Origin of the sequence: Rhizobium sullae (assembly GCF_900169785.1) — a bacterium.
GTDB classification, from domain to species: Bacteria; Pseudomonadota; Alphaproteobacteria; order Rhizobiales; family Rhizobiaceae; genus Rhizobium; species Rhizobium sullae.
Genome location: NZ_FWER01000025.1, coordinates 55,544 through 143,603, shown reverse-complemented (window position 1 = coordinate 143,603; position 88,060 = coordinate 55,544). Strand labels below are relative to the sequence as shown.

Below are 88,060 nucleotides of genomic sequence, written 5' to 3'. Positions count from 1 at the left end.
GGAACCTTCGGCCTCGCTCCGTCGAATGAAATTCCCCGCTTGAAAAGACCCGTTCAAGTTGCTGGCAGACTTCTTCTGCCGTTGGTCCAGGGCTGCTGAAACGGTTGACCTCTGCGCTGTTCATGATCGCCCCCCAAGCAGGATCATGCCCATTATTTAAGGCATTTCTAACTTATAATATCTTAGAGCTATGAGTGGTAGCAAAAATTGAATTTGATCCGCCTGATGAAGGCAGGCTGCGGGTTCGGGACGAGGCCGCCATATTCGCGAGCGGATGTACGATCCCGTACGAGGCTATGATCATCCGCCTGAGTTCCGCAAGATTGCGTGTGCTCCCATCTTGGCCATCACATTTGTTGAGGTGTCTTTCGCACCTTCCTCTTTGACAATCGTCAAAAACGTCGGAAGCGTCTCTCCGCTCTTTGTCATCGCTATTCCTGCGCGCACCGAGCCGTCATAGGCTCAACGTCCTTCCAGTCGTACGCACCGCTTGCCAGACGAAACTGCCACGGCCGATCAACTCGTCCTCGTCATAACAAATAACCAAACAACGCGCTGCCGTCCTGTTGCAGGTCGAGATTCTATAGCCGCCGTTGAGGAAGAACACAGCGTCCGGCATGAGGTCATAGACTTCTCACAGTCGCACTCAAAAAGGCGGATCCGCGCCTGGCTAAAAGCGGCATCTCCGTCTCAAACGACATCAATGATCCATCGCCCCGGAGTTCAATTGCCGGTCATCGTTGACCCTCTATGACATTATCATCTTTGGACGTATGATCAGTGTGGCATCGCGTAACATCTTTTGGAGATAGCATCGTGCCGACACCGAGCGCCGGCGCCCAAGGTGGGATACTCCTTCGCGGATTGGATCGGTCTTGTGTCCGTTGATCCGGCTCAATGACGCCGCCTCATTGTTCGGCTAATCTAGAAGTGAAGGGATGCATCATCTTCCGAGGGTGTAGGCGCGATCAGGAAGTTGGCCCCGGTTGTTGGAACTGCGGTTGCTGCTGCGATAGCTCAGGAGTGTCGCAAGGAACACCGAGGGATGAATTGGTTTGAAAACTTGCCGAAAGCTGTGCGGACATTTCATACCAACCGATTTTCGGTCGTCAGGTACCCTGGTAGTGCAGAGCAGGTCGAGGCAATCCGAGCTTCAGCTCGATCGGACAAGTGGCATTGAGCGCGCGCTGGAAGAGGTCATCGCTGTCCGCAATCACTGCATTGGCGGGACGAAGACCCATCCGGCTGGGTGACCGAACGGGAGTGCGCAATTGAACCTCCTTTTGAAAGAGATTCGCGACAGCCCAATGCTATGGTTACTGGCCGCTGTGCCGGTGGTGTTCGCTGCTGCGATACTCGTCCCCGAAGCTCACACGGCGCTCTTCATCCTGTCGGTGCTCGCCATTGTGCCGTTGGCTGGGTTGCTAAGTCACGCTACCGAATCCGTTGCCGCCAAGACGGGTGACGCCGCCGGCGGGCTGCTCAATGCCACCTTGGGAAATCTAACCGAACTGGTCATCGCGCTGGCTGCCCTGCGCGCCGGGGAGTACACGTTGGTGAAGGCATCCATCGCCGGCGCGATCGTCACCAACACGCTGTTCATGTTGGGGGCGTCGTTTCTGCTTGGCGGGCTCAAATATCACTTCCAGGAGTTCAACCGAGCCAGCGCACGTCTTCAATCGGGCCTGCTTTTTTTGGCCACAATCGCCCTGCTGATGCCTTCGGCGGTTGCCGGAGCGGACTCGACATCAGCTGCTGCAGCAGCCCAAAAACTCAGCCTTGGCTTGGCCGTTCTGCTCATGGCCGGATACGGACTGGGCCTGCTGTTCACGCTCAGGACACATCGTGAGATTTTCGCCGGAGCGGATCATACCCAAACAGGCGAAGTGCCGTGGCCGATCAGCCTGGCCCTGGCCACACTTGCCGGTGTCACCGTGCTCGTGGCGCTGGTGAGTGAGATTTTCGTCGAGTCCGTGCAAAAGGCAGCCCAAGCGTTCGGAATGACCCCTGCCTTTGTCGGTTTCATCGTCGTCGCACTGGTTGGCGGCGCCGCCGAAATGGCCTCGGCGTTTTCCGCTGCACGCAAGAACCGACTCGACTTGAGCGTGGGTATCGCACTGGGGAGCGCTTCCCAGATCGCGTTGTTCGTCGCACCCGTCCTGGTCTTGTTGAGTTACCTGATCGGCCCGTCGCCGATGGACCTGCAGTTCTGGCCGGGTGCTGTGGTGATGGTGCTCCTTGCGACCGTCACCGCGATGTTCGTCACCAACAGCGGGCGGTCGGCATGGTTTGTCGGCGTATTGGCGTTGATGGTTTATATGATCTTCGCCATGACGCTGTATGTCTTGCCCCCGGCGATGCGGTGAAACCGATCTGCGATAAAGTCTCGCGTCCCAGGGGCAAGGGCCATCACTTGCAGTAAGGAGGAGCGGACGGATGCATGAGCGCCTGTTGGCGGTTGGATAAGGATCCCGAGATGTTTCCGGTCTCACCCTTCACGGCTCTCCTGACGATGAACCTCAGAAAGGTCGAAAGTCGTGCCGACAGAAACAGGCAGCGAGCCGCGCCTCCCGAAGCAAATGAGGCGCCTATTCTTCATCGCGCTCGTCCAGCAGCTTCGTGTGATCTGGCCAATCCTGTCCGGAATCATTTCGGTAATGGTTGGATCCGGGCTTGCAATTTGGCGCATAGAGAATTGGCGGATCGATGAAGCCCTCTACTTTACCTTCGTAACAGGACTCACCATCGGCTATGGCGACTTTACGCCCAAACATGTCGCGGCGAGGGTGCTGGCATTGGTGATCGGTTTTGCGGGAATTGTGCTGACTGGCATCGTTGCAGCTGTCACGGTGAAGGCTTTGAACGCGACCGACCGGGACAGCGCGGAATAGAGACATCAGCGGGAATTTGGGACGCCTTGGGGACGATCTCTCTTGCATATCGGACTTCCGCCGGGCTTATTCGGGGAATATGGGCGAATCGCTCACCATTCTTTGCGGCAGTTCCTGATCATCGGGACAGAGGGCCGCCTTGGCCTAACAGGGCTCATAGCGTTGCCACTTACGGCGTCATCGACGGATTGATCCAAGCGAGAACAATTGATGATCAATGTTACCAATTAAAAGCACATCGCACTGCCTCCCGGCGGCCATGGCCGAACGTCCCATTGAGAAAATATATTGATGCAGACCTCAGATGGAACGATCTGTCGTTCCAACGATTTCGTATCACTTGCAAGAACAAGCACTTGGGAGTGGAAGATAGTTCCCTTGGAGGATAGAAATATTTCGTCTTCCGATGAGATGACACGAGTTTATTGTGTCTTCGTACGATCCGGCTCGCCGGTCACGCTTATGTCCCGGGCACTTCTCGGTCCGCTTGATGCCTCTGAGGGCCAGACCCAGGCTCTCAGCAGTTCATAGAAGACGCTGAGAACGACCGGCCCCAAAAACAGCCCCAGCAGGCCGTATGACAGGGTGCCCCCTATCACGCCAATCAGTATTACCGGCATTGGGGTCGAGAGGCCTCTCGCCATCAAGATCGGCTTCAATATGTTGTCGACGATCATGATGGGGACCGCCACGACGGTAAAGGCAAATGCGATCAAAGCCGGCCAGGAGAGCCACGCCCAAACGACAACGGGCATGAGTACGAGCGCAGGCCCAAGCTGCATCACGCAGAGGACAAACACCAGAAAAGTTAAGGCTCCGCTTGCCGGAACGCCAAAGAAGGCAAAGCACAGCCCGCATAACAGCGCCTGCAGGAAGGCGACGCCTATGACCCCCCGTGAGACATTTCGCACGGTCGTTCCGGCCAGACGCGCAAAGCCGACGCCCTTGTCGCCAGCGATCCGGCTTGCAAGTATCTGTATTGCCACAGCCAGGCGCGCCGACATGGTGAGAAAGATGCCGGAGAGAATGATCGAGGCGATGAAGCTCAACACGCCGCCGCCGATCGAAGCAAACTTTGTGATAACGACGCCCATGACCTCACGAATTGGCGCTTGAAACTTTATGATGGTCGACGCCAGATTGCTTGCGAGCTGGTTCCATGCGCCATAGATTCGTTCACCGACAATCGGCCATTCGCGAATGGTTGCCGGCGCTGCTGGCAACGCAAAGTTTTCGGTTCGCAATTTTCCGACGAGCGCCTGTAACGCGTCGACAAAGTTGACGGCAACGAGTGCCAGCGGTGCGATAATCAAAACGAGACAGGCCACGACAATGACAGTCGCGGCAATCACGGGCCTGTTTCCGAACAGCCTCGAAAGTGCCTCGAACATGGGAAAGAGCGCCACCGCAAGGATGGCTGACCAGACGGCGATCAGCGCGAAAGGAGCGATGAGAAGCAGGGTCCAATAGGCAAAGAGCCCGATGATGCCCAGTCTGACGAGGTCGCTTACTCTTGCCTCTATTGAAATTTGCCTCGCTTCGGCGGCTTGCGCCGTCGCATCTGTTGCTGACGGTTCCATCGTCGCATCCCATCCTCGGCCGTCCCAGCCGACGCCATTTTCACGAGGTCGTGTCGGGCACGACGTGCCGAATGCTGTGATCCTCGATGAAGCCCGACGGGCGCTTCTGGCGCTTTCCAAGGTCGGGCGCGTCGAACTTCACGCGCTCATAGGGAATGGATTGCAGGATGTGCGAGATGCAGTTCACCCTCGCGCGCTCCTTGTCGTCGGACGGGACAATCCACCACGGCGCGTGGTTGCTGTCGGTCATCCGCAACATCTCGTCATAAGCGCGGGTGTAGTCCCACCAGCGCTGGTAGGACTCGACATCCATCGGGCTGAGTTTCCACTGCCTGACCGGGTCATCGATGCGGCGCTTGAAGCGACGGTCTTGTTCCTCCTCGCTGACGGTCAGGAAATACTTCAGCAGAATGACGCCGCTTTCCACGATTGCGGCCTCGAAGCGGGGTGCCAGTTCAAGGAAGCGTTGGGCCTTTTTATCGCTGGTGAAGCCCATCACACGGTCAACTCCCGCTCGGTTGTACCAACTGCGGTCGAAGATCACGACCTCGCCCGCCGCAGGCAAGTGCGCAATGTACCGCTGCATAAAGATCTGCGACTTTTCACGATCGGTGGGAGCGGGCAAGGCGATGACGCGAAAGACGCGTGGGCTGACCTTCTCCGTTATCCGCTTGATCATGCCGCCCTTCCCGGCGGCGTCACGCCCTTCGAATATAATGACGATCCTAGCGCCCGATTTCTTTACCCATGCCTGCAGATGCGCCAGTTCGACCTGCAGCCGTTTGATCTCCTTGTTGTAGTTCCACAATTTCCGATTCTTGTTCTTTCCTTTGCGTTCGGTTGGTGTCTCTTGCTGCGGCTCATATACTTCGTTCATCGCTTCCTCCATTGTCTTCATGTCACCCACATTCACTGCCGTGCGGAATTGCCTATGAGCGTCCGCAGCGCTTCTTCTCTGCCATTGAAAAGGTTGTGAGCGCCGATCGCCTTGATGACGCCGGCACGGTCGAGAATGCCCCTGCTTTCCTCGCTCAGGTCGGCAATCGCGAAGATGATGTCCCGCTTCGCAAGGTCCCCGGCCACCGTGTCGAGCGCTGCAGCGCCGGTGCTGTCGATATGCGTTATGGCGCTGGCATCGAGAACAAGGCACCTGGTTCCGGCGGCGAGCTCTTTCGCAACCTGAATCAGCCGCATGCGCACATAATCGGCGTTGTAGAATAGGATGCTGCCCTGGATCGCGAAGACTGCCGCGCCTTCGACCGGACGAGCTTCCGGGAAGCGGGCGAGGTCGAAGAAACCGTGCCGTCCTTCGATGTGGCCAAGAAGGCCGTCGCGCGGAAACATCGTTTTGCGCAACAAATAGACGAGGGTTGCGGCAACGGCGACGATCACACCGTTGAGAACGCCGAAACTGATTGCGCCCCACATGGCGATCAGCGCAAAGACGAATTCCATGCGGCTGATGCGCCAGATCTTCTTGAGTTCGTGAACGTCGATGAGGCTGATGGCCGCCGTTGCAAGTATGGCGGCGAGCGCAGGGATAGGAAGTATCCGCAGGGCGCTATGAAGAAAAACAAGTGCTGCAATCAGCGTGGCGGCCGAAACCAGCCCTGCGGCTTGTGAGACGCCACCTGTCGACAGATTGATGGCGGTTCGGGAATCCGACACGCTGACCGGAAAGGAGCCGAAGAGTCCCGGCGCGATGTTGGAAGCGCCAAGGCCGATCAGCTCCTGATTTGCATCAACCTCTTCGCCGGTGCGCGACCCAAAGCTTCGCGCAGCTACGATCCCGGCGCCAAAGCTCACGAGAAAGATCGCAGCCGAACCAAGTACGATCTTGTCGAGAGGCATCGTGTAAAGTGCCGGCAAGGAGAGCGTCGGCAACCCGCTCGGGATGTCGCCTACGACGGCGATGCCGTGCCGTTGGAAGTCGAAGAGCGCCGAGAGTATGACGGAGATCACGACGACGAGAACAGGGCCTGGGATTTTGAGGTTGATTGCCTTGATGATCCAAAGCAGTGCAAACATCGACAGGCCGAAGAGGAGCGACGGCCAGTGGATGGAGGCGCTCTTTCCGAGGATCTCGACGAGTGGCGGAATCAGCCCATCCGACTCGATCTTCACCCCAGTGAAGCGACCGATCTGCCCGACGAGGATCGAGAGCGACACCCCTGCGAAGAACCCAACGAGGATCGGACGGGATAGAAAGCTTGCCAGGACTCCGAGCTTCAGCAGTCTCGCAGCGATGCAGAAGACACCGACGCCGAGGGCCAGGGCCGATGCGATGGCAACCCGATCGACGCCGGCGGCAGCGGGCTCGGCTGCGATGATGACGCCCATAGCAGCAGCAAGCACGGTCATAGTGGCGGCGTCGGGACCGACGACCAAGAGCCGGGAAGGACCGAAGATCGCGTAGGCGATCGGAGCAACGATGCTTGCATAAATTCCGGTTTCCGGCGGCAGACCGGCAATCGCCGGGTAGGCGATGGCGCTCGGCAAGCCGACCGCGGCAATCGACAGCCCGGCCGGAATATCACTGCGGAGCCAATCTCGATTGAAACCAGCCAAGCCCCGCAACAACGGAAGACTGCCTATCACTGCTTGCTCCTTATCACTTTGTCCTTGGCTCCTGTTTCCCTCCGTCGCATCGACGACGCTCGAAGGGACCGGCGTCTTACTTCAGTGTTCGAGAAACACGTAGTTCATCCAACTGCTCATGCGCAGAAAAAGGAACGGCCAAATGGCATGGAGCGTGAAAAGGCTGACCCATCCCGCGACATGTATCGCGTCCTGATGAGGATGGTTTCGCGCCTTGGCCATCAGATGCGGAATGTCGTGGATCGCGATCACCGCGTAGGACAAGGTGACGACGGCGAAGACCAGCACGCCCAAGCCAAAATAGTCGAGAAACACGGCCCCTCCTTTTCGGCTTGGCCCAGCCGAGCCGTTCGGTCGCTATCGACCGTCGACCATAAATATTAGACCCGCTTTGGTCCAAAGGCCCGTAGCATCGTGTAACCTCTATCGATGCGATCAAGGCGGATCGCTGCTGCAGGATGACCACGAATGGCCGCTGCGGCCGACTTGCTTAGGGATGCGGGATTTGTTCAGCACGCCGAACCGGTTTTGCCCGTCGGGAAGCCTGGCCAACGTATAATCGCGTAAGTTACGCCTCCGCCCTCTGCAGCTAGTATATAGTGTGCCGATCTGCTTAACGCGCTTCGATGGCGGAGGCGGGGATGACTCCGGGAAACAGCAACTCGACCCATTTGTCGATTCTCGAGACGGCCGAGACACATTTCCCTGACCAAAAGAGGCTGGTGCAGCGGCTCTTTTATGTGAATGAAGCATTTCACAGCATGTGCGAGGACCTGGCTGCCGCAGAGGAGGCCTTGGCGCATGCCGAACACCTGCCGGACGGCCTGCGGGAAGCGCGGCGGCAAGAATATGCCGCCCTGGTCGATGCCCTTTTGTTGGAAATGAGAGAGGCGCTCGCCCAGTCGAAGATCGTGATGCTCAGGCGACCACCGAACACCAGACCAAACTCTCCGTGAGGCACGCATCATAGCAGCTGGTTTGATTGATAGGAGACCGATGCGCGATGAAAGCAATTTCCCGCAGACTGCTCGGCGGACTCTCCGCCCTCGCAATCATATCGCTGCATCCAGGCCCCCTGGCGTACTCGCAGGCACCAACACCGACACCAAAACCAAAACCCGCGTCCGCGCAGACTGTCGAGGCCGGGGCGGAAACCGACCTGCTTTCCGAGGACGAGCTCGAGGTGCTTGTGGCCCGCATCGCCCTTTATCCGGATGAGTTGGTCGCCGCGATCTCGGCGGCGTCGCTGTTTCCGCTAGAAGTCGTGGAGGCAGCCCGCTTCCTGGAGGCCAAAAAGAAGGACGTCGATCTCAAGCCGAAAGACGATTGGGATGGCAGCGTCATCTCGCTTTTGAATTATCCCGATATCGTCAAGATGATGAGCGACGATCTCGATTGGACGCAGTCGCTTGCCAGTGCACTCACCAATCAGCAAAAGGACGTGCTTATTGCCATTCAGCAGCTTCGCGACGAGGCGGTGGCAAAGGACATCATCAAGACGGACGATAAGGTGACTGTTTTCACGGAGAACGAAAATATCGTCATAAGGCCGACCAATCCGGAGAAGGTTTACATCCCGCAATACCCCCCGGAAATGTTCTATGAACCGGGCTACGCGATCGAGCCGATCTCCTACTATCCCGATCCCTACGACAGCTACTACTATCCAGGCGCCGCATTCTTCGCTGGTGCGATAACCGGGGTCGCATGGGCCGCAATCGTTAACTGGGACGACTGGGGCGTGTGGGGCGGCGATTGGGGTGGTGACGTCGACATCGACTGCAACAACTGCTTCAACGATCGAAATTTCAATGGCAAGGTCAAGTGGAACGACGTCGACTGGACCAAAGTGGACCGAAGCAAGCTGAGTATCGGAAAGGATCAGATCGCCAATCTCGATCGTTCGGCGATCAAGTCCAGCCTCCAATCCGACAACCGCAACCAGATCAAGAACAAGGTTAGCAACCGCCAGGGCAACATCGGGCCAGGCACCGGAGGTATCAGCGCCCGTGCTGACGACATCCGCAAGCGCACGGCAGAAGGCCTGAAGGCAAATCCGAGATCGCAGGCGGGAAATGTCGCCGCCAATCGACCAGGCGCATCCCGTCCGGATGCTCGTCCAGGTAATGCGGCCAATCGCCCGGCCACTGCTGCGAACCGTCCATCAAAACCGGCCGCCAAGGCCAGCAAGAAGCCAAGCGCAAAGAAGATGGCGGCGCGACCGGACAATCGTTCGCGTCAGCCAAGCGCGCTCGGCAACGTGCAGTCCGGCCGCCGCGAAGCGGTTGCTTCCAAGCGAGGAGGGCAGAGCATGGGAGGCGGGCATCGCGGTGCGCCCCGCGTTGCCAATCGTCCGCCTCCGAGGATGCACGGCGGCGGCGGTGGCGGTGGGCGTGGCGGTGGTGGCCGCGGCGGCGGCGGCCGGCGGTAGGTTCCCAGCCTTTCAGATTACCGGAGACAAACCATGAGACTACAGTTGAGATTGATCCCGCTGCTGCTCGGAACGGCTCTCTCCGTGGCTTTCGCAGGCCCGTCCACGGCTCAGATGCAGACGAACCTTTCGGAGTTTGCGGCCGGAACCCCGCCATCGTTCGACGATCCATCGGCGGCGCTTCAGCGGTTCAAAACCGTGCTGAGCGACGACGATCTCGACGGTTTGGCAAAGCTCCTTGGCTTGGATGTTGCCAAGCTGCGGTCCAGCAATGAGGCGATGACCAGCTATGGTATCATCCGCGAAGGCGCTGCGCGGCAGTTGCGTCTTCAGGCTCTGGGAGATCGCCAGATCGTTCAGGTGGGAGATGTTTTGTGGCCGTTGCCCTTCCCCCTGTCGCAGGACAAGGATGGCAAGTGGGCATTCGATACTCAGGTCGGGTTACAGGAAATCGTCAACCGCCGCATCGGCGCGAATGAACTCGCAACAATCCAGACCATGCACGACTATGTCATAGCCCAGGGGGAATATGCATCCGAGGATCGGGACGGGGATGGCATTTACGAATATGCCCAGAGGTTGATCAGCAGCCCCGGCAAGGCCGACGGTCTGTACTGGGATCCGAGCGTGTATGGTGCAGAAAGCCCGGCAAGCGCTCTGGTCGAGACGGCCGCCTTCGATAGAGCCAAGCGAGGCGAGGGTTACTTTGGATATCGCTATCGCATCCTGACGGGACAAGGGGACAATGTGCTCGGCGGAAAACAAAGCTATATCGTCAACGGCCACATGACCACGGGCTTTGCGTTGCTTGCCTGGCCGGTCAAATATGGGGTGACCGGCGTGCAGACATTTATCATCAATGGGGTGAGCATCATCTACCAGCGCGACCTGGGGCCGCGGACGGAAGAGCGGGCCGCGGCGATCGAAGACTTCAATCCCGACTCCAACTGGACGATCGTGCGTGATTAGTTCCGATGCCCGTAGCCGCGTGCGTGAGTGCGGGGCTGGCGAACGAATGGGTGGCCATCGTTCGGTTGGAGAATCGCATGTCGCCTGTAACCTCCCGTCCGAGCCACCGGGGCAGGATGGGCTTGTCGTCCTCGGTAGACATTTCGATCTCTGCGATCGTCAGCCCCTTGATAGGCACCTCCGAAAACGTCGACCTCCCAGATTCTGCCCTTATGCGAAACGTCATATCGCCTCTTTTCGAGCACGCGTCCGTTCGCGTGGCGTAAAAGCTCCTGCGCTTCGGCAACAGGAATCTCGTATTCATATTCCTCTCTCTTGAGCCCACGCCCGCCAAATTTCACAGCCAGGCGAGCCGACAGGCCGTCGATAATGCGCACGCGCACCGTATTTTTGCTCCCGTGCGAGAGATACGCCTGCTGGAAAGCATGCGAAGCGATGGCGTCAGCACGCCATGTGTTGTTTCGGACAAGAAACTTTCGCTCGATTTCGATCGTCTTCACGACCATCCTCCCGCCCTGCGAGCATCAACCGAGCACCGAGCGACCGCCTGCTCGGGTCATCATTCGACGGGCGGCTGCCAGGTCAGGAAGAAGCCGACGTCGCCGGGGATGCCTCCCGGGAAATTGATGATCACAGCTTTGAGGCCGTAGCCCCGGGGCTTTGCGACTTCTTGAAAGAGATCGTAAAACTCCTTTGCCTTGCCTTGCAGGGTGTTCTGCCAACCGGGCAGGTTGTTGTTGATGCCTCGACCGCTGTCCGTGCAGAGACTGGACGGGAAGCTGAAGATCATCGCCTCGTATTTCCCGTCTGCGGCGGCTTTCATCACCAGGCGCTTGATGATGGTGCGTTCATTTTCACTGATTTGCTTGCGGAAAAAGTCCTCCAAGAACTCGGCATGCTTCTTTGCTTCACGAGCCTTGATCTTTTCGTCGCGCTCCATCTCCAGAAGCTGAAGTTCGAGGGCCCGTTTGCGCAGCTCTTCGGCGCTGGTCATCGGCTGAGGGGTCGTCTCGCTTGCAGTCATCGCCATGTCCTCCGAAATTTGAGGAGATGATAGGACGATTGAAGGCGCTAAGGCAGTAAAATACGCCTCCCCCGGGGTAGTATACGGTATGTTACGCTTGGCTTTCGGATTGCTCACGTTGCGCCCGTTTAACAGCCACCGTATCGGCCTATCCGGGGAAAGCTTGCGGCGAAATCAGCCCCGAAAATCTTGACTCAAGGCGACGTTAACTCAAAACAATCAAGACCCCGGGGGCGAGATCATCCCGGAATTCAGGGGGCGCAATCATCTCGGTACAAGGGGGCGGCTTCGTCGGAATCAGCAGTTGGAAGCACGTGCGTCTCGATCAGGAAACGGTGGGGCTGATCAAAGATGCCGATGATGTTTAGATTTGGACGGGCTATAGAGTGAATCCGCTTTGTGTGGTCGCTAGCGATCGTTTTACGCGGCCAATTTCGGTATTTCGCGCTCGACCAATCGCAGGAATCGTTGGTTGCGTGCCCCCAACCAACAAAACTTAAGCCCGTCGATCAGCCGGCGGTTGGTAACAGCGGACTGTTACCGATCTCGCCAAGGCAGCCTGCAAGGAGGCGCTGCGAGCGATCGTAGGCAAAATTTGCGTGCCGATAGGGCGTCGCCGTTTGCCGGATATTGCCGGTTTTCGTTGCTGCGTGGTTCTTCATTTCATCTCGAATGCGCAAAATAGAACACTAATTCTATGGATTATTAGACAGAAGCCATATCCTTCAGCCATATTTCATCTGAGGGAGATAAACATGGGCATCACACATTTTGGAGCAGCGACTTTAATTGGGGCATTGTCGCTTGCACTTTCTGCTTCTGCGGGTCTCGCGGAAGATGCGGCCAAACCGGTGAACGGCGGCACGCTGATCTATCTTGAGCAGCAGCCGCACACCAATCTTTATCCGCCGGCCGGAGGCTTTTATCCGAATGGTGGCGTGCTCAATCAGGTTACTGATAAATTGACCTATCAGAATCCGAAGACGCTCGAGATCGAGCCCTGGATCGCGGAATCCTGGACGGTCAACGATAATGCGACGGAATATACCTTCAAGCTCCGCAAAGGCGTGACATTCTCGGACGGGTCGCCGCTCGATGCAAATGCGGTTGCGAAGAACTACGACACCTTTGGTCTTGGCAATAAAGTGCTGAAGCAGCCGGTTTCGGAAGTCATCAACAATTACGACCATTCCGAAGTCATCGATCCGCTGACTGTAAAATTCTACTTCAAAAGACCGTCGCCGGGCTTTCTGCAGGGAACGTCGGTCATCGGCTCCGGCCTGGTTTCGCACAAGACGCTGACTCTACCCTTCGAACAGCTCGGTGATGCAACCAAGATCATTGGCTCGGGCCCCTTTGTCGTCGAAAGCGAAACGCTCGGCAAGGAGCTCTCGTTGAAGGCCCGCGAAGATTACAACTGGGGCCCAGCGAAGCTCGAACATCAAGGTCGCGCCTATCTTGATGGCATCAAATACGTCATTACCGGCGAGGACAGCGTGCGCATCGGCGCGCTGCTCTCTGGCCAGGCGGATTTCATCCGCCAAGTGCAGGCCTATGACGAAGAGCAGGTCGAAAGCCAGGGTTTCAAGATCTATGCGCCGCCCACACGCGGCGTGAACAACAGCGTTGTCTTTCGCCCGGACAATCCGTTTGTCGCCGATCTGCGCGTCCGCCAGGCGCTACTGCACGGCACGAATACGCAAGAGATCGTCTCGACGCTCTTTTCTGCCAACTACCCGCAGGCAAAGTCGATCATCGCTTCGACGGCGCAGGGTTATGTCGATCTGTCTGCCAAGCTCGCCTACGATCCTGCGGAAGCAGCAAAACTGCTCGATGATGCCGGCTGGAAGGTCGGTGCCAATGGCGCGCGCGCAAACGACGGCCGGCAGCTTGTCTTGACAGCCTATGAATCTCCGCCGCAGCCGCAGAACAAGGAAACGCTGCAACTGGTCGCGCAGCAATGGGCAAGACTTGGCGTGACGCTGAACGTCCTTGCAGGCGATGCTGGCAGCAAGACAGTCGATGATCTCGATCCGGAAAAGACGCCCGTTTCGCCGGCGATGGTCGGCCGCGCCGATCCCGACGTCATCAAGAGCCAATACTATCCGAAGAACCGCGACGTGCTTCGCCAGAAGGGCGGATTGAGCGACAAGGTGAAGTCCTTTGCAGACGGCAAGCTGAACGGTTTGCTTGAGCAGCTTTCTTCCGAACCCGATCGTGCAAAGCGCCTCGCGATCGCCGGCGAGGTTCAGACCTACGTGATCGACCAGGCCTATGCCATCCCGATCTTCGAAGAGCCGCAGGCCTTTGCCGGTGCACCTTACGTGCAGGGCATTACGTTCGAGGCGGTCGGCCGCCCGAGCTTCTACAGCGCTTGGCTTGCGGAGCACTGATGAGTTCGCAGCCCGGTAAGGCGCCGGGCTGCGCCCGCTGAGACGGAGTTTTGCCATGGCAAGATATGTTCTTTCACGCATAGGGCAGGCGCTTCTGGTGCTCTGGGCCGCCTTTACGATTTCCTTCGTGCTGCTGCAGGCAATGCCTGGTGACGCGGTGCTGATCAAGTTCCAAAGCCCCGAATATGGCCTCAGCCCGGAACAACTGGCCGACATCCGTGCGGCCTACGCGGCAGACGGGTCTCTGGCGTCACAATATCTCCAAACGATCGGCAATTTCTTGACCGGCAATTTCGGTTACTCGCTGCAGCGCGGTGTCGCCGTCAGCGCGCAGCTTGCCGCCAATCTGCCTTCGACCATCCGACTTGCAGGGTACGGCTTTGCCGCCGCTTTAATCCTCGCCCTCATTCTTGCGATCTTTTCCAACATTTCGGGCTTTGGCCGGCTGCATTCGTTCATCCATTCGGTCCCCTCGCTGTTTGTCTCCGTTCCCACCTTCTGGCTCGGCATCATGTTGATCCAGATATTCTCGTTCCGCCTCAAGCTCGTTCCGGTCATCAATCCCGGCCCATGGGAGGGACTGATCCTTCCCGTCCTGACCGTTGCCGTTCCGATTTCCGCGCCGATGGCGCAGATACTGCTTCGGAACGTCGATGAGGGCCTGGCGCGTCCCTTCGTGGCGGTTGTGCGCGCCAAGGGCGCATCGCATTCCTGGGTGTTGTGGCGCCATGTCGCCAAGAATGCATTGCTACCGGTGCTGACGGTCGCCGGTGTGCTTTTCGGCGAACTGCTTGCCGGTGCCGTCGTTACTGAAGCCGTCTTCGGCCTCAACGGGATCGGCGGCCTCGCCGAACAGGCGGTGAATTTCCAGGATGTCGCCGTCTTGCAGGCGATCGTCGTGATATCCGCCGCCGCCTTCGTCACCATAAACCTCGCGATCGACCTGCTCTATCCCGTGCTCGATCCGCGACTGCGAACCAAATTAGGGACCGTGCAATGACCCGTCTCGACAGTGCAGAACGGCACCTCAATATCGACAGTCCCAATCCGGTCGATTGGATCCCTGCAGCGCCCGCGGTCGATGAGGCGTCGCGGATCGCCGGAGGGAAAAGGCGCGGCGTCCGCGTCCAGCCGGGCCTTGCGCTTGCTGTTCTGAGCCTGGCTGTTGTGCTTCTATGGGCTGTCGCTCCGGCGCTTTTTACAGTCTATGACCCGATCCAGGGGCTTGCGGGTCAGCAGTTGAAGCCGCCTAGCGCGGCGCACTTGATTGGCACGGATTCACTCGGCCGAGATCTTTATGCGAGGCTCGTCTATGGCTCGGTTCACACGCTTTCCGGCGCACTTGCCGCCGTCGCGATCGGCTTTGCCATCGGCACCGCGCTCGGCCTTCTTGCGGGTTCCTCGGGCGGTTTGGTTGACGGCGTCATCATGCGTCTCATCGATGTGTTGCTCTCGATCCCGGCGCTATTGCTGTCGCTTAGCGTCATCATCCTTCTCGGCTTCGGCACGACAAACGCTGCCATCGCCGTCGGCGTGACGTCGATTGCAAGTTTTGCCCGCATCGTGCGCTCCGAGGTCGTGACGGTGCGCCGCAGCGAATACGTCGAGGCTGCCTTCGGCAGCGGCGGCACCTTCCTGAACGTACTGTGGCGCCACGTCCTTCCGAATTCGTTGACTTCAGTCATCGCGTTTGCGGCGCTGCAGGTCGGATCGGCCATCCTGCAACTTGCGACACTTGGTTTTCTTGGCTACGGCGCGCCACCGCCGACGCCGGAATGGGGCCTGCTGATTGCCGAAGGCCGCAACCATATCGCAACCGCATGGTGGCTGACGGCTGCACCCGGCATCGCCGTCGTGCTCGTCGTGCTCGCGGTAAACCGGATCAGCCAGGCAATCGGAAAGGTGCAGAGATGACGATCCAACCAGTCAATCGCCCGAACGGCGCGACCCAGCCCTCCGCAGTCCTCGAAGTATCGGGGCTGACAGTGTCCTACAGCGATCGAAACGGAGCGCATACTGCGGTGCGTGGGATCGATTTCCGCGTCGATCCGGGCGAGGTCGTGGCGCTTGTCGGCGAGTCGGGGTCGGGGAAGAGCTCGACGGCGCAGGCAATCATCGGCCTTCTTCCGGAAAACGGTCGCCTCGAGAAAGGCAGCATCCGGCTGAACCGGCAAGAGATTGCCGGCTGGCCTGAGAAGCGGTTGGACGGCATTCGCGGTTCGGTCGTCAGCCTGATACCGCAGGATCCGGGCAACGCGCTCAATCCGGTCAAGACGATCGGCAAACAGGTGGCGGAGATTTTCGCAATCCACCACGAGGCTTCCGGCCCGGTCGCCTATGCTCAGGCAATCGAACTACTTGGGCGCGTCGGCCTCTATCAGCCGACGTTGCGCGCCCAGCAGTATCCGCACGAGCTCTCCGGCGGCATGAAGCAGCGTGTGCTGATCGCGATCGCAATTGCATTGAGACCCTCGCTGATTATCGCCGACGAGCCGACGAGCGCGCTCGATGTGACGGTCCAAAAGCATATTCTCGATCTCATCGACGACCTGCGCCGTGAATACGGGACGGCGCTACTTTTGGTGACGCACGACCTCGGAGTTGCCGCCGACCGGGCCGACAAGCTGGTCGTGCTGCAGCATGGCCGCATTCAGGAACAAGGCCGTACCGGCGATATCCTGAGGGCGCCGCAAAGTGCATATACGCGACAGCTTCTTGCCGACGCGCCGTCCCTCAATGCCGGTCGACGGCGCGTGCCAGCCGCTGCCGGAGCACCAGCCACAGAGTCGGACGATATCATCGTTGTCGAAAATCTGATTCAGGATTTCGGCCTCGGCGGACAGAATGACCACTTTCGCGCCGTTGACGACGTCTCGTTCCGGGTTCGGCGCGGCACGACGCATGCGCTCGTCGGTGAATCGGGGTCCGGCAAGACAACGACAATCCGCACCGTCGCGGCCTTCCAGAAGCCGACGGCTGGAAAGGTGATCGTCGACGGGCTCGACCTTGCTTCGCTGCGCGGCGAAACGCTCAGGTTGTTCCGCAAGAGGATCCAGCTCGTCTATCAGAACCCGTTCGGTTCACTTGATCCGCGCCAGACCATTGCCCGGATTGTTGAAGAACCGCTGCTGAATTTCGACGCAATTCCGCGCGCTGAGAGGGCCGAGCGGGTCGCAAGCACAATCGACAGGGTCGGGCTCGCGCTCGATATGCTGCAACGCAGGCCTCATGCGCTTTCCGGCGGACAGCGGCAGCGCGTTGCGATCGCCCGGTCGCTGGTTCTTGATCCGCAGATCCTGGTTCTCGACGAGGCGGTTTCTGCACTCGACGTCACCGTGCAAGCGCAGATCCTGGCATTGCTCGACAAACTGCAGCGGGAGCTTGGGCTGACCTATCTTTTCGTCTCCCATGATCTCGCCGTGGTCCGGCAGATCGCTGACACTGTGTCGGTGCTGAAGGATGGCAAGCTCGTCGACAGCGGACCGGTGGAGGATGTCTTCGGTCATCCACAGAGCGCCTACACACGAGAACTGATCGATGCCATTCCCGGAAAGAAATATCCGCCGATCCCCAGGCGGCCGTCATTGACCGATGCAGGAACGAATCCATGACATATCCCGTCCAGCCGAAGCGCCTCGGCTTTTTCAGTCGCGTACTCGACCAGACCGATCCAGCCACCCGCTACCGGCTGGTCGCCGAGCAGATCATCCATGCGGAAAAGTTCGGATTCGATAGCGCCTGGATTGCCCAGCACCACTTCGATGGCGAAGAAGGGGGACTTCCTTCGCCCCTTGTCTTCCTTGCCGAACTTGCGGCCAGAACATCGCGCATCCGGCTCGGGACAGGCGTGATCACGCTTCCGATGGAGAATGCCGTTCGTGTTGCGGAGGACACGGCGGTTCTCGATATCCTTTCGAATGGCCGCCTTGAAATCGGTTTCGGCACGGGCGGAACGCCTGCAGCCTTTCTGCCGTTCGGTCTGCAAAGTGCCGATCGCGCCGCAGTGTACGCAGAGAGCTTGAAAACGGTGCGCGATGCCTGGGCCGGTCGCGAGCTGGAAGGCGGCAACCGCCTCTATCCGGATGCGCCACACATGCTCGACCGCATCTGGCAGGCGACCTTTTCCGTTGGCGGCGGCGAGCGTGCCGGGCGCGACGGAGATGGTCTGATGCTCTCGCGTACGCAGCCGCGTCAGCCCGAGGCGCCGCATTCAGAGCTTTGGGAGCTACAGAATCCGATCATAGATACCTATCTCGAAGCGCTTCCCGACGGCCGCGAACCGCGCATTCTCGGCTCCCGCAGTCTCTTTGTCGCCGATGACAGGAAAGAGGCGCTGCATTTTGCCGATCTCGGGCTCAGGCGCAGCGTCGAGCGCTTCATCGCAAGCGGCCATAAAATCACGGGTACGACGACAGAAGACCTCATCAACGCTTTCGACGTACATGTCGGCACACCGGACGACGTGATTGCGTCTCTGAAGGCCGATACCGCGCTCTCGCGGGTGACCGATCTCGTTTTCCAGGTGCATTCGGTCGACCCACCACATGAGCACATTCTGCGTTCGTTGGAACTGACCGCAACAATCGTGGCGCCTGCGCTTGGCTGGATGCGCCAAGCGCCGCTTCACCAGGAACGGCGGCTTGCAGCCACCGCCTGACATTTCGGCTATCCAGGAAAGGGTAACGACCATGACCTCCTCGACACCTGACGTCATCGATCTTCTGGCTGGCATCCACACCGGATCCTTCGTCGATCGCATTCGCGCGGAACGGCCGGAAACCCGCGCAAATGCGCAGAAGAGCTATCTCGCACTTTTCGAACCGGTACAGGAAGTAGACTTCTTGCGGGTGGAACGGCTTGCCGTTGCGGCCTTCGTTGCCGGATTGCACGATGCAAGAGCGGTGGCGGAATTCTACACGGCCGGCATCATTGAGACGACGGGCGGCGCTTCTCTTGCCGCAGCCGTCAGAGCAGAGGTCGAGAAGGGGCGCACACATGGCCCCTACGGCAAGTATCTCGCGGGACCCCTGTCGGTTGAAGACAAGTCGGGCCTGATCTTCGAGGTTTCCGATTTCGGCCGTGTCGCTCTCGGGACCAGGCTTTCCGCCGCGTTGGACCACAGCCACTTGCTCGTCTTCCGGCCACGAGAGGCCTCTCCGGCTGCCTTGCAGAAACTGCTGGATGCCGGATGGAACACGACGGCGATCGTCACGCTCTCGCAGATCGTCGCCTTCCTTGCATTCCAGATCCGTGTGGTCAGAGGGCTTTCGGCGCTGTCCAAGGCGGGCGAGGGGACACTTGCTTCAGCAGCAGCCGAATAAGGTGAAGATGACATGACGGAGACTGCAATCCATCCTGAGTTCGAAAACCGCCCCACCGCCTTCACACAGGCCGAGATCGGCTGGACACCCTGGCTGGCGCCTCTCGCAGAAGCGGAACTGACCGACCGGCATTGGGCCGGGCTTGTCGATCCATCGCGCGCCAGGTCGGCTTACTTCATGCTGCTTGCACGCGATCCGGAGATTCTAGAGGCTCGCACGAAGACCGACAAGGACATCTTCTACAACACGACGGCCGGTCTGCCGCGTGCCGATAGGGAGCTCACGGCAACGGCTGCGTCGCGGGTGAACGGCTGCATTTTCTGCGCCTCGGTCCATTCCCGTTTCGCGTCGCATTATTCCAAGCGTACCAGCGATGTTCAGCGCCTCCTCGACCAAGGAACGCATACCGACCTCGGCAGCCGCAGGTGGAATGCAATCGTTGAGGCCTCGGTAGCTTTGACGGCGACACCATCTGCCTTCGACGAAGAAGAAGTCACCCGGCTGCGGTCCGAAGGCCTGAACGATCTGGAAATTGCCGACACGATCCATGGTGCCGCCTTCTTCAATTGGGCCAATCGGTTGATGCTCTCGCTCGGCGAGCCAACACCTGCGGCTGCATTCTGATGGTGCTGTACCGATCCACGATCCCCTGAAGCAGTGGAAGCTGTCGCCGATGGACCTGCAATCGCGCGTACGCTGGGAAGCCCTAGACCGAGGCCAAGGAAAACCTTCGCCTGCACGAACATCCGTGAGGCGCCCTGGTACATCGTCGAGGCAATCAACTGCATCGATCACCTGCTCACGCGGGTTCCTACGAAGACGTACCGCACGACGACATCACGTTTCCCGAGCGGGTGTTCAATCCCAATTACGAACGCAAGGTCCTTCCGCCGGAGCTCTATGCGCCGTCGAAATACTGACGCTGCTCCTGGCCGCGTTGGAAGCGTCAACCAAGACTGTCCTGAGTGCTGAAATGAGACGCAATCGCAGCTGCCTACCCTTTAATTTTGGGCACATGAAGCAGTCAAGGTATCAAACCGTGCAAAATCAGATCGACATGTGCTTCCAGGTAAGTCGTCTTATCCAAAATTCGTCGGTCACCAAAGATGAGCTTGAAGACCAGCATGGCGATAGCAGGAGCCGCTACCGCGTCAGCGAATGCGGCTGGCGCCGGCCGGAACTCCCCGTGTTTCACGCCCTCATCGATGAGGGACTGCAAATGCGCGTTGAGCGGGTCGATGAACTCTTGGTGGTGCCGGTCAACGACTTGGGGAAAGCGTGATCCTTCCGCGATGACGAACCTCATCAACTCCCGCAGTCTGCGGTTCTCGACAAGGCGGTCGTAGACTAGCGCTATAAACCCTTCGAGTCGCTCCGCACAGGTTCCGGTCAGTTCGTGGGCGCTAGCCAAGAGATCTTCGAAGGGCACCGAGATGTGCCGGATCATCGCTTCAAAAAGCTGCTCTTTGGTTTCGAAATAAACATAGATCGTCCCCTTCGTTACCCCAACCCTTTCGGCAATATCCTCGACGCGTGTCGCCACGTAGCCGCGCTCCACGAACTCTTCAAAGGCCGCATCGAGAATCTGTGCAGGGCGGCGAGCTTTCTGCTCCGCACGCGTCAGTTTCTTCGTATCAGGCATGTCTCACCTTGAGCGCTCCTTATCATTCCGTGGCTCGCCGCCAGGACAATTTCTGCCGAGTTCTATTGACTAATAGGTCAGTCAATAATATCGAATGCGCCAACTGATGCAAGAGGTCAATTCATGAGAACTATCCTTGTTGCCGCTTTGCTGGCCATGGGCGCAGTCGCGCTTTCATCGTGCGAGAAGCAGGCCACGAATGAGGTGAAGTCCAAGAGGGTCGAGACCGTCGTGGTGAAGACCGCGCCTGTCGCAGAAGTCAACTTCATTACCGGCGAGATAAACGCTCGCGTGCAGAGTGACCTGTCCTTCAGGGTCAGTGGACGGATCGTCGAGCGTCTGGTCGATGTCGGTGCGCCCGTAAAGGCAGGGCAGGTGCTTGCGCGCATCGACGCTCAAGAGCAGAGGGCCGATCTGGATGTCGCCACGGCGAACCTGCAGTCAGTCCAAGCCCAGCAGACACAAGCCCAGCTGGCATTCGACCGGCAGCGGAATCTTTTCAAGGCGCAAGTCACGACCCGCGCAGCACTTGATCAAGCCCAGGAGGCGCTGCTGACTGCCCAAGGAAGCGTCGAATCGGCGCAAGCCCAGCTCGACACAGCGCGAGACGCTTTCTCGTACACGGAATTGCGCGCCGATGCCGACGGCGTGATCACGGCGCGAAACGCCGAGATCGGCCAGGTCGCGCAGGCCGCGCAACGGATCTTCACGCTTGCCCATGAAGGACCGCGTGACGCGGTCTTCAACGTCTTTGAATCCCTCTATCTCGGACGAAAGCTTGAGAACAATGTCACGGTCGGCCTGCTTTCGAGTTCATCCCAGAAAATAGATGCGGCCGTACGCGAAATCTCGCCGACCATCGATGCGTCGACGGGAACAATCAGGGTGAAGGTGGGTCTCGAAGGGGCGCCGAACATGCAGCTTGGCGCTCCGGTCGTCGGCTCCTTCCGTTCCATCGCACAGGACACAATCGAATTGCCGTGGTCGGCAATGACCTCGAAGGATGGCCATCCGGCCGTCTGGATCGTGGACCCGTCGTCGTCCAGCGTGTCCATCCGGCCGGTCGATGTTTCCAGCTATGGGACCGGCCGGTTCGCCGTGCGCGCGGGCGTGTCGCCAGGTGAAATCGTCGTATCCGATGGCACCAAATTCCTACGGCCCAACGAGGTCGTCTCATATGACAAGGAAGCCGCGAAATGAGTATCCGAGTGACACCCGGCCTGCTGCTCCTTGGGCCGTTGCTGCTGTCGTCTTGCCAGAAGCAGGATGAAGCGCGTGAGGAGCCGCCCCGCCCCGTTCTTTCCGTTGTCGCCAAATCAACAGCCGCTTTGTCCCTGAGCCTGCCAGGCACGGTCGAGGCCAAGATCGAGACCGAGCTTGGATTTCGCGTCCTCGGGCGGGTGATAGCCCGCAAGGTCAGCGTCGGCGACATCGTCAAGAAAGGTGACGTCGTTGCCGCCATTGATCCGCTGGCTCTGGAGCTTGCGCTCAGAAGCGCGCAGTCCGAGCTCTCCAATGCGCAGGCGCAACTGACAAATGCCGTCTCCACGGAAGAGCGCCAGCGGAGTTTGACTGAAACGAGATCCGGAAGCGAGGCCGCTTTCGAAGAGGCTCAACTGGGACAGCGGAGTGCGGTTGCTGCCGTTGCAAAAGCGCAGGCCAATCTGGACAAGGCCAAAGAACAACTAAGCTACGCGCAGCTTCGCGCAGAATTCGATGGCGTTGTGACGGCCACCTCTGCGGAGGTGGGCCAAGTTGTCGCCGCAGGCCAGAGCATCGCCACCATTGCCCGCCCCGATCAGCGGGATGCGGTCATCGATATACCGGATGCGAGCTTCGACGGCCTCAAAGTGGGGTCACCCTTTGAGGTCTCCCTCCAGTTAGACCCAACCATTCGCGCGAGCGGCGTCGTGAGAGAAATCGCACCCGAAGCCGAGACGACGACCCGTACCCGCCGCACGAGAATAACGCTCGTCAATCCGCCCGCGGCGTTTCGCTTGGGCTCGGTCGTGACGGCTACTGCGACCATCGTGGCCCAGCCACTGATCCTGCTGCCATCGTCCGCGGTGCTGATGAAAGACGGGAAACCGAACGTCTGGGTCGTCGATACCGCAGCCAGCAAGGTCTCCATTCGGGCGATCGCGATGGACGGAGATATTGCCGAGGGAGGCGCCGTTCGCATCGCTGAGGGAGTCAATCCGGGCGAACGCATCGTCGTCGCTGGTGTTCACAAGCTTACTGACGGCCAGGCTGTCAGGGTGGATCAAGGGGAAAACCCGTGAAAAAATTCAATCTTTCCGACTGGGCGCTCGAGCACCGTTCGCTCGTCTGGTACTTCATGATCGTCTTCATTCTTGCCGGCGCGTTTTCCTACATCGGTCTCGGTCGTGAAGAAGACCCGGCGTTTACCATCAAGACTATGATCATCCAAGCGCAATGGCCTGGTGCATCCGCCGAGGAAGTGACCAAGCAGGTCACCGACCGCATCGAGAAGAAGCTCGAAGAGCTGGAGTCGCTTGACTACACCCGCAGTCAGACGGTTGCCGGCCGGACAACGATTTTCGTTGAACTCTTGCCGACCACGAAGGCCAGGGATGTCAACCCAACCTGGGTGCGCGTCCGCAACATGATCGACGACATCAAGGGAGATTTCCCGAGCGGCGTCGTGGGGCCGTTTTTCAACGACCGCTTCGGCGACGTTTTCGGCAATATCTACGCCTTCACCAGCGACGGGCTCACGCAGCGCCAGCTTCGCGACCTTGTCGAGGACGCCCGCGCAAAAGTCTTGACCGTTCAAAATGTCGGTAAGGTGGACATTATCGGTGCGCAAGACGAAGCGATCTATCTTGAATTTTCGACCCGAAAGATTGCGGCCCTTGGTATCGACCAGCAATCGGTTATCGAGACGCTGGAGGCGCAGAACGCCGTCACTCAGTCGGGCTTCGTTGACGCCGGCCCCGAGCGTATCGCTTTGCGTGTGGGCGGTCAGTTTACGTCGGAGGAAAGCCTCAGGTCGATCAATCTGCGTGTCAACGACCGGTTCTTTCCGCTGACCGATGTTGCCACAATTAAACGCGGCTATATTGATCCTCCGTCGTCGCTGTTCAGGTATAACGGTCAGCCCGCAATCGGTCTCGCCATTGGCATGAAGACCGGCGCAAATCTGCTGGAATTCGGCAAGGCACTCGACCAGCAGATGGATCGCGTCGTGACCGATCTGCCGATCGGTGTGGATGTTCAACGCGTTTCCGATCAGCCGCAAGTCGTGGACGAAGCAGTGTCGGGCTTCACGCGCGCCCTGTTCGAGGCGATTGTCATTGTTCTTGCGATCAGTTTTATCAGCCTGGGCGTTCGCGCGGGTCTGGTTGTCGCGATCTCGATCCCGCTTGTGCTGGCGATCACGTTCCTCGTAATGGCCTATTCGGGCATTTCGCTGCAGCGTATTTCGCTCGGCGCGCTGATCATTGCGCTTGGCCTTCTCGTTGACGATGCGATGATTGCCGTCGAGATGATGGTCGCCCGGCTGGAGGCAGGAGACGATCTGAAAAAAGCTGCAACACATGTCTACACGTCTACGGCCTTCCCGATGCTCACGGGCACGCTCGTAACGGTCGCCGGCTTCATTCCCATAGGCTTGAACAACAGTGCCGCGGGCGAATTCACCTTCACGCTTTTCGTGGTGATTGCCGTCTCGCTCGTAGTTTCGTGGATCGTCGCTGTGTTGTTCACGCCACTTTTGGGCGTGAGCATCCTTCCGAAGACAATGAAGTCGCATCATGATCAGAAAGGCCGGCTGGCGAGAACTTTTTCCTGGCTATTGACCCTTTCGATGCGGTGGCGCTGGATCACGATCGGCGCGACAGTCGTGGCCTTCGCGCTCTCCATCGGTGGAATGAGCCTGGTGCAGCAACAGTTCTTTCCGTCCTCGGACAGACCCGAACTGATCGTCGATTGGAATCTGCCGCACAACAGTTCGATCTCCGAGACGAACAGGCAGATGGCCAAGTTCGAGCAGGAGATGCTCGCGAACAACAAGGATATCGAGCACTGGACGAGTTATGTCGGACAAGGTGCTCCCCGCTTCATCCTGTCCTTTGATGTTCAGACGCCCGACGTGTCTTTCGGGCAGACCATTATCGTGACCAAGGGGCTTGATGTTCGCGACAAGGTCAAAAGCGAACTGCAGGATTATCTGACGAAAACCTTCCCCGGAACTGATGCGTTCGTAAAGCTCCTCGACATCGGGCCTCCGGTCGGCAAGCCTGTGCAATATCGCATTAGCGGGCCGGATATCCAGAAGGTTCGGGATATCGCGCAGCAATTTGCCGGCATCGTCGGCGAGCATCCGCTACTCTCCAACATGACCTTTGACTGGAATGAGCCGTCTCGTGTCGTGAAGGTCGATGTTCTGCAGGACAAAGCGCGGCAACTGGGCGTCTCGTCGCAAGACATTGCAACAACCCTTAACGGGATCGTGGAGGGATCGTCGGCCACGCAGATCAGGGACAACATCTATCTCATCGATGTGATCGGCAGGGCCCAAACCTCGGAGCGCGGCTCCATCGAGACACTGCAGAACCTTCAGCTGCCTGGCTCAAATGGCAAATCGGTACCGCTCTCGGCGGTTGCCAATTTCCGCTACGAGCTGGAGCAGCCGACGATCTGGCGTCGCACGCGCACGCCGACAATCACCATCAAGGCTGCCGTCGTCGGGCCGACACAGCCCGCGACCATCGTCAACGAACTACAACCCAAAGTCGACGCGTTCCGCAAGGGCCTTCCAGCCGGCTACAGCATCGCCAACGGTGGTTCCGTCGAGGAAAGCGCAAAGGCGCAAGGGCCGATCGCTGCGGTCGCGCCGCTGATGCTATTTGCCATGGCGACGATCCTCATGATCCAGTTGCAAAGCTTCAGCAGGCTGTTCCTGGTGTTCGCAGTGGCTCCGACGGCGCTTATCGGTGTGGTTGTAGCGTTGCTCTTCAGTAACGCGCCTATGGGATTTGTCGCAATCCTTGGTGTGCTTGCGCTGATAGGGATTCTGATCCGGAACTCTGTCATCCTGGTCGTGCAGATCGAACAGCTTCGGAGCGAAGGCGTAGCGCCATGGCGCGCCGTCGTCGAGGCGACTGAGCACCGGATGCGTCCGATCATGCTGACGGCGGCCGCCGCGACTCTCGCGCTCATTCCAATCTCCCGGGAAGTCTTCTGGGGTCCCATGGCCTATGCCATGATGGGGGGCATCGTTGTCGGTACCGCACTGACGCTTCTTTTCCTTCCGGCACTCTATGTGGCGTGGTTCCGGATACCGAAGGAGGAGAATCTGGAGCAGCGGCAACCCGCACATCCCTAGCATTCGGGGCCACCCGTGTCACGTGCGGCGAGTTCGTCGATCAGTCTGGCTCGGGCGGGAAAGCATCGTTTCACGAAAGCGACGTCGTATCCCATGTATGCCTCCCCAATACCCTTTACCGCATGACGGACTTGCCGTCGGCATCGCATGATGCCCCAACGTTTCGGTTTTGGGGTGTAAGTTACAGCAACACCGAGTTAGCGCCTTTCGGCGCGACGCCTTTTCCCGATGCGAGACACACCGCCCTAACCTCCCCACACAGAGCATACGAGATGTTACGGGTGTCCGACGCCGAGCGCGCGTAGGCTCACGACGTCACGTCAAAACGCCGACCCCTTGCGGTCGGCAACCGAAGGAGCTCCTATGAAACGCATCATCTTCATTGCCGCCGCACTCGCGATTACCACCACCGTCGCCCATGCCGGAGACCCGATCATCGGCAACTGGAAGACTGAGCTCGGCGACACCGCCGCCATCGCTCCATGTGGCGCCGGCTACTGCATCACGTTGAAATCGGGCAAGCACGCGGGCAAGCAGATCGGCACTTTCAGCGGCAAGGATGGCAGCTATTCAGGCAAGATCACCGATCCCGATGCCAACAAGACGTACGACGGCTCGCTGACAGTCTCCGGCAGTGCGTTGAAGATGAAAGGCTGCGTCCTCAAGGTCGTCTGCGAATCGCAGACCTGGCCCCGTCTCTAAGGGAACCAACCTCACCCCCCTCTCGCACGAAACGAGGACAAGCAGATGAAACCTCTGTTACTCATGCTGAACGTTGCAACCGTCGTCGTAACCCTCGTCCTCGCGGGCGCACCGGTCTTGTCGGCGATTCCCGCCGAGGCCCGCCAGGCTGCCGCAGCCTGTGGCCGCCATGGTTGCGCGGCTGCCGCATGCGGCCCCCGAGGATGCGCTGCCGCTGCCGCCACCCGTCGGCCACGTGGTGTCGTGGTCCTCAGTCCAAACCGTTACTGGAGGCCCGGTGGAGCGATCGCAGCGGGTGCTGCCGTAGGCTTCCTCGCAGGCGCAGCCGCAGCGTCCGTCGCGGGGTCACCGCCGCAGTCAGGCTATTGCTGGTACTATACGAATAGTGCCCGCACGACAGGTTTCTGGGATGTCTGCCCGAACTGACCCAAAGGTCTCCGCTGCCCGAACCGGGGGTATGATAAGAGGTCCGCACGTCGCCGCGGACCTCTTATATTGTTTCAGCCTCAGGGAACCAGTTCGATCTCGCTTAACCGCCATTCCTTCGTGAAGAACGGCTCGAGCGGCCTGTAAAGGCGCAGGAGCGTGAACCCGCCCTGCCTGGCATCTTCTGAATCCAGTTGCCGCGTTTCACGCCCTCCGGCTGCTCCGGACCGAAATAGATCGTCGTAGAGCCGTCCGCGTCGGCCGCGGCAGCGGGCGATGGGCATGTTTGGCTGCCGGCACGCGGGTATCGCAACAACCTTGCGACGGAGAGGCGGACGAAACCCGCTTCTTCTATGCTGAATTATCTCGACGTTCGGCATGTCGTCGGGAATGAGGGCGGATAAGCGCGAGCGTGAACGGCGCCGTCAATTGGAAGACCTTCTTGATCCTTATCGGCGTTTCACCTTTCCAATCGGGGCCGACCACCAGTCGCCCGCCTCGGTCCCCGTGGCGCACGTGCCGATATAGCCGAAATTGTGGGTGTTGCCGTCGACCCACATGCCCCGATACATGTACCCACCACTGCGGTAGTGAATCGGATCAGCTCAACAATAACGTTCATGAAGGCTTGCTATGTTTCTGGACGGGGCCGCCTTGGTGGCGTAGGTTACACCGGGCACGCTAACTAAATCTGTGATTGCTGCGCCTGAGGGTGTGAGGGGGAGCGAGTTATGGACACCTCTGTGACAGACGCGTCCGGGGACGCGGAGCCGTTACCATGTCCGTCGCCGGGTCCGGACGAGATTCGCGCGCAACTCGCACGCATTATTTCCAGTCCGGAGTTTCCGAAAGCCGGGCGTGGCGCAGCGTTTCTAACCTTCGTTGTCGAGGAGGCACTGTCTGGCCGCGCACAGCGCCTGAAGGGCTATACCGTCGCGGTCGAGGTGTTCAAGCGCAGCGATGGCTTCACCCAGGACGATCCTGTCGTCCGCATCGAAGCGGGGCGGCTGCGGCGCACCCTCGAGCGCTACTATCTCGTCGCCGGACAGCGCGATCCCATCAAGATCGACATCCCAAAAGGCGGTTATGCTCCGTCTTTCGCATGGAACGATGCGGCGATCACGGACCGCAAGGAAGCCGCAGTCGAGAACCCCGGCAAGCGCCCTGGCCAAGGCTGGCTGCGGCCCCGGTTGCCGATCCTTGCTGGTCTCGTCGGTGTCGTCTGCACGGCGGCGCTCACGTATTGGGCAACCGACCGTTTCGTCGCCGGCGCGAGACAGTCCAACGTCACCGAGGCGCCTGACGAACCGACCCTGGTGATCGCACCCTTCGCCAATCTCGGTGATGGTCCGCAGGCCGAGCTATATACCGTGGGATTGACCGAGGAGTTGCTGACCGCACTGCCCCGGTTCAAGGAGATCAGAGTGTTCGGGCGCGAGACGTCGAAATCGCTGCCACCGGAAGTGCAGGCGTCGGAAGTGCGTGGGGGGCTCGGCGCTCGCTATCTGCTCGCTGGCGGCGTCAGGGTGTCAGGCCCGAGGGTTCGGGTGACGGCTCGGCTTGTCGACACATCGGACGGTGCGATCCTCTGGTCGCAGAACTACGATGACGATCTGACCACGCGAGAGCTGTTCACCATCCAGTCCGACGTCGCAAGCAAGGTCGCCACGGCCGTCGCCCAGCCTTACGGCATCATTGCGCAGGCCGTGACGGCCAATCCTCCCCCGGACGACCTTGGCGTCTACGACTGCACCCTTCGCTTCTACGCCTACCGCGCAGAACTCAGTCCGGAAACGCATCTGACGGCACGTGCTTGCCTGGAAAGCGCCGTCGCACGCTACCCGACCTATGCGACGGCATGGGCCATGCTGTCTATCGCCTATCTCGATGAAGACCGCTTCAGGTACAACCTGAAGCCTGGCCAGCCAGCGCCGATGGAACGGGCGCTGAGCGCTGCCCGTCGCGCGATCGACATCGAACCGCGTAACACGCGCGCGCTTCAATCTCTGATGATTGCCTTGTTCTTCAACCAGCAACTGACCGAAGCGCTCGAGGTCGGCGACGAGGCACTGGCGACCAATCCCAACGACACGGAACTGCTGGCAGAGTTCGGGACGCGGGTTGCCATGTGCGGGCAGTGGAGGCGGGGGGCGGATTTGCTTGATCGGGCGCTTGCACTGAACCCTGGTGGGGCCGGTTACTATAACGGGACACGCGCGCTTGCCGCCTATATGCTCAACGATCACGAAAAGGCGGTGAGCCTAATCCGGAAAGCCGACCTGCAGAAGTTCCCTCTGTTTCATGCCGTTGCAGCCGCAATCTATGCCGAGGCCGGCCTGATCGACGATGCGAAGCGCGAGGGAGAGGTCTTCATGAAGATGCGTCCTGAGTACATCCGCGACGTCATCGAAGAGAACAGGAAGCGCAACATCCAGCCGAAGGACAATATCCGCATGATCGCCTCGCTTCGCAAGGCTGGCCTGCCCGTGCCGGGTGCAGTGGACGTCGAAGCCAGGCTCCTGGCGTCCCCCGCGTCAAACGGCTTCTGAGCCCTTTGGCCGCCTCGCCGTATGGACGGATTCCACGGGTTCCACTGCCCAGTGTATACCAGATGCTACGGCGTTTCGCTCTATCTGCTCGTAGAGTTTCGCCGATGACAGTCGTCAGTCGGCGATTGCCGCATGCCACGCAACGAGAGGCATAGGCCGGAGAAGAGGTGGCCAAGATCCTGCTCAAGGCGATGTCCGACTATCTCGCCTCGCAGCAGGCGATTTCATTTGCCCTATGACACCAATCTCGAAGTCGTCACCAAGGATCACCGGAAGCTGTTGCTGGCCGGTTCCGGCAAGATCGAGTTGGGACGGCCGGATAAGTTGCGTGCGACACGAATGGGCGGCTTCGCCAAAGTCGAGATGGTCTTCGACGGCGAGACCGTGGCGCTGTTCGGCAAGGACGCTAATCTCTACACGCAGGTCGAGGTCCCCGGCACAGGTTTTTCTGTTGCTCACATCAGCTTTTGCCGTTCCGCCCTGCGCTGCAGCCACTGGATGGTGGCGAGGAACAGTGTCGAAAACAGGATCAGCAGCGTCGCAACGGCAGCAATGGTGGGGCTGAGAGTCTCGCGCACGCCGCTCCACATCTGACGGGGGAGGGTGCGTTCCTCGGAGCCGGCGATGAAGAGCGCAATCACCACCTCATCGAAGGACGTGACGAAGGCAAACAGTGCCCCTGACACGACACCCGGCGCGATGATCGGCAGCATGATGCGCAGCACCGCTTCAACCGGCGTCGCGCCGAGGCTCGCGGCGGCGCGCATCAGATTGTGATCGAAACTGGCGAGCGTTGCCGTCACGGTGATGACGACAAAGGGTGCTCCGATTGCGGTATGGGCAAGGACCAAACCGGTCAGGCTGTTAAGTAGACCGACCGCAGCAAAGGCATAGTAGATGCCGACCGCCGAGACGATGACGGGAACGATCATTGGCGAAATCAGGATGGCGGTCAGCGTCGCGCGAAAGGGGCAGTCCGGCCGGCTGAGGCCAATGGCCGCCAGCGTGCCGAGCGCGGTTGACAACAGCGTCGCGCAGACAGCGACGATGATGCTGTTTTTCAGGGCCAGTTGCCACACGTCGGAGGAAAAGAACTCCTCGTACCAGCGCAGCGACAGGCCGGGCATCGGATAGGTGAAGAAGGGTTCCGCGTTGAAGGACAACGGCACGATCGCGATGATCGGTGCGATCAGGAAGAGGACCACGGCACCGCCGGCAAGCCAAAGCAATACCGGGAAGAGGCGGGTGAAAGAGAGCGAGTGGTTCATCAGCCTATCCTCAGACGGTCGATACCGACGACGCGGTTGTAGATGGCGTAAAGGATGAGCACCGCGACGAGGAGAATGGCGCTGAGTGCTGCGGCCATGCCCCAATTGGTCACCTGGTTGGAGTAGTAGGCGATGTAATAGCTGACCATCTGGTCGCGCGGGCCGCCGACGAGCGCCGGGGTGATGTAATAGCCGAGCGCCAGGATGAAGACGAGCAACCCGCCGGCGCTGACGCCCGGCATGCTCATCGGCAGATAAATCCGCCAGAAGGCCGATAGTGGCGGCGCACCGAGCGATGAGGCAGCGCGCAGATAGACCGGCGGAATGCTTTTCATGACACTGTAGATCGGCAGCACCATGAAAGGCAGGAGGATATGGGTCATAGCGATCAGCACGCCGATGCGGTTGTAGATCAGCTCCAGCGGCTGCGATGGATTGATGATGCCGAGCCAGGCAACAGCGGAGTTGACCACGCCGCGGCTCTGCAGCAGCACGACCCAGGCGCTGGTGCGCACCAAAAGGGACGTCCAGAAGGGCAGGAGCACGAGGATCAACAGAGTATTGGCGACAGCCCCTTTCGAGCGGGCGATCAGCGCTGCCAGCGGATAGCCGAGCAGCAGGCAGAGCAATGTCACGGAGGCGCTGACGGCGAAGGTGCGCAGGAGCACGTCGACATGCACGGCGTTTTCGGGGGCGATACCGGCAATCGCGCCGGCCTCGTTGCGGCTCATGTCGAGGGCTGCGAGCAGGTAGAAATCGGTCAGCTCCGGAATCGCCTGCTTCAAGATCAGCCAGTAGCGTGGTGTGCCCCATTGCTCATCGATGGCGATGAAGGCGTCCTTGTAGGGCGCGTCGGCATTGCGGATCGTACGTGCCGTCTTCAGCAGCATCGAGCGCATGCCGGTTTCGTAATAGTTGAGTCGTTTGGCGACCTCGGCCACATCGTCGCGCGGCGATGCCTTCAGGTCGGCGGCGAAGGCGGCATAGATCGTCTCGTCAGGTACGGCCTCGAGATTCCAGGAGGCAAGTGCGGCTACGGTGCTCGGCAGCGTCCGCGCCACGTCGCTGTTGTCGACGCTTCGCGTCAGAAGCATGCCGATCGGCAGGACAAAGATCGTCAGCAAAAAAAGCATCAGCGGTGCGACCAACAGCAGCGCTCTCAGTTGGCCCTTGCGCCGCAGACCACGCAGCCGGCGGGTGAGGGTGGCCGTGTCGACTGCATTCCGGACGACTTCATCTGTGAGCGTGATCGCCATGGCAAGCGCCTTCATTTGTAAAGAAGGAGGCGGGCAGGCCCGGGAGGAGAGGCCTGCCCGAAGAGAGGATTACTGCGCCAGCCACTTGTTGAAGCGCTCGGTCAGCTCCTCGTCATGATCGGCCCAGAACTCCGCAGAAACCACGAAAGCAGTCTTGGTGTTTTCCGGAGCTGTCGGAAGGTCAGGCAGGATGTCGGCCGGAACCTTGGCAATCGCGGCCTTCAGCGTCGGGCCATAGGAGATGTACTGTGACTGCCGGGCCATAACGTCCGGGTTCATCGTATAGGCGATGAACTTATCGGCCGTCTCCTTGTGCTGCGAACCCTTCGGCTGAGCCCAGAGGTTGAAGTCCATGCCCTGGCCGTCCCAGACAATCTTGAAATCCTTGCCGCTGTTCTTGACGGCATCGTAGATGCGGCCGTTCCAGGCGGTTGTCATCAGCACTTCGCCGTCGGCCAGAAGCTGCGGCGGCTGCGCGCCGGCCGTCCACCAGACTTTCACGTCCTTCTTGATCGTGTCGAGTTTCTTGAAGGCGCGATCGACGCCTTCCGGCGTGCCAAGTACGTCGTAGACTTCGGCGGGCGCGACGCCGTCGGCGATCAGCGCGAATTCGAGCGTCGTCTTCGGCGCCTTGCGCAGCGCGCGGGGTCCGGGGAACTTCTGCGTGTCGAACAGGTCGGCCATGGTCGTCGGGCCGCCATTTGGGAATTTTGCGGCGTCATAAGCGTAGATCGTGCCGAAAACGATCGTCGCTGCGGCACAATCCATAGCAGCGCCTTCGATGAAGGCTTCCTTGCCGCCGAGCTTGGAGTAGTCGATTTCGTCGAGCCATCCTTCATCGCAACCCTGCAAGGCATGCCCCGGCTCGACATCGACGACATCCCAGGTGACCTGGCCGGTTTCGACCATACCCTTCAACTTGGCGGTCGAGCCATCCCATTCGTCCTGGAGAATCTTGTCTCCGGTTTCCTTGGAGAAGGGCGTAAAGAAAGCCTGCTCCTGGCTTTTGGTGTAGGCGCCGCCCCAGGACGTGACCGTCAACGTCTCCTCTGCGAGTGCGGGTGCGATCATGGCGAGGGAAAGCACGGATGTTTGAAGCAAAAGCGATATGCGGTTCATTTTCAGTTCCCCTGTTCTGGTTGAATTCAGTCAGTCGCGACGGACGTTATGCTTAGGATAGAGCCAATGCCCGGCAGTCCTCCGGCGCCCAGCCGATGCCAATCTCGGCGCCCGATGCCTGAAAGCTGTGTGCCTGCGTTGCGGGCACCTTCACCCGCACGTCGTCGCAGCCGCAGGCCCGGAGGCGCAGCCGCAGGTGGTCGCCGTGATAGATCAGTTCATCGATCTTGGCCGTGAAACAGTTTGGACTTCCGAGTGCAGGCGATAGTGTGATGCGTTCGGGCCGCAGCACCAGCGTCGTTCGGGCTCCCTGCTTCAGCCCCTCGCCGGCCAGTGCTGCGATAACCGAGCCGTCGGTCGTTCTGATCCGGCAATTCTGTCCGGAAAGCTCGACCACTTCGCCGGCAATCGCATTGTTCTCGCCGATGAAGGTGGCGACGAACGGGTTGGCCGGTGTTTCGTACAGAGCATGCGGTGAGGCGACCTGTTGCAACGTGCCGTCATTGAAGACACCAACGCGGTCGGACATGGTCAGCGCTTCGCTCTGGTCGTGTGTTACATAGACGACATTGATGCCGAGGCGGCCGTGCAGATGCTTGATTTCTAGTTGCATATGCTCGCGCAGTTGTTTGTCGAGAGCGCCAAGCGGCTCATCCATCAGGACAAGCTGCGGCTCGAACACCAGCGCGCGGGCCAGCGCAATGCGTTGCTGTTGGCCGCCGGAAAGCTGGTTGGGCCGCCGCGTCTCAAAACTTGCCATGCGAACCATATCCAGCGCGCGGCGGACGCGTTCTGTTAGTTCTGCCTTGCCATGCCGCCGCATTTTCAAGGGGAAGGCCACGTTTTCGCCGACGGTCATGTGCGGGAAGAGGGCATAGTTCTGGAAGACGACGCCGATATTGCGGCGGTGCGGCGGCACGCTGTCGATGCGATTGCCGTCGAGTGTGATGGTGCCGTGGGTCGGCGCCTCGAACCCGGCAAGCATCATCAGCGTCGTTGTTTTGCCCGAGCCGGAAGGTCCGAGCAGGGTGAGAAACTCGCCCTGCGCAACATGCAAATCGAGCCCGCGCACGACGTAGCTCTTGCCGTCATAGGATTTGCGCACGCCCTCGAAGGCGATGAAACGCTCGGTCATGAGATATTCTCCAGTCACCGGCCGGGTTCGTTGCCGTTTGTCTCGGTGTTTGTTCGATATTGTCTCGCTCGCAGTTGTTTTGTCAAGCCACACAAATAATTTTGTCCGGCGAGTGAGTACCCTCTCGAAATTTGCTGTAAAAAATGGTAACAGCGAGGAAATAACGTGAAACACACGAAAGAATGCATTCGCTTGGTCTGGCGGATGGTCTCAGATGCGGAAGTTTGTATGATACGGATAATGGATAAAAACCATACAAAGAGCGCTGATCCGAAGCGACAGCCACGCAGGCCGGCCTATCTGGAGCTTGCCAGCGAGATCGAGGCCAAGATCCGCTCCGGTGAGCTTTCGCCCGGAAGCCAGTTGCCGCCCCAGCGTGACCTCGCGAAGGAGCGCTCGGTCAATGTCTCGACCGTGACAAAGGCCTATCGCGAGCTGCAGAACCTTAACCTGGTCGTCGGCAGCACGCGTCGCGGCACGATCGTGATGACGGAAGGTGCGATGCCGCGTGTCGACCGCGCGACGACGCCTGCCGGTATCATCGACCTCACCGTCAACCGCCCGGCGGTCGATGATTTCCAGAAACGGCTGGCTGAAACACTGCCTAAGCTTTCCGCCGATCCCCGCTTCAGGGAACTACAGGAATATCAGCCACCGGAAGGGGCCGCCTGGGCACGTGCCGCTGGCCGACGCTGGATCGCGCTCAACGGCTTCGAACCTTCCGCCAATGATATTGTCGTCACCAGCGGTGCGCAGCACGCGCTATTGGCGGCAATCAGTAGCCTGATTGAGCCGGGCGACGTGATCGTCTCGGACCGGCTCACCTATTATGGCCTGAAGGCGCTCGCACAGATGTTCCGTTTCCGGATCGTCGGTATCAGCAGCGACGATGAGGGCATGTCCGCGGTCGAACTCGACGAAGTTTGCCGCCGGGAAACGGTTCGGGCGGTATTCACCGTTCCCTCGATGCACAATCCAAGCGTCGTGACGATGAGCGAGGCGCGGCGTCGCGAACTTGTCGCCGTCGCTGAGCGCCGCGATGTGGCGATCATCGAGGACGATGTCTATGGACCGATGCTTGGTGCGCGCGCGCCGGCTCTCGCCACGCTTGCGCCGGAGCGGACTTACCATATCTCGGCCCTGTCCAAGGCCCTGGCGCCGGGCTTGCGGGTCGGCTATCTGACCTGCCCGCCGGGCCTTGCGCAGGTGACCGCGGAAGCGGTGCGCACCACCGCCTGGATGCCGGCGCCGTTGCCGCTCCTGATTGCAAGCCGATGGTTGGAGGATGGCACCGCCAACGCCATTCTGAAGGCCCAGCTTGCCGAACTGTCGCCACGCCACGCGCTTGTGACGACCATCCTTTCGGGCCAGTCATTTGCATCGGACCCGCGCTGCATGTTCATCTGGCTACGATTGCCAGCACCCTGGCGGGCGGAGGATTTCACCGCCAACCTGCGGGCCCACGGCGTCGCCGTCATGCCCGCCGCGGCCTTTGCCTGTGACAGGCAGCCGGTCGAGCATGCCGTCCGCGTCAATATCGGTTGTGCTTCCTCGCGGGAGGAACTGGCGACGGCGCTACGCATCATCGCCTCCACGCTCGCCGATCGCCCCCGCGCGCTGATCGGGCATGTCTGATGCAGGAGCCGGGCGCGATAGGTTTGGGATTGCTGCCCTTGCCCGAAACGGAACGACGGCATGTGCTTGTGATCGGCGCCGGTCTTGTCGGCCTCAGTTCAGCGCTATGGCTGCAGAAGGCTGGCCATCGTGTCACGCTCGTCGACCGTGAACCACCGCTTGGCAACGCATCCTTCGAACAGGCCTGTTCCTACGGCAATGCCTGTACGGTCGCGCCCCACAGCGTCGTGCCCGTGGCGACGCCTGGCGTTGCTTGGCGCGTCCCTGGGATGCTTCTCAACCCGCTTGGCCCGCTGGCCATCGTCTGGCGCTACCTGCCGCATCTGTCGCCTTGGCTGCGTGCATTTCTGGCATCAAGCGGCACGGTCGAAGTCGAGCGGATCGCAACTGTGCTTTCCAACCTCCTTGCGCAATCGGATGCCGCATGGCGCCCGCTCATCGACGAGTCAGGCGCGCAAGCGCTGGAGCGACGTGACGGTTGCCTCTATCTTTATAAGACAGAGGCGCAGTTTCAGGCAGCGGAATCGGAAGCCAGCTTTCGCGAGCGGCATGGCGTCGCCCTAGATCGGTTGGACAAGGCAGCAATTCGTGACCTGGAACCCAATCTCGCTCCTCTTTACCAACGCGGCGTCCTGTTTCGCGACGCCTATACGTTTTCAAGCCCCAGACTGTTGGCGTTTGCCCTTGCTGAGGCGATAGTCAGGCGGGGCGGTACGTTTGTTGGCGGCGAAGCCAGCGGGCTTGAGGCGACAGAGACGGGTATCCGCGTTTGGGTTGCCGGCGGTGAATTACATGCCGATCATGCTGTGGTTGCCGGCGGTGCCTGGTCGCGCGCACTTGCCAGGAAGATAGGCGATGATGTTCTGCTCGATACAGAACGAGGTTATCACGTTCTGTTTCCTGCTGCGGGGGCTCTCCTGAAACGCCCGGTCTGCTATCCGGAACACGGTTTTTACATGACGCCGATGGCCGATGGGTTGCGCGCAGCCGGCACGGTGGAGCTTGGAGGTCTTAAAGCGCCGCCCAATCGCGGCCGCACGGCGATGATCCGCAACGGGGTGCAAACCCTTTTGCCAGCGGCTGGGGAAGGCACGAGGGAATGGCTCGGCTTTCGTCCGTCCATGCCGGATTCCCTGCCGGTTGTCGGCAATTCGCCGACATCGCCGAATATGACCTATGCGTTCGGGCATGGCCATCTGGGGCTGACGCTCGCGGGCATCACTGGCCTGCTGGTGGTCGATCTTATCTCGAAAAGGAAGCCAGCAATAGATCTCAGCCCATTGCGCCCGGATCGGTTTAGCCGTTTTGGCGGACGGAGGTAACGCGCGCCCTGCAATCCTCTTTGCCAAAGCGACCGAGGTGTTTCGCTAGGTTCAATCTACAGGTCGGTGCCACATGGCCTGTTTGAGGTGCTGCTGATCCGCATGGGTCCCGAAGGACTCGCCGATTTCATGAAGGTTCTTTCCACCCCGGCTTATCCGGTCCTGGGGGGTGGGAACTGGTCAAGCGACCCGCGCCTTGGGAGCCCGGCTACGTTGCAGGCGATGAGAACCTTGTCCTTATCGATGGCCTGACCAGTTCCCTTCCCAAAAGCCGGCCTACGCTGCGTAGGCTTCTGTATCGTTAGCCCGGAACATCTGGGCCAGATTGAGAAAGCAGATCATCCCGTTCTCTTGCGTAATGATTCCGTCGGAGAAGCCACGATCAAACGAAGTGACGATTTCAGGGATTGCCTGAATCTGGCTCGCCTTGACCGTCAGAATGTCGGAGACTTGGTCAACCAGCAAGCCGACGATCATCGTGTGGATCTCAGCGACAATAATCGCGCTCCGCTCGTTCGGGACGGTCGGCATCATTTCAAGTTTGGTCGCCAGATCGATGATCGGGATCACGACGCCGCGCAGGTTCATCACTCCAAGCATTTCACGGGGGGAGCGGGGAACCGGAGTGGAGGGTGACCAGCCGCGAATCTCGCGGATGATCTTGGTCAGAACGCAGAACTCCTGACCTTGAAGCCGGAAGGCGATTATTTCCATCTGCTTGTTATCGAGACTGATCGAAGGCTCCATCTGCGACATCAAAACTCATCCCAGCTGTCGCCGCCCTTGAGCGCCGCATTGCCGTTGAATGCCTGGGCTACTTTGGCCGTCATCCGGCGAGCTGGCGATACCACAGGGCGCGAATGCTGGTTAACCGCAGCCGGCGCGGCACGATGTGTCGTCGCCCCTGTCCCGATATTGAATTGTTCCAGGAGCCCAAACAGCTGCTCTGCTTCCCTGGCGAGGCTGTGGGCGGCCGCGGTCGTTTCTTCGACCATGGCCGCATTCTGCTGTGTGCCCTGATCCATCGTGTTGACGGCCGTGTTGATTTCTTTGAGGCCCGTTGCCTGTTCCTTGGAGGCTTCGACGATGGCGCCGACGTTGCCATCCACCTGCACGACTTGTGTTACGATTTCCTGCAATGCCTTGCCGGTATTGCCGACCAATGCGACCCCGCTTTTTACATGCTCATTCGATGTATTGATCAGCTCCTTAATCTCTTTTGCCGCCTTGGCGGAACGCTGGGCAAGCTCGCGAACTTCTTGTGCGACGACAGCAAAGCCTTTGCCGGCGTCGCCTGCACGGGCTGCCTCAACACCGGCGTTGAGTGCCAGAAGATTGGTCTGAAAAGCGATCTCATCGATAACGCCGATGATGTTGGCAATTTCGCCTGCCGATTTCTCGATCTTGCCCATGGCTTCGACCGCTTGACCGACGACGTTGCCCGAGTGCTCGGCATTTTCCTTTGTCTTGCGCACGAGCTGGCCGGCTTCCTGGGCTCGGTGGCTGGAGTCGGTTACCGTCGTTGTGATTTCCTCAAGCGCCGCAGCGGTCTCCTCAACGGAAGCGGCCTGTTGCTCGGTGCGTTTGGAGAGATCGTTGGAGGCGGATTGGATCTGTTGCGATGCAGCGGCAATGGCGCCGGCGTTCTGGGAGACCGTCTGCAGTGTGACACGAAGCTTGGAAGAAGCCTCGTTGAAGTCTACTCTCAACTTCTCCAGCGAAGGCAGGAAAGGTGTGGCGAGGGTCTGCATCAGGTCGCCTTCCGACAGAGCCTTCAGGGAACTTGCGAGTTGGTCGACGTTGCCCACGCGTGTGGTGACGTCGGTCGCGAACTTCACGACCTTGAAGACCTTGCCGTTCATGTCGAAGATGGGGTTGTAGGAAGCCTGGATATAGGCCCTTTTACCACCTTTTCCGATGCGCATGAATTCGTCCGCAATGAATTCACCACCAGCAAGCCTTGCCCAAAAGCGCCTATACTCTTCGCTGTTTGCGAAGCTTGGCTCACAGAACATCGAATGATGCTTGCCCAGGACCTCTGACGGTTGATAGCCCAGCGTCTGAAGGAAGTTCTCGTTGGCGTTGAGAATATCGCCTTTCGGCGTGAACTCGATGACCGCCTGCGCACGCGAAATCGCGTCGAGCTTGCCGGCATCTTCAGCACTCTTCAGTTTTTGTTCGGTGATGTCGGTCGCGAATTTGATGACCTTATAGGGCTTTCCACCGCTGAACACCGGATTGTAGGAGGCCTCGATCCAGACCTCCCTGCCGCCCTTGCCAATCCGCTTGTACTGGCGACGGTCGAATTCTCCACGCGCGAGCTTTGCCCAGAAATCCTTGTAGTCAGAGGTGTCGGCTTCCGCCGGATCGACAAAAAGGCGGTGGTGCTGGCCAAGGATTTCGGACCGCTGATAACCAAGCGCCCGACAGAAGTTCTCGTTCGCGGTGATGATCGTGCCGTCTAGTTTGAACTCGATGATCGCCTGAGACTTGCTCATCGCTTCGAGAATGGCCTTTGCGTCAGCGCCGGCGCCAAATCCTAACATTTATTCCCCCAAAGCCTGTGGTTGGACGGGCAAGCGAGGTTCACGCGGCAAGCCACGAGCGACCATCATTCTTGATAGTACCAATTCTCCGATGAAGGAGTTTAAGATATGTGAATATTCGAATGATAGTGCTCGAATTTCGCACAAATCCAGTAATTCTTGTTCACTATCAAGTTGACGACAATCATAAAGCGCAGTGGGTCAAGTTTTACTCAACCTGATATACTTGCAGGCGCAAAAACAGGGTGAGTTGGATTACAGCTGGAGCTCAAGGAAACGAACGCGGAATTAGCCATGCGAAAGGGGCAAGCGCTACGAGCTTCTGCCGCGAAGGATGGTCCTCCGTAAAAAGATGGTCAATCAAGCATTTAGAGGGCCGCGACGCCGGCTGCGCGGTATAGAGATAGTACATGGGGCAAACTAGCTGGCGAGGCCGGATTTCCCTTTGCCGGAGGATCAGGGCGATTGCATTGGCGCATGTTCGGGGCGAGCATCGTCATGAATGGAGGCCCAGCATGCACGGGATCAACCTTGACGGCTTGAGTGAAGCAGACCTGATCGAGTTGCACGATAAGATCGTCGATCGGCTGCAGTTTCTGCATCAACAGAAGACAACCCGCGCGCTGCTTGAACTGGCGATCGGTGAGCGTGTGATGTTCGAAGACAATGACGGCCGGACGCAGGCAGGAATCGTGATCCGTAGAAACCGCAAGACGGTCACGGTGCACGGCGACAACGCCCGCCAATGGAATGTCTCACCGCAGCTGTTGCGAAAAGAAAAGCGTGCTGGGGAATTGCAGGGCGGCAAGCTCGTGCCCTTTTCGAGAAAGGTCTAAACTCCGGCCGGAGTAATGACGAACCCGACGGAGGCGGTATTGGCTTGCCGGGGTTCCAGCCGAGCCGATCGCCGAGATGGTGGTAACACGAGATGCGGAGCTTTTAGCATGTCTTCATCAGACCAAGCGATGACATCGCGGGCGATGCCACCGTCAAGCTTATGGTGTCGCCGGAGATCTTCCTCCGGATGACGAAAGCCCGCAGGGCGGTTTCGGAGGGTTGAATATCCGGTCGAACCTGCGCTGAAACCCGTTGATCATCGCGTCGGTGGGCGCTTCGACCTCTCTGTACTTCCGCAAGGTCGCTGGGCTCGACCATCCGACCGGGTTGGCTTTGCCGCGGCCGAGACTGCTTAAGATCACTCAGGGTAAGCCTCGACGCCCTCCGGCGGCGGCTTGTGGAAAAGGATGAATACAAGGGGGTTGGCGGGCTCGGACATTGCGTCGCTGCGCTGGCCCGTCACCTCTCCGGAAACGCCGCTTGTATATTCCGCGACAACCTCGCCGAAGCTGTTGCGCTGGATCGCCACCTTCTGCCCGGCTTCGACCTTGTCGTTGAGCTTGACCAGGTGCTCGACGATCCCGCCCTCTGTTGCCAGTATCGGGAACGCACTGTTGCCAATAAAAACACTCACGTCCTTGCCTGTGCGTCCCATAGGTCCAGCAATGATGCCGTGATGCTTGAGGACGTTCATCGTGCCTTCCACGAACAGCGAGATCATCTCGAGGTCCAAGACCCGTGCAGCGCCGATCTCCGGGCAAAAGGCCGGGATGCCCGCATCGACAAAAGCGTTGTGAAGGACACCGGGATACACATGACTGTCGAAGATCTGGCCGACTGGGTAGAGTTCCAACATCGCCTTGATCTCGGGTACGTCCATGCCGCCGATGTTGAATGCGGTGACATCGAAACCGCTTGTCCCGGTGTGGAAGTCGATTGCGGTGTCGGCGTTCGGCCGCAGCAGCCGGTTGAACAGGAGCCCGGCGTGCCGGCTGGGCGCGGTGGCGCCGTTCTCGTTCCCGGGCCATTCGCGGTTCATGTCGATGAGATCGCTGCCCCTGCCGAAATTGGGCCATCTGCGCTGCATGCCTTCGATGGCCGGGCGGGAGACGTCGGTAACCGCCATCACCGTGCCCGACATCTGCATCGGATCGAGCTGGTTCATCACGGTCTGGACCGTATGCATGGAACTCATCTCGTCGCCATGCACGCCGCTGGTCATGACGACGCGCTTGCCCGGCTTCGCCCCCTTGGCGACCGTCACGGAAACATACCAGTACTGTCCGGTGGGCATCTGCACGCCCTGAAAATACAAGTGGTGCTTCTGCCCGGCTTCCAGGTCGTCGGCGTCGAGCGCACTGACGACCTTTTTCCCCTGGATCATTTCGCCGGTATAGACCGTTCCTGGAGACCCACCGGATGCGGCGTCGGCAGACGAGGCCGCTGCGTCCTGTGCTTGCACCGAGCCAGCGTGGGTTGCGAGAGTGGCCGCGGCGCCGACCGTGGCGATGGATGCTATTAGCAGATCGCGACGGTCGAGGCCTTTTTTGGATTTGCCCGACATGATGAAGTCCTTTGTGAAATCTAGGTTAGGATGACGGACACTTAAATTTCCTGTCATGTCATGACTTAGCTCGATCGACATCTGAGCAATGGCAATGCCTGGACCCCGTTTGCAATAGCCGGTGGATCGTGGCTACAGTTTGAGGACAGCTCACAATGCCTGCATGTGTGAGCGCAAGCAGCGCATCGCCGCCGTTGTTGTTCTGTTACTTCCCACCTACCATCCAGATAATCAGCAATGGGATAGTCAACGCTAATCAGTTCCGTTTCAGTCGTTGAAGATAGCGTCTTCTGGCCGCCCTGCCATTGGCTCAGAATTCCAAAACTGTGCGTCTCGTCCTACATCAGACGATATTCTTCAAAGCGCTGCTCTCTTCTCGCGGCCTATCGCCCGATGTAGCCAGCGTCGCCGGGATGGCCGAGGGCGCGGCTAAGATAGGTGCCTCAGGTTGCGGCAGGATTGGAAGCGGATTTGATACCGGTCAATGCCATCGGCGCCGCAAAAAATAGACATGGGGGGAAGCCCGACGCCGCCATCGTCGCAAGGGATGCTCAAGTGCCGGCGACAAAGCCGCGGCGTGTCAGGCTTGTATTCGGCCTTGGAGTTGCAGAGGTGATGCCGAGCGGCAATGCCGCTGAGGTGGAGGAATCAGGCTCGTCGTGGTGGCGAACAAGGAGAAGCGACGGCTGCTTCTCCTCATTCCTGGGATCGAGCGGCAAGAGGACATCGCTCGTGAACCAGATCTTGCCGTCGGCTACGATCCGCGCCCGAAGTCCATGGTTGCGTCCTGCAGGAACCTGATCGGAAGCAACTGACAACGTGAAGGAGATCGGTACCTGGCCGGACGGCGAGACCGTGGTCGCGCCGAGCACCGACGACCCCGACAGTTCAAGGAGTCCCACCACCAACGTGCCGTCGTCGGGCAACAATATGCGTTCCCGATAGAACGCTTCCCCGGAAATTCTGAGGTCGGACGCGGACCCTGGGAAAGGAGACATGCAGATACAAGTCACGATCAACCCGAGCATGCCAAACCTACCGAACGGTCCCATGTCCTGATTCTTCCTTATTTCGACTTTCTTCCTGTCATTCGGTTCCGCGTCCGGTTCGGCGATTGGCGAAGAATGTCTTCAGCCGCAAGATGTCGTCGGCTGTTACGTTCGGCGGATCGGTCACCGCCACCCATCCGTCGATGTAGTGCTCCGGGGCGAACACGTGCCCGTAGCCCATTGGCGACGTTGTCGCGATTGCCATGTCGACCGCGAGCTGCAACATCGTGACGACTGGATACCACGCGATTTCCGTCGAGACGTCGGGGCCTCGTGGTGGACGGAGCCAGTCCGGCTCCCGGTATAATGTGGCAGTGTCGAAGAAGGTGATCGGGTCGCTGGCGTATTGGAGGTAGACGATCCGCATCGGTCCCCAGACAGCGCCGGGGATATCCAATGAGTTCTTCTGGTTCGTGAATCGAAAAACCGAGCCGCCGCGGAACCGCGGGAGCCATTCCGGTGTCCTTGGATCGCGGCCGTTCGTCACGGACCGCCAGGTTCTGCTCGGGAACGGAGGCCCGCTCCACAGAGCGCCCTGGAACGGGTCAGCAATAATATCGTACAGATCGGCCGATAGCTCGGAGTTCATGGCACCAAGGCTTAGTCCGTGGAGATAGAGCTTGGGGCGGCCGTCGCGTGGAAGCGTGATCCAGTAGTTGTAGACTGCGCGAAACAAGGCCACGGCTGTCTCGCTGCCGTAGTTGGGCTCGACGAGGAGTGATAGCCAGCTTGCAAGGTAGGAATACTGAACCGCGACGCTCGCCACGTCGCCTCGATGAAGGTACTCCACCGTATCAAGAGCGGCTGGATCGACCATCCCAGTCCCGGTCGGAACGACAATGATTAATATCGATCTCTCGAATGCGGCAGTCCGCTTGAGCTCCCGCAGGGCGAGCTCCGCCCGTTCCTCTGCGGTTCCGGCAGAATTCATTCCGACATAGACTCGGATCGGCTCAAGTGTTTCGCCGTAGAAGAAGTCCCGGATCATAGCCTCGGTAGGCCCCGACGAAACAAACCGGCGTCCCTGCCGCCCCAGATCGTCCCATGACACCTCAGACGGCGGGCTTCCAGTCTTTCCCGGTTGTGTGGGGCGGGGGATGTCGTCCTCCATCCGAGCATCGAGTTCCTGGAAGGAGGAATCCATCACCCTCAACGCCACCCTAAAGAGAATACCTTCGGCGGCGAACCAGAACAAGGTTGTGGCGACGATCGCACCGATCACATAGGAAATCCGCACGGGAACGAAGCGCTTGAATGTCATCGAGACTCGTACGAAGCAGAACCTGAAGAGACGCCCCAAAAGGACAAGCATTAGGAAAACAAGAGCCGCCACCAGTGCAGTCCGTAGTCGGCTGCCAGTCTCGACTGCTTCCAGTTCCATCAACAGCCGGACGGAGTTCTGCCAATCAGGCATTTTCCAAAGAGCCGCAAGCGCGGCTACCGCGCATGCGAGGACGGCCGCCGTAGCTATCACGCGCGCAGTCCGCACCTTCGCCGCTGGAAGCTGGAGGAAAGTCCATGTCGCGGCTACCGAAAGTCCGATGCCATACCCGAGCGCTGTCGCTAGCCCGGATAGTACTCCCTGAATGAGGTCGGTTCTCGGTATCATGCTGGGCGTCAGAGACCCGGCGAAAAACAACAGCGCCATCATTGCTCCCACGCGCGAGTGCAGCTTGAGCCTTTCGATCAATTGGGGCAATCGAGACACCTTCTGGATAGTCGCTTCCTCGCCTCAATGGCATACGACGACGAGCATAGGTTGCCGTGCGTGGCCGTAGGGAAGCCACTATCTCCTGATCGGCCGCATATCCACCACCCGCCCATCGCGCGAGTTCAATGCGACCTCGAACCGTCTTATGCCGAGCCAGGCCCGGTAGATGTAGAAGCGTCCCCGGCAATCGATGCGCCTGATATCGCGGAATCCCCGGAGGCGAAGTAGCCTCTCGCCTTGGGAGCAGGTGATCGACCTGCCATTGTTGAGACTTGTCCCTATGCGGATATTGACATCCACCGATTGCGCGAACGCGGGCTGGGTGACGAACGTCATCAGGATCAGTGCCAGGCGCAGCTTGGCGACAACAAAGTTGCCCATCGCGGCCTCCATCGATTGTGCCGATGGATGCATCATTCTCTGAGACTGTGGGTTGTCAAGGAAGACGGCGACCTGCTCCATGAATTGGGGACGCAACGTCAAGGTCGTGGATTCTCGGCTCATGACTGCTGCTACGAGAAGATTATGATCCGCGAAAAAGCAACCGCAAGGCCGGGTGGTCAATAGGAGGACCAGCGTTGATGGATCTGTTCGATGAGAAGTGGCGCGACGAATAGAACATCAACCTAGCGAAGGAGGCAACATGTCAGACCTGATCGTGATCGTCTATCCCACCGAATCAAAGGCTGAAGAGGTCCGCCAGCTCCTGCTCGGGCTGCAGCAGGAATACATCATCAAGCTCGGCGACGCCGTTATAGCTACGAAAACCGAATCTGGCAAAATCAAACTCAATCAGCTCATCAATACTACCGCGACCGGTGCCGCGTCGGGGAGCTTCTGGGGGATGCTGATCGGCGTTCTCTTTCTAAACCCGCTGGTAGGCGTAGCGGTCGGCGCTATGTCCGGGGCCATCAGTGGGGCCCTGAGCGACATTGGCATCAACGACGCCTTCATGCGACGGCTGGCTGAAAGCATCGAACCGGGCAACGCCGCCCTCTTCCTGCTCGTCCAGGACATGACGGGCGACAAGGTTCTGAAGCAAATCCAGGGCCATGGGGGCGTGGTACTACAGACATCGCTCGACGAGCAGAAGGAACAGGTGCTGCGCGAGGCGCTACAGCAGGCGACCGCTATCAGCAGTGACAAGGTTACTGCGACCTGAGGATGCCCTCTGTCGCAGGCCTATGTCGTGTTGCCCGCCGATACCCTTCTTGCTGTTGGTATTGAGATGGTGTGCGGCTTAGCAGGAGCCATGGCCGCCGGTCGATCGAAGACTGGAGGCGTGCCTCCCGAGAGGCGTTCCGCCGCTGATCGGTTTGCTTTGCGAAGTTGTTGTTCCTTTGCCGACGCTAGGCTTTCCGGATCGGGAGAGCCCAGTCGATCACATTCGAAATGCTGACATCGCCATGCAACACGGCGTCGGCTGGTTTTCTTTCTCTTTCCTCGCAGACATCGGTTTGACAGGACCGCTCGGCGGCGGATCGAACTTCCGCTGCGTTCAAGTTCTGCTGTCTGCCATGCCCTCTGTGCCCAGTAGTTCCGCTATCCATCTGGTCGAGGCGAACTGGGTGCAGAACGCGAGGACCGCAATCGTGATGGGCACGCCGATGAACGCGCCGAATATTCCCCAGAGAAACGTCCAAAGGAAGACGGAAAAGAGAACGAGCCACGGAGAGATGCCGAGCGTGTTTCCGGCCACTCTTGGCTCGATGTAACTCCCTATCACAAACTGTACAGCACTCAAGCATGCAAAGACGACCAGCGCGGACTGCGGGGACTGGAACTGAGCAAGGGCATAGCATGTCGGAAGGAGTGTCGCGATCCAGGGACCGATGAACGGGATGTAGTTCAGGGTGAACGCGACTATTCCCCATTCGGCGGCCAATCGCAGACCGAATGCAGTGGCAAATGCCCAGACTGCCAGCCCGGTCGCCGCGCTCATGATTGTCCTGATGAGAAGGTAGCGTCGGATCCTCGATGACGAGAGTGCGAAGCCTTTGATGATGTGAGCAGCGTTTCGGCTGTCTGCCAACCTACGGATCCGATTTCCCAAGTCGGACACCTCCAAAAGTCCGAGGATCACATAGACGAGAACTACGAGTCCGAACGCGACCATCGTGTTCAGCCGGGCCGATATTCCTTGCAGTGCCCGCAACAGGAGCCGAGAGTTGACGTTATCCGCCCAGACTCCGGCCAGAAGTATTCCATGCCCCTCCAACCATTCTGCAAGGCGAGTGTAAAGCAACTGAAACTGACCGACATCCGCCATCAGCGACCGCCCGATCCTGCCGAAGCTCAACGTCACGACGGACATGAACACTAGAAAGATCCCCAACAGCAGCGCCGCGACGATGGCCAACGCAAAGACCCTGGGGAGATGTGTTTGCAGGCGATTTTGAAGCGGCCACAGCACGGCGATGATGAACAGCGCGCCTGCGACAGGTGCCAGCACCGCGTCCGCGAAATAAAGGGCTGTTGTCGTGGCGATCGCTGTAAGGATGGTCGGGACAGCCGCCGGAGCGCGCTCAGTCATCGGGCACCTCGAGGGATAATCGGCGGCATGCGGGCAACTCCGGGATAAACCGAGGCTATGGCGGTAGGAGTTCCGGCCCTAGAAGCGCCATATGAGAGGAACGATGAATACCGAGACGACGAAGAACCACATCATCAGAGGCAGGCCGAGCTTCCAGTAATCGCTGAACGCATACCCCCCCGGTCCCATGACCATCAGGTTTGTCGGCGTTGCGATCGGGGTCAGGAATGCTGCCGCTGCCGCGACTGACGTACTCATAAGGACCGGGCGAGGGGACACGCCCATGGCCGTCGCTGCGGCTACGCCGATGGGAATGACGATGAGGGCTGTCGCCGTGTTGCTGATGAGTTGCCCAAGCACGGCGGTCATGAAGAAGAGACCAGCAAGAAGAGCGATTGGCCCGGCGTCGCCGACGAGATCAACAAGCTGCTCGGCCATAAGCTTTGCCGCTCCCGTTTCTACCATCGCTGTGGAGAGTGGTATCATGGCTCCGACGAGAATCACGGTAGTCCATCCGATCGCCCGATACGACTGCTCGACCGTCATAATTCCAGCGAGGATTGTCGTGCCAGCAGCCAGAAGACCTGCGACAGCCGGGGGTACTATTCCGGTTGCAAGCAGAAGCACCATTCCGATCAGAATGACGATGGCCTGCCATGCTCCCGGACCCATCGGAACGGCCTGACGCCGGACGAGTTCCGGCGAACTGACGACCAGGACGTCGGGGTCGTCGAGGTGGACATCCAGAGCCTTCCAGGTTCCTTGGAGCAGCATGGTATCTCCCGCCTGCAGGGTCGTTCCGCCTGAGCGTGCGCCCCCGGCCTCGGCGTCGATTTCGTTTCCGCCCCTCTGGACGGCAAGAACGATAAGATCACCGCTTTCCGTGATCATACCAGGGAAGACCTTCCTGCCGATAAGACCTGATCGGGGCGGAATGACCACCTCTGCGAGGCCGGATCGGCGATTGAAGAGCATTTCCTCTCCGCTGGAGGATTCGGTCTTCTCCCGGAATGCAAGATGCATCTCGGCGGCAAAACCAGCAACAGCCTCGTTGTCTCCCCGCACCAGCAGGTAGTCTCCTTCGGCGATAGCAGCTCTCGTCAGGGGGGCGCTCGTATCACCGTCCTGCACGGCAACCAGTTGAAGACTTGCGGCCCTGGAGACATCGACAGACGAAGCTGCCGCGCCAACATAAGGCGAGCTCGCCCGCACCCGCATCTGATGAATCCCGCTCTCGAGTCCGTATTGCTCGACCAGCGTCTTTGCATGTTGGCTGAAGTCGGCGGGCATCGCCACCCCGTTGCGTTCCGGCAGCAGATGGCGGCCAAAGAGGATGATTATCGCCATAGTTCCTGCCAGCAGGGGAATGCCGACAAGCCCGAATTCGAAGAAGCCGAACTCACCTATGCCGGCATCGCCGCCAGCGTCCGATACCAGCACATTCACCGGAGAGCCCGTGAGGGCAAGCTTCGATCCGGCATGAGCGGCGAATACCAGAGGCATGAGAAGTTGTGACGAAAACCGCCTGAGCCTCACCGCGATGACCACCACGACGGGTAGCAGCGCGGCAACGGCGCCGTTGACGCTGATGAGCGCAGTGAGGAGGGCGACCAGACACATGGTCAGCAGCAACAGGCGGGACCTGCTTTCCTTGCCTGCTCCACGGATCAGAAGCTGTCCCGCCCAAGCCGTCACTCCGGTCACCTCGAGACCTGCGCTGATCACAAAGAGCGAGGCTATGAAGATGACAGCAGGATCACCGAACCCTCCGAGTGCTTGCTCAATCGTCAACACACCGCTCACCCAGAGCGCCAGGGCGGTCATCATTGCGACCAGAACCACAGGCAGCTTGTTCCACACGAACAGAACAACGGCCATAGCGACGATGGCGGCGATATAGGCGATCGAACTCAATGGCTCGGCTCCTTTGCTAAACTCCGTCAACGGTTCCCGCGAAAAAATTTGATCGGTGTTCACGAGGTCACGCGGGCGTCTTCGTCGCCGGATGGATCTCGCTAGTCCGCCATCGCTGCAAGCAGCACGCCAAGGCGACATCCTTTCTCGTACTCCGCGAGGTCAACGTACTCGTTCACGGTATGGATTTCCGCTTGGCCCGCGCCGATCGTGATTGTCGGGATGCCGTGCTTGTCTAACCAATTGGCATCGAGCCCCCCGTTCGAGAACAGGTAGTTTGGCTCGAGACCCAGCGACTTCAGTGCCTTTGCTGCACGAACTACGACGGGGGCATCCTCATCCAGCTTGAAGGGTGGGTACGCGATTTTGTGGATGAAGCTCACGCGGGCAGTCGCTCCGTTGTGGTCTTTCACGATGTTCTTCGCCTTCTCGAAAGCGGCTTTGTATCCCTCGGCGATCATCATCGCGAAGGTCAGTTCCGGGCTGCGGGCCTCGCCTCTCAGGAACGTATAGTCGGTGACGACGTTAGTGGCGTCGCCGGCGGGCTTGCCGTCTTTCCCCCCGAACACTCCGATGTTGCTTGTGCCGTGACCATCGGGTTTCTCGACTTTCCCGAACCAGCCTGCCGCATGGGCCTCGGCAAGGCCAAGAGCTCCCACGAGCGTCGCTGAGATACCCTTCTCAGGAGCGACGCCAGCGTGGGACGCCTTTCCCTGGATTTCTACCTCCCAGTTCTCCTGCCCCACTGCTCCAATGATGAGGTCCGATGCGAGTTGGCCGTCGACGTTGACGCACATCACCGGTCCGCCGAGGACGGCCGGATCGAGTTCGCGCGCGCCATGCAACCCGCTCTCCTCGCGCACGGTGAACAGGAGGGTGATTGGCGGGTGCGGGAGGTTATGCTTGATCAGCATCTCCGCCACCACCACTAGAAGCGCTACTCCTGTACGCGCGTCGCCACCGAGAGCGGTTGTTCCGTCCGACACTATACGGTCGCCTTCACGTCGTGGCTTTGCCCCCGCACACAAAGGCACGGTGTCGAGATGCGTGGAGAATAGCAGGCGAGGGCCGGGCCGCGTTCCCGGAAGATCGACGATCAGGTTCCCCGTTTCCGTTGGCAGAGGAATCCTGTCGTTGGCGTCATCGAAGCGGATATCCGCTTCAGGAACGCCAACAGCTTTCAGAGCTTCGATGACCGCTGACGCGATGTTTGCCTCATGACCTGTCACGCCCTCGACGGAGAGGAACCGCATGAGGTGTTTTTCGGCAGCAGCCCTGTCCAAGGGAATCGAGGGGTTGTCCATCATGTCCATCCATTGATGCGAGTAAATTTTTGACGCTCAGGCCGCTCTCATAGCCCCCACGGAAGTCCCACCATCTTCCAAGCCGCGAACAGCAAGGTCCACAACACGAACATCGAAGCCACGTAAGGCAGCATCAGTGATACAACGGTCCCGACGCCAGCCGACTTGTCGTACCTCTGGGCGAAACCCACGACCAACGCGAAGTATGCATTCAGCGGAGTGATGGCGTTCATCGGAGAGTCCCCTACACGGTAGGCGGCTAGGACCGCCTCCGGCTCTACTCCGAGCTTCATCAGAAGGGGCACAAAGACTGGTGCGAATATCGCCCATTTGGCGATGGCACCCGTCAGCAGGAGATCGATGATCGCCACGACGATGATAAAGCCGAGGAGCAATGGCAGTGCTCCGATGTTGGCGGCTTGCAGCGCTCCGGAAAGGCTCAAGGCCATGACGGTGCCCATATTGGTATAGGTGAAGTAGGCGACGAACTGGCTCAGCACAAAGAACAGGAAGATCGTGCCGCCAAGGTTCCTTATCGATTTCTCGATCGCCGTGATGACCTCGGTGAGCGTCCGCAGGGTCCCGGCCCCGATACCGTAGCACCAGCCGGAGACGAGGAAGATCAGCATGATCAGCGCGATGAGGCCGTTCATGAAGGGTGAGTTGCCGATAAGCTCGCCCGTTTCGGCGTTTCGCAGCGGTGCGCCGCTGGGGAGCGTCAGAAGGCAGAACACGATCACGAGGCCAATCAGGCCGAACAACGCGAACCGCAGCCCCCGTGATTCCGATTCAGAAAGTACCGCTCCTTCGCCCGGGCGCTCACCGTCCGCTGGTTGGTCGGGGATGTAAGTGCCAAGCCTCGGTTCGATCACGCGGTCCGAAATGAAGGCAATCACTACGGTCAGGAACAGAACTGATGCGATAGAGAACCAGACATTGGACGCCAACCCGATCGATCTGGTCGCATCGACAAGGTGGGCGGCGTCATTGGTGAACTCGACAAGGACTGCGTCGAGCGGCTTGATTAGCATGTTGACGGTGAATGCCCCGGCGACCGCGGCGAAGCCCAAGGCGAGACCTGCAAGGGGGTGACGCCCGACAGCAAGATATGCGATGCCCGCAAGAGGAATAAGAACGAGATAACCAGCGTCCGCCGCAACGCTGGCGATGATTCCGACGAAAGCAAGGATGTAGGTCAGAGCCCAGCGCGGGGATACGATCACCAGTTTACGGATCAGCGCGGTCACAAGGCCGGATTCCTCGGCGACGCCAGCGCCGATCATCGCGGCTATCATGAGTCCGACCGCGGTGAAGCTCATGAAATTCGGGATGAGCGACTCGTACATGAAGCGGATGCCGTCGGTGTTCAGCAGGCTCCTGATCGAAGTCGTGGCGGCCTCGATCTCATGGGTTTCCGGATTGATCCGCTCGAAGGTTATCGAGGTGCCGAAAGCTCCCAGAAGGGCCGACAGCGCGATCACTATGGCGATGAGGGTGAGGAAGATTATGACGGGGTGGGGGACCATGTTGCCCACCTTTTCGACCCCGTCGAGGAATCTCTGCATAACGGTTTTTGGAGCCGCTCCCGCCGTGGACATGGGTGATCTCCTACCCCTCAGCCCCGCAGCGCGAGGCGCAACGCCGACATCGCCGACACGGACGAACTACAACTCATCTTAGTTGGAGCAGCCGCAGAGTCGTGAGCGCAGAATCCACAATCTGAGCAGGGTGTCCCGAAAAGATCCCACAGTGGGCGACGCTGCTGCCACAAGAAACGCGAAGTAGACAAACAGCGCGGTGCGGGGAAATGCAGCTGCAGCGCGATATCACGACCTGAAGATACCTCCGTAGCGGTTGTGGTTTGTTATAAAAAATGATACTGCTACTCAGGTTTGAAATGGAATAATCTTTCGTGGACATCGGCGAAGGTATTGTCATGGATAACATGCTAGAGGCGGGTGCCGAGCGAGATATCGATCACAAATTCGCTTGCTCGATAGATGTTAGTACCCAATCGTTTCCCAGTGACAACCAGTTCGAGATATTCAGGAACGCTCACGTTGGCGTCGCTGATCTGACATTCTGCAAGAGCGCGGACGGTTCCTTTCCCGCCCGACTGAAGGTCTGGATGCTCGGTTCGATGCTAGTTGTTTCAACTGTCCTGCCAGGAAAAGGCTATGCCCACGAATGGCGGCACGTGAAGAAGGCTGCATTGGATAACTGGTATCTGCGCTTGCCGGTCCGGCCCCTGACGCGCGCCGCTGGAGGGCAGACCTTGCCCCATCTTCGATGCCTGGCTAAACCGTTCGAGGTTATGGTGGAGGATGAGGGTGCATTGTCGGTCTTTCTTCCGTCAGACGGGGTTGTCCCGACGTCCACTCTCGAGAGCCTGCTCCATAGGAAGATCGAGGGCGCGTTGGGCCATCTCCTCGCCGACTACCTTGTGCTTCTGGCGCGATCGTTGGCCGACGTCACCATGGCAGAGGTGCCATACGTGGTCGAGGCCACGAGGAACCTTATCATCGCGTGTCTAGCTCCCTCGCGAGATCGGCTGGTAGACGCTCACAGACCAATCGGGGCCGTGGTCCTGGAACGCGCCAAGCGCTTGATAAACACGAGACTTGCCGACCACTCGCTCACTGCCGAGGTGATCTGCAGCGAGCTAGGTGTCTCGCGCTCGCGGTTATATCGATTATTCGAGCCGCTGGGTGGTGTGGCGGCCTATATCCGGCATGAGCGTCTGGTCCGGACGCGTGCGGGAATCTCCAATAGCAATGACGTCCGGGCCATATTCCATATCGCGGAGGAATGGGGTTTTGACGATCCCTCCGCATACAGCCGGGCCTTCAGACACGAGTTTGGAATGACGCCAAAAGAGGCACGGGAGGTCGGCTGGGTCCGGGATGTCTTCCATGTTCAGCGAGAGAAGAGTCTTCGGGATGGAGGCCCGCTCACACTCTGCCAGGCCCTTCGTGGTGTCGCCTAGTCCGGCCCGTTCGCGGATGCCGATCGTACCTCGTTTGAATTGGACGCTCCTGGATGAATGTTTATCCCTCGCCCAAGGCTACCCAGTCGAACTTGCCCGCACGGCGTCCTCCCAAGGGCCGAAATCGAAGATGGCGAATGCGAGGCAATCACGAACCTGCGCCGAAACTCGTTGATTTGCAGTGAAGGCTCTTGTTTCCTGACCTTCAGCGTCTTGTAAAAAGCGCCAGACGAGATCACGAATCGCCGCGGCCTGCCGTTTCTGTTTCGGTGTCGCCGGCATCGATTTCTGGTGCAGGCGTTCTGCATGGATCCAGCACAAGTGCCTTCACGGCGCATTTCAATCCAAAGGTTGCGCTCGCCGCAGTCGAGTTGGCGCGCGAGATGGGCTTTTCGCCCTTTCTCGCGCTGCCCCACACCAACGGCAAGGTCTTGCGCGTCCACGGTTGTCTCGCCCCTTCGGAACGGCGGCAACGCAAACCGCGCGCAACCTCGATGGCTTTGCTAAGCCAGGCGCCAGCCTTTTTGGCTTTCTCTTGGGTCGCCTCCACCCGCGCTATAGCAACCTTCGCCGATCAAAGAAATGGAGAGGACCATGCCGGTCTGGCACAGTCACTTCTGGATCAAGATGGTTTGGCATCGAGCGCGTGCAGGATGCCGCGCAGTTCCGCCAGTCCGCGCATGCGGCCGATCACCGGATAGCCCGGCGTGACGGTTTTGTTGAGATCGTCGAGCATACGGTGACCGTGGTCGGAGCGGAAGACGATTTCGTCTTTCGGGCTGCGCTTGCGGTCCTCAGTCACGAGTTCCTTGAGAACCGCGACCATATCGACGTCGCCCTCCAGATGGGCGCTCTCATGGAATGAGCGGCCATCGCCTTCGCGCTTGGTGGCGCGCAGATGCGCGAAGTAGATGCGTGAGGCAAAGCGGCGGGCGATCGCCGGCAGGTTGTTGTCGGCGCGCACCCCGAGGCTGCCGGTGCAGTAGCACATGCCGTTTGCTTCTGATGGTACAGCCTCGAAGAGAGCGGCATAGTCCTCAGCTGTCGAGGCAATGCGCGGCAGCCCGAAGAGCGAACGCGGTGGATCGTCCGGATGCAGCGTGAGCTTGACGCCGCGCGCTTCGGCGGCAGGTATGACGGCCTGCAGGAACTCAATGAGGTGCTGGCGGAGCTTAGCGGCGTCGATGCCGGCGTAAGCGGCAAGCTTTTCGCGGAAGCCGGGGATGGTCAGAGGCTCGGTGGTCGAGCCCGGCAGTGCCGAGGTTATGATGCGGGTGATCTCAGCCATCTCCGCTTCGGGCATCGTCTCATAGAGTTTTCGGGCGCGTTCCTGGTCCTCCGCCGAATACTCCGTATCGGCGCCTTGACGTTGCAGCACGAAGAGGTCGAAGGCAGCAAAGCGTTCGTGGTCGAAGCGCATGGCGGTTGCGCCTGTCGATATTTCGTAATCGAGTTCGGTGCGTGTCCAGTCGACCACCGGCATGAAATTGTAGCAGATGATTGAGATGCCGCAGGCGGCGACTGCCTCCAGGCTGGCAATCCATGCGTCGATTTCGGCCTTTGCCTGGCCGCCCTTGCGCTTGACCGCATCGGGGATCGGAATGCTCTCTACGACAGACCATGTGAGGGGCGAACGGCCTGGCGGCGTATTCTCGATCATGGATTTGCGGTCGCCGACTTCGCGTTCCGTCCAGGCGCGGCCGATCGGCACCTGATGCAGCGAGGACACGATGTTCGTTGCGCCCGTCTGGCGCACCTCATCGAGAGTGACGGGCGCCTCAGGCCCAAACCATCTCCAACCTTGCCGCATCTGTTTCCTCCTTGTTTGTCTCGTTGCTTATGGGCTGCTTCAGCAGAAATAATCGGGATAGCGCGTGCGAAGCTCGGCGACGTCCGGGATGACGGCGCTCAGGTGGTGAAGCATGGCGTCGCGGGCGGCTTCCACATCATGGGCTGCGATCGCATCGCGGATAGCGATGTGTTCGGGGACCACATTGTCCATGCGGCCCAAGGCCGGAAGCGTCAACCGCCGCGCCCGGTCGATCTGCACCTTGACCGTCTTCAGGATGGTCCAGATACCAGGGTAGCCGGCGATCTGGGTTAGCGCCTGGTGAAAGACCTCGTCTTCTTCATGGAAGCTGGACACGTCGCCAACGACGGCAAGCGCCTTCTGTCGTGCGAGGATGGCATCGAGCCGGGCGATGTGGTGCAGTTGGGCAATTCTGGCAGCCCTTTCGACGGTCGTGCTCTCAAGCGCCTTGCGAACGACAACGGCTTCGGGAATCGCCGATACGGGGACGCGTGAAACAACGGTACCTGACTGCGGATAGATATCCACAAGCCCGCCTTCCGAAAGACGAAGCAGCGCTTCGCGCACAGGCGTGCGACTGACGCCGAATTCGTCAGCTATACGCTTTTCCTGAAGCGCCATTCCTGGCGGCATGCGCAGCGAAACGATGTCGGCATAAAGCTTTCCGAAAATCGCATCCGCCGCCGTCACACGGCGCAGCTTCGCTGGTCTTTCCGAAAGAGCCGGAAAGTCGATGGCTTCGAAGCTGGATGCCTGCCGCATGGCATTGCCTGAACATGATGTCGTTGTGCATACTAGTATATCAATTCAATTCTGTTGCCAAGGCGACCGAAGAAGAGGGTGCAAAACAGCAACCGGTGCATTGATCTTCGCTCAGGCGGTCTGACCGCTGACGCGCATGATGCCGACCGTTACGAACCACAACACGATGCCAAGGCCGAGAAGGAAGGCAGCGATCAGGTACTGAACCGGATCCCGGCCGGTCCATGGTCCGGCAAGGAAGATGCAGGTGATTGAGCCCAGCACCGGTGCGATCACAGGTGCTTTGAAATGCGCGTGTCCGACGCTGTCTCGGCGAAGCACCAGCACCGCAATATTGACCACCGCAAAGACGCAGAGAAGCAGCAGAGCCGTGGTGCCGCCGAGCGCCGGAACGCCACCCGCGAACATGATCAGCGCGACGGCAAGCAGCGTGGTGAAGCCGATTGCCACATACGGCGTCCTTCTGGCGGCGTGGACCTTCCCGAGCATTTCCGGCAGAACCTGTTCGCGACTCATGCCGTAAATCAGGCGGCTTGCCATCATCATGTTGATGAGAGCGGAATTCGCGACAGCGAACATCGTGATGATACCGAAAATGCCGATCGGGAAATTCGGCGCACCAGCCTGCACGACCTTCAAAAGCGGTGTTTCGCCTTCGCCAAGTTCGGCAGCGGACACCAAGGTGATCGCCGATATGGCGACGAGGACATAGATGCCGCCGGTGATGACGAGGCCACCCAGAAGCACCTTCGGGAATATCCGGCTCGGTGCCTTGCATTCCTCGGCCATGTTGACCGAATCTTCGAACCCCACCATGGCGAAGAAGGCGAGCGTGGTCGCCGCGATGACCGACCAGAGAACGCCGCGATCGCCGCTCGGCTGGAAGGTCCAGACTCGGGAAACGTCGCCTTGTCCGCCGGCGATTGCCCAAAAGCCGATGCCGATAATGATCAAAAGGCCGGTGAGTTCGACCGTTGTCAGCAGCACGTTGAGCTTGACGCTCTCACCGACGCCGCGGAAATTGACTGCCGCGACAAGCGAGATGAAGGCAATGGCGATGAAGGTCACGCCATAGCCGCCGAAATCGAAGCCGAAGGCTGTCGAGAAGTTGGCCGCAAAGGCACGGGAGGCCGTCGACGCGGACGTTATGCCCGAGGACATCACGGCGAAGGCGACGAGGAAGGTGAGGAAGTGGATGCCGAAAGCGTTGTGCGTATAAAGTGCCGCACCGGCGGCGCGCGGATATTTCGTCACCAGTTCGAGGTAGCTCAAGGCGGTCAGCAGCGCGACGGCGAAAGCAACCAGGAACGGCAGCCAGACGACACCGCCCACCTCTTTGGCGACTTGTCCGGTCAACGCATAAATGCCCGTTCCAAGAATGTCACCGACGATGAAAAGCAAGAGCAGACCGGGTCCCATGACCCGCTTTAATTCCGGCTGCTCTGGCAGCGTCTCCAACGGTATCCCGCTCATGCGCCCTCCTTTTAGCTGTACAGCCCTGACTGCATTCAAGCGTCAGGCTCTGCCTTGTTGGCAACTAGAGCGGAAATTAAGGGAGAAAAGCGGTATGTTGAGCGTTGGTGTTTGCCGCGAGGCTGGCTTAGCAGCTGGCGGCGCAAGCGCGGCTGCTGAAGGTGATGCCTACTGGTAATGACCTATTTCGGAGATCGGGCGCGCACGAACGGAGACGGTGGACATTCGATCGACACTGATGGAGCTATGTGAGGCCTTCAACACGCACGACCTTGATCGCGTCATGGCGTTCTTTTCTGACGATTGTATCTTGGAGATGCCGCGGGGCAGTAAGCCTTGGGGTTCTCGTTGCGAGGGCAAAAGGAGCGTAAGAGAAGCGCTGGCGACGCGCTTTGAAGGCCTGCCTGACGTCCATTACGGCAACGTGGAGCATTTTGTGGATTCGTCTGCCGATACGGGCGTCTCAAAATGGACCCTCACTGGCACCACCCTCGAAGGCACGAGAATGGAAGTCCGAGGCTGTGACTTCTATACGTTTCGCGACGGCAAGGTGATTCGCAAGGACTCGTATTGGAAAATCGTGGAGTAAGAGTCCGCCGTTGACCGATGGCGTCAATTCGCGACGTTGTAGCAATTCGGGCGCTTTCGAAGAGCAATGCGGACATTCAGTGGGCCGTGCCTACAGAACTTACGAGCGCGCCGCCCAGATATCTCTCTACGGCAGCCTTCAGACACGCATCGCGACTGCTATCATAGAGAGGGCGCGAACGACCCGCGCCACCGGCCTCGGCTAAGGACCCGCAAGTCCGGCATCTCGGTGAACAGCCCGTAGGCTTGAGCGATGCGATAGTCGCAAGGCTGGCTCGCCCCCCAGCCACGCTGCATCATGATAATGAAGAAACTCCGGTGCGGCCGCGCACCAGCGGTAGCGCAACCGCCTGTCATGACCCAGGAAAGTTCCGCCCACCGATCATCCTTTCAGGAAAACAAGTCGTTCATCAATGCGGCCTGGCGTAATTTCGTGGATCTCGGCGCTCACCACACGCGCTGCCACAAAAGGATCTTCCTGGACCAAAGCTTCAAGGCTTTTCCGATCAATATTATGGGCGAGGAGTGCCCCGCCCGCGTTCGGGTGGAGGCTGCCTGAAAGAAGAAAAGTGCCGCTGTCGAAGCCCCCTTTGATCCAGGCATTATGTCCCTCAAGGAATTGGGCGGCCTGCATCTTGTTGGACGAAAACCTGAGAAATACGATAAACATGAACTGTTCCGTTTTTTGAGCTGTGATGGAGTGGGAGAGAGGCGTCCCCGCGTTATGACAGCATTGGACACGTTTGTTCGGCCTCTTCTCGGTGAGTTAGGAGCCCTCGGCTGCTATATCCTTCAGCCAGTCCTTCATCTGATCAACCTCGCGCTGAACGAAGTCTGGATTCTGGAAGGCATTGAAAAGGGTCGCAGCACCCTGGCTGCGGGAGAGAAGATGCATGGCAAGCGCATCCGCATCGGCTTCTCGGCCGAGTGCGACGAACTGACGGCGAAGCCACGTCCGGAACAGCATGAACAACCTGCTGGCGTCTGCCTGCGCTACATGGCTCAGCTTCGCCAACTCGCTCGTTAGCGTTCCGATCGGGCATCCATATAGCTTGATCTTATCCCCATTCACGATCAGGATGTCGATGAAGCTGGTGATCCGCTCTACCGGTGTCTTGCCCTCCATCTCCCATCGCTCCAGCATCGCCTTGCGATCAGCCAGGCGTTTCTCGATCACCGCTTCTAGAATGTCGTCCTTCGTCTTGAAATGGTAATAGAAGTTGCCGCGTGAAATCTTCACGAGCTCGGCGATGTCTGCAAAGGATGTTTGATCAAATCCCTTGCGGTAGAAAAGATCGTCGGCTACGCGGATAATTTCCTCGCGTGTCGCCCGATTTCCCATCGTAGTGCTTCCTTCTTGGTCTTCCGGTGCCTTTCGGCGGCCATGAATGTCCTCAAAGAGGCGTAGGTCACTTGTCCTATTCTATTAGGTCATTTGTCCTAACTCCGTCAAGCCCCTAATGAAGCCAGCCCGAAACAAGCAAAGGAGAGAAAAATCCTAATCTTCGCAACAAAATCACCGGCTCTGAAAGCTCACGATGATTTCTGTCGCAAAACTCAATCGCAAGTTCGAAGTTATGCGATCGATTCTTGCGACAGCAAGTATTCCTGTTTCAGTTAGGGGGCTGAGGCTCGCCCCGGCCTTTTCTGTTCCGTTCAAGGTATGCGACATCGGCGCAGTCGCGAGGCTTGAATTTGCTGCGTCGCAGCATTAGCCTATGATGATCCGAAGCGATTCACCTCCTCCCGAGCCGCTTCGGTCCGACGGGCAGCGCTCCTCCTCCCAAGCTGTCAGTCACGATCGAAGCCCGGCGCATCTCCTCCCGCGTCGGGCTTTTCGTTGCGCAAGTGGATCATGGTATCGTTGATGCAGCGCGCCGAAACATGGGATAGAGCGACGATAACCGCTGACTGACACGATCGATCGGACGCGGCAGCGAAGACTGCTGTTATCCCATGCTCAGACCAGCCGCCGCGCCCGTCAGCCAAAATGCCAGCGGCCGCGCCAGTGGCCTGAGGGGACCTTGCGGCAGGCTTGGGATAATGCTCCTCGCACTTGCTGCCCTTTCTTTACACGATAGCAATTGCCGCTACAGTCTTGGCGAACCCCACTGATATTCAGGCGAGGCGAGAATGGAGAGGAGCTTCATGGCATTGCGATCAAAAACCGGTTTGGCTGGCAGGGCGATGGCATGCTTGCTTCTGGCATCATCACCGATGATCGGCACTGCCCGCGCCGACAATCCCAGCGCAACAAAGTCGGATCCGCGATCACGCGCCAAGGAAATCATCACGCGGCTTGTCGATGACAAGACCGATTTTCGCGATCGAAGGCAGCGCTTCGAGGAGGCGATGCGGGCCACGCCTGAGCCAACCCGCGTGCAGATACGCCAGGTCGATGCCGATGGCGTTGAGGGCGAATTGATCTGGCCCGCTCGCCTCCACCACCCGCTTGGCAAACGGGCCATTCTCTTTCTCCACGGTGGAGGCTTTTATGGCGGCTCCATGCGTAGCCATCGCAACATCGCTGCGTCGTTCGCGAAGGCGTCGTCTGCCGATGTGCTGTTGATCGAATATCGGCTTTTGCCTCAATACCGCTTTCCGAGCCAGGTCGAGGATGCGGTCACTGCATTTCGATGGTTGCTTGAATCCGGCTACGAGGCGGCAAACATTGTGGTGATCGGAGATTCCGTCGGCGGAACTTTGGCGCTCCAAATGTCTCTTCGCCAGATCGCCAAGAACGGCGAGAAGCCCGCTGCCGTGATCGCTATCAGCCCGGTTGCCGATTTTGAAGGTGCGGCGGTGCCGGCGCATGGTGAAGACGAGGTTTCCGTCGGCCGCGAGTGGCTGCAGCAGGTGGGGAAGGAATATGCGGGGAAGGGGAGCCCCTCGCTTCAAACCGTGTCGCCGATCAATAGCGATTATTCAGGTTTTCCTCCGATCCTCCTGCAGATCGGCGACAAGGAGGCTTTGCGGGGGGATGTTCAGCGTCTTTTCGAAAAGCTGAAGGCTGCAAACGTCGATGCGCGACTGGACGTCTTGCCGGGCCTGTTCCATGAGGCCTCGTTGTTTCCGTTCTGGCTCGACCAAGCCAGGAGATCCAATCAGCATGCGGCGGAGTTTGCCATGGCTCATTTCGCCGATAAGCCACCGCAGTGAAGCCGAGTTGGCGATGCTCCGACAGCCGGTATTCGCCTTCGTCCGCCAGGCTGGCTGAATCCTACATTGCAAAGGCTTCTTTTAACCCGAAGCTCTTGCGTTCGCGGAGGTCGAGATCGGCTTCGATATGGGAAATATGGTGCACCATCAGGCTGCAGGCGGTGTCGAGATCCTTGCGCTCGATAGCCGTAACGATGTCGCCGTGCTCCGTATGGCCACAGCTTGATACGGTCGACTGACCGTAGAGCGCGATGACCAGCGAGGAGCGGGCGATGAGTTCCTCCATGAAGCGCTGCATGATGGCATTGCAGGAGACCGAAGCGAGCATCAGGTGGAAATCGCCGGAGGCCTTGATTTCGGCGCGCCGTGCGGTCTGCCCGCGCTCGCCCATCAGGCGGCCCTCTTCCAGCAAGAGCTGCTTCAGGTGCTGGATCTGCGCAGGCGTAATGCGCGCGGCGGCTTCGCGCAGAATTCCAGGCTCCACCAGCCGGCGGGCAGCGAAGATCTGACGAGCCTCTTCCGGGGACGGATAGGCGACGAAGGCGCCACGGTTCTTCTCGACGCTGACGAGACCCTCATAGGACAGGGCCTGGAGCGCGGCGCGGGCAAGCGTGCGGCTGACGTTGAAGAGATTGCCGACATCGCCCTCGGAAAGTTTCGTGCCTGGCGACAGCCGTCGCTCGATGATTGCATCGCGGATCGCGTCGCGAATTTGCTGGGTGCTCGTTTCGGCTGAATCGTCTGCCGGCAGAACTGCGTCGGAGGAGGTGGGCTTCATGAAATCGGATACCTAAGAATCGTCACAATGATAGCCAGCTTCGGAAGAAAAGTTAAACGGAATTTGCAAGCAAAACACGGGTCAAATTGTATACGATCATCTGCATAAATTGCAGACAAGAGCCTATTTCCTGTGCAGGTCGCGGAATGCCACGCAATGAAGCGCCTCGATGGATTTGCCAAATCCCGATGGATTCGTAAGGTTTTGATGCCGGCGACGGAAACTGGCACGGCGGATGCATCGTCTTTCTCGAACAGGGGAAGACGTGATGTTGAAAGCGGCAGAAATCGATATAGCGTCCGTTTCGAAGGTTTATGGCACGACAACCGCTGTGCACGCCATCAGCTTGAAGATTCCTGCTGGATCGTACTGCTGTTTCCTTGGCCCTTCGGGCTGCGGCAAGACCTCGACGCTCCGCATGATCGCCGGCCATGAAAGCATCTCCTCCGGCGATATCCGCCTCGGCAATACGGTCGTGACGGACTTTCCTCCAGCCAAGCGCGGCACGGCGATGATGTTCCAGTCCTATGCGCTCTTTCCGCATCTCGACCTTGTCGACAATGTCGCCTTCAGCCTGAAGATGAAGGGGATCGGGAAGGACGAGCGCCGGGCCAAGGCGCTGGAGATGCTGAAGCTGATGCAGATGGAAGCCTACGCGACCAGGCGTCCGGCACAGCTTTCCGGCGGCCAGCAGCAGCGCGTGGCGCTGGCCCGTGCACTGATCACCAATCCGGAAGCGCTGCTGCTTGATGAGCCGCTTTCGGCCCTCGACCCGTTCCTGAAGATCCGCATGCGCGCCGAACTCAAGAAACTTCAAAAGACGCTCGGCATAACCTTCGTCCATGTAACGCACAGCCAGGAAGAGGCGATGGCGCTGGCCGACATCATGGTCATCATGAATGACGGCAAGATCGAACAGGCGGCAGCACCCCGCCAGGTCTTCGAGCGCCCGGCAACAGCTTTCGTCGCCCGTTTCATGGGTGACCATAACGTTCTTTCAGGCCGCATCGTCTCTGCCGAAGCTGGCGTGATCACATTTAAGGGGCCGGAAGGCCAGACATTTTCCGTACGCGGTGAGGGCAGGCAGGTGGGCGAGGCTGTCGATATCGGCGTCCGCACCGATCGTGTCCGCCTAGAAGCGCCAGCAAAAAAGACGCTCGGCTTCCACGGCGTCGTATCCAACATCGAATATCGCGGCGCTTCGGTGAAGATCACCACAATCGGCGCGGGCAGCGACGACTTCACGGTCATCGCGAGCGACGGCGATTACTTCGCCAAACCCGTATCGGTCGGCGATGCGGTGTCTCTGAGTTGGGCCCTGGAGGATGCAGTCCTCCTCGGCCATGCATGAATTAGCTATCGAAAAAAGGGGAACTGACATGACGACTGAAACGAAAACCACCAAGACGGAGAAGGGGATTTCCCGCCGTTCGCTGCTGAAGACGAGCGCTGCTGCAGTCGGCGCTGCCGCCGGCTCGGGCCTGATCACCGGCTTTCCGACGATCTGGGCGCAGTCCAGCATCACGCTCCGCCAGTTTGGCACGGGCGTCTCCAACATCAATGCGATCGCCGAACAGTGCAAAAAAGATCTCGGTATCACGCTCGAAATGACGGCAACGGACTCGGATGCTGCTGCACAGCGCGCCGTCACCCAGCCGGATAGCTATGACATCGCCGACATCGAATACTGGATTGCCAAGAAGGTCTTCCCGACCGGCGTTCTTCAGCCGATGGATACGTCGAAGCTGAAATATTTCGACAAGATCGTGCCGCTGTTCATCAACGGCAAGATGAAACCGGACAGCGTCATTGCGCAGGGTACTGCACCGCATACCGTGGGCTTCGTCGAAGGGGTCGATTCCAAGACCTTCGCCAAGGAACCGACGAAATGGATGACGATGGTTCCGACCATCTACAACGCCGATACGCTCGGCATCCGTCCGGACCTTGTCGGCCGTGAAATCACGACCTGGGCCGACATCATGGACCCGAAGTTCAAGGGCAAGACCTCGATCCTCAACATCCCGTCGATCGGCATCATGGATGCGGCGATGATCATGGAAGCCATGGGCAACATCAAGTATGCCGACAAGGGCAACATGACCAAGGAAGAGATCGACAAGACGATCGAGTTCCTGATCAAGGCAAAGAGCGAAGGCCAGTTCCGCGCCTTCTGGAAGAGCTTCGACGAGTCGGTCAACCTGATGGCGTCGGGCGAAGTCGTCATCCAGTCCATGTGGTCGCCGGCTGTCGCCGCTGTTCGTTCCAAGGGTATTGCCTGCAAGTACCAGCCCCTCAAGGAAGGCTACCGCGCATGGGGCGGCGGTCTCGGCCTTGCCTCGCACCTCAAGGGCGCTCAGCTCGACGCCGCCTACGAGTACATCAACTGGTACACGTCCGGCTGGGTCGGCGGCTACCTCAACCGCCAGGGCTACTATTCCGCCTGCATGGAAACCGCCAAGGGCTTCATGTCGGCTGACGAATGGGGCTACTGGATCGAGGGCAAGCCGGCCCAGGGCGACGTCCTCTCTCCGGAAGGCAAGGTGATGGAAAAGGCCGGTGCCGTGCGCGATGGCGGCTCCTTCGAGGCCCGCATGGGTGCTGTCGCCTGCTGGAATTCGGTCATGGACGAAGACCGCTACATGCTCCGCCGCTGGAACGAGTTCATCGCTGCCTAAGGTGTTTGCCGCTTTCCCCTCCCATGCCTCCCCACACCGGGAGGTAGCCGGAGAGGTTGCGGCAGAAAAACGTCCTTCTCCCGTGGGAGAGTCGGGGAGGGGTCTTTCGGATCCCTTCCCTCCCTGGTTTTCGCAAATGTCCGAGAGGATGGCAGATGGCAACGATCGCTTCCACACAACCCAGTGAGAAGGCTGAGCGCGTTCGAAGCGGCGGCTTTCGCCTGCCGCTTTCCGCGATCTCCTATCTCCAGGCGTTGCCGCTCTTCCTGATCCTCGGCTTCTTCTTCCTGCTGCCGATCGCGATGATCGCGCTCGTCAGCTTCTGGGATTATGACTTCGCAGGGCTCTATCCCGCCTTCCTCACCATGAACTACACCGATACGCTCGGTTCGTGGGTCACCTGGAAGACCTATCTCAATACGCTTAAATTCACCGTCATCGTTTGGGCGCTGACGCTTTTCATCGGTTTCTGGGTCGCCTATTTCCTGGCGTTCCATATCCGCAAGACCTCAACGCAGATGATCCTCTTCCTCGTCTGCACGGTCCCCTTCATGACGTCAAACATCATCCGCATGATCTCGTGGATTCCGGTGCTCGGCCGCAATGGGCTCGTCAACACGACATTGATCGAGACGGGGCTCATCCCGCAGCCGATCGAGTGGCTGCTTTATTCCGATTTCGCCGTCGTCCTCGCCATGGTGCATCTTTACACACTCTTCATGGTGACGCCGATCTTCAACACGCTGATGCGTATCGACCGCTCGCTGTTCGAGGCGGCACGCGATGCCGGTGCCAGCGGCTGGCAAATCCTCTGGAACGTCGTCATCCCACTAGCAAAACCCGGCATCGCGATCGGCACCGTCTTCGTCGTGACGCTGGTAATGGCAGATTTTTCGACCGTGCAGGTCATGTCCGGTGGCCAGAGCGCTTCCGTCGCACTGATGATGAAAAACCAGATGTCGCTGCTGCAGTATCCGGCCGCTGCCGCCAACGCCGTGGTACTTCTGGTCGTCGTGCTCTTGATGGTCGCCGCCATCCTGCGCGTCGTCGACATCCGCAAGGAGCTTTGAGATGAACCACGAAAAGCGGACCTTCGAATTCTACGTGCTTGCGGTCTTTTTTATCGTTTTCGTGCTCTTTCTCTACGGCCCGCTCTCGGCGATTGTCATTCTATCATTCCAGGGGCCGGACGGCGGCCTGACGTTCCCACTGAACGGCGTTTCGGTTCACTGGTTCTTCAACCTTTTCGAAAAGCAGGCCGTCGGCGACTTTGGGGCCTCGTTTAAACGCTCCTTCACGTTGGGGCTGATGGTCATGGTCGTCACCGTCGTCGTCTCACTGCTCGCAGGCCTTGCCTTCCGCCGGAAATTCCGCGGCTCGACCGCACTGTTTTATGCGACCGTTGCGAGCCTCGTTGTTCCCTCGATCATCATTTCCCTCGGCATCGGCGTCGTCTTCCAGCAGGGCGGCCTGAAGCCCGCTTGGTATTCCTCGGCTTTCGGCGCCCACCTCACCTGGACGCTGCCGTTTGGCGTGCTCATCATGTTTGCCGTCTTCAACCGGTTCTCTCCCGCCTACGAGGAAGCCGCGCGTGATCTCGGCGCCAGCGCATGGCAGACTTTCCGGCATGTCGTTCTGCCGATGATCCTGCCGAGCCTGATCGGCGTCGGTCTCTTCGGGTTCACGCTCTCCTATGACGAATTCGCCCGCACGCTGATGACGTCGGGCACCTACAACACGCTCCCGCTCGAAATCTACGGCATGACGACGAACGTCACGACGCCGGTGCTCTATGCGCTCGGAACGGTGACGACGCTCTTCTCCTTCACCATCATCCTCGTCGCGCTCGGCATCATGATGATGCTCAGCCGGCAGCAGGCAAAGATCAGCTGACATGCGCATATTGATGGTAAATCCCAATACGACGGCTTCGATGACCGAAAAGGCTGCGGTCGCCGCGCGCACTGTCGCGGCAGCAGGGACGGAAATCATCGCCGTCACGTCCCGCATGGGGCCAGTTTCGATCGAGGGCCATTATGATGGGGCGCTCGCGATCCCGGGACTGCTGATGGAGCTGAAGGAACGCCAGGGCGTTGGCTACGATGCCGCAATCATCGCCTGCTTCGATGATACCGGCCTCGATGCCGCGCGCACGATCGCCGATGTACCGGTGCTCGGCCTTTGCGAATCCGCCGTTGCGACGGCTGGCTTTCTCGCGCAGCGCTTCACCGTCGTCACCACGCTGGAACGCTCCCGCGTACTCATTGACAATCTTGTCCGCCGCTACGGCATGGGCGGCCGGGCGAAGGTGAGGGCGTCCAACATCCCGGTGCTGGAACTCGAAAACGAGGCCTCAGGTGCCATCGGAAAGCTCCGCGCCGAAATCGAAAGGGCCTTGTCCGAGGATGGTGCCGAAGCGATCGTGCTCGGCTGCGCGGGCATGACCGATCTCGCGCGCGATCTGCAGGAGATCTATGGCGTTCCGGTCGTCGATGGCGTTGCCGCGGCCGTGAAGCAGGCTGAAGCGCTGGTTTCGCTCGGGCTTTCGACCAGCAAGCGCGGCTCTTATGCCTCGCCGATTCCCAAGCACTTCACGGGCGCGATGAGCAGCTTTGCCCCGATGCGGACAGCAAGCTGAGATGAGCATCTCCTTCGACTTTACGGCACTGAGCGAGCGCGAGCGCTACAAGCTGATGATCGGCACGATCGTTCCGCGGCCGATCGCCCTGGTGACGACGGTCGATGAGAACGGCCGCATCAATGCCGCGCCCTTTTCGTTCTTCAACTGCCTATCGGCCGATCCGCCGATCCTGGCGCTCGGCGTCGAGAACCATCCGGACATGTCCTTTAAGGATACTGCCCACAATATCCGCATGACCGAGGTTTTCACCGTCAACATCGTCTCCTTTGCGATCGCCGAGGCGATGCATGTGTGCGGCGCGAAATTTCCGCGCGGTGTCGACGAATTGAAGCAGGCTGGTCTGACGGCCATGCCCGGCGAAAAGGTCGTTTCGCCATGGATTGCGGAAGCTCCTGCCGCCTTCGAATGCCGCCGGCATGTCACGCTGGAGCTTGGCAAATCGCGGCAGATCATCTTGGGTGAGATCATCTACGCGCACTATCGCGACGGGGTCGTCGATCCCGAGCGGCTGCGCGTCGACCCGGCCGAGGTCGACGCCATCGCGCGTCTCGGCGGCGACACCTGCAGCACGATCCGCGATCGCTTCGAAATGCTGACGCCGAAGCTCTAACGCACTCTTTTCAAATCGAAAGATCACCGCAAGCATCCTACCCCAACAGGCCGCCCAGCGGCCTGTACATACCTTTGTAAAACTGATTTTCTGATACAAAACAAAATACTTGAATAAAAAAACTTCGCAGATTAGCTTGGCAAAAAATCAGATTCAATAAACGAGGAACATCCATGCAGGCTAAAGCGACCGTTAACCGGGAATTCACGATTTCGACCGTCGACAAACGCGTCTACGGCTCCTTCTTGGAGCACATGGGTCGTGCGGTTTATACCGGCATTTATGAACCGGGCCATGAAAAAGCCGACAAGGACGGCTTTCGGACCGACGTTCTTGATATGGTGCGCGACCTCGACATGCCGATCGTGCGCTATCCCGGCGGCAATTTCGTTTCGGCCTATCATTGGGAAGACGGTATCGGCCCCCGGGACCAGCGTCCGACGCGGCTTGATCTCGCGTGGCGGACGCGTGAAACCAATCAGATGGGCATCAACGAATTCGCCGACTGGTCGAAGCTCGCAAATACCGAGATGATGCTCGCCATGAACCTCGGCTCGCGCGGTCTGAACGATGCGCGCAACTTCCTCGAATATTGCAATCATCCGGGCGGAACGTACTGGAGCGACCTTCGCGTCAAGCACGGTTACAAGGATCCGCACGATGTCCGTATCTGGTGCCTCGGAAACGAAATGGACGGTCCCTGGCAGGTCGGCCACAAGAGTGCCGCCGAATACGGTCACCTCGCCAATGAGGTCAGCAAGGCCTTCAAGTATTTCGACAAGACTTTGGAGACAGTGGTCTGCGGCTCGTCCAACGACAAGATGAAGAGTTATCCCGAATGGGAAGCGACGGTTCTCGATGCCAGCTATGACAGCGTCGACTACATTTCGCTGCACAAGTACTTCGGCAATGAAGAAAACGACACGCTGAACTACTATGCCAAGGCGATCGAGCTTGACCGCTATATCGTCACCATCGGCGGTGTGATCGACTACATCAAGGCGAAGAAGCGGTCGAAGCGCGACGTGAAGATCTGCTTCGACGAATGGAACGTCTGGTATCACGACCGCAAGGAAGACGGCGAGCGTATCGCCAGTTGGGATTGGCCGGAAGCACCGCCGCTTCTCGAGGAGCTTTATAATCTCGAGGATGCGATCTTCGTCGCTTCGCTGATCAATGTCTTCATCCGCCGCTCCGACCGCGTCAAGATCGCCTGCATGGCGCAGTTGGTGAACGTGATTGCACCAATCCTTACCAGGGCAGGCGGCCCTGCATGGCGCCAGTCGATCTATTATCCGCTGCAGTTTGCCTCGAAATACGGACGCGGCACGGCGCTGACGGTTTCCGCCTCTGGTCCAACCTATGACTGCGATGTTGCCCAGGACGTTCCCTATCTCGACTTGTCGGCAGTGCTGCACGACGACGGCAAGAGCATTGCGCTCTTTGCGATAAACCGCAGCCTTAACGAGGCGATGGACTTGAGCGTCGACCTGCAGGGCTTCAAGGGCCTCACGGTCATGCAGCATCACGTCATGACCGGCGAGGAACTGAAAGCCAGGAACTCGGTCGAGGACCAGAACCGCATCGTTCCCAAGGCGGGGTCGGGTCTTTCCGTCACCGACGAGGGTGCGCTCATCGGTTCGCTGCCGGCGAAGTCCTATCATTTCATACTGCTGTCTGTTGCTTCGGCGTAACTGATTGCCATGGGGCGGCGGGGGAGCCGCCCTGATGAAAACGACAATCGGGAGGATGCATGTCTGGTATCAAGCTGACGAATGTCAGCAAGTCGTTCGGCGCGTTCAAGGTCATTCATGGCGTCGATATCGAGATCGAACAGGGTGAGTTCGCAGTCTTTGTCGGCCCTTCGGGCTGCGGAAAGTCGACGTTGCTCAGAATGATCGCGGGACTGGAGGAGACGAGCGGCGGGGAAATCCGTATCGAGAACGACGACGTGACGCACAGGGAGGCTTCCAAGCGTGGCGTGGCGATGGTCTTCCAGTCCTACGCGCTTTATCCGCATCTCTCCGTTTTCGAAAACATGGCGTTTAGCCTATCGATCGCACGCCGGCCGAAGGCGGAGATTCAGCAGAAGGTAAAGGCGGCGGCGGATATTCTGCGTCTCGGCGACTACCTCGGTCACAAGCCGAGCCAGCTTTCCGGCGGCCAACGTCAGCGCGTGGCGATCGGCCGGGCGATCGTGCGCGAGCCGCGCGTCTTCCTGTTCGATGAACCGCTGTCCAACCTTGATGCGGAACTGCGCGTGAAGATGCGCATGGAGATCGCCCGTCTGCACCGGCAGATCGGCGCGACCATGGTCTACGTCACGCATGACCAGGTGGAGGCGATGACGCTTGCCGACAAGATCGTCGTGCTGAGGGACGGTGTCGTCCAGCAGGTCGGCGCGCCGCTCGAACTTTATCGGGATCCGCAAAACATGTTTGTCGCAGGCTTCATCGGCTCGCCGGGCATGAACTTCCTGAAGGCAAAAGTCATGAGCGCCGGGCAAGGCTCCTTGCGGGTCGAGCTTGACGACGCGCCCGGCCAACCATTCGACTTGCCGACCGGCGCGAGCCTCGCGCGGGGCACATCTGTCCATGTCGGCGTCCGTCCCGAGCACATCGGGCTTGTGGCGAGCGAAGGCACCGTGACGCTTGCGGCCGTGGCCGAGTTCATCGAGGAGCTGGGAGGGACCGGCTACCTGCACATCCTAACTAAAAGCGGTACTGAAATGACGGTCGAGTGCCGCGACAGCCGCCCGCAGCCCAAGGAAAAGATCAGCCTCTCTCTGAGAGTGCCCGAAATGCTGGCCTTCGACAGCGAAGGCAGAAGGCTCAGCTGATACCCGGAATCTGGGCGTCTGAACCCGGATTTCGGAAATAAATGCTGGAATGAGGATTGTGGGCCTTGGAGGAGGTTCGCAACGAAAGCCATCCCGTGCTGCGGGATGGTCATAACCGATGCTTTAATCGAGGAGGAACCGACGTGAAAAAGATACTGAAACTGGCCGTTTCGGCGGCAATCGCATTGCTGCCCTCGGCAGCCGCATTCGCACAGACGGACGTTACCTGGTGGGACTTCTTAAGCGGAGGCGACGGCGTCCGCATGAAGGCGCTGATCAAGGAGTTCAACGATACCCATCCGGATATCAAGATCAACGCCACGACACTTGAGTGGGGCGTGCCGTTCTACACCAAGGTCCAGACGGCTGCGGCCGTCGGCCAGCAGCCGGATATCATGACCTATCACATGTCGCGCTATCCGCTGGCCGTGCCGAGCGGCATCCTTCGCCCGCTGGCGCCGGAAGAACTGGAAGCGGCAGGCATCAAGAAGGAGAACTACGTCGACGCCAGCTGGAAGCAGGCGACCTCCGACGGAAAGGTCTACGGCATTCCCTTCGATATTCACTCGATAGTTCTTTACTACAACAAGACCATCCTGAAGGAAGCCGGCCTGCTCGGCGACGATGGCCTGCCTAAGGGTCTCGACGGACTCGACAATTTCAATGCCTCGCTTGAAAAGATCAAGGCAACGGGCAAGGTCGAGTATCCGCTGTCGCTGCACACCGACGAAGGCGGCTCGATGTGGCGTGTCTTCTATACCTTGCTCGCCCAGCAGGGCGCGAAGTTCATCGAGGGAGACGAGATCTTGCCGGGCGATGCCGGCGTCAATGCGCTGAAGACCATGGCAAACTGGGTCTCCACCGGCTATTCGCCGAAGCTGATTTCCTATGAAGCCTCGATTGCGCTTTTTACCTCCGGCAAGGCCGCCATGCATATCAACGGCGTCTGGGAGGTGCCGACGATGGCCGATCTGCAGAAGAATGGCAATCTCGGTTTCGAATGGGGCGCCATCGAAATCCCGAACCTGATGGGCACGCAGGCGACTTGGGCGGACTCACACTCCTTCGCAATTCCGAACAGCGAAGCCAGGCCGATCTCTCCGGAGAAGGTGAAGATCGTGCTCGAGATCATCAACTGGATGAACGAGCATAGCATTTCCTGGGCTAACGCCGGCCACATCCCGGCCTACAAGCCGGTGACCGACAGTAAGGAATTCAAGGAAATGCAGCCGAATGCGACCTATGCAAAGCTCGCAGATACGGCCGTCTTCGATCCGGTCTCCAAACTCGCGGGCGTTGGCGGTCCGATCTACGAAGCGACGCAGAACTTCGTGGTTCCGGCATTGAACGGACAGCTCGAACCGGAAGACGCGATCGAACAGATGCGCGAAGAACTGAAGAGCCAGATGTGAAAATTCGCCGGCCGGAGCCACCCTCCGGCCGGCGGCTGCTCTTGAAGGAGAAGCTTAGTGTTCAGCAGTGAAAGACGAGGCAAGACGCTGACGGCAATCGTCATGATCGCGCCGTTTCTGATCGCCTATCTGGTCGTTTTTGCATATCCGGTCTACAAGATGTTTGCGTTGAGCTTCACCGACGCGCCGCTGATCGGCGAGGGCCAGTGGGTGGGCTTCGGCAACTATGTGAAGCTCTTCGGCCAGAAGCTCTTCTACACCTCGGTGTGGAACACCGGTTATTTCGTCGTGCTGACCGTCATTCCGAACACGCTGATCGGACTTGGCCTGGCGCTGATGGTCGTGCGCCTGAAGGGCTGGCTGCAGAGCCTGATACTCGTGCTCTTCTTCATCCCCTATATCCTGCCGGTATCGGTCGTGACGCAGATATGGCAATGGGTTCTCGACCAGCAGTTCGGCATCGCGCAGCACATCATCGAATTCTTCACCGGCAAGCGCGTCAGCGTTTTCCGTGACCCCGTCTGGGCGATGCCGATGGTGGCACTCGTGACGGTCTGGTGGACGAACGGCTTCAACCTTTTGCTCTTCATCGCCGGACTGCGCAACATTCCGCAGGACTATTACGAGGCTGCGATGCTCGACGGTGCGACGCGCCTCCAATGCTTCCGCCGCATCACCTGGCCGCTGATCTGGCCGGTTACAGCGCTCGTTCTCACTCTTCAGCTCATCCTGCAGCTGAAGATCTTCGACCAGGTCTATCTGATGACCGAGGGCGGACCGTTCAATTCCACCTATGTGCTGCTGCAGCTCGTTTATCGCGAGGCTTTCCGCCTCAACCACGGTGGCGTCGGCTCGGCCGTCGCAGTGATGCTCTTCCTGATCATCGTTGTCGTTTCCGTGCTGCAGTACCAGCTTCTGCGCGTAAGGGAGCGCTGACACATGCCCGGCAAGACCATCGGTAACGCGCTTCTTCTCGTTCTCACCTTCTGCATCGCCTGCATGTGGGCCTTCCCGATCTATTGGGCAGTCGTCACGTCGATCAAGCCGGAGCAGGAGGTGGTGATGAAAACGACCTTCATTCCGGAGGTCTTCAATTTCTCCGCCTATTACTTTGCCCTGTTTCAGACCAATCTCGCCACCTGGTACCTGAATTCGATCGTGACTTCGATAACCGTCACCGTCGTCGTCATCGTCATCAGCGTGATGTGCGCCTATGCGCTGTCGCAGATCGTGTTTCCGGGGCGAAAGCTGCTCTACGGTATAATCCTCGCGAGCTTCATGGTGCCGTCGCAAGCCCTTGTGGTATCGCAATTCGTGCTCATGCACCGGCTTGGCCTGATCAACACCTGGGGTGGCATCATTCTGCCGCAGCTGATCGTGCCGGTCGTCGTCATCGTCTACAAGCAGTTCTTCGATTCTGTTCCGAAAGAACTGCGAGAAGCGGCAAAGCTCGACGGGTGCGGCGAGTTCCAGATCCTCTTCAAGCTCTATCTGCCGCTGAACTGGGGCATTACCACAGCACTGGCGATCATCACCTACATCATGGCCTGGAACGCCTTCCTGTGGCCCTTCCTCGTCACGAGCTCCGAGAACATGATGACGGTCACCGTCGGCATTACCCAGATCAGCGATGCCTTCGGCGTCAAATATGCCCGTGACATGGCCGTCGCGATCCTCGCAGCCATGCCGGTCGCAGTGGCTTATCTGCTCTTCCAGAAGCGCGTGACACAGGCGCTCATGCTCTCTTCCGGCATCAAGGGGTAAGACGAATGAAGCATACCTTTCGGGCCGAGGTGAGAAGGCCCCGCCGGTCCGCGATGGCTCTCCCGAGGCGCGGGCCGGCACCTTCAGAAAAGACGGCGACACTGTCCATGCCGCATGATATCAGCGAAATACAACCAAGAAAGACTGGAGAACCGGTAGTCGAGCATGGAGACTAAGCTTCTAACAGTCGATCCGATGAAGGATGGCGAAGTCGTCCACGCCCTAGGATCAGCGACGCGCATCGAAATGCTCAATCTGCTGCGCCAGAAAGGCCCTTTGAATGTCAACGACATCGCCGGTCACATGGGCTTGCCGCAGTCGACGACGGCGACCAATTTGAAAGCGCTGGAACAGGCGGGTCTTATCCAGACACAGACGATGAAGGCGACGAAAGGCAATCAGAAGGTCTGCTCCAGCATCTATGACGAGATTCTTATCCGCTTCGACACGAACGGCACGAAGTCCTCCGGCGACGTCGTTACCGTCAGCATGCCGATCGGACTCTTTACGGAATTCGAAGTGGAGGCGCCCTGCGGCCTGTGCTCGGTCAATAATGTCATCGGCATGCTGGACGTGCAGGAAGTTTTCCTCGACCCGCAGCGCATGCAGGCCGGGCTTTTGTGGTTCACCCGTGGCTACGTGGAATACAAATTCCCGAACAATGCCAGGGTCACGGGCAGAAAGATCCGCAAGTTGGAGTTTTCGGCCGAGCTCAGCTCCGAGACGCCGGCGACCAATGCCAACTGGCCGTCCGATATTTCGATCTGGGTGAATGGCATCAAGGCCGGTCACTGGACGTCGCCGGGTGATTTCGGTGACCGGCGCGGCATGTATTCGCCCGCCTGGTGGAAACTCAGCGGCTCGCAATACGGCAAGCTCAAGACCTGGACGATCGACGACAAAGGAACCTGGATCGATGGTGCGATGGTCTCGACACAGACGATCGTCTCGCTTGGCATCGCCGATCATCATTCCATTCGCTTCCGCATCGGCATTGACGAGAAGGCGGACAATCCGGGCGGCATGAACATTTTCGGCAAGGGTTTCGGGGATTTCGACCAGGATCTGGTCATGTCGATCTACTTTTGAAGCGAACCCGGATACGGAAGGGGGNCCCCCCCCTGCCATATCAGCGAGCCCCATGAATGTCATCGACTTGGTCGAGTCCGGTGACAGCAGCCAAACGCCGCTTTTGACAAAAAAGTTCCTGTCTGGCGCGGAAACTATGAAGGCCCCCACCTCTTCTGGACGGTGCAGCGATTGTGGTCGCTCGACACTCCGCAGGTCATCGATCGATTTCACCGCAAGTGGGAGCCGTCCACATATGGGACAAAACAACCGACCGGCTGATGTGGGACAAGCAGGTCAAGACGCCGGTCGGGCTGATCGTCCATGGCGCCCGGGAGGTGAACAACTTTCTGGCCGACGGCCAGTATTTCTTCGTCGACATCCTGCGCGAGGGCATCGTGCTCTACGAGCTCGACGACCGGCCGCTCGCCGAACCAAGAAAGCTTTCCGCTACCGATGCGTATAGGGTGGCGAAGGAGCATGTCACCCTACATCTACCGGAAATCGGCGATCTGATTGACGGGTCACGGTTCTATCTGGCGAAAGGAAACCACCGTCGCGCCGTCTTTGAGCTCCACCAAGCGGTCGAAACTGCCTATTCCTGTCTGCTTCTGACGCTGACCAACTACAGTCCGCCGTCGCACAATCTGAAATTCCTCCGCGGGCTGGCCGAAGATCAGGACCGCCGGCTCATCGACGCCTGGCCGCGTGACCAGCACCGCTATACTGCCTGGTACAACATCCTCAACGAAGTCTATGTCAAGGCCCGATACTCGAAGCACTTCGAGATCACCGAAGAGGCGCTAGGCTGGCTGCTTGAGCGGACGGAGCATCTCCATCAGATTGTCGCGACCATCTGCCAGGAGCGCCTTGCGGAGTTGGAACGGGCAACCGTTTGACGATTCCGCTGAATTCGGCATTAGGGCCGTGCTATCGGGAACAGATCACCGGCGACGGCCAAGATGGCTTTGTCGCTCTCTCCAAGAGAGTAAAATAGCCCTGATATGCGCGGCACTCGCATCAGCGCGACAGCGATGACGGAGACCGGTGGCACCCTTCGTCGGAGTTAAAAGGCAACTCGAAAGCCGCGTTAGCCCGGCCGGCGTAGTGCTCACGGCCGTCTCAATCGGTCGTCCCTGACAGACTGCCGACTACGATAAGCCTCCCCCTTGCAACAGAACTATTGGACGCTCTGCCCTGTAAAGCGATCTCGTCCGTGCCAAAACTCGCAAACTGGACACCATTCGCCTTCGTAATCGACCCCTTTTTGGTGAGGGCACCCAATGATGCCATCGGTCATCACGACGGATCGCGCCTGATGCTCCTCGATAAATTCGAGTATCTCACGGGCAATGGCGGGGTCGGCGCGGACATCGCCGCGTTCCACTTTCCAGTCGCGCAACTCTTCCACTGCTGCATTCTCGGATGGGACGATGCCAACAGCGACCTTTGTTGCTTGGCTCAGGTTCGGACCGTAGAAGGCAATCGTTGCAATTGGCCATCCCCGCAATCCCTTCCGGGCTTTCTTACTCAGGCGCTTGAGAAATCGATCTTCCAACATGTTGCGCTTTCGCGACCACTAGCGACCACTAGCGACCATGCGGGCTATAGCTGCTGCATTCCTGCAGGAGTTGATCGCGCTCTTGCATGAGATCCGCTGCAAACTCATCCACAAGACGCGATCTTGCCCTTTGTGGCGGCAGGATCTGCAATGTCACGAAGGTGACTGCGGGAAGCAAGGGGCGGGCAACGAGTCCTGCTTTTTCGTATCCCTCTGACACGTAGCTTAGGACGTTGGCGACGCCCACGCCCACGCCTTCGATCGCAAGTTGGCAGACTGTGGCTGAGAATTGCGTTTCCACGATCATGCGAGGCGACACACCCTGGGCGGCGAGATGACGGTCGAGTTGCTTTCGAGCGGTGTCCTCAGGCGCGAGACAGATCAGGCGTTCCCGTTCGAGGTCAAGCGGGCTCACGATACGTTTACTTTCGAGTGCGTGACCTTTTCGGAACACACATACACCGTAACTTTCAATGAAAGGCTCGGCGACCAGATTGGTAGTGTCGATCTCATCGGCACAAAGCCCAAAATCGAACAAACCACTCGCCACCAGATCACGAACTGCAGACGAGCCCGCGATTTCGAAGGTAATCGATACGGCGGGCCGGTGCTTCAAATACTTGGCGATCACTCGCGGCATGAAGCTCAGGCCCAGAGCGGCGGAACTCGCGACCTTGAGCGAACCTGTCCCCACTTCCCGGATGCGTGCTGCCGCTTGTTTCAACCTATCAAGGCCAGCGTGGGCGGCCTGAACCTCGCGGTAAAGCAGAAGAGCTTCCGGCGTCGCCGTAAGCCGGGGGCCAGAGCGTTCGAACAGCTTGAGTTTGGTTGTGTCTTCGAGCCGCTTCAAACCACGACTGACGCCAGGCTGCGAAATTCCCAGTAGATCAGCAGCTCTCGTGGTCGAGCCCGTTTTCATGACTGCGCTAAATATTTCAATCAGGGCAAGGTTCATGGCGATCCATTATAACCACAGTGAATGATTTGGTGATCACTATACATTTGTGGCGGCTCAATCACACGACTACTGTCGGAAGCAGCCAAGGAAACATTAAATATGCACGACGACACCAGATGCCTTCAGACAAACGACGCCACAGCCCCACTCGGCTTTCAAAGCCTGTCCTTTCCTGTGTTCCGTGGCTCTACGGTCGTATTCCCTACGGTCGATGCCTATCAACGCCGTCGGGAGACTTTCTACGATGGTTATTCCTACGGGCTTTACGGCACCCCAACCTCGCGGACTCTCGAAGCGCGCATCGCGTCGCTGGAATGCGGAACCTACTCCCACGTTGTGCCGTCTGGTCTTGCTGCCATAGTCTTGACAATTCTGGCGGTGGCCAAAGCGGGCGATCAGGTGCTGCTCCCGGACAGTGTATATGATCCGGTAAGAACACTGTCCGATAACTTTCTCTCATTTCTAGGAATTGAGGTCGGCTATTACGATCCGCTGATCGGGGGTGGGATTGCGGCACTCCTCAACGACCGCGTCAGGCTGGTCTTGGTCGAATCGCCTGGCTCGGCAACGATGGAAATTCAGGACATGGCGGCGATTGTAAAGGCCGCACGGGCAAGCGGCTCGCTCGTGGCCGCTGACAACACGTGGGCGACCCCGCTTCGGCTCAAACCGCTAGCGATGGGGATCGACTTCTCCATCTGTGCTCTGTCGAAATATCTCTCCGGCCACTCGGACGTGCTGATGGGGTCAGTCGCCGTCCGCGATGAAACCCTCTACCGACGCCTTCGGGATGTATCGCGTTATCTTGGTTACGGTGTGTCGCCAGAAGACTGCTCGCTTGTCATGCGAGGTATCGAGACGCTCCCCATTCGTCTCGATCGCGCAGAAGCGAATGCCCTGGCGATTGCAAAGTGGCTTCAGGAGCGCCCTGAAGTTCTGAGCGTTCTACACCCGGCGCTTCCTTCCCACCCCGGGCACGAATTGTGGCAACGCGACTTCCTGGGATCTTCGGGCTTGTTCTCTGTGGTTTTGCAATCGTGGACGCGCCCGCGCGTCGCATCGGCGATCGAATCCTTGGAGTTCTTCAGCATAGGGGCAAGTTGGGGCGGCACGAAAAGCATCGTGGCTGTGATTGATCCACAGCCGGTTCGGACAACGACCAGAACCGACATACAGGGGCCCCTGATCCGCTTCAGTATCGGCTTGGAGCATGTCGATGATCTGCTGGCCGATCTCGAGAAATCATTTCGGATCCTGGCGGCCGAGATGGTGGAACCTTCCATGCCCACCCGGTGGGAAATCTAGATATCCAATCAAGAAAAAAGGGAACACGAACATGAAACTTAGAACCTTCAAATCGCTGGCCTTTGCCAGTATCGCTATCGCTACCTCAGCCATGCTGGGAGCGCCGGCGGAAGCTCAAACTGTCGTAAACAAGATCAAGGAGCGCGGTTATGTGAGCTGCGGTGCTAGCCAAGGCGTGCCGGGGCTCTCGCGGCCGGACGAGAAAGGCTACTACCGTGGCTTCGACTCCGACATTTGCCGGGCCTTTGCGGTCGCCATCCTGGGCGACAAGGACAAAATCCGCTTTGTGCCACTTAATGCAGGCCAGCGGTTCCCGGCGCTGCAGACGGGCGAGATCGACATTCTCTCCCGGACATCAACCTTGACCTACACGCGCGATATGGTGGTCCGCTTCGTATGGCTAACCCTCTACGACGTGGACGGACTCCTCGTTCGCAAGGCGGACAATATCACAGACCCCAAACAACTGGATGGCAGGACGGTCTGCCTGCAGGGTGGTGGCAGCCTTACGGAAACAGCAATCCAGGAGACCGAAGAAGAGCACAACATATCGATGCAGAAGGTTTACTTTGATTCTACGATACAGGCGCGGGATGCCTTTTTCGGCGGACGTTGCGACAGTTACGTCACCGACGGCACTGCCGCAGCCGGACAACGTGCCTCGGTCGCCAAGAACCCGGACGACTACGCCATTATTAGAGTCGGAAATACCGTCGAACCGAACGGGGTCGCAATCGCACGCGGTGACGACCAATTGTTCGATATCGTCCGCTGGACCGTCAACGCGCTACTTTGGGCCGAGGCCAACGGTATCGACTCGAAAAACATCGATGAGAAACTCAAAACAGGAAGCGTTGAAGTGAAGCGTGTTTTGGGAGAGGAGCCCGGTTTCGGCAAGCCAATCGGGCTTGATGACAAGTGGGTCTACAACGTCATCAAACAGATGGGCAGCTACGCGGAAATTTGGGACAACAATCTTGGGATGAAGAGCCCACTTAAAGTCGCACGCGGTATGAACGCCCTGGCCAAGGATGGTGGGTTGAACTACCCGCTTCCGTGGAACTGACACTACTACCGTTCATACAAGCAGAAGTGAGGAGAGTCAGATGTTCAACGACGTGAAGGCCAGAGCGATTGCCGTTCAGGGTGTTTTACTGTTGGTGCTCATTGGGTTTGCGACTCTCCTCTTCACCACGACGGTCACCAATCTCGAAGCGCGTGGCATCCCGATAGGCTTTGACTTCCTCACTATGCCGTCAAGGCTCGTGATCTCCGAGTCGATGCTGTCATACGGACCGCGAGACCCCTACTATTGGGCGATTGTTGTCGGGATCGCCAACACGATCCTTATTTCGGCACTGGTCATCGGCTTTTCATCGATCATAGGCCTGATCCTGGGAATCACGCGCCTGAGCAGCAATCCACTCGCCTCAGGCACATGCAAGGTCTGGATCGAGGTCGCGCGCAACACCCCTCCAATTGTCCTGCTCATTTTTCTCTATTCGTTGTGGTGGAAGGTACTTCCGCCGATTACCGAAGCCTTCAATCTTGCGCCCGGCACCTACGTGTCAATGCGTGGTATGGTGATGCCGTCCGTCAACATCAGCTTGCAATCAATTGGATGGGGTCTCCTTGGCCTGGCGATTCTTTTCCTTGGAGCGCGAGCATTCCGTACGTTCTTTCCGCAAATTCATTCGCGTTCGATCCTCACCTTGGTGGGTGCAGTGGCAATCGGTATCTGGGTGGCAAATGTGCCAGCCAATGTAGATTGGCCGGTCTTTACGGGCTTTAGTTTCCGGGGAGGGATCACGCTAACACCGGAACTCAGCACAATTCTGGTCGGTTTGACGATCTACACCAGCGGCTTCGTTGCGGAAATCGTTAGGGGCGGCGTATTGGCCATTGGAAAGGGCCAATGGGATGCCGGCCGATCACTCGGTCTGTCCCGAACCAGTATATTGCGACTGATCGTCATCCCGCAGACGTTGCGCATAATCGTGCCTCCTCTGAACAGCCAATACATCAACGTCGTCAAGAACTCGACGCTTGCGATTGCGGTTGGCTATCCTGATTTCCTGGCGGTTATGAACACGACCATAAGCAAGTCGAGTCATTCGATCGAAGGGCTGTTTATCATCCTCGGTGTCTACCTTGCGCTGAACCTGACTTTGTCGGCTGCCGCGAATTGGTACAACCGTCGTATCGCAATAGTGGAGCGATGACTATGAAACCAATATCCGCAGAACTCGTAGGGCAGCCAATTATGCCTCCAGTTTCATCGGGAGCTTTGGCCGGCAGGGCTCGCGAAACAGCCAAGCTTCTCTTCGGTACACCCTTGAATGCAACGCTCAGCATCATTTTTGGTGCTGGCCTGTTTGCTACGGTGCCCCCGATGTTTCGGTGGTTCTTCTTGGACGCGGTTCTGTTTGACCCTGATCCCGACGCATGCCGTGCGGCTTCCGGCGCTTGCTGGAGCTTTATCTACGCAAAATCCGGCCAATTGCTTTTTGGGATCTACCCTTTTGACGAGCGTTGGCGTCCGGCACTGGTTTGCGTCCTGATCATTGCCCTTCTCGCCTGGTCGGTTCGACCCGCCAGTTGGACGCCGAAACTTTTACAACTTTGGATCGCAGCCCTGGCGCTCGTCGGATGGCTGATGAGTGGTGGTCTCGGACTGGTAAGTGTTCCCACATCGTCCTGGGGCGGACTTCCAGTAACCCTTATTTTGACTGTTGTGGCCATTGGGGTCGCTTTTCCCGTCGGCGTCTTGTTGGCACTCGCACGACGCTCTACGACGATGCCAACTGTACGAATTATGGCAGTGGCCTTCATAGAGGGGATTCGTGGACTCCCGCTGCTGTCTATCCTGTTCGTTGCGTCGATTATGCTCCCGCTGTTCTTGCCGGACTATCTCTTGCCTGACAAGTTTGTACGTGCGTTGGTCGCTCTGACGCTGTTTGCGTCGGCCTATTTGGCTGAGGTGATCCGCGGCGGCCTGCAGGCCGTCCCGAGTGGGCAGTACGAGGCCGCTGAAGCTCTCGGTCTTTCGTTCTGGCGCACGCAACAACTCGTTATTCTGCCGCAAGCCATTCGTATCGCCATCCCCGCTCTTGCAAATACGATCATTGTGATGATCAAGAACACCAGCCTGGTGCTTGTCGTCGGACTGTTTGATCTCATCAGCTCGGGCAAGGCGGCGTTGGCCGACCCAGCATGGCCATCGCCAGCGGCCGAAACGTTTCTGTTCATTGGCGCGATTTTTTTCGCGCTCTCTTTCTCTTTCGCCCGTTTTTCCGATTTCTTGGAACGGCGTGGCCGCATCAGTCATTGAGAGGATTGCATGACTTTATCCATTGTGGGCCAGTCCAGCCATCAACCTGTTTCTCCGAATGAGGAAGTTGCTATCGAGTTGACGAGCTTAAATAAGTGGTATGGCGACTTCCATGCCTTGAAGGACATCAACCTGAACGTGATGCGCGGCGAGCGCATCATCGCTTGCGGGCCATCCGGTTCGGGCAAGTCGACCATGATCCGCTGCATCAACCGGCTGGAGGAACATCAGAGCGGCAAGATCATCGTTGACGGTATCGAGCTTACCAACGACCTGAAGAAGATCGACGAAGTGCGCCGCGAGGTCGGCATGGTATTCCAGCACTTCAATCTGTTCCCGCATCTGACAATCCTCGAAAATTGCACGCTGGCACCAATCTGGGTGCGCAAGATGCCAAAGAAAAAGGCCGATGAGATCGCGATGCACTATCTTGAGCGCGTCAAGATTCCCGAGCAGGCCAACAAGTATCCGGGTCAGCTCTCCGGCGGCCAGCAGCAGCGTGTGGCGATTGCCCGATCACTCTGCATGAACCCGCGCATCATGCTGTTCGATGAACCGACATCAGCGCTCGATCCGGAGATGATCAAGGAAGTGCTGGATACGATGGTTCAGCTTGCCGAAGAGGGCATGACCATGGTCTGTGTTACCCACGAGATGGGCTTCGCCCGCCAGGTGGCCAACCGCGTGATCTTCATGGATCAGGGCCAGATCGTCGAGCAGAACGCGCCGGCCGAGTTCTTTGACAACCCGCAGCACGAGCGGACAAAGCTCTTCCTCAGCCAGATCCTGCACTGACCTCCGACTGATAGCTTCGTTGAACCGATGCCGCTGCTCTATAAGCGCGGCACGAAACACAGATCGAGTGTGCGAGATGACTATGATGACTATGTAGGCCGCGATTGAGTGCGTGACAAGCATCTCGACGGGAGGCGAGGCTCGCTCCTTTCGATGGTCCTTGAGACCTACCAGGACAATTACGCGCAGCCCCTGCGCGAACAGTTCATTCACGGCCAGACCTATTCCAACGACGAGGAGTGGGACGCGTTTTCGCAAGCGGCGCCCAAGGAGACAATGTCGTGGGCGTGCGCATCCTACGACCGGCGGAGAGACCAAGTGTTTCGCGACGACGATTATCCGGTCCTGCGCGGCAGTGCGTCGATCCTCGACGAAAAGACGACTATCTGTGGACCAATGGCTATGTGCCGCAGCTCGACACCCATATCGGCCCGAGATACCAAACCCGCTTCACATCACCCTCTTGGGCATCAAGAATATGCCCAAAATTGATGACGTTCTTGCCGACATCATGAGGTTCACCAAAATCAATTAGATTCGTGCAACTCAACGACGGCCTGCCGATTACGGTGCGGTTTGCAGAGATGGTCGGTGACGTCCTGGCCATGGGGGCCAAGGTCGGGGTCAATGTTCAATGCGCACGTTGGGGTCAAACGGCCAAAACAAACGCGGCTATCTGCCAAGTTGTCAGCGGATTGCGATCGATCTCGACGACACTTTGCGAAGGGCGAGCGTCGTATTGATGTTCTGGTCCAGAACATGGCGCGATCTCATCGCCTCCGAGCGGCCTCCCGCCGGCATCCTGTCGTCGATGCAGGGCGTTGGAGGCCTCGCGGTCACCAATGCCGACAGAGGTTGGACGGGGGCCGGAGCCGTGCGCACCGACGCGGCGTCCAAGCCTATCGCCATCGCCAGAATGGAGAATGCGAAAAGTGCGACGCCGACGACTTGGTCGGATATCGCATGCCGACGGCGGAGCAGATACTCTTCCAGATAGTCCGGTTCTTGATCTCTGTCTTCGTGGCGCATGACAAACTCGCTTGGTTGATCCTAGAGGTTGGGCCCCGCAAAGAGGTCTCCCGGCATTCGTTGTGGAACCCCTTTTCCCTTGTAAAAGGCTGCATATCCCCTTGTTTATGAAAGGCTATTGTTCTTCAGCGGCAGTTGCCGGATCCGTTTGCCAGTAGCGGCGAAGACGGCGTTCAGGACGGCCGGGCCGGCGACGGCGATGGTCGGCTCGCCAACGCCACCCCAGAAGCCACCGGACGGCATGATGATTGTCTCGACCGCCGGCATCTGCTCCATCCGCATCACCTCGTAGGTGTCGAAATTCTCCTGTTCAACGCGGCCGCCATTGATGGTGCATTCGCCGTAGAGGCAGGCGGAGAGACCGTAAACGAAGGACCCTTCGACCTGGCGTTCGGCCTGGGCGGGGTTGACGATATGTCCGGGGTCCGTCGCGGCGACGATGCGGTGGATCTTCAACTGTCCGTCGGTGATGGAGATTTCCGCGGCTGCAGCGACATAGCTGGCAAAACCCATGATCTGCGCAAGGCCACGGTATATGCCTTGCGGCGCCGGCGTTTCCCAGCCGATGCGTTCGGCGACGGCCTCCAGAACCGCCAGATGCTTCGGATGGTCAGCCATAAGCTTACGGCGGAAATCGAGGGGATCGGTTCCGGCCGCATGGGCAAGTTCGTCCAAAAAGCTTTCCACGTAGAAGGCATTCTGGTTGAGGTTTACGCCACGCCAGAAGCCGGGTGGTACGGGAGGATTGCGCATGGCATGGTCGATGAGGAGATTGGCGATGGTGTAGCCAAAGACACCCTCGCTACCGCTGGCGTTCAGCCCCTGGAACACGATTGGGTCGTGACCGTTCTCGCGAAACATCTGCGGACGGAGCGAAGAGAGGATAGACTGACCGCTGATGCGCATGTGAAGCGCCGTCAGATTGCCGTCGGCATCGAGTGCGGCCCGCATCCTGCACTGCGTCGTCGGGTGATAGGAGCCGTGCAGCATGTCCTCCTCACGCGACCAGATCAGCTTCACCGGCGTGCCTGGAAACTCCTTGGCGATCGTAACCGCTTGGCGGACGTAGGATTCGTTGGAGCCGCGCCGGCCAAAGCCGCCGCCGAGATGCAGCTTGTAGACCTCGCATTGTCCGATCGGCAGGCCGGAGGCTTCCGCCACGTTCGCAAGGCTGCTTTCGCCGTTTTGTGTCGGCACCCACACCTCGCATCTGTCTGGCGTATACCGTGCTGTCGCATTCATCGGCTCCATCGTGGCATGGGCTTGATAGGGGAAGGAATAGGTTGCCGTGACGACCCGTGCTGCTTCCTGAAGTGCTGCGGGCGCATCGCCTGTCGAAGTGCCGAGGAACGCGTCGTCTGCATCGAGGCCTTCGGCGAGCATTGCGGCGATGGAGGCGCTCGTAACGGCTTTGTTCGGACCATCGTCCCAGACGATCGGAAGTGCGTTGAGCGCCGATTGCGCCTGCCACCAGGTCTCGGCAACCACGGCCACGGTTGCCTCATCGACCTGCACGACCTTGCGCACGCCCGGCCTCGCCGAGACGGCGGCGGCATCGAAGCTTGCAATCTTGCCACCGAACACCGGGCAGGCCTTCACCGAGGCGTTCAGCATTCCGGGAAGTTGAACATCGGCGCCGTAGATCTGCCTTCCGGTGAGCTTGTCGGCGGTATCAAGGCGCGGAAGCGGCTTGCCGGCAATCTTCCAGTCCTTCGGGTCCTTGAGCGCGATCGCGCTCGGAACTGGCATCTGCGTGGCAAGCGTCGCCACGGCGCCATAAGGCGTCGTACGTCCGGAAGCGGGATGGGTGATGATGCCGTTCTGAACGGAACATTCGGAACGCGGAACATTCCAGGTGCTGGCGGCGGCTGCAACAAGCATTTCGCGTGCGGCAGCTCCGCCTTGCCTGACGTATTCGTGCGAGCCGCGAATTCCCTGGCTGCCCCCGGTCGAGAAACTACCCCAGACGCGCTCGCGTCGAAGGCTCTCCCCAGGGGTCGGATATTCGGTCGTAACCTTGGACCAGTCGCATTCGAGCTCTTCGACGACGAGCTGCGCCAGTCCCGTGAGCGTGCCTTGTCCCATTTCCGAGCGGGCGATGCGGATGACGACGGTGTCGTCCGGATGGATCAGAACCCAGGCGTTGACTTCCGGCAATATATCCGATGCCGCCTGCTCGGCATTTGCCGGTAGCGCAATCTGAAAGCCGAGTGAAAATCCGCCGGCCGCCGCGGCCGTACCAATCAGAAACTTGCGGCGTGATAGCGTGACCACATTCATCGTTCTACCCTCAGCCTTTCTGCGCGGCACTGCTGTTTGCAGCGGCGAGCTTGATCGCGGCCCGCACCCGGTTATAGGTGCCGCAGCGGCAGATATTTGTGATTTCCGCGTTGATATCGTCATCCGTTGGGTTCGGAGTCGTGTTCAGCAGGGCAGTGGCCGCCATGATCATGCCGGCCTGACAGTAGCCGCATTGCGGCACGTCGAGCGCGAGCCATGCCTGCTGGACCGGATGGGAGCCCTCCGGGGAAAGCCCTTCGATCGTGACGATCTCCTGGGCTGCGTCGATCGCGCTGACCGGCATAGCGCAGGAGCGCGTGGCGACGCCGTCGATGTGCACCGTGCATGCGCCGCATTGCGCAATGCCACAGCCGAACTTGGTGCCGGTCAGGCCGGCCTGTTCACGCAAAACCCATAAAAGAGGCGTTTCAGGATCCACGTCGATATCGCGGGCCACGCCGTTAATGGTGAGTTGAACCATCACATGCTCCAATCTCTTGAAAGAAGTCCCAGATGCGATGGCGGATTTCCCGCCATCGCGTGCCGCTTGATCAGGATGCAGGGGTGGTATCCTGGTCAGCTGGCGTTGCGCTGCGCGTCCGAGCCAGACTGGTCGGCCGGGGGAGCCGGCTGCGATTGCGAGCTGGCGGACTGGAGCCGCGTGCAACCGGACCCTTGGGCCAAGGCATTGCCTGCGGCCACAAGAAGGCCGACGGAGGCTGCCGATGCGATGAGAAAATTCTTCATGAATGCCTCACTTCTGGTTGGAGTTTGAATTGCCTGAGAGCGGACGATCCGATCTCGGGCTGCTACTGGAGCTTCCGCTCCGTCTTTTCCCCGCCCGCGCATGCGCTTTAGTCGACGGAGGAAAGCCTGCGCAGATAGGCGATGATCGCCGATCGCTGCGCCTCGTCACGAATAGTGACGGTCATCGTCGTGCCGGGAACGACTTGCCGCGGATTGGCCAGAAAGGCCTGCAGCCTCTCCTCGTCCCAGACGATGCCGGACCCGCCGAGCGCTTTCGAGTAGCGTGCGCCTTCAATGGTTCCCGCCGACCGACCGAGAAGGCCGGAAAGATGCGGCCCCATCCGGTTTTCGCCGATGTTGAGACTGTGGCAGGTGCCGCAACGGGTGCGGAACAGCCGTTCGCCCTCCGGATTGACC

The 88,060-nt window shown here is 59.1% G+C and carries 77 protein-coding genes and 7 pseudogenes (1 of these 84 only partly in view); 46 read left to right on the top strand and 38 right to left on the bottom strand.

Features of this window, described 5'->3' with window-relative positions; all coding sequences use genetic code 11:
• Nucleotides 1–1,109: 1,109 nt before the first annotated feature.
• Nucleotides 1,110–1,271 (bottom strand): hypothetical protein, encoded by a 162-nt coding sequence (locus tag BN1800_RS41490; RefSeq protein WP_179213858.1) that lies wholly within the window; start codon nt 1,269–1,271, stop codon nt 1,110–1,112.
• On the opposite strand from BN1800_RS41490, the gene cax reads away from it, so the two are divergent.
• Both cax and BN1800_RS22240 read left to right on the top strand, forming a co-directional pair.
• Nucleotides 1,272–2,366 (top strand): calcium/proton exchanger, encoded by a 1,095-nt coding sequence (gene cax / locus BN1800_RS22245; RefSeq protein ID WP_087001125.1) that lies wholly within the window; start codon nt 1,272–1,274, stop codon nt 2,364–2,366.
• Nucleotides 2,367–2,579: 213 nt separating this feature from the next.
• Nucleotides 2,580–2,891, top strand: coding sequence for a potassium channel family protein (locus BN1800_RS22240; RefSeq protein ID WP_179213857.1), 312 nt, complete (start codon nt 2,580–2,582; stop codon nt 2,889–2,891).
• Nucleotides 2,892–3,313: 422 nt separating this feature from the next.
• On the opposite strand, the gene BN1800_RS22235 is transcribed toward BN1800_RS22240, so the two are convergent.
• The 4 genes and pseudogenes from BN1800_RS22235 to BN1800_RS22220 form a co-directional block, all read right to left on the bottom strand.
• Nucleotides 3,314–4,471, bottom strand: a complete 1,158-nt coding sequence (locus tag BN1800_RS22235) for an AI-2E family transporter (RefSeq protein WP_087001123.1) — start codon at nt 4,469–4,471, stop codon at nt 3,314–3,316.
• Between the two features lie 40 nt (nt 4,472–4,511).
• Nucleotides 4,512–5,348 (bottom strand): polyphosphate kinase 2, encoded by an 837-nt coding sequence (gene ppk2 / locus BN1800_RS22230; protein WP_087001146.1) that lies wholly within the window; start codon nt 5,346–5,348, stop codon nt 4,512–4,514.
• A 32-nt stretch (nt 5,349–5,380) separates the two neighbouring features.
• Nucleotides 5,381–7,069 carry a SulP family inorganic anion transporter gene (locus tag BN1800_RS22225; RefSeq protein WP_027511502.1) on the bottom strand — a complete coding sequence of 563 codons (1,689 nt, stop codon included), beginning with the start codon at nt 7,067–7,069 and terminating at the stop codon, nt 5,381–5,383.
• Between the two features lie 123 nt (nt 7,070–7,192).
• Nucleotides 7,193–7,384 (bottom strand): annotated as a pseudogene (locus tag BN1800_RS22220) (DUF3302 domain-containing protein); the annotation flags it as partial.
• 326 nt (nt 7,385–7,710) lie between these two features.
• On the opposite strand from BN1800_RS22220, the gene BN1800_RS22215 reads away from it, so the two are divergent.
• Genes BN1800_RS22215 through BN1800_RS22205 form a run of 3 tightly spaced genes read left to right on the top strand, consistent with a single transcriptional unit; the run spans nt 7,711 to nt 10,469 of the window.
• Nucleotides 7,711–8,025: a hypothetical protein gene (locus BN1800_RS22215; RefSeq protein ID WP_087001122.1), complete on the top strand. Its 315-nt coding sequence runs from the start codon at nt 7,711–7,713 to the stop codon at nt 8,023–8,025.
• 47 nt (nt 8,026–8,072) lie between these two features.
• Nucleotides 8,073–9,500: a DUF3300 domain-containing protein gene (locus BN1800_RS22210; protein ID WP_087001120.1), complete on the top strand. Its 1,428-nt coding sequence runs from the start codon at nt 8,073–8,075 to the stop codon at nt 9,498–9,500.
• A 33-nt stretch (nt 9,501–9,533) separates the two neighbouring features.
• Nucleotides 9,534–10,469 carry a DUF2950 family protein gene (locus BN1800_RS22205; protein WP_087001118.1) on the top strand — a complete coding sequence of 312 codons (936 nt, stop codon included), beginning with the start codon at nt 9,534–9,536 and terminating at the stop codon, nt 10,467–10,469.
• Here the strand turns inward: BN1800_RS22205 and BN1800_RS22200 are convergent.
• The 3 genes and pseudogenes from BN1800_RS22200 to BN1800_RS41485 all read right to left on the bottom strand — a co-directional run bounded on the left by BN1800_RS22200 (nt 10,432) and on the right by BN1800_RS41485 (nt 12,155).
• A pseudogene (locus BN1800_RS22200) lies at nt 10,432–10,975 on the bottom strand (CYTH domain-containing protein). The gene BN1800_RS22205 and the pseudogene BN1800_RS22200 overlap by 38 nt on opposite strands.
• A 53-nt stretch (nt 10,976–11,028) precedes the next feature.
• On the bottom strand, nt 11,029–11,493 hold the full coding sequence (locus tag BN1800_RS22195) for a hypothetical protein (protein ID WP_027511497.1): 465 nt from the start codon (nt 11,491–11,493) through the stop codon (nt 11,029–11,031).
• A gap of 509 nt (nt 11,494–12,002) precedes the next feature.
• Nucleotides 12,003–12,155 carry a hypothetical protein gene (locus tag BN1800_RS41485; RefSeq protein WP_179213856.1) on the bottom strand — a complete coding sequence of 51 codons (153 nt, stop codon included), beginning with the start codon at nt 12,153–12,155 and terminating at the stop codon, nt 12,003–12,005.
• A gap of 93 nt (nt 12,156–12,248) precedes the next feature.
• Between BN1800_RS41485 and BN1800_RS22190 the strand changes: the two genes are divergently transcribed.
• The 8 genes and pseudogenes from BN1800_RS22190 to BN1800_RS22155 all read left to right on the top strand — a co-directional run.
• Complete coding sequence (locus BN1800_RS22190) at nt 12,249–13,886, top strand: TIGR04028 family ABC transporter substrate-binding protein (protein WP_087001116.1); 1,638 nt, start codon at nt 12,249–12,251, stop codon at nt 13,884–13,886.
• A gap of 55 nt (nt 13,887–13,941) precedes the next feature.
• Nucleotides 13,942–14,886: an ABC transporter permease gene (locus BN1800_RS22185; protein WP_087001114.1), complete on the top strand. Its 945-nt coding sequence runs from the start codon at nt 13,942–13,944 to the stop codon at nt 14,884–14,886.
• Nucleotides 14,883–15,800 carry an ABC transporter permease gene (locus BN1800_RS22180; RefSeq protein WP_087001113.1) on the top strand — a complete coding sequence of 306 codons (918 nt, stop codon included), beginning with the start codon at nt 14,883–14,885 and terminating at the stop codon, nt 15,798–15,800. The genes BN1800_RS22185 and BN1800_RS22180 overlap by 4 nt, the downstream gene beginning before the upstream one ends.
• A complete protein-coding gene (locus BN1800_RS22175; protein WP_087001111.1) occupies nt 15,797–17,497 on the top strand; it encodes a dipeptide ABC transporter ATP-binding protein in 1,701 nt (566 codons plus the stop codon). The genes BN1800_RS22180 and BN1800_RS22175 overlap by 4 nt, the downstream gene beginning before the upstream one ends.
• Nucleotides 17,494–18,543 (top strand): putative FMN-dependent luciferase-like monooxygenase, encoded by a 1,050-nt coding sequence (locus tag BN1800_RS22170; RefSeq protein WP_087001109.1) that lies wholly within the window; start codon nt 17,494–17,496, stop codon nt 18,541–18,543. The genes BN1800_RS22175 and BN1800_RS22170 overlap by 4 nt, the downstream gene beginning before the upstream one ends.
• 31 nt (nt 18,544–18,574) lie before the next feature.
• Nucleotides 18,575–19,207 carry a CMD domain protein gene (locus BN1800_RS22165; RefSeq protein WP_027511491.1) on the top strand — a complete coding sequence of 211 codons (633 nt, stop codon included), beginning with the start codon at nt 18,575–18,577 and terminating at the stop codon, nt 19,205–19,207.
• A gap of 12 nt (nt 19,208–19,219) precedes the next feature.
• Nucleotides 19,220–19,831 (top strand): alkylhydroperoxidase domain protein, encoded by a 612-nt coding sequence (locus tag BN1800_RS22160; protein WP_027511490.1) that lies wholly within the window; start codon nt 19,220–19,222, stop codon nt 19,829–19,831.
• A 13-nt stretch (nt 19,832–19,844) separates the two neighbouring features.
• Nucleotides 19,845–20,127: pseudogene (locus tag BN1800_RS22155) on the top strand (polyphosphate kinase 2); the annotation flags it as partial.
• A gap of 104 nt (nt 20,128–20,231) precedes the next feature.
• On the opposite strand, the gene BN1800_RS22150 reads toward BN1800_RS22155, so the two are convergent.
• On the bottom strand, nt 20,232–20,849 hold the full coding sequence (locus BN1800_RS22150) for a TetR/AcrR family transcriptional regulator (RefSeq protein WP_087001107.1): 618 nt from the start codon (nt 20,847–20,849) through the stop codon (nt 20,232–20,234).
• Between the two features lie 123 nt (nt 20,850–20,972).
• Here BN1800_RS22150 and BN1800_RS22145 point away from each other — a divergent pair, with 123 nt between their 5' ends.
• The 5 genes from BN1800_RS22145 to BN1800_RS22120 all read left to right on the top strand — a co-directional run bounded on the left by BN1800_RS22145 (nt 20,973) and on the right by BN1800_RS22120 (nt 27,327).
• Nucleotides 20,973–22,049, top strand: coding sequence for an efflux RND transporter periplasmic adaptor subunit (locus BN1800_RS22145; RefSeq protein ID WP_087001105.1), 1,077 nt, complete (start codon nt 20,973–20,975; stop codon nt 22,047–22,049).
• A complete protein-coding gene (locus BN1800_RS22140; RefSeq protein ID WP_027511487.1) occupies nt 22,046–23,131 on the top strand; it encodes an efflux RND transporter periplasmic adaptor subunit in 1,086 nt (361 codons plus the stop codon). The genes BN1800_RS22145 and BN1800_RS22140 overlap by 4 nt, the downstream gene beginning before the upstream one ends.
• Complete coding sequence (locus BN1800_RS22135; RefSeq protein ID WP_087001103.1) at nt 23,128–26,199, top strand: efflux RND transporter permease subunit; 3,072 nt, start codon at nt 23,128–23,130, stop codon at nt 26,197–26,199. Before BN1800_RS22140 ends, BN1800_RS22135 begins: the two co-directional genes overlap by 4 nt.
• Before the next feature lie 363 nt (nt 26,200–26,562).
• Nucleotides 26,563–26,901, top strand: coding sequence for a DUF2147 domain-containing protein (locus BN1800_RS22125; RefSeq protein ID WP_027511485.1), 339 nt, complete (start codon nt 26,563–26,565; stop codon nt 26,899–26,901).
• Nucleotides 26,902–26,946: 45 nt separating this feature from the next.
• Nucleotides 26,947–27,327 (top strand): hypothetical protein, encoded by a 381-nt coding sequence (locus BN1800_RS22120; RefSeq protein ID WP_087001101.1) that lies wholly within the window; start codon nt 26,947–26,949, stop codon nt 27,325–27,327.
• An 80-nt stretch (nt 27,328–27,407) separates the two neighbouring features.
• Here BN1800_RS22120 and BN1800_RS22115 read toward each other — a convergent pair.
• Both BN1800_RS22115 and BN1800_RS42615 read right to left on the bottom strand, forming a co-directional pair.
• A pseudogene (locus tag BN1800_RS22115) lies at nt 27,408–27,637 on the bottom strand (DUF1214 domain-containing protein); the annotation flags it as partial.
• A gap of 46 nt (nt 27,638–27,683) precedes the next feature.
• Nucleotides 27,684–27,899 (bottom strand): annotated as a pseudogene (locus BN1800_RS42615) (DUF1254 domain-containing protein); the annotation flags it as partial.
• A gap of 159 nt (nt 27,900–28,058) precedes the next feature.
• Here BN1800_RS42615 and BN1800_RS22110 point away from each other — a divergent pair.
• Nucleotides 28,059–29,876: an adenylate cyclase gene (locus BN1800_RS22110; protein WP_087001099.1), complete on the top strand. Its 1,818-nt coding sequence runs from the start codon at nt 28,059–28,061 to the stop codon at nt 29,874–29,876.
• Between the two features lie 167 nt (nt 29,877–30,043).
• Nucleotides 30,044–30,317: pseudogene (locus BN1800_RS22105) on the top strand (DUF2092 domain-containing protein); the annotation flags it as partial.
• Nucleotides 30,318–30,331: 14 nt separating this feature from the next.
• Here BN1800_RS22105 and BN1800_RS22100 read toward each other — a convergent pair.
• From BN1800_RS22100 to BN1800_RS22085, 4 genes are all read right to left on the bottom strand, one after another.
• Nucleotides 30,332–31,144, bottom strand: coding sequence for an ABC transporter permease (locus tag BN1800_RS22100; protein WP_087001097.1), 813 nt, complete (start codon nt 31,142–31,144; stop codon nt 30,332–30,334).
• Nucleotides 31,144–32,400, bottom strand: a complete 1,257-nt coding sequence (locus BN1800_RS22095; protein ID WP_087001095.1) for an ABC transporter permease — start codon at nt 32,398–32,400, stop codon at nt 31,144–31,146. The genes BN1800_RS22100 and BN1800_RS22095 overlap by 1 nt, the downstream gene beginning before the upstream one ends.
• Nucleotides 32,401–32,469: 69 nt before the next feature.
• Nucleotides 32,470–33,519, bottom strand: coding sequence for an ABC transporter substrate-binding protein (locus tag BN1800_RS22090; protein WP_027511479.1), 1,050 nt, complete (start codon nt 33,517–33,519; stop codon nt 32,470–32,472).
• Nucleotides 33,520–33,571: 52 nt separating this feature from the next.
• Entirely contained in the window at nt 33,572–34,654 is a 1,083-nt protein-coding gene (locus tag BN1800_RS22085; RefSeq protein WP_087001093.1) for an ABC transporter ATP-binding protein, read from the bottom strand.
• 240 nt (nt 34,655–34,894) lie between these two features.
• Here BN1800_RS22085 and BN1800_RS22080 point away from each other — a divergent pair, with 240 nt between their 5' ends.
• Complete coding sequence (locus tag BN1800_RS22080; protein ID WP_087001091.1) at nt 34,895–36,289, top strand: aminotransferase-like domain-containing protein; 1,395 nt, start codon at nt 34,895–34,897, stop codon at nt 36,287–36,289.
• Nucleotides 36,289–37,611, top strand: a complete 1,323-nt coding sequence (locus tag BN1800_RS22075; RefSeq protein WP_179213855.1) for an NAD(P)/FAD-dependent oxidoreductase — start codon at nt 36,289–36,291, stop codon at nt 37,609–37,611. Before BN1800_RS22080 ends, BN1800_RS22075 begins: the two co-directional genes overlap by 1 nt.
• Nucleotides 37,612–37,887: 276 nt before the next feature.
• Here the strand turns inward: BN1800_RS22075 and BN1800_RS22070 are convergent, their stop codons facing one another.
• Complete coding sequence (locus tag BN1800_RS22070; RefSeq protein WP_087001089.1) at nt 37,888–38,367, bottom strand: chemotaxis protein CheW; 480 nt, start codon at nt 38,365–38,367, stop codon at nt 37,888–37,890.
• Nucleotides 38,367–40,157: a methyl-accepting chemotaxis protein gene (locus BN1800_RS22065; protein WP_087001087.1), complete on the bottom strand. Its 1,791-nt coding sequence runs from the start codon at nt 40,155–40,157 to the stop codon at nt 38,367–38,369. Before BN1800_RS22065 ends, BN1800_RS22070 begins: the two co-directional genes overlap by 1 nt.
• Before the next feature lie 515 nt (nt 40,158–40,672).
• On the opposite strand from BN1800_RS22065, the gene BN1800_RS22060 reads away from it, so the two are divergent.
• The gene (locus BN1800_RS22060; RefSeq protein ID WP_087001084.1) at nt 40,673–40,993 is read left to right on the top strand and encodes a hypothetical protein; all 321 of its coding nucleotides are present in this window, start codon (nt 40,673–40,675) and stop codon (nt 40,991–40,993) included.
• Between the two features lie 359 nt (nt 40,994–41,352).
• Here the strand turns inward: BN1800_RS22060 and BN1800_RS22055 are convergent, their stop codons facing one another.
• The 4 genes from BN1800_RS22055 to BN1800_RS22040 all read right to left on the bottom strand — a co-directional run bounded on the left by BN1800_RS22055 (nt 41,353) and on the right by BN1800_RS22040 (nt 45,699).
• The gene (locus BN1800_RS22055; RefSeq protein ID WP_087001142.1) at nt 41,353–42,558 is read right to left on the bottom strand and encodes a M14 family metallopeptidase; all 1,206 of its coding nucleotides are present in this window, start codon (nt 42,556–42,558) and stop codon (nt 41,353–41,355) included.
• 551 nt (nt 42,559–43,109) lie between these two features.
• Complete coding sequence (locus BN1800_RS22050) at nt 43,110–43,556, bottom strand: YbaY family lipoprotein (RefSeq protein WP_280173967.1); 447 nt, start codon at nt 43,554–43,556, stop codon at nt 43,110–43,112.
• An 88-nt stretch (nt 43,557–43,644) separates the two neighbouring features.
• Nucleotides 43,645–45,258 carry an alpha/beta hydrolase gene (locus BN1800_RS22045; protein WP_087001080.1) on the bottom strand — a complete coding sequence of 538 codons (1,614 nt, stop codon included), beginning with the start codon at nt 45,256–45,258 and terminating at the stop codon, nt 43,645–43,647.
• A gap of 135 nt (nt 45,259–45,393) precedes the next feature.
• Nucleotides 45,394–45,699, bottom strand: coding sequence for a hypothetical protein (locus BN1800_RS22040; RefSeq protein ID WP_087001140.1), 306 nt, complete (start codon nt 45,697–45,699; stop codon nt 45,394–45,396).
• A gap of 262 nt (nt 45,700–45,961) precedes the next feature.
• Here BN1800_RS22040 and BN1800_RS22035 point away from each other — a divergent pair, with 262 nt between their 5' ends.
• A complete protein-coding gene (locus BN1800_RS22035) occupies nt 45,962–46,480 on the top strand; it encodes a DUF1269 domain-containing protein (RefSeq protein ID WP_087001078.1) in 519 nt (172 codons plus the stop codon).
• A 336-nt stretch (nt 46,481–46,816) separates the two neighbouring features.
• Here BN1800_RS22035 and BN1800_RS22030 read toward each other — a convergent pair whose 3' ends face one another.
• From BN1800_RS22030 to BN1800_RS22015, 4 genes are all read right to left on the bottom strand, one after another.
• A complete protein-coding gene (locus BN1800_RS22030; protein WP_087001076.1) occupies nt 46,817–47,851 on the bottom strand; it encodes an AI-2E family transporter in 1,035 nt (344 codons plus the stop codon).
• A 78-nt stretch (nt 47,852–47,929) separates the two neighbouring features.
• The gene (locus BN1800_RS22025) at nt 47,930–49,765 is read right to left on the bottom strand and encodes an SLC13 family permease (protein WP_087001138.1); all 1,836 of its coding nucleotides are present in this window, start codon (nt 49,763–49,765) and stop codon (nt 47,930–47,932) included.
• 101 nt (nt 49,766–49,866) lie between these two features.
• Nucleotides 49,867–51,078: a M20/M25/M40 family metallo-hydrolase gene (locus tag BN1800_RS22020; protein WP_087001075.1), complete on the bottom strand. Its 1,212-nt coding sequence runs from the start codon at nt 51,076–51,078 to the stop codon at nt 49,867–49,869.
• A 38-nt stretch (nt 51,079–51,116) separates the two neighbouring features.
• The gene (locus BN1800_RS22015) at nt 51,117–52,667 is read right to left on the bottom strand and encodes an AbgT family transporter (RefSeq protein WP_087001073.1); all 1,551 of its coding nucleotides are present in this window, start codon (nt 52,665–52,667) and stop codon (nt 51,117–51,119) included.
• A 314-nt stretch (nt 52,668–52,981) separates the two neighbouring features.
• On the opposite strand from BN1800_RS22015, the gene BN1800_RS22010 reads away from it, so the two are divergent.
• Nucleotides 52,982–54,055: a helix-turn-helix domain-containing protein gene (locus tag BN1800_RS22010; RefSeq protein ID WP_244564598.1), complete on the top strand. Its 1,074-nt coding sequence runs from the start codon at nt 52,982–52,984 to the stop codon at nt 54,053–54,055.
• A gap of 622 nt (nt 54,056–54,677) precedes the next feature.
• Here BN1800_RS22010 and uxuA read toward each other — a convergent pair.
• The 3 genes from uxuA to BN1800_RS21990 form a co-directional block, all read right to left on the bottom strand.
• Nucleotides 54,678–55,865: a mannonate dehydratase gene (uxuA, locus tag BN1800_RS22000; protein ID WP_087001071.1), complete on the bottom strand. Its 1,188-nt coding sequence runs from the start codon at nt 55,863–55,865 to the stop codon at nt 54,678–54,680.
• Nucleotides 55,866–55,904: 39 nt separating this feature from the next.
• On the bottom strand, nt 55,905–56,627 hold the full coding sequence (locus BN1800_RS21995) for a GntR family transcriptional regulator (protein ID WP_087001069.1): 723 nt from the start codon (nt 56,625–56,627) through the stop codon (nt 55,905–55,907).
• A 111-nt stretch (nt 56,628–56,738) separates the two neighbouring features.
• Nucleotides 56,739–58,100: an APC family permease gene (locus BN1800_RS21990; RefSeq protein ID WP_087001067.1), complete on the bottom strand. Its 1,362-nt coding sequence runs from the start codon at nt 58,098–58,100 to the stop codon at nt 56,739–56,741.
• 217 nt (nt 58,101–58,317) lie between these two features.
• Here BN1800_RS21990 and BN1800_RS21985 point away from each other — a divergent pair, with 217 nt between their 5' ends.
• Nucleotides 58,318–58,689 (top strand): nuclear transport factor 2 family protein, encoded by a 372-nt coding sequence (locus BN1800_RS21985; protein WP_087001065.1) that lies wholly within the window; start codon nt 58,318–58,320, stop codon nt 58,687–58,689.
• Nucleotides 58,690–59,070: 381 nt separating this feature from the next.
• On the opposite strand, the gene BN1800_RS21980 is transcribed toward BN1800_RS21985, so the two are convergent.
• The gene (locus BN1800_RS21980; RefSeq protein ID WP_027511469.1) at nt 59,071–59,358 is read right to left on the bottom strand and encodes a YciI family protein; all 288 of its coding nucleotides are present in this window, start codon (nt 59,356–59,358) and stop codon (nt 59,071–59,073) included.
• A gap of 96 nt (nt 59,359–59,454) precedes the next feature.
• Nucleotides 59,455–60,030 carry a TetR/AcrR family transcriptional regulator gene (locus tag BN1800_RS21975; protein ID WP_087001063.1) on the bottom strand — a complete coding sequence of 192 codons (576 nt, stop codon included), beginning with the start codon at nt 60,028–60,030 and terminating at the stop codon, nt 59,455–59,457.
• A gap of 806 nt (nt 60,031–60,836) precedes the next feature.
• On the opposite strand from BN1800_RS21975, the gene BN1800_RS21970 reads away from it, so the two are divergent.
• Nucleotides 60,837–61,847 (top strand): alpha/beta hydrolase, encoded by a 1,011-nt coding sequence (locus tag BN1800_RS21970; RefSeq protein ID WP_179213853.1) that lies wholly within the window; start codon nt 60,837–60,839, stop codon nt 61,845–61,847.
• Nucleotides 61,848–61,908: 61 nt separating this feature from the next.
• On the opposite strand, the gene BN1800_RS21965 is transcribed toward BN1800_RS21970, so the two are convergent.
• Nucleotides 61,909–62,625 (bottom strand): GntR family transcriptional regulator, encoded by a 717-nt coding sequence (locus BN1800_RS21965; protein WP_087001061.1) that lies wholly within the window; start codon nt 62,623–62,625, stop codon nt 61,909–61,911.
• Between the two features lie 268 nt (nt 62,626–62,893).
• On the opposite strand from BN1800_RS21965, the gene BN1800_RS21960 reads away from it, so the two are divergent.
• The 13 genes and pseudogenes from BN1800_RS21960 to BN1800_RS21900 all read left to right on the top strand — a co-directional run.
• Nucleotides 62,894–63,976, top strand: coding sequence for an ABC transporter ATP-binding protein (locus BN1800_RS21960; protein ID WP_027511465.1), 1,083 nt, complete (start codon nt 62,894–62,896; stop codon nt 63,974–63,976).
• A 28-nt stretch (nt 63,977–64,004) separates the two neighbouring features.
• Nucleotides 64,005–65,303: an ABC transporter substrate-binding protein gene (locus tag BN1800_RS21955; protein WP_087001059.1), complete on the top strand. Its 1,299-nt coding sequence runs from the start codon at nt 64,005–64,007 to the stop codon at nt 65,301–65,303.
• Between the two features lie 155 nt (nt 65,304–65,458).
• Nucleotides 65,459–66,373, top strand: a complete 915-nt coding sequence (locus tag BN1800_RS21950; protein WP_087001057.1) for an ABC transporter permease — start codon at nt 65,459–65,461, stop codon at nt 66,371–66,373.
• A gap of 1 nt (nt 66,374) precedes the next feature.
• Complete coding sequence (locus tag BN1800_RS21945; protein WP_027511462.1) at nt 66,375–67,196, top strand: ABC transporter permease; 822 nt, start codon at nt 66,375–66,377, stop codon at nt 67,194–67,196.
• A gap of 1 nt (nt 67,197) precedes the next feature.
• Nucleotides 67,198–67,941 (top strand): aspartate/glutamate racemase family protein, encoded by a 744-nt coding sequence (locus BN1800_RS21940; protein ID WP_087001055.1) that lies wholly within the window; start codon nt 67,198–67,200, stop codon nt 67,939–67,941.
• Between the two features lies 1 nt (nt 67,942).
• Entirely contained in the window at nt 67,943–68,554 is a 612-nt protein-coding gene (locus BN1800_RS21935; protein WP_087001053.1) for a flavin reductase family protein, read from the top strand.
• 173 nt (nt 68,555–68,727) lie between these two features.
• Nucleotides 68,728–70,248, top strand: coding sequence for an arabinosylfuranosidase ArfA (gene arfA / locus BN1800_RS21930; protein WP_087001051.1), 1,521 nt, complete (start codon nt 68,728–68,730; stop codon nt 70,246–70,248).
• Between the two features lie 59 nt (nt 70,249–70,307).
• Nucleotides 70,308–71,393 (top strand): ABC transporter ATP-binding protein, encoded by a 1,086-nt coding sequence (locus BN1800_RS21925; protein ID WP_087001049.1) that lies wholly within the window; start codon nt 70,308–70,310, stop codon nt 71,391–71,393.
• Between the two features lie 143 nt (nt 71,394–71,536).
• Complete coding sequence (locus tag BN1800_RS21920) at nt 71,537–72,805, top strand: ABC transporter substrate-binding protein (RefSeq protein WP_027511457.1); 1,269 nt, start codon at nt 71,537–71,539, stop codon at nt 72,803–72,805.
• Between the two features lie 102 nt (nt 72,806–72,907).
• Entirely contained in the window at nt 72,908–73,741 is an 834-nt protein-coding gene (locus tag BN1800_RS21915; RefSeq protein ID WP_051336690.1) for a carbohydrate ABC transporter permease, read from the top strand.
• 3 nt (nt 73,742–73,744) lie between these two features.
• Nucleotides 73,745–74,569, top strand: a complete 825-nt coding sequence (locus tag BN1800_RS21910; RefSeq protein WP_027511455.1) for a carbohydrate ABC transporter permease — start codon at nt 73,745–73,747, stop codon at nt 74,567–74,569.
• 165 nt (nt 74,570–74,734) lie between these two features.
• On the top strand, nt 74,735–75,658 hold the full coding sequence (locus BN1800_RS21905) for an ArsR/SmtB family transcription factor (protein ID WP_027511454.1): 924 nt from the start codon (nt 74,735–74,737) through the stop codon (nt 75,656–75,658).
• Nucleotides 75,659–75,891: 233 nt separating this feature from the next.
• Nucleotides 75,892–76,536 (top strand): annotated as a pseudogene (locus BN1800_RS21900) (HEPN domain-containing protein); the annotation flags it as partial.
• A 281-nt stretch (nt 76,537–76,817) separates the two neighbouring features.
• Here BN1800_RS21900 and BN1800_RS21895 read toward each other — a convergent pair.
• Together BN1800_RS21895 and BN1800_RS21890 are read right to left on the bottom strand one after the other, a co-directional pair.
• Complete coding sequence (locus BN1800_RS21895; protein ID WP_087001047.1) at nt 76,818–77,198, bottom strand: hypothetical protein; 381 nt, start codon at nt 77,196–77,198, stop codon at nt 76,818–76,820.
• Between the two features lie 28 nt (nt 77,199–77,226).
• The gene (locus BN1800_RS21890; RefSeq protein WP_027513037.1) at nt 77,227–78,153 is read right to left on the bottom strand and encodes a LysR substrate-binding domain-containing protein; all 927 of its coding nucleotides are present in this window, start codon (nt 78,151–78,153) and stop codon (nt 77,227–77,229) included.
• A 102-nt stretch (nt 78,154–78,255) separates the two neighbouring features.
• Here BN1800_RS21890 and metC point away from each other — a divergent pair, with 102 nt between their 5' ends.
• From metC to BN1800_RS21860, 6 genes are all read left to right on the top strand, one after another.
• On the top strand, nt 78,256–79,461 hold the full coding sequence (gene metC, locus BN1800_RS21885) for a cystathionine beta-lyase (RefSeq protein WP_087001044.1): 1,206 nt from the start codon (nt 78,256–78,258) through the stop codon (nt 79,459–79,461).
• A 31-nt stretch (nt 79,462–79,492) separates the two neighbouring features.
• Nucleotides 79,493–80,527 (top strand): transporter substrate-binding domain-containing protein, encoded by a 1,035-nt coding sequence (locus tag BN1800_RS21880; protein ID WP_027513038.1) that lies wholly within the window; start codon nt 79,493–79,495, stop codon nt 80,525–80,527.
• A 40-nt stretch (nt 80,528–80,567) separates the two neighbouring features.
• A complete protein-coding gene (locus tag BN1800_RS21875) occupies nt 80,568–81,683 on the top strand; it encodes an amino acid ABC transporter permease (protein ID WP_087001042.1) in 1,116 nt (371 codons plus the stop codon).
• A 2-nt stretch (nt 81,684–81,685) separates the two neighbouring features.
• Complete coding sequence (locus BN1800_RS21870; protein ID WP_244564597.1) at nt 81,686–82,792, top strand: amino acid ABC transporter permease; 1,107 nt, start codon at nt 81,686–81,688, stop codon at nt 82,790–82,792.
• A 9-nt stretch (nt 82,793–82,801) separates the two neighbouring features.
• Nucleotides 82,802–83,587: an amino acid ABC transporter ATP-binding protein gene (locus BN1800_RS21865; protein ID WP_087001040.1), complete on the top strand. Its 786-nt coding sequence runs from the start codon at nt 82,802–82,804 to the stop codon at nt 83,585–83,587.
• Between the two features lie 108 nt (nt 83,588–83,695).
• A complete protein-coding gene (locus BN1800_RS21860; RefSeq protein ID WP_179213852.1) occupies nt 83,696–84,079 on the top strand; it encodes a hypothetical protein in 384 nt (127 codons plus the stop codon).
• 195 nt (nt 84,080–84,274) lie between these two features.
• Here the strand turns inward: BN1800_RS21860 and BN1800_RS21855 are convergent, their stop codons facing one another.
• The 5 genes from BN1800_RS21855 to BN1800_RS21840 all read right to left on the bottom strand — a co-directional run.
• Nucleotides 84,275–84,616, bottom strand: a complete 342-nt coding sequence (locus BN1800_RS21855) for a hypothetical protein (protein WP_027513043.1) — start codon at nt 84,614–84,616, stop codon at nt 84,275–84,277.
• 105 nt (nt 84,617–84,721) lie between these two features.
• The gene (locus BN1800_RS21850; RefSeq protein ID WP_087001036.1) at nt 84,722–86,896 is read right to left on the bottom strand and encodes a xanthine dehydrogenase family protein molybdopterin-binding subunit; all 2,175 of its coding nucleotides are present in this window, start codon (nt 86,894–86,896) and stop codon (nt 84,722–84,724) included.
• Between the two features lie 10 nt (nt 86,897–86,906).
• Nucleotides 86,907–87,377: a (2Fe-2S)-binding protein gene (locus tag BN1800_RS21845; RefSeq protein WP_027513045.1), complete on the bottom strand. Its 471-nt coding sequence runs from the start codon at nt 87,375–87,377 to the stop codon at nt 86,907–86,909.
• Between the two features lie 95 nt (nt 87,378–87,472).
• A complete protein-coding gene (locus BN1800_RS41480; RefSeq protein WP_179213851.1) occupies nt 87,473–87,643 on the bottom strand; it encodes a hypothetical protein in 171 nt (56 codons plus the stop codon).
• 107 nt (nt 87,644–87,750) lie between these two features.
• Nucleotides 87,751–88,060 carry the 3' portion of a c-type cytochrome gene (locus BN1800_RS21840; RefSeq protein WP_342210314.1) on the bottom strand. 80 nt of this gene lie beyond the right edge of the window, so only the last 310 of its 390 coding nucleotides appear in the window; its start codon lies beyond the right edge, outside the window; it ends in the stop codon at nt 87,751–87,753.

Excerpts from the sequence above, each read along its gene's own strand:
- BN1800_RS22240 (WP_179213857.1), top strand. The coding sequence starts at position 2,580 with ATGAGGCGCCTATTCTTCATCGCGCTCGTCCAGCAGCTTCGTGTGATC.
- BN1800_RS22235 (WP_087001123.1), bottom strand. The coding sequence starts at position 4,471 with ATGGAACCGTCAGCAACAGATGCGACGGCGCAAGCCGCCGAAGCGAGG.
- ppk2 (WP_087001146.1), bottom strand. The coding sequence starts at position 5,348 with ATGAACGAAGTATATGAGCCGCAGCAAGAGACACCAACCGAACGCAAA.
- BN1800_RS22215 (WP_087001122.1), top strand. The coding sequence starts at position 7,711 with ATGACTCCGGGAAACAGCAACTCGACCCATTTGTCGATTCTCGAGACG.
- BN1800_RS22210 (WP_087001120.1), top strand. The coding sequence starts at position 8,073 with ATGAAAGCAATTTCCCGCAGACTGCTCGGCGGACTCTCCGCCCTCGCA.
- BN1800_RS22205 (WP_087001118.1), top strand. The coding sequence starts at position 9,534 with ATGAGACTACAGTTGAGATTGATCCCGCTGCTGCTCGGAACGGCTCTC.
- BN1800_RS22195 (WP_027511497.1), bottom strand. The coding sequence starts at position 11,493 with ATGACTGCAAGCGAGACGACCCCTCAGCCGATGACCAGCGCCGAAGAG.
- BN1800_RS41485 (WP_179213856.1), bottom strand. The coding sequence starts at position 12,155 with ATGAAGAACCACGCAGCAACGAAAACCGGCAATATCCGGCAAACGGCG.
- BN1800_RS22190 (WP_087001116.1), top strand. The coding sequence starts at position 12,249 with ATGGGCATCACACATTTTGGAGCAGCGACTTTAATTGGGGCATTGTCG.
- BN1800_RS22185 (WP_087001114.1), top strand. The coding sequence starts at position 13,942 with ATGGCAAGATATGTTCTTTCACGCATAGGGCAGGCGCTTCTGGTGCTC.
- BN1800_RS22180 (WP_087001113.1), top strand. The coding sequence starts at position 14,883 with ATGACCCGTCTCGACAGTGCAGAACGGCACCTCAATATCGACAGTCCC.
- BN1800_RS22175 (WP_087001111.1), top strand. The coding sequence starts at position 15,797 with ATGACGATCCAACCAGTCAATCGCCCGAACGGCGCGACCCAGCCCTCC.
- BN1800_RS22170 (WP_087001109.1), top strand. The coding sequence starts at position 17,494 with ATGACATATCCCGTCCAGCCGAAGCGCCTCGGCTTTTTCAGTCGCGTA.
- BN1800_RS22165 (WP_027511491.1), top strand. The coding sequence starts at position 18,575 with ATGACCTCCTCGACACCTGACGTCATCGATCTTCTGGCTGGCATCCAC.
- BN1800_RS22160 (WP_027511490.1), top strand. The coding sequence starts at position 19,220 with ATGACGGAGACTGCAATCCATCCTGAGTTCGAAAACCGCCCCACCGCC.
- BN1800_RS22150 (WP_087001107.1), bottom strand. The coding sequence starts at position 20,849 with ATGCCTGATACGAAGAAACTGACGCGTGCGGAGCAGAAAGCTCGCCGC.
- BN1800_RS22145 (WP_087001105.1), top strand. The coding sequence starts at position 20,973 with ATGAGAACTATCCTTGTTGCCGCTTTGCTGGCCATGGGCGCAGTCGCG.
- BN1800_RS22140 (WP_027511487.1), top strand. The coding sequence starts at position 22,046 with ATGAGTATCCGAGTGACACCCGGCCTGCTGCTCCTTGGGCCGTTGCTG.
- BN1800_RS22125 (WP_027511485.1), top strand. The coding sequence starts at position 26,563 with ATGAAACGCATCATCTTCATTGCCGCCGCACTCGCGATTACCACCACC.
- BN1800_RS22120 (WP_087001101.1), top strand. The coding sequence starts at position 26,947 with ATGAAACCTCTGTTACTCATGCTGAACGTTGCAACCGTCGTCGTAACC.
- BN1800_RS22110 (WP_087001099.1), top strand. The coding sequence starts at position 28,059 with ATGGACACCTCTGTGACAGACGCGTCCGGGGACGCGGAGCCGTTACCA.
- BN1800_RS22100 (WP_087001097.1), bottom strand. The coding sequence starts at position 31,144 with ATGAACCACTCGCTCTCTTTCACCCGCCTCTTCCCGGTATTGCTTTGG.
- BN1800_RS22095 (WP_087001095.1), bottom strand. The coding sequence starts at position 32,400 with ATGGCGATCACGCTCACAGATGAAGTCGTCCGGAATGCAGTCGACACG.
- BN1800_RS22090 (WP_027511479.1), bottom strand. The coding sequence starts at position 33,519 with ATGAACCGCATATCGCTTTTGCTTCAAACATCCGTGCTTTCCCTCGCC.
- BN1800_RS22085 (WP_087001093.1), bottom strand. The coding sequence starts at position 34,654 with ATGACCGAGCGTTTCATCGCCTTCGAGGGCGTGCGCAAATCCTATGAC.
- BN1800_RS22080 (WP_087001091.1), top strand. The coding sequence starts at position 34,895 with ATGGATAAAAACCATACAAAGAGCGCTGATCCGAAGCGACAGCCACGC.
- BN1800_RS22075 (WP_179213855.1), top strand. The coding sequence starts at position 36,289 with ATGCAGGAGCCGGGCGCGATAGGTTTGGGATTGCTGCCCTTGCCCGAA.
- BN1800_RS22070 (WP_087001089.1), bottom strand. The coding sequence starts at position 38,367 with ATGTCGCAGATGGAGCCTTCGATCAGTCTCGATAACAAGCAGATGGAA.
- BN1800_RS22065 (WP_087001087.1), bottom strand. The coding sequence starts at position 40,157 with ATGTTAGGATTTGGCGCCGGCGCTGACGCAAAGGCCATTCTCGAAGCG.
- BN1800_RS22060 (WP_087001084.1), top strand. The coding sequence starts at position 40,673 with ATGCACGGGATCAACCTTGACGGCTTGAGTGAAGCAGACCTGATCGAG.
- BN1800_RS22055 (WP_087001142.1), bottom strand. The coding sequence starts at position 42,558 with ATGTCGGGCAAATCCAAAAAAGGCCTCGACCGTCGCGATCTGCTAATA.
- BN1800_RS22050 (WP_280173967.1), bottom strand. The coding sequence starts at position 43,556 with ATGTCTCCTTTCCCAGGGTCCGCGTCCGACCTCAGAATTTCCGGGGAA.
- BN1800_RS22045 (WP_087001080.1), bottom strand. The coding sequence starts at position 45,258 with ATGATGGCGCTGTTGTTTTTCGCCGGGTCTCTGACGCCCAGCATGATA.
- BN1800_RS22040 (WP_087001140.1), bottom strand. The coding sequence starts at position 45,699 with ATGGGCAACTTTGTTGTCGCCAAGCTGCGCCTGGCACTGATCCTGATG.
- BN1800_RS22035 (WP_087001078.1), top strand. The coding sequence starts at position 45,962 with ATGTCAGACCTGATCGTGATCGTCTATCCCACCGAATCAAAGGCTGAA.
- BN1800_RS22030 (WP_087001076.1), bottom strand. The coding sequence starts at position 47,851 with ATGACTGAGCGCGCTCCGGCGGCTGTCCCGACCATCCTTACAGCGATC.
- BN1800_RS22020 (WP_087001075.1), bottom strand. The coding sequence starts at position 51,078 with ATGGACATGATGGACAACCCCTCGATTCCCTTGGACAGGGCTGCTGCC.
- BN1800_RS22015 (WP_087001073.1), bottom strand. The coding sequence starts at position 52,667 with ATGTCCACGGCGGGAGCGGCTCCAAAAACCGTTATGCAGAGATTCCTC.
- uxuA (WP_087001071.1), bottom strand. The coding sequence starts at position 55,865 with ATGCGGCAAGGTTGGAGATGGTTTGGGCCTGAGGCGCCCGTCACTCTC.
- BN1800_RS21995 (WP_087001069.1), bottom strand. The coding sequence starts at position 56,627 with ATGCGGCAGGCATCCAGCTTCGAAGCCATCGACTTTCCGGCTCTTTCG.
- BN1800_RS21990 (WP_087001067.1), bottom strand. The coding sequence starts at position 58,100 with ATGAGCGGGATACCGTTGGAGACGCTGCCAGAGCAGCCGGAATTAAAG.
- BN1800_RS21980 (WP_027511469.1), bottom strand. The coding sequence starts at position 59,358 with ATGTTTATCGTATTTCTCAGGTTTTCGTCCAACAAGATGCAGGCCGCC.
- BN1800_RS21975 (WP_087001063.1), bottom strand. The coding sequence starts at position 60,030 with ATGGGAAATCGGGCGACACGCGAGGAAATTATCCGCGTAGCCGACGAT.
- BN1800_RS21970 (WP_179213853.1), top strand. The coding sequence starts at position 60,837 with ATGGCATTGCGATCAAAAACCGGTTTGGCTGGCAGGGCGATGGCATGC.
- BN1800_RS21965 (WP_087001061.1), bottom strand. The coding sequence starts at position 62,625 with ATGAAGCCCACCTCCTCCGACGCAGTTCTGCCGGCAGACGATTCAGCC.
- BN1800_RS21960 (WP_027511465.1), top strand. The coding sequence starts at position 62,894 with ATGTTGAAAGCGGCAGAAATCGATATAGCGTCCGTTTCGAAGGTTTAT.
- BN1800_RS21955 (WP_087001059.1), top strand. The coding sequence starts at position 64,005 with ATGACGACTGAAACGAAAACCACCAAGACGGAGAAGGGGATTTCCCGC.
- BN1800_RS21950 (WP_087001057.1), top strand. The coding sequence starts at position 65,459 with ATGGCAACGATCGCTTCCACACAACCCAGTGAGAAGGCTGAGCGCGTT.
- BN1800_RS21945 (WP_027511462.1), top strand. The coding sequence starts at position 66,375 with ATGAACCACGAAAAGCGGACCTTCGAATTCTACGTGCTTGCGGTCTTT.
- BN1800_RS21940 (WP_087001055.1), top strand. The coding sequence starts at position 67,198 with ATGCGCATATTGATGGTAAATCCCAATACGACGGCTTCGATGACCGAA.
- BN1800_RS21935 (WP_087001053.1), top strand. The coding sequence starts at position 67,943 with ATGAGCATCTCCTTCGACTTTACGGCACTGAGCGAGCGCGAGCGCTAC.
- arfA (WP_087001051.1), top strand. The coding sequence starts at position 68,728 with ATGCAGGCTAAAGCGACCGTTAACCGGGAATTCACGATTTCGACCGTC.
- BN1800_RS21925 (WP_087001049.1), top strand. The coding sequence starts at position 70,308 with ATGTCTGGTATCAAGCTGACGAATGTCAGCAAGTCGTTCGGCGCGTTC.
- BN1800_RS21915 (WP_051336690.1), top strand. The coding sequence starts at position 72,908 with ATGATCGCGCCGTTTCTGATCGCCTATCTGGTCGTTTTTGCATATCCG.
- BN1800_RS21910 (WP_027511455.1), top strand. The coding sequence starts at position 73,745 with ATGCCCGGCAAGACCATCGGTAACGCGCTTCTTCTCGTTCTCACCTTC.
- BN1800_RS21905 (WP_027511454.1), top strand. The coding sequence starts at position 74,735 with ATGGAGACTAAGCTTCTAACAGTCGATCCGATGAAGGATGGCGAAGTC.
- BN1800_RS21895 (WP_087001047.1), bottom strand. The coding sequence starts at position 77,198 with ATGTTGGAAGATCGATTTCTCAAGCGCCTGAGTAAGAAAGCCCGGAAG.
- BN1800_RS21890 (WP_027513037.1), bottom strand. The coding sequence starts at position 78,153 with ATGAACCTTGCCCTGATTGAAATATTTAGCGCAGTCATGAAAACGGGC.
- metC (WP_087001044.1), top strand. The coding sequence starts at position 78,256 with ATGCACGACGACACCAGATGCCTTCAGACAAACGACGCCACAGCCCCA.
- BN1800_RS21880 (WP_027513038.1), top strand. The coding sequence starts at position 79,493 with ATGAAACTTAGAACCTTCAAATCGCTGGCCTTTGCCAGTATCGCTATC.
- BN1800_RS21875 (WP_087001042.1), top strand. The coding sequence starts at position 80,568 with ATGTTCAACGACGTGAAGGCCAGAGCGATTGCCGTTCAGGGTGTTTTA.
- BN1800_RS21870 (WP_244564597.1), top strand. The coding sequence starts at position 81,686 with ATGAAACCAATATCCGCAGAACTCGTAGGGCAGCCAATTATGCCTCCA.
- BN1800_RS21865 (WP_087001040.1), top strand. The coding sequence starts at position 82,802 with ATGACTTTATCCATTGTGGGCCAGTCCAGCCATCAACCTGTTTCTCCG.
- BN1800_RS21855 (WP_027513043.1), bottom strand. The coding sequence starts at position 84,616 with ATGCGCCACGAAGACAGAGATCAAGAACCGGACTATCTGGAAGAGTAT.
- BN1800_RS21850 (WP_087001036.1), bottom strand. The coding sequence starts at position 86,896 with ATGAATGTGGTCACGCTATCACGCCGCAAGTTTCTGATTGGTACGGCC.
- BN1800_RS21845 (WP_027513045.1), bottom strand. The coding sequence starts at position 87,377 with ATGGTTCAACTCACCATTAACGGCGTGGCCCGCGATATCGACGTGGAT.
- BN1800_RS41480 (WP_179213851.1), bottom strand. The coding sequence starts at position 87,643 with ATGAAGAATTTTCTCATCGCATCGGCAGCCTCCGTCGGCCTTCTTGTG.